This window comes from Enterobacter sp. WCHEn090032, from assembly GCF_003986875.1.
Taxonomy (GTDB): domain Bacteria; phylum Pseudomonadota; class Gammaproteobacteria; order Enterobacterales; family Enterobacteriaceae; genus Enterobacter; species Enterobacter sichuanensis.
The window spans coordinates 55,654-169,676 of sequence record NZ_RXRN01000008.1 but is presented as its reverse complement, the minus strand read 5'-3'; the positions used below and the strand labels follow the sequence as shown (position 1 = coordinate 169,676).

The 114,023-nt window shown below is 56.9% G+C and carries 110 protein-coding genes (1 of these 110 running past the window's edge); 50 read left to right on the top strand and 60 right to left on the bottom strand.

What is annotated here, in order from left to right; translation table 11 throughout:
- From EKN83_RS09225 to dsbG, 14 genes are all read left to right on the top strand, one after another.
- Nucleotides 1–36: the final stretch of a diguanylate phosphodiesterase gene (locus EKN83_RS09225; protein ID WP_126800756.1), read on the top strand. Its footprint begins 1,176 nt before the window's first position; 36 of the gene's 1,212 nt are visible here — the last part of the coding sequence; its start codon lies off the left edge, out of view; it ends in the stop codon at nt 34–36.
- An 88-nt stretch (nt 37–124) separates the two neighbouring features.
- Nucleotides 125–1,015 (top strand): aminoimidazole riboside kinase, encoded by an 891-nt coding sequence (locus tag EKN83_RS09220; RefSeq protein ID WP_126800755.1) that lies wholly within the window; start codon nt 125–127, stop codon nt 1,013–1,015.
- A gap of 173 nt (nt 1,016–1,188) precedes the next feature.
- Nucleotides 1,189–2,706 (top strand): carbohydrate porin, encoded by a 1,518-nt coding sequence (locus EKN83_RS09215; RefSeq protein WP_126800754.1) that lies wholly within the window; start codon nt 1,189–1,191, stop codon nt 2,704–2,706.
- A 68-nt stretch (nt 2,707–2,774) separates the two neighbouring features.
- Complete coding sequence (locus EKN83_RS09210; RefSeq protein WP_126800753.1) at nt 2,775–4,145, top strand: sucrose-specific PTS transporter subunit IIBC; 1,371 nt, start codon at nt 2,775–2,777, stop codon at nt 4,143–4,145.
- Nucleotides 4,145–5,551 (top strand): sucrose-6-phosphate hydrolase, encoded by a 1,407-nt coding sequence (locus EKN83_RS09205; RefSeq protein ID WP_126800752.1) that lies wholly within the window; start codon nt 4,145–4,147, stop codon nt 5,549–5,551. The genes EKN83_RS09210 and EKN83_RS09205 overlap by 1 nt, the downstream gene beginning before the upstream one ends.
- Nucleotides 5,552–5,579: 28 nt before the next feature.
- A complete protein-coding gene (locus tag EKN83_RS09200) occupies nt 5,580–6,596 on the top strand; it encodes a LacI family DNA-binding transcriptional regulator (RefSeq protein ID WP_126800751.1) in 1,017 nt (338 codons plus the stop codon).
- A gap of 89 nt (nt 6,597–6,685) precedes the next feature.
- Nucleotides 6,686–8,236, top strand: coding sequence for a methyl-accepting chemotaxis protein (locus tag EKN83_RS09195; protein WP_126800750.1), 1,551 nt, complete (start codon nt 6,686–6,688; stop codon nt 8,234–8,236).
- Between the two features lie 180 nt (nt 8,237–8,416).
- Entirely contained in the window at nt 8,417–8,845 is a 429-nt protein-coding gene (locus EKN83_RS09190; protein ID WP_126800749.1) for a hypothetical protein, read from the top strand.
- Nucleotides 8,846–9,120: 275 nt separating this feature from the next.
- Entirely contained in the window at nt 9,121–9,540 is a 420-nt protein-coding gene (locus EKN83_RS09185; protein ID WP_025756496.1) for a hypothetical protein, read from the top strand.
- A gap of 5 nt (nt 9,541–9,545) precedes the next feature.
- Nucleotides 9,546–10,106 (top strand): RNA polymerase sigma factor, encoded by a 561-nt coding sequence (locus EKN83_RS09180; protein WP_082082937.1) that lies wholly within the window; start codon nt 9,546–9,548, stop codon nt 10,104–10,106.
- An 87-nt stretch (nt 10,107–10,193) separates the two neighbouring features.
- Nucleotides 10,194–10,565 carry a hypothetical protein gene (locus tag EKN83_RS09175; protein WP_045285756.1) on the top strand — a complete coding sequence of 124 codons (372 nt, stop codon included), beginning with the start codon at nt 10,194–10,196 and terminating at the stop codon, nt 10,563–10,565.
- 48 nt (nt 10,566–10,613) lie between these two features.
- A complete protein-coding gene (locus tag EKN83_RS09170; protein WP_126800748.1) occupies nt 10,614–12,638 on the top strand; it encodes a protein-disulfide reductase DsbD family protein in 2,025 nt (674 codons plus the stop codon).
- A 7-nt stretch (nt 12,639–12,645) separates the two neighbouring features.
- Nucleotides 12,646–13,257: a DsbA family protein gene (locus EKN83_RS09165; RefSeq protein ID WP_126800747.1), complete on the top strand. Its 612-nt coding sequence runs from the start codon at nt 12,646–12,648 to the stop codon at nt 13,255–13,257.
- A gap of 41 nt (nt 13,258–13,298) precedes the next feature.
- Nucleotides 13,299–14,057, top strand: coding sequence for a thiol:disulfide interchange protein DsbG (gene dsbG / locus EKN83_RS09160; protein ID WP_126800746.1), 759 nt, complete (start codon nt 13,299–13,301; stop codon nt 14,055–14,057).
- A 40-nt stretch (nt 14,058–14,097) separates the two neighbouring features.
- On the opposite strand, the gene EKN83_RS09155 is transcribed toward dsbG, so the two are convergent.
- The 9 genes from EKN83_RS09155 to EKN83_RS09115 form a co-directional block, all read right to left on the bottom strand.
- The gene (locus tag EKN83_RS09155; protein WP_126800745.1) at nt 14,098–15,390 is read right to left on the bottom strand and encodes a glycoside hydrolase family 10 protein; all 1,293 of its coding nucleotides are present in this window, start codon (nt 15,388–15,390) and stop codon (nt 14,098–14,100) included.
- Nucleotides 15,391–15,397: 7 nt separating this feature from the next.
- Nucleotides 15,398–15,685: a VF530 family DNA-binding protein gene (locus EKN83_RS09150; protein ID WP_025756489.1), complete on the bottom strand. Its 288-nt coding sequence runs from the start codon at nt 15,683–15,685 to the stop codon at nt 15,398–15,400.
- A gap of 93 nt (nt 15,686–15,778) precedes the next feature.
- Complete coding sequence (locus EKN83_RS09145; RefSeq protein ID WP_126800744.1) at nt 15,779–17,953, bottom strand: glycoside hydrolase family 2 protein; 2,175 nt, start codon at nt 17,951–17,953, stop codon at nt 15,779–15,781.
- Nucleotides 17,950–20,616: a PAS domain-containing hybrid sensor histidine kinase/response regulator gene (locus EKN83_RS09140; RefSeq protein ID WP_126800743.1), complete on the bottom strand. Its 2,667-nt coding sequence runs from the start codon at nt 20,614–20,616 to the stop codon at nt 17,950–17,952. Before EKN83_RS09140 ends, EKN83_RS09145 begins: the two co-directional genes overlap by 4 nt.
- A 10-nt stretch (nt 20,617–20,626) precedes the next feature.
- The gene (locus EKN83_RS09135; protein WP_025756486.1) at nt 20,627–21,052 is read right to left on the bottom strand and encodes a hypothetical protein; all 426 of its coding nucleotides are present in this window, start codon (nt 21,050–21,052) and stop codon (nt 20,627–20,629) included.
- The gene (locus EKN83_RS09130) at nt 21,049–22,443 is read right to left on the bottom strand and encodes a DUF3131 domain-containing protein (RefSeq protein ID WP_126800742.1); all 1,395 of its coding nucleotides are present in this window, start codon (nt 22,441–22,443) and stop codon (nt 21,049–21,051) included. Before EKN83_RS09130 ends, EKN83_RS09135 begins: the two co-directional genes overlap by 4 nt.
- Nucleotides 22,428–23,975, bottom strand: a complete 1,548-nt coding sequence (locus EKN83_RS09125; RefSeq protein WP_126800741.1) for a DUF3131 domain-containing protein — start codon at nt 23,973–23,975, stop codon at nt 22,428–22,430. The genes EKN83_RS09130 and EKN83_RS09125 overlap by 16 nt, the downstream gene beginning before the upstream one ends.
- Nucleotides 23,972–25,291 carry a DUF3131 domain-containing protein gene (locus EKN83_RS09120; RefSeq protein WP_025756483.1) on the bottom strand — a complete coding sequence of 440 codons (1,320 nt, stop codon included), beginning with the start codon at nt 25,289–25,291 and terminating at the stop codon, nt 23,972–23,974. The genes EKN83_RS09125 and EKN83_RS09120 overlap by 4 nt, the downstream gene beginning before the upstream one ends.
- Complete coding sequence (locus EKN83_RS09115) at nt 25,288–27,105, bottom strand: glycosyltransferase (protein ID WP_045285746.1); 1,818 nt, start codon at nt 27,103–27,105, stop codon at nt 25,288–25,290. The genes EKN83_RS09120 and EKN83_RS09115 overlap by 4 nt, the downstream gene beginning before the upstream one ends.
- A 281-nt stretch (nt 27,106–27,386) precedes the next feature.
- On the opposite strand from EKN83_RS09115, the gene opgC reads away from it, so the two are divergent.
- Genes opgC through EKN83_RS09090 form a run of 5 tightly spaced genes read left to right on the top strand, consistent with a single transcriptional unit; the run spans nt 27,387 to nt 31,493 of the window.
- Nucleotides 27,387–28,604 carry an OpgC domain-containing protein gene (gene opgC / locus EKN83_RS09110; RefSeq protein ID WP_045285745.1) on the top strand — a complete coding sequence of 406 codons (1,218 nt, stop codon included), beginning with the start codon at nt 27,387–27,389 and terminating at the stop codon, nt 28,602–28,604.
- 11 nt (nt 28,605–28,615) lie between these two features.
- Nucleotides 28,616–29,515 carry a hypothetical protein gene (locus tag EKN83_RS09105; RefSeq protein ID WP_025756481.1) on the top strand — a complete coding sequence of 300 codons (900 nt, stop codon included), beginning with the start codon at nt 28,616–28,618 and terminating at the stop codon, nt 29,513–29,515.
- Nucleotides 29,516–29,524: 9 nt separating this feature from the next.
- On the top strand, nt 29,525–30,745 hold the full coding sequence (locus tag EKN83_RS09100) for a PP2C family protein-serine/threonine phosphatase (RefSeq protein ID WP_126800740.1): 1,221 nt from the start codon (nt 29,525–29,527) through the stop codon (nt 30,743–30,745).
- Nucleotides 30,729–31,067 (top strand): STAS domain-containing protein, encoded by a 339-nt coding sequence (locus EKN83_RS09095; RefSeq protein WP_025756479.1) that lies wholly within the window; start codon nt 30,729–30,731, stop codon nt 31,065–31,067. Before EKN83_RS09100 ends, EKN83_RS09095 begins: the two co-directional genes overlap by 17 nt.
- A complete protein-coding gene (locus tag EKN83_RS09090) occupies nt 31,068–31,493 on the top strand; it encodes an ATP-binding protein (protein ID WP_126800739.1) in 426 nt (141 codons plus the stop codon).
- A 25-nt stretch (nt 31,494–31,518) separates the two neighbouring features.
- Here the strand turns inward: EKN83_RS09090 and EKN83_RS09085 are convergent, their stop codons facing one another.
- Entirely contained in the window at nt 31,519–33,009 is a 1,491-nt protein-coding gene (locus EKN83_RS09085) for a UbiD family decarboxylase (RefSeq protein WP_126800738.1), read from the bottom strand.
- A gap of 113 nt (nt 33,010–33,122) precedes the next feature.
- Between EKN83_RS09085 and EKN83_RS09080 the strand changes: the two genes are divergently transcribed.
- Nucleotides 33,123–34,007: a LysR substrate-binding domain-containing protein gene (locus EKN83_RS09080; protein ID WP_126800737.1), complete on the top strand. Its 885-nt coding sequence runs from the start codon at nt 33,123–33,125 to the stop codon at nt 34,005–34,007.
- Here the strand turns inward: EKN83_RS09080 and EKN83_RS09075 are convergent.
- The 4 genes from EKN83_RS09075 to EKN83_RS09060 form a co-directional block, all read right to left on the bottom strand.
- Nucleotides 33,998–34,909 carry a LysR family transcriptional regulator gene (locus EKN83_RS09075; RefSeq protein ID WP_126800736.1) on the bottom strand — a complete coding sequence of 304 codons (912 nt, stop codon included), beginning with the start codon at nt 34,907–34,909 and terminating at the stop codon, nt 33,998–34,000. The two genes, EKN83_RS09080 and EKN83_RS09075, sit on opposite strands and share 10 nt — an antisense overlap.
- Nucleotide 34,910: 1 nt before the next feature.
- Nucleotides 34,911–35,897 (bottom strand): MBL fold metallo-hydrolase, encoded by a 987-nt coding sequence (locus tag EKN83_RS09070; RefSeq protein WP_025756474.1) that lies wholly within the window; start codon nt 35,895–35,897, stop codon nt 34,911–34,913.
- A 142-nt stretch (nt 35,898–36,039) separates the two neighbouring features.
- On the bottom strand, nt 36,040–36,792 hold the full coding sequence (locus tag EKN83_RS09065) for a 5'-nucleotidase, lipoprotein e(P4) family (RefSeq protein ID WP_126800735.1): 753 nt from the start codon (nt 36,790–36,792) through the stop codon (nt 36,040–36,042).
- A gap of 77 nt (nt 36,793–36,869) precedes the next feature.
- Complete coding sequence (locus tag EKN83_RS09060; RefSeq protein WP_025756472.1) at nt 36,870–37,397, bottom strand: GNAT family N-acetyltransferase; 528 nt, start codon at nt 37,395–37,397, stop codon at nt 36,870–36,872.
- 132 nt (nt 37,398–37,529) lie between these two features.
- Here EKN83_RS09060 and treZ point away from each other — a divergent pair, with 132 nt between their 5' ends.
- The 3 genes from treZ to glgX are packed head-to-tail and all read left to right on the top strand — an operon-like array spanning nt 37,530 to nt 43,870.
- Nucleotides 37,530–39,317, top strand: coding sequence for a malto-oligosyltrehalose trehalohydrolase (gene treZ / locus EKN83_RS09055; RefSeq protein WP_126800734.1), 1,788 nt, complete (start codon nt 37,530–37,532; stop codon nt 39,315–39,317).
- Nucleotides 39,314–41,782: a malto-oligosyltrehalose synthase gene (treY, locus tag EKN83_RS09050; RefSeq protein WP_126800733.1), complete on the top strand. Its 2,469-nt coding sequence runs from the start codon at nt 39,314–39,316 to the stop codon at nt 41,780–41,782. Before treZ ends, treY begins: the two co-directional genes overlap by 4 nt.
- A gap of 15 nt (nt 41,783–41,797) precedes the next feature.
- Nucleotides 41,798–43,870 (top strand): glycogen debranching protein GlgX, encoded by a 2,073-nt coding sequence (gene glgX / locus EKN83_RS09045; RefSeq protein WP_126800732.1) that lies wholly within the window; start codon nt 41,798–41,800, stop codon nt 43,868–43,870.
- A gap of 2 nt (nt 43,871–43,872) precedes the next feature.
- Here the strand turns inward: glgX and EKN83_RS09040 are convergent, their stop codons facing one another.
- Nucleotides 43,873–44,418, bottom strand: a complete 546-nt coding sequence (locus EKN83_RS09040; protein ID WP_126800731.1) for a winged helix DNA-binding protein — start codon at nt 44,416–44,418, stop codon at nt 43,873–43,875.
- Nucleotides 44,419–44,616: 198 nt separating this feature from the next.
- Between EKN83_RS09040 and EKN83_RS09035 the strand changes: the two genes are divergently transcribed.
- The 3 genes from EKN83_RS09035 to EKN83_RS09025 are packed head-to-tail and all read left to right on the top strand — an operon-like array spanning nt 44,617 to nt 47,327.
- A complete protein-coding gene (locus EKN83_RS09035) occupies nt 44,617–45,339 on the top strand; it encodes a DUF969 domain-containing protein (protein ID WP_025756467.1) in 723 nt (240 codons plus the stop codon).
- Complete coding sequence (locus EKN83_RS09030) at nt 45,336–46,322, top strand: DUF979 domain-containing protein (RefSeq protein WP_126800730.1); 987 nt, start codon at nt 45,336–45,338, stop codon at nt 46,320–46,322. The genes EKN83_RS09035 and EKN83_RS09030 overlap by 4 nt, the downstream gene beginning before the upstream one ends.
- 9 nt (nt 46,323–46,331) lie before the next feature.
- The gene (locus EKN83_RS09025; RefSeq protein ID WP_126800729.1) at nt 46,332–47,327 is read left to right on the top strand and encodes a DUF2891 domain-containing protein; all 996 of its coding nucleotides are present in this window, start codon (nt 46,332–46,334) and stop codon (nt 47,325–47,327) included.
- 91 nt (nt 47,328–47,418) lie between these two features.
- Here EKN83_RS09025 and EKN83_RS09020 read toward each other — a convergent pair whose 3' ends face one another.
- A complete protein-coding gene (locus EKN83_RS09020) occupies nt 47,419–48,822 on the bottom strand; it encodes an MFS transporter (protein ID WP_126800728.1) in 1,404 nt (467 codons plus the stop codon).
- A 117-nt stretch (nt 48,823–48,939) separates the two neighbouring features.
- Here EKN83_RS09020 and EKN83_RS09015 point away from each other — a divergent pair, with 117 nt between their 5' ends.
- Nucleotides 48,940–49,845 carry a LysR family transcriptional regulator gene (locus tag EKN83_RS09015; RefSeq protein ID WP_095448957.1) on the top strand — a complete coding sequence of 302 codons (906 nt, stop codon included), beginning with the start codon at nt 48,940–48,942 and terminating at the stop codon, nt 49,843–49,845.
- 3 nt (nt 49,846–49,848) lie between these two features.
- Here the strand turns inward: EKN83_RS09015 and EKN83_RS09010 are convergent, their stop codons facing one another.
- A complete protein-coding gene (locus EKN83_RS09010; RefSeq protein ID WP_126800727.1) occupies nt 49,849–51,303 on the bottom strand; it encodes a Cu(+)/Ag(+) sensor histidine kinase in 1,455 nt (484 codons plus the stop codon).
- Nucleotides 51,293–51,976, bottom strand: a complete 684-nt coding sequence (locus tag EKN83_RS09005) for a copper/silver response regulator transcription factor (protein ID WP_025756461.1) — start codon at nt 51,974–51,976, stop codon at nt 51,293–51,295. Before EKN83_RS09005 ends, EKN83_RS09010 begins: the two co-directional genes overlap by 11 nt.
- Nucleotides 51,977–52,136: 160 nt before the next feature.
- Between EKN83_RS09005 and EKN83_RS09000 the strand changes: the two genes are divergently transcribed.
- The 5 genes from EKN83_RS09000 to yjjJ are packed head-to-tail and all read left to right on the top strand — an operon-like array spanning nt 52,137 to nt 59,684.
- The gene (locus EKN83_RS09000) at nt 52,137–53,522 is read left to right on the top strand and encodes an efflux transporter outer membrane subunit (protein ID WP_126800726.1); all 1,386 of its coding nucleotides are present in this window, start codon (nt 52,137–52,139) and stop codon (nt 53,520–53,522) included.
- 28 nt (nt 53,523–53,550) lie between these two features.
- The gene (gene cusF, locus EKN83_RS08995; protein WP_126800725.1) at nt 53,551–53,889 is read left to right on the top strand and encodes a cation efflux system protein CusF; all 339 of its coding nucleotides are present in this window, start codon (nt 53,551–53,553) and stop codon (nt 53,887–53,889) included.
- A gap of 11 nt (nt 53,890–53,900) precedes the next feature.
- Nucleotides 53,901–55,148 (top strand): efflux RND transporter periplasmic adaptor subunit, encoded by a 1,248-nt coding sequence (locus EKN83_RS08990; RefSeq protein WP_126800724.1) that lies wholly within the window; start codon nt 53,901–53,903, stop codon nt 55,146–55,148.
- A 10-nt stretch (nt 55,149–55,158) separates the two neighbouring features.
- Nucleotides 55,159–58,335: a Cu(+)/Ag(+) efflux RND transporter permease subunit SilA gene (silA, locus tag EKN83_RS08985; protein WP_126800766.1), complete on the top strand. Its 3,177-nt coding sequence runs from the start codon at nt 55,159–55,161 to the stop codon at nt 58,333–58,335.
- 44 nt (nt 58,336–58,379) lie between these two features.
- The gene (gene yjjJ, locus EKN83_RS08980; protein WP_126800723.1) at nt 58,380–59,684 is read left to right on the top strand and encodes a type II toxin-antitoxin system HipA family toxin YjjJ; all 1,305 of its coding nucleotides are present in this window, start codon (nt 58,380–58,382) and stop codon (nt 59,682–59,684) included.
- A gap of 29 nt (nt 59,685–59,713) precedes the next feature.
- Here yjjJ and EKN83_RS08975 read toward each other — a convergent pair whose 3' ends face one another.
- The 10 genes from EKN83_RS08975 to EKN83_RS08930 form a co-directional block, all read right to left on the bottom strand.
- The gene (locus EKN83_RS08975) at nt 59,714–60,301 is read right to left on the bottom strand and encodes a hypothetical protein (RefSeq protein WP_025756455.1); all 588 of its coding nucleotides are present in this window, start codon (nt 60,299–60,301) and stop codon (nt 59,714–59,716) included.
- A gap of 264 nt (nt 60,302–60,565) precedes the next feature.
- Nucleotides 60,566–61,369, bottom strand: a complete 804-nt coding sequence (locus EKN83_RS08970; protein WP_126800722.1) for a carboxymuconolactone decarboxylase family protein — start codon at nt 61,367–61,369, stop codon at nt 60,566–60,568.
- Between the two features lie 15 nt (nt 61,370–61,384).
- A complete protein-coding gene (locus EKN83_RS08965; protein ID WP_185857662.1) occupies nt 61,385–62,080 on the bottom strand; it encodes a putative quinol monooxygenase in 696 nt (231 codons plus the stop codon).
- A gap of 97 nt (nt 62,081–62,177) precedes the next feature.
- Nucleotides 62,178–62,555, bottom strand: a complete 378-nt coding sequence (locus EKN83_RS08960) for a DUF1330 domain-containing protein (protein WP_126800721.1) — start codon at nt 62,553–62,555, stop codon at nt 62,178–62,180.
- Between the two features lie 38 nt (nt 62,556–62,593).
- Nucleotides 62,594–63,613, bottom strand: a complete 1,020-nt coding sequence (locus EKN83_RS08955) for an aldo/keto reductase (protein ID WP_126800720.1) — start codon at nt 63,611–63,613, stop codon at nt 62,594–62,596.
- 2 nt (nt 63,614–63,615) lie between these two features.
- Nucleotides 63,616–64,188, bottom strand: a complete 573-nt coding sequence (locus EKN83_RS08950) for an NAD(P)H-dependent oxidoreductase (protein ID WP_126800719.1) — start codon at nt 64,186–64,188, stop codon at nt 63,616–63,618.
- 150 nt (nt 64,189–64,338) lie between these two features.
- The gene (locus EKN83_RS08945) at nt 64,339–65,373 is read right to left on the bottom strand and encodes an amidohydrolase family protein (protein WP_126800718.1); all 1,035 of its coding nucleotides are present in this window, start codon (nt 65,371–65,373) and stop codon (nt 64,339–64,341) included.
- Nucleotides 65,374–65,475: 102 nt separating this feature from the next.
- Nucleotides 65,476–66,423 carry an aldo/keto reductase gene (locus EKN83_RS08940; protein ID WP_063447079.1) on the bottom strand — a complete coding sequence of 316 codons (948 nt, stop codon included), beginning with the start codon at nt 66,421–66,423 and terminating at the stop codon, nt 65,476–65,478.
- An 84-nt stretch (nt 66,424–66,507) separates the two neighbouring features.
- The gene (locus EKN83_RS08935) at nt 66,508–67,197 is read right to left on the bottom strand and encodes a type 1 glutamine amidotransferase domain-containing protein (RefSeq protein WP_126800717.1); all 690 of its coding nucleotides are present in this window, start codon (nt 67,195–67,197) and stop codon (nt 66,508–66,510) included.
- Nucleotides 67,198–67,208: 11 nt separating this feature from the next.
- Nucleotides 67,209–67,514, bottom strand: a complete 306-nt coding sequence (locus EKN83_RS08930) for a hypothetical protein (RefSeq protein WP_045910563.1) — start codon at nt 67,512–67,514, stop codon at nt 67,209–67,211.
- 139 nt (nt 67,515–67,653) lie between these two features.
- On the opposite strand from EKN83_RS08930, the gene EKN83_RS08925 reads away from it, so the two are divergent.
- Nucleotides 67,654–68,553, top strand: coding sequence for a LysR family transcriptional regulator (locus EKN83_RS08925; protein WP_126800716.1), 900 nt, complete (start codon nt 67,654–67,656; stop codon nt 68,551–68,553).
- Between the two features lie 27 nt (nt 68,554–68,580).
- Here EKN83_RS08925 and EKN83_RS08920 read toward each other — a convergent pair whose 3' ends face one another.
- Nucleotides 68,581–69,489 carry a LysR family transcriptional regulator gene (locus tag EKN83_RS08920; RefSeq protein WP_047038596.1) on the bottom strand — a complete coding sequence of 303 codons (909 nt, stop codon included), beginning with the start codon at nt 69,487–69,489 and terminating at the stop codon, nt 68,581–68,583.
- A gap of 212 nt (nt 69,490–69,701) precedes the next feature.
- Here EKN83_RS08920 and EKN83_RS08915 point away from each other — a divergent pair, with 212 nt between their 5' ends.
- The 3 genes from EKN83_RS08915 (at nt 69,702) to EKN83_RS08905 (ending at nt 72,926) form a co-directional block, all read left to right on the top strand.
- A complete protein-coding gene (locus EKN83_RS08915) occupies nt 69,702–70,688 on the top strand; it encodes an aldo/keto reductase (RefSeq protein ID WP_126800715.1) in 987 nt (328 codons plus the stop codon).
- Between the two features lie 46 nt (nt 70,689–70,734).
- On the top strand, nt 70,735–71,916 hold the full coding sequence (locus EKN83_RS08910) for an aldo/keto reductase (RefSeq protein WP_185857661.1): 1,182 nt from the start codon (nt 70,735–70,737) through the stop codon (nt 71,914–71,916).
- A gap of 65 nt (nt 71,917–71,981) precedes the next feature.
- Entirely contained in the window at nt 71,982–72,926 is a 945-nt protein-coding gene (locus EKN83_RS08905; RefSeq protein ID WP_025756451.1) for an SMP-30/gluconolactonase/LRE family protein, read from the top strand.
- A gap of 51 nt (nt 72,927–72,977) precedes the next feature.
- Here EKN83_RS08905 and EKN83_RS08900 read toward each other — a convergent pair whose 3' ends face one another.
- Nucleotides 72,978–74,015 (bottom strand): aldo/keto reductase, encoded by a 1,038-nt coding sequence (locus EKN83_RS08900; RefSeq protein WP_126800713.1) that lies wholly within the window; start codon nt 74,013–74,015, stop codon nt 72,978–72,980.
- A 643-nt stretch (nt 74,016–74,658) separates the two neighbouring features.
- Between EKN83_RS08900 and EKN83_RS08895 the strand changes: the two genes are divergently transcribed.
- From EKN83_RS08895 to EKN83_RS08885, 3 genes are all read left to right on the top strand, one after another.
- Entirely contained in the window at nt 74,659–74,910 is a 252-nt protein-coding gene (locus tag EKN83_RS08895; RefSeq protein WP_312845065.1) for a hypothetical protein, read from the top strand.
- An 81-nt stretch (nt 74,911–74,991) separates the two neighbouring features.
- Nucleotides 74,992–75,435, top strand: a complete 444-nt coding sequence (locus EKN83_RS08890; protein ID WP_025756445.1) for a PACE efflux transporter — start codon at nt 74,992–74,994, stop codon at nt 75,433–75,435.
- 94 nt (nt 75,436–75,529) lie between these two features.
- A complete protein-coding gene (locus tag EKN83_RS08885; protein WP_025756444.1) occupies nt 75,530–75,901 on the top strand; it encodes a VOC family protein in 372 nt (123 codons plus the stop codon).
- A 12-nt stretch (nt 75,902–75,913) separates the two neighbouring features.
- Here the strand turns inward: EKN83_RS08885 and EKN83_RS08880 are convergent, their stop codons facing one another.
- The gene (locus tag EKN83_RS08880) at nt 75,914–76,681 is read right to left on the bottom strand and encodes a DeoR/GlpR family DNA-binding transcription regulator (protein ID WP_126800765.1); all 768 of its coding nucleotides are present in this window, start codon (nt 76,679–76,681) and stop codon (nt 75,914–75,916) included.
- A gap of 86 nt (nt 76,682–76,767) precedes the next feature.
- Here EKN83_RS08880 and EKN83_RS08875 point away from each other — a divergent pair, with 86 nt between their 5' ends.
- Together EKN83_RS08875 and tam are read left to right on the top strand one after the other, a co-directional pair.
- A complete protein-coding gene (locus tag EKN83_RS08875; protein ID WP_025756442.1) occupies nt 76,768–77,352 on the top strand; it encodes an NUDIX domain-containing protein in 585 nt (194 codons plus the stop codon).
- A gap of 83 nt (nt 77,353–77,435) precedes the next feature.
- Nucleotides 77,436–78,194: a trans-aconitate 2-methyltransferase gene (gene tam / locus EKN83_RS08870; protein ID WP_095448934.1), complete on the top strand. Its 759-nt coding sequence runs from the start codon at nt 77,436–77,438 to the stop codon at nt 78,192–78,194.
- A gap of 5 nt (nt 78,195–78,199) precedes the next feature.
- Here the strand turns inward: tam and EKN83_RS08865 are convergent, their stop codons facing one another.
- The 7 genes from EKN83_RS08865 to EKN83_RS08835 all read right to left on the bottom strand — a co-directional run bounded on the left by EKN83_RS08865 (nt 78,200) and on the right by EKN83_RS08835 (nt 84,206).
- Complete coding sequence (locus tag EKN83_RS08865) at nt 78,200–79,390, bottom strand: cytochrome c biogenesis protein/redoxin (protein ID WP_126800712.1); 1,191 nt, start codon at nt 79,388–79,390, stop codon at nt 78,200–78,202.
- Nucleotides 79,391–79,524: 134 nt separating this feature from the next.
- Nucleotides 79,525–80,823 carry an ATP-binding protein gene (locus EKN83_RS08860; RefSeq protein WP_126800711.1) on the bottom strand — a complete coding sequence of 433 codons (1,299 nt, stop codon included), beginning with the start codon at nt 80,821–80,823 and terminating at the stop codon, nt 79,525–79,527.
- Complete coding sequence (locus EKN83_RS08855; protein ID WP_025756438.1) at nt 80,820–81,560, bottom strand: response regulator; 741 nt, start codon at nt 81,558–81,560, stop codon at nt 80,820–80,822. Before EKN83_RS08855 ends, EKN83_RS08860 begins: the two co-directional genes overlap by 4 nt.
- A gap of 44 nt (nt 81,561–81,604) precedes the next feature.
- Nucleotides 81,605–82,600 carry an alpha/beta fold hydrolase gene (locus tag EKN83_RS08850; protein ID WP_126800710.1) on the bottom strand — a complete coding sequence of 332 codons (996 nt, stop codon included), beginning with the start codon at nt 82,598–82,600 and terminating at the stop codon, nt 81,605–81,607.
- A 145-nt stretch (nt 82,601–82,745) separates the two neighbouring features.
- On the bottom strand, nt 82,746–83,186 hold the full coding sequence (locus EKN83_RS08845; protein ID WP_126800709.1) for a GNAT family N-acetyltransferase: 441 nt from the start codon (nt 83,184–83,186) through the stop codon (nt 82,746–82,748).
- A gap of 12 nt (nt 83,187–83,198) precedes the next feature.
- Nucleotides 83,199–83,669 (bottom strand): GNAT family N-acetyltransferase, encoded by a 471-nt coding sequence (locus EKN83_RS08840; protein WP_025756435.1) that lies wholly within the window; start codon nt 83,667–83,669, stop codon nt 83,199–83,201.
- A gap of 9 nt (nt 83,670–83,678) precedes the next feature.
- Nucleotides 83,679–84,206: a hypothetical protein gene (locus EKN83_RS08835; RefSeq protein ID WP_126800708.1), complete on the bottom strand. Its 528-nt coding sequence runs from the start codon at nt 84,204–84,206 to the stop codon at nt 83,679–83,681.
- A 117-nt stretch (nt 84,207–84,323) separates the two neighbouring features.
- On the opposite strand from EKN83_RS08835, the gene EKN83_RS08830 reads away from it, so the two are divergent.
- Nucleotides 84,324–84,872: a GNAT family N-acetyltransferase gene (locus EKN83_RS08830; RefSeq protein ID WP_025756433.1), complete on the top strand. Its 549-nt coding sequence runs from the start codon at nt 84,324–84,326 to the stop codon at nt 84,870–84,872.
- Here EKN83_RS08830 and EKN83_RS08825 read toward each other — a convergent pair.
- The 9 genes from EKN83_RS08825 to sad all read right to left on the bottom strand — a co-directional run bounded on the left by EKN83_RS08825 (nt 84,860) and on the right by sad (nt 95,219).
- Nucleotides 84,860–85,774, bottom strand: coding sequence for a bestrophin family protein (locus tag EKN83_RS08825; protein WP_025756432.1), 915 nt, complete (start codon nt 85,772–85,774; stop codon nt 84,860–84,862). The two genes, EKN83_RS08830 and EKN83_RS08825, sit on opposite strands and share 13 nt — an antisense overlap.
- A 201-nt stretch (nt 85,775–85,975) precedes the next feature.
- A complete protein-coding gene (locus tag EKN83_RS08820; protein ID WP_126800707.1) occupies nt 85,976–87,427 on the bottom strand; it encodes a tagaturonate reductase in 1,452 nt (483 codons plus the stop codon).
- A gap of 117 nt (nt 87,428–87,544) precedes the next feature.
- Nucleotides 87,545–88,072 carry a GNAT family N-acetyltransferase gene (locus EKN83_RS08815; protein WP_126800706.1) on the bottom strand — a complete coding sequence of 176 codons (528 nt, stop codon included), beginning with the start codon at nt 88,070–88,072 and terminating at the stop codon, nt 87,545–87,547.
- 81 nt (nt 88,073–88,153) lie between these two features.
- Nucleotides 88,154–89,119: a sensor domain-containing diguanylate cyclase gene (locus EKN83_RS08810; RefSeq protein ID WP_025756429.1), complete on the bottom strand. Its 966-nt coding sequence runs from the start codon at nt 89,117–89,119 to the stop codon at nt 88,154–88,156.
- Between the two features lie 110 nt (nt 89,120–89,229).
- Nucleotides 89,230–90,675: a GGDEF domain-containing protein gene (locus EKN83_RS08805; RefSeq protein WP_126800705.1), complete on the bottom strand. Its 1,446-nt coding sequence runs from the start codon at nt 90,673–90,675 to the stop codon at nt 89,230–89,232.
- Nucleotides 90,676–90,782: 107 nt separating this feature from the next.
- Nucleotides 90,783–91,145 carry a DUF4186 domain-containing protein gene (locus EKN83_RS08800; RefSeq protein WP_045284389.1) on the bottom strand — a complete coding sequence of 121 codons (363 nt, stop codon included), beginning with the start codon at nt 91,143–91,145 and terminating at the stop codon, nt 90,783–90,785.
- A complete protein-coding gene (glsB, locus tag EKN83_RS08795) occupies nt 91,145–92,071 on the bottom strand; it encodes a glutaminase B (RefSeq protein ID WP_126800704.1) in 927 nt (308 codons plus the stop codon). Before glsB ends, EKN83_RS08800 begins: the two co-directional genes overlap by 1 nt.
- 63 nt (nt 92,072–92,134) lie before the next feature.
- Complete coding sequence (locus EKN83_RS08790; protein ID WP_126800703.1) at nt 92,135–93,724, bottom strand: methyl-accepting chemotaxis protein; 1,590 nt, start codon at nt 93,722–93,724, stop codon at nt 92,135–92,137.
- Between the two features lie 106 nt (nt 93,725–93,830).
- Nucleotides 93,831–95,219, bottom strand: coding sequence for a succinate-semialdehyde dehydrogenase (gene sad / locus EKN83_RS08785; RefSeq protein ID WP_126800702.1), 1,389 nt, complete (start codon nt 95,217–95,219; stop codon nt 93,831–93,833).
- 98 nt (nt 95,220–95,317) lie between these two features.
- Here sad and ptrR point away from each other — a divergent pair, with 98 nt between their 5' ends.
- Entirely contained in the window at nt 95,318–96,196 is an 879-nt protein-coding gene (ptrR, locus tag EKN83_RS08780) for a putrescine utilization regulator PtrR (RefSeq protein WP_025756424.1), read from the top strand.
- Here the strand turns inward: ptrR and EKN83_RS08775 are convergent.
- The 3 genes from EKN83_RS08775 to EKN83_RS08765 all read right to left on the bottom strand — a co-directional run bounded on the left by EKN83_RS08775 (nt 96,150) and on the right by EKN83_RS08765 (nt 98,335).
- Nucleotides 96,150–96,632, bottom strand: coding sequence for a GNAT family N-acetyltransferase (locus EKN83_RS08775; RefSeq protein WP_025756423.1), 483 nt, complete (start codon nt 96,630–96,632; stop codon nt 96,150–96,152). The two genes, ptrR and EKN83_RS08775, sit on opposite strands and share 47 nt — an antisense overlap.
- Nucleotides 96,633–96,727: 95 nt before the next feature.
- The gene (locus EKN83_RS08770; RefSeq protein WP_126800701.1) at nt 96,728–97,519 is read right to left on the bottom strand and encodes a PhzF family phenazine biosynthesis protein; all 792 of its coding nucleotides are present in this window, start codon (nt 97,517–97,519) and stop codon (nt 96,728–96,730) included.
- Nucleotides 97,520–97,546: 27 nt separating this feature from the next.
- Entirely contained in the window at nt 97,547–98,335 is a 789-nt protein-coding gene (locus EKN83_RS08765; RefSeq protein WP_126800700.1) for a PhzF family phenazine biosynthesis protein, read from the bottom strand.
- Nucleotides 98,336–98,512: 177 nt separating this feature from the next.
- On the opposite strand from EKN83_RS08765, the gene EKN83_RS08760 reads away from it, so the two are divergent.
- The gene (locus tag EKN83_RS08760; protein WP_126800699.1) at nt 98,513–99,709 is read left to right on the top strand and encodes a sugar transporter; all 1,197 of its coding nucleotides are present in this window, start codon (nt 98,513–98,515) and stop codon (nt 99,707–99,709) included.
- An 84-nt stretch (nt 99,710–99,793) separates the two neighbouring features.
- On the opposite strand, the gene EKN83_RS08755 is transcribed toward EKN83_RS08760, so the two are convergent.
- Nucleotides 99,794–100,459: a MarC family NAAT transporter gene (locus tag EKN83_RS08755; RefSeq protein WP_025756419.1), complete on the bottom strand. Its 666-nt coding sequence runs from the start codon at nt 100,457–100,459 to the stop codon at nt 99,794–99,796.
- 255 nt (nt 100,460–100,714) lie between these two features.
- On the opposite strand from EKN83_RS08755, the gene marR reads away from it, so the two are divergent.
- The 3 genes from marR to marB are packed head-to-tail and all read left to right on the top strand — an operon-like array spanning nt 100,715 to nt 101,804.
- Nucleotides 100,715–101,149, top strand: a complete 435-nt coding sequence (marR, locus tag EKN83_RS08750) for a multiple antibiotic resistance transcriptional regulator MarR (RefSeq protein WP_025756418.1) — start codon at nt 100,715–100,717, stop codon at nt 101,147–101,149.
- A 22-nt stretch (nt 101,150–101,171) separates the two neighbouring features.
- Nucleotides 101,172–101,552 carry an MDR efflux pump AcrAB transcriptional activator MarA gene (gene marA / locus EKN83_RS08745; RefSeq protein WP_008502237.1) on the top strand — a complete coding sequence of 127 codons (381 nt, stop codon included), beginning with the start codon at nt 101,172–101,174 and terminating at the stop codon, nt 101,550–101,552.
- A gap of 33 nt (nt 101,553–101,585) precedes the next feature.
- A complete protein-coding gene (marB, locus tag EKN83_RS08740) occupies nt 101,586–101,804 on the top strand; it encodes a multiple antibiotic resistance protein MarB (RefSeq protein ID WP_025756417.1) in 219 nt (72 codons plus the stop codon).
- A gap of 38 nt (nt 101,805–101,842) precedes the next feature.
- Here the strand turns inward: marB and eamA are convergent, their stop codons facing one another.
- Nucleotides 101,843–102,742 (bottom strand): O-acetylserine/cysteine exporter, encoded by a 900-nt coding sequence (gene eamA / locus EKN83_RS08735; protein WP_045284379.1) that lies wholly within the window; start codon nt 102,740–102,742, stop codon nt 101,843–101,845.
- 193 nt (nt 102,743–102,935) lie between these two features.
- Between eamA and ydeE the strand changes: the two genes are divergently transcribed.
- Entirely contained in the window at nt 102,936–104,129 is a 1,194-nt protein-coding gene (gene ydeE, locus EKN83_RS08730) for an efflux MFS transporter YdeE (RefSeq protein ID WP_045284378.1), read from the top strand.
- 55 nt (nt 104,130–104,184) lie between these two features.
- On the opposite strand, the gene zinT is transcribed toward ydeE, so the two are convergent.
- The 8 genes from zinT to EKN83_RS08690 all read right to left on the bottom strand — a co-directional run bounded on the left by zinT (nt 104,185) and on the right by EKN83_RS08690 (nt 112,201).
- A complete protein-coding gene (gene zinT / locus EKN83_RS08725) occupies nt 104,185–104,826 on the bottom strand; it encodes a metal-binding protein ZinT (protein WP_025756414.1) in 642 nt (213 codons plus the stop codon).
- A gap of 52 nt (nt 104,827–104,878) precedes the next feature.
- On the bottom strand, nt 104,879–105,577 hold the full coding sequence (gene urtE, locus EKN83_RS08720; protein ID WP_025756413.1) for an urea ABC transporter ATP-binding subunit UrtE: 699 nt from the start codon (nt 105,575–105,577) through the stop codon (nt 104,879–104,881).
- A gap of 9 nt (nt 105,578–105,586) precedes the next feature.
- A complete protein-coding gene (gene urtD, locus EKN83_RS08715) occupies nt 105,587–106,384 on the bottom strand; it encodes an urea ABC transporter ATP-binding protein UrtD (RefSeq protein WP_126800698.1) in 798 nt (265 codons plus the stop codon).
- Nucleotides 106,384–107,457, bottom strand: a complete 1,074-nt coding sequence (gene urtC / locus EKN83_RS08710; RefSeq protein WP_126800697.1) for an urea ABC transporter permease subunit UrtC — start codon at nt 107,455–107,457, stop codon at nt 106,384–106,386. Before urtC ends, urtD begins: the two co-directional genes overlap by 1 nt.
- Nucleotides 107,457–109,031 (bottom strand): urea ABC transporter permease subunit UrtB, encoded by a 1,575-nt coding sequence (gene urtB, locus EKN83_RS08705; RefSeq protein ID WP_126800696.1) that lies wholly within the window; start codon nt 109,029–109,031, stop codon nt 107,457–107,459. Before urtB ends, urtC begins: the two co-directional genes overlap by 1 nt.
- 23 nt (nt 109,032–109,054) lie before the next feature.
- Nucleotides 109,055–110,326: an urea ABC transporter substrate-binding protein gene (gene urtA / locus EKN83_RS08700; protein ID WP_126800695.1), complete on the bottom strand. Its 1,272-nt coding sequence runs from the start codon at nt 110,324–110,326 to the stop codon at nt 109,055–109,057.
- 201 nt (nt 110,327–110,527) lie between these two features.
- Nucleotides 110,528–111,631, bottom strand: a complete 1,104-nt coding sequence (locus tag EKN83_RS08695; protein WP_025756409.1) for a cobalamin-independent methionine synthase II family protein — start codon at nt 111,629–111,631, stop codon at nt 110,528–110,530.
- Nucleotides 111,632–111,787: 156 nt separating this feature from the next.
- Nucleotides 111,788–112,201, bottom strand: a complete 414-nt coding sequence (locus tag EKN83_RS08690) for a rhodanese-like domain-containing protein (RefSeq protein ID WP_045284372.1) — start codon at nt 112,199–112,201, stop codon at nt 111,788–111,790.
- Nucleotides 112,202–112,274: 73 nt separating this feature from the next.
- Between EKN83_RS08690 and ftrA the strand changes: the two genes are divergently transcribed.
- Both ftrA and EKN83_RS08680 read left to right on the top strand, forming a co-directional pair.
- Entirely contained in the window at nt 112,275–113,282 is a 1,008-nt protein-coding gene (gene ftrA / locus EKN83_RS08685) for a transcriptional regulator FtrA (protein ID WP_025756407.1), read from the top strand.
- Nucleotides 113,283–113,329: 47 nt separating this feature from the next.
- Nucleotides 113,330–113,866: a dihydrofolate reductase family protein gene (locus tag EKN83_RS08680; protein WP_047958570.1), complete on the top strand. Its 537-nt coding sequence runs from the start codon at nt 113,330–113,332 to the stop codon at nt 113,864–113,866.
- The last annotated feature ends 157 nt before the right edge of the window (nt 113,867–114,023 follow it).

Below are 114,023 nucleotides of genomic sequence, written 5' to 3'. Positions count from 1 at the left end.
GTCGGTGATATTCACTGGCCGCATCTGATGCGTTAAGCCAAATTTCCTTCCCGTTATTTCCCCTTTGCCTGGCCTGTGCTTAAATAGCTAAAACGGTTTAACAATGTTTAGCTTAGAGGGTCACATGAAAAAAATCTGGGTACTTGGCGATGCAGTGGTGGATCTGCTGCCGGATGGAGAAGGCCGGCTGCTGCAATGTCCCGGCGGGGCACCGGCAAACGTTGCAGTCGGGATTGCCCGACTGGGCGGCCAGAGCGCCTTTATCGGCAGGGTTGGCGACGACCCTTTCGGACGTTTTATGCATCAGACGCTGGCGAAGGAGCGGGTCGATGTGCAGCAGATGCGCCTTGACCCGGCACACCGCACCTCGACGGTGGTGGTCGATCTGGACGACCACGGCGAGCGTTCGTTTACCTTCATGGTGCGCCCGAGCGCCGATCTGTTTCTGGAACCCGCCGATCTGCCCACGTTCAGCGCCGGGGAGTGGCTGCACGTTTGTTCCATCGCGCTTAGCGCAGAGCCGAGCCGTACTGCGACGTTTCAGGCAATGGCCGCCATCCGCGAGGCGGGCGGTTACGTCAGTTTCGACCCCAATATTCGCCCGGATCTCTGGCCGGATGAAAACGCCCTGCATGGCTGCCTCGAGCAAGCCCTGCAGAGCGCCGACGTGGTAAAACTCTCGGTCGAAGAGCTGGCCTTTTTCACCGGCTGTGCGCAGGTAAACGCCGGTCTGGAGGCGCTAATGCAGCGCTGCCCGGCGCGGTTGGTGCTGATCACCCAGGGTAAAGCGGGCGTGACGGCCTGGCATGAAGGTAGCGTAAAACACTATCCGGCTACGCCCGTTCAGTGCGTCGATACCACCGGCGCGGGCGACGCCTTCGTGGCGGGCCTGCTCTACGGCCTGGCCGCCGGGCAGGACCTGACGCCGGTTATCGCCCTGGCCCAGCGCTGCGGCGCGTTAGCCACTACCGCCAAAGGGGCAATGACCGCATTGCCCTGGCAGCACGAGCTGTAATTCCTCCCTTCACTGGCCGCCAGTCGGCGGCCTGAATTGTCGCCTCGATCACACTTACTAAAACGGTTTAGCAAAAAAGATTGCCGATCCAAAATTCACAGGTTTAGTATCAGCAACCTAAACCGGTTTAGCAATTTAGCACGTTTAATGACTTCTTTTAGGGATGCGACAAAATGTATAAAAAACGCAGACTTGCCGTGATGATAGGCATGCTGGCCGGCAGTACCTCTGTTTTTGCCCAGGCTGATATATCCAGTATCGAAGCGCGCCTTGCCGCAATGGAGCAGCGCCTCCAGGACGCGGAAACGCGTGCCCAGGTGGCGGAGAAACGCGCCACGGCGGCAGAACAAAAAACACAGCAGCTGGTGGCTGCTCAGCAGCAGGCGCAAACGACAACCCAGGAGGTGGCGCAGCGCACCACCGCGCTGGAGAAGAAGGCGGATCAAAGCGGCGGATTTGAGTTTCATGGCTATGCCCGTTCAGGCCTGCTGATGAACGATGCCGCCTCCAGCAGCAAAAGCGGTCCTTACCTGACGCCAGCCGGCGAAACCGGCGGTGCAGTAGGGCGTCTGGGTAACGAAGCCGATACCTACGTTGAACTGAACCTGGAGCATAAACAAACCCTGGATAACGGGGCGACCACGCGCTTCAAAGCGATGCTGGCCGACGGTCAGCGAACCTATAACGACTGGTCTGCCGATACCAGCGATCTCAATATTCGTCAGGCCTTCGCGGAGCTGGGCAACCTGCCTGATTTTACCGGCGCGCTGAAAGGCAGTACCTTCTGGGCGGGTAAACGCTTTGACCGCGACAACTTTGACATCCACTGGCTGGATTCCGACGTGGTGTTCCTGGCCGGTACCGGTGGCGGCGTCTACGACGTGAAATGGAACGATTCGCTGCGTAGCAACTTCTCCATCTATGGCCGCAACTTCGGCAGCGTGGAGCAGACCGACAACAACGTTCAGAACTATATCCTCAGCATGAACCACTTCGCCGGCCCGTTCCAGCTGATGGTGAGCGGCTTGCGGGCGAAAGATAACGATGACCGCAAAGACACCAACGGCGATCTTATAAAGACGGACGCCGCCAATACCGGCGTGCATGCCCTGGTGGGATTACATAATGAGAGCTTCTATGGCCTGCGTGAAGGGACGGCCAAAACGGCGCTGCTGTATGGTCACGGGCTGGGTGCGGAGGTGAAAAGCATCGGCTCTGACGGGGCCCTGCTGTCTGAAGCGGATACCTGGCGCTTTGCAAGTTACGGTGTCACGCCGATCGGTGGCGGCTGGAGCATTGCGCCTGCCGTGCTGGCGCAAAGCAGTAAAGATCGCTATGTCAAAGGCGATAGCTATGAGTGGGTAACGCTCAACACCCGTCTGATTAAAGAGGTGACGCAGAATTTTGCGCTGGCGTTTGAGGGCAGCTATCAGTACATGGATTTAGATCCGCAAGGCTATAAGGACCGTAACGCCGTCAACGGCAGTTTCTACAAGCTGACCTTTGCACCGACGTTAAAAGCGAGCAAGATCGGCGACTTCTTTAGCCGTCCTGAGCTGCGTCTGTTTGCCACCTGGATGGACTGGAGCAGCAAACTGGACAATTACGCCAGCGATGATGCCTTTGGCAGCAGCGGCTTCAACGCCGGCGGGGAATGGAACTTTGGGGTCCAGATGGAAACCTGGTTTTAACCCATCCCGCTCCCGCCTGGCGGGAGCGGTTTAAACATCATAAAAAATGAAGTCAGGCAGAGGTATCTATGGATTTTGATAATATCGCCCGCGCGCTTATTCCGCTGCTCGGTGGCAAAGAGAACATCGCCAGCGCGGCACACTGCGCAACGCGTCTTCGTCTGGTGCTGGTCGATGACGCGCTTGCCGATCAGCAGGCTATCGGCAAGGTTGACGGCGTAAAAGGCTGTTTTCGTAACGCCGGGCAGATGCAGGTGATTTTTGGTACGGGCGTGGTTAACAAGGTGTACGCCGCGTTTATCCGGGAGGCGGGGATCAGCGAATCCAGTAAATCTGAAGCCGCGGATCTGGCGGCGCGCAAGCTCAACCCGTTCCAGCGCATTGCCCGTCTGCTCTCCAACATCTTTGTGCCGATCATTCCCGCGATTGTGGCGTCCGGTCTGCTGATGGGCCTGCTCGGGATGGTGAAAACCTACGGCTGGGTCAATGCGGATAACGCCCTCTACATCATGCTGGACATGTGCAGCTCCGCGGCGTTTATCATTCTGCCTATTCTGATCGGCTTCACTGCCGCGCGTGAGTTTGGCGGTAACCCGTATCTTGGCGCAACGCTTGGCGGCATTCTGACCCACCCGGCGCTGACCAACGCCTGGGGCGTGGCGTCGGGTTTCCACACCATGAATTTCTTTGGCCTTGAGATCGCGATGATTGGCTATCAGGGCACGGTATTCCCGGTGCTGCTGGCCGTCTGGTTTATGAGCATCGTGGAGAAAAATCTGCGCCGCGTGATTCCGGACGCCTTAGACCTGATCCTGACGCCGTTCCTCACCGTGGTGATCTCCGGCTTTATCGCGTTGCTGATTATCGGTCCGGCAGGGCGCGCCCTGGGGGACGGCATCTCCTTTATTCTCAGCACCCTTATTGCCCACGCGGGCTGGCTGGCGGGACTGCTGTTTGGCGGACTTTACTCGGTGATTGTGATCACCGGTATTCACCACAGCTTCCACGCCATCGAAGCCGGGCTGCTGGGCAATCCATCGATTGGCGTTAATTTCCTGCTGCCTATCTGGGCCATGGCGAACGTGGCGCAGGGCGGTGCCTGTCTGGCGGTGTGGTTCAAAACCAAAGATGCCAAAATCAAAGCCATTACGTTGCCGTCGGCGTTTTCTGCGATGCTCGGCATCACCGAAGCGGCTATTTTTGGTATCAACCTGCGCTTCGTTAAGCCGTTTATCGCCGCGCTGATTGGCGGCGCGGTGGGCGGTGCCTGGGTGGTGTCGGTGCATGTCTACATGACCGCCGTCGGGTTGACCGCCATTCCGGGCATGGCCATTGTGCAGGCCAGCTCGCTGCTGAACTATATTATCGGCATGGTGATTGCCTTCGGCGTGGCGTTTACCGTCTCACTGCTGCTGAAATATAAAACGGACTCTGAATAATGACGTTACCTTCCCGCTGGCCTGCGATCCTGCAGGCCGTTATGCAAGGTCAGCCGCGGGCGCTCGCGGACAGCCATTATCCGCAATGGCACCCAGCGCCAGTGACGGGGCTAATGAACGACCCGAACGGGTTTATCTGGTTTGCTGGCCGCTACCACCTGTTTTATCAGTGGAACCCGCTGGACTGCGAGCACCGCTTTAAGTGCTGGGGGCACTGGAGCTCTGCGGACCTGGTGCACTGGCGGCACGAGCCGCTGGCGCTCATGCCGGAAGAAGAGTATGACCGCAACGGCTGCTACTCCGGTAGCGCCGTGAATAACGCGGGCGTATTGACCCTGTGTTACACCGGCAATGTCAAGTTTGATGACGGCAGCCGCACGGCCTGGCAGTGCCTGGCCGTGGAACAGCCGGATGGAACCTTCAGGAAGCTGGGACCGGTGCTGGCGCTGCCGGAAGGCTACACCGGCCACGTGCGCGACCCGAAGGTGTGGCAGCACGACGGGCTGTGGTACATGGTGCTTGGCGCACAGGATGTGCAAAAGCGCGGCAAGGTGCTGCTGTTTAAGTCAGCTGATTTGCACGCCTGGCAATCCTGCGGGGAGATCGCCGGTCACGGCGTCAACGGCCTGTCGGATGCAGGGTATATGTGGGAGTGCCCGGACCTGTTTGCCCTCGACGGGACGCACGTCCTGATCTGCTGCCCGCAGGGGCTGGCGCGCGAGCCGCATCGCTACCTCAACACCTATCCGGCCACCTGGATGAGTGGAGCGTTTGACTCTTCCACCGCCCGGTTTGATCACGGCGAGCTGCACGAGCTGGATGCGGGCTTTGAGTTCTACGCCCCGCAAACCACGCTGGCGGAAGACGGTCGCCGTATTCTGATCGGCTGGATGGGCGTACCGGACGGGGAAGAGATGCTGCAGCCCACGCGGGCGCACGGCTGGATGCACCAGATGACCTGTCCGCGCGAATTACGGTACCGCGACGGCAGGCTCTGGCAGATCCCGGTGCGTGAGCTGGCGGCGCTGCGCGAAGATGAACACAACTGGCAGGGGCGCGCCAGCGCCGCGCCCGCACTCGACGCGACGCGCCTGGAGTTTGAGCTGGGCGCTTCGCAGGTGATTGTCGATTTTGCCGGCGCGCTGCGCCTCAGCGTCGATGGGCAGGGCCTGCGTCTGGAACGCGCGAGCCTGGAAACCGGTGAAACGCTGACCCGCTACTGGCAGGGCGACGTCCGTCATTTACGCGTCCTGTGCGACCGCTCCAGCGTTGAAATTTTCATCAACCACGGCGAAGGGGTGATGAGCAGCCGCTATTTTCCTGCCCATCCGGCCCGGGTGCGATTCGAAGGTGCGTCCGACATCACATTACGCTACTGGTCGTTGCGCACCTGCATGATAGAATGAGGGTTTTGGCAGCCGGATCTAAGTCGTTGTGAGAAAAACAAAACGCGTCACCATCAAAGACATCGCGGAGCTGGCGGGGGTGTCCAAAGCCACCGCCAGCCTGGTCCTGAACGGTCGCAGCAAAGAACTTCGCGTGGCGGAAGAGACGCGCGAGCGCGTGCTGGCGATTGCAAAAGAGCACCACTATCAGCCCAGCATTCACGCCCGTTCGCTGCGGGATAACCGCAGCCACACCATTGGTCTGGTGGTTCCGGAGATCACCAACTACGGTTTTGCCGTCTTTTCTCACGAACTGGAAACGCTGTGCCGCGAGGCGGGCGTTCAGCTGCTGATCTCCTGCAGCGATGAAAACCCGGGGCAGGAGACGGTGGTGGTGAACAACATGGTGGCGCGGCAGGTGGACGGGCTGATCGTGGCCTCCAGCATGCTTAACGACGCGGACTACCATAAGCTGAGCGAGCAGCTGCCGGTGGTCCTGTTTGACCGCCACATCAACGACAGCGCGCTGCCGCTGGTGATCACCGACTCTATTACCCCGACGACGGAACTGGTGTCAGATATAGCGCGCCAGCATCCTGATGAGTTCTACTTCCTCGGCGGCCAGCCCCGCTTATCCCCGACGCGCGACCGCCTGGAAGGGTTCAAACAAGGTCTGCGTGATGCCGGTGTGGAACTGCGTCCGGAGTGGATCATTCACGGCAACTATCACCCGAGCTCCGGTTACGAGATGTTTGCCGAACTCTGCGCCCGGCTGGGACGTCCGCCGAAAGCGTTGTTCGCTGCCGCCTGCGGGCTGCTGGAAGGGGTGTTGCGCTATATGGGCCAACATAACCTGTTGCAAAGCGATATCAGGTTAGCCAGTTTTGACGATCACTATCTCTATGATTCGCTGACGATCCCCGTGGATACTATTCGCCAGGATAACCGGCAGCTGGCGTGGCACTGCTTTGATTTGATTAGCAAATTGATTGAAGGCGAGACCCCGGAACCGTTGCAACGCAAGCTGGCTGCCACCCTGCAGCGGCGCTATAAGTCAGCAGATTAGCCCGGACCGATACATCAATAACTTTAATTAATTTAAGTTTTGGAAGCGCCGATAACCATAAGGAATAATTCTCCTTGAGGTATTGGTTTATGTCGTTGAAAAAGTCGTCCCTGATTATCCTGTTCTCGCTGCTTTTCTTCTTTGTTGTCAGCACTGTCACCAGCGTTGGCCTCATCATTAAAAGTAATAATTCCCTGGATAACGTCAATAAAGAGATCCAGGTGGTGCTGTCCATTATTGACCCCATTAACCACAGCCGTACGTTGCGCGTTCGGGTGATGGAGTATGTGAAGATGGTGGAAGCGGGTAACGCGGCGGACGGGGCAGCAAAGCTGACCTCCGTGAAAGAGGCGCTGACCAAAGCGGACCATGCGTTTGCGGCCTTTATGGCGTCACCGCGCCTGAGCGATGAAGCACCGCTGGTGAGAGCCTATCAGGATGCCTGGCAGAACTACCGCAACCAGGGACTTGCGCCGCTGATTGATGCCGCTGCGGCACACGATGTCGCCAAATTTGACGCGCTGATCCCGGAAGTGTCCCGCCTCGATCGCCAGTACGAGATCGTTCTCGACCAGGTCCTTTCCGTGCACCAGAAATATGCCAAAAGCCTGAATGAAGATGCGAGCAGTAACTTCGTCTCTGGCCTGGCGATCATTGCCGCAATCGCCAGTCTGTTTGTGGTGGTGATCATCGCAGTCAGCCTGCTGATGAAGCGCTTTGTCTTCGCGCCGGTCAACCTCGCGCGCGAGCACTGCAGCCAGATTGCGGCAGGTAAGCTGGACATTCCGGTGCCGGTGAAGGGGAGCGCCCATAACGAAATCGATCATCTGATGAGCTCGATGGAGCAGATGCGTCAGGCACTGCTGTCAACCATCGCTCAGGTACGCGATGCGAGCCATACCGTGACGCACGCAGCCCAGGAGATTGCCTCCGGGAATATTGACCTGGCGTCACGCACCGAGCAGCAGGCTTCCGCATTAACCCAGACGGCGGCCAGCATGGAAGAGCTGAGCGCGACGGTGGCGAACAACACCGACAATGTGTTCCAGGCCGGAAAACTGGTGCAGGACGCGGTGAAAAATGCCCACACCGGTGAAGCGGTGACCCGCGAAGTCATCGACACGATGAATACCATCGCCGCGAACTCGAAGCGCATCGAAGACATCACCAGCGTGATTAACAGCATCGCCTTCCAGACCAACATCCTGGCGCTGAACGCGGCGGTTGAAGCGGCGCGCGCCGGTACCCAGGGCCGCGGCTTTGCGGTCGTGGCCAGTGAAGTGCGCACCCTGGCACAGAAAAGTGCGGTGGCCGCCAAGGACATTGAGAGCCTGATTGCCCAGTCGGTTTCCAGCGTGAAAAACGGTGCGGAGCTGGTCAGCCGTTCAGGTGCGGTGATTGACGCGATTATTTCGTCGGTGAACAAAGTGAATACGCTGATGGAGCAGATTTCCGTCGCCTCGGAAGAGCAGAGCCGTGGGATTAGCCAGGTCGGGCAGGCGGTGACCGAGATGGACGGCGTGACCCAGCAGAACGCCGCGCTGGTGCAGCAGTCCGCCGCGGCAGCGGCCTCGCTGGAAGAGCAGGCGCAGCAGCTATCGCGGAGTATTTCGAGTTTTAGTTTGCCGGTGCAGGCTTGATTGAATATAAGAGGCTCCTGAGGGAGCCTTTTTAATGTCTGGCTTAACGGGAAAGACGTATCAGACAAAGTTTCATGTTTTAAAAGCACTTATATTTACAAGTCTTACCGTCTGGAGGCGTTGGTCAGGGAAGCTGACTGGACTATTATGCATTTTCAGTACATGCCGTAAGGGGGGATCATGATAGATATCACAAGCGGTGACAGACACCTTAAATTAACGCCCTATGAAAGGCTGACTGAACCCGAGGTGCCTGCCTATAGCCGTATTATGGTATGGGTTGAATTCTCAATCCCTGTCTTAAAAACAGAGTTTGCTGCAGAGTTTTTTGTCGGTCAGTTAGAGCAATTCAGGCTTGATGCACATGCTTTCCATCAAGCCTTAACGACAGGTACAAAGTCTAAGGATAGTCGTTTAACCTCGGCATTCGAGCAGGTTATGCTTAAGTTTCATCAGGCACATTTTGCCGGTGCTGTTGGAGTTAGTATGGTACTTAAGCCTGAAAACCATGCTGACAGTGTTACCCTTGACGATTCCTTCGAGATTGATGAAAGTTACTTTCCCGACCTGCTCTCTGGTCTGGACGACATCATTTCATGGCAAAACTGATGCTTGAATTACGCTACAAGACCGGCACTCAGACTGCCGGACTTTTTATGCCATTTACTTGCGCCTTTCTCCTTTTCTGTCAAGCGAAGACTAGCGACTTCATTACGCAAAAAGTGATGGCCTGAAGGTGACTCATAGCGCCCGCCAGCTCTAACAGCTATGAGTCCAAATCCGACAGCACAAAAATTCTTTGATTCACCCCAGCAATATTTCCCTCGCTCATCCGTCTACCTCACCACAAGCCATAATCAGTTACGGTAAACGAGGTAAACACCATGAGAGATTTTGAAATGCACGGCAGAGGTCACGGGCGCGGATTTGGTCGCCACCGTATGGGCAAGGGATTAGTCATCGGCGCGGTGATTTTCATCGTGCTCGGCCTGCTGGTGATGTCCCTGTGGAACGCCTTGCTTCCGGCGATCCTTGGCGTGAAGGCCATCGGATTCTGGCAGGCGCTGGGCATTCTGGTGCTGAGCCGCATTCTGTTTGGCGGGCTGGGCTTCCGCCCGGGGATGTTCGGCGCGCACCGCCGCATGCACGAGCGCTGGATGAACATGACGCCCGAGCAGCGCGAGGCGTTTATTCAGCAGCGCCGCGAAGGGTTTGGTCGTCACGGCCGCGGGCACTGCGGCTGGCACGGGCATCGTGACGATAAGCGCGACGACGCCACGCCAAAAGCGCCGGAAGCAGAGTGAGCGAAATGAAAGCCGGGGAGGCGGGCGGATCCATGTTGATGTCGGCGCTCAATGCCTGCCGCGCCCGGCTGAGAGCCTTCATTCGCGGACGGACGTCCGTCCGTGATGATGCCGACGACATTCTGCAGGAAGTGACGTATCAGCTGATGAAAGTGGAACAGCCGGTCGAAAACGTCGCCGCCTGGCTGTTCCGCGCGGCGCGTAACGAGATGACCGACCGGGCGCGTAAAAAGCGCGAGGTCTCGCTCTCCGGCTATTTTACGGGCGAAGACGACGAGGGTTTCCCGGAGGACGAGCTGGCCGAAACCCTGTTCGGCGTACCGCACACGCCGGAAGAGGAGTACCTCAAAACGCTGCTGTGGGAAGAGCTGGGACAGGCACTGTCTGAACTGTCGCCGCCGCAGCGGGAGGTGTTTGAGAAGACCGAGCTTTACGGCTACAGCATTAAAATGCTGGCAGAGGAGACCGGTGCCAGCGAACAGGCGCTGTTATCCCGCAAACATAAGGCAGTACTGTTTCTACGCACGCGGCTGCGGGACGTCTATGACGCGCTAACGGGCGAATAGCGGCGACAGACAAAACCTTACACTTCCGGTACTTGTAGATTCATCACTATGGTTTATGATCGGGGCGTCTTCTTACTCTGGAATGTTATGCGCAACCGTCAGCTCCTCGGAAAATGGCTTTTGATTATCACCTGTCTGGCGATGGCGCTTTGCCTCGTGCAGCGTGCGGTGATGCTCAACCATTTTTTACAGGGGCTGGATCCGCAGATTTCTCTGATAGCTGATGCCCCGGCGCAAACCAGCGATACGGAACAGCCTGGCCCGTCGCCCTGTCAGCTGGGCGCGCACTCGCTGCTTTGCGCGCAGCCGCTGTTCTTCGACGGTGCGCTACCGGCCATTATTATCTTCTTCGCGCTGCTGCAGCTGTTTACGCAAGGGCGGGCGTTTGCGCCTGTTGAACAGCCCGTTCAGGCACCGCCTCCCCGAATACACCTGAAAAACTGCGTTTTCCGTGAGTGAAAATCATCGTCACCGCACGATAATTTTTCACTGTTCACGGAGTAAAACATGGTTAACCTCTTCAGGGGATTCGTCTTCCTGTGGCTGTCCTGCATCGGCATTGCCCATGCGGCGGACACCGGCTGGCTGGTTTCCCCCCAAAACGATCACGCCCGTATCCGCTTTCAGGCGGAGAGGGAACAAAACCACATTAAGGGCCTGCTCACCGTTGAGCTAAAACCCGGCTGGAAAACCTACTGGCGATCGCCGGGCGAGGGCGGCGTGGCGCCGAAAATCAGCTGGCCGGACGGCGTAACGGACAGCTGGTCCTGGCCGGTCCCGTCGCGCTTCGATATCTCCGGCATGACCACGCAGGGCTATCACGATAAGGTCACTATTCCGATTACGCTCGACGGGGTGAGGGGCGACACGCTCGACGGGACGCTCACGCTCTCTACGTGCAGCAACGTCTGCCTGCTGACGGACTACCCGCTGCACCTCGATTTTACCCAACCGGTGGATGAGGGCTTCCGCAACGCCTTCGCGCAAGCGATGCGCGCCGTGCCGGGCACCTCCGGCGTTTCCGCCGATTTGTCGGCCTGGCTTTCTGACGGCAATCTGGTGGTGACGGGGACGACGGACGGGAAATGGGATAATCCGGGGATCTTCTTTGACCCGCTGGAGGGTGACATTCTGCCCGGCGAGCCGGTCATTAAACACGACGGCAATACGCTTCGGGTAACGGTCCCCGTCACCGATGAATGGGGCGATAAGCCCGCCTCGCTGAAGGGTAAAGCGCTGTCGTTTGTGCTGACCAATGGCGATCGCGCGCAGCAAACCACCATGACCGTTGGGACAACGCCCGAAGAGACTTCAGTGGCGGACGGGATCGGCAAAATGGTGCTGTTTGCGCTATTGGGCGGGCTGATCCTGAACCTGATGCCCTGTGTACTGCCGGTGATGGGCATGAAGCTCAACAGCATCCTGCACGCAGGCTCGGACGGCCGCACCATCAGGCTGCGCTTTCTGGCCACCAGCGCCGGGATCGTGACCTCCTTTATGCTGCTGGCCGCGATGGTCACCGCGCTTAAGCTGGCCGGCGCATCACTGGGGTGGGGCATTCAGTTCCAGAACCCGTGGTTTATCGGTCTGATGGTCGCCGTCACCTTCCTGTTTGCGCTGAACCTGTTTGGGGTCTTTGAGATGCTGCTGCCTTCTGCCGCCGCCGGGCGGCTGGCAACGGCAGGAGGGACGGGGATTGGCGGCAGCTTCTGTGAAGGGATGTTCGCCACGCTGCTGGCGACCCCGTGCTCCGCGCCGTTCCTCGGTACCGCGGTTGCCTTTGCCCTTGGCGCGCCGCTGCATGCCCTGTGGCTCATCTTCCTGATGCTCGGCGTGGGTATGAGCCTGCCGTGGCTGTTTGTCGCCCTGGTGCCGAAAACGGCCTTGCTGCTGCCGAAACCCGGTCGCTGGATGAACACGCTGAAAGTCGTTCTTGGCCTGATGATGCTGGCCTCCAGCTTCTGGCTGGCGACGCTGCTGAGCCTGCATCTGGGCGACAGGCTCACTCAGGTGGTGTTGCTGATGCTGGTCGCCGTCACGCTGGCGCTGTTCGCAATGAAGCGGCAAACGGCCTCGCCGCTGTTCTGGCTCGTGGTTATCGCGCTGTCGGGGTTCGGCGGGTATCAGATGCGCGGGCTGCTTAACGCGCCGCCTGACGCTTCGGCGCAAAATACCGCGCAGGCCATACCGTGGCAGCCGCTCAGCGAGGAGGCCATCGGGCAGGCGCTGGCGCAGGGGAAACGGGTGTTCGTGGATATCTCTGCCGACTGGTGCGTGACCTGTAAGGTGAACGAGCATCGGGTGCTCAATCAGCCGGAGATCGTTGCCGCACTGCGCCAGCCGGACGTGGTGGCCCTGCGCGGAGACTGGAGCCAGCCGTCCGCGCTCATCGCGGCGTTTCTGGCGAAGCGAAACCGCTACGCCATCCCGTTTAACGCGGTGTATGGCCCCGGCCTGCCTGATGGCGAAATCCTCTCGCCGCTGCTGGACAAGCGCACCCTGGTCACCACCCTGAACAACGCAAAAGGCTAACTGTACGATGAAAACACTCCTTATTACGCTTCTGCTCCTGCTGGCCCCGGTTCAGGTGTTCGCGGCCCAGCCGCTGACGCCGGACCAGGAGCAGCGCGCGCAGCAGATGATCGCTGATTTTCTGTTTAACGACCCGAACTCCCCGCGCATCGGCGCGAAAAACCCAAAGCTCACCCTCGTGGTGTTTACCGACTACAACTGTCCGTACTGTAAAAAATTCGATCCGTACCTGGAGAAGATTGTCGAAAAACACCCGGACGTGGCGGTAGTCTTTAAGTTTTTACCTTTCCGCTCGGAAAGTTCGCTCACCGCCGCGCGAGACGCGTTAACCGTCTGGCGTGCGCATCCTGAGCAGTTTATGAAACTCAACCATACCCTGATGGCGAAGAAGGGGTACCACGATGAGACCAGCATTCAGGAGGCGCAGAAGCGGGCGGGCGTGAACGTGACGACGCCGGATGACGAGAGCCTGCTGACAATCAAGCGCAGCCTGATCGTCGCGGAAAAAATGGGGATCCAGGGCACGCCCGCCACCCTTATCGGCGAGGGGCTACTTCCCGGCTGGGTGCCGTTCGAACAGTTCGATGAAATGGTCAGTGACGCACTGAAAAACCGCTAACCTGAAGGGGGCGGAATGCCCCCGACAAACCGGAGAGGGAAATGAAAAAATTACTGTTACTTTCGGCACTGGCGACGTCAGGGCTGGTACAGGCGGCTGAAGCCATACCGGATGTGGTGAAGCACTTCAGCGAGCAGCAGAACATTAAAATCATCAAGAAGCTGGACGCCCCCGGCGGGACGCCAGCCTGGCTGGGGCAGTATCAGGACATGGGCGTCACGCTGTTTTTAACGCCGGACGGCAAGCACGTGATCTCAGGTTATCTTTATGATGACAAAGGGAAGAACCTCAGCGAGAGCTACTTCCAGAAAGAGATCTACGCTCCGATGGGACGCGAGATGTGGAAGAACCTCAACGCGGCGCATCCCCTGAAGGAAGGGGCGGATAGCGCCCCGCGTAAGTTCTTTGTCTTTGCCGATCCGTTCTGTCCGTACTGCAAGCAGTTCTGGTCCGAGGCGCAGCCGTGGGTGAAGGCGGGCAAGGTTCAGCTCAATACGCTGCTGGTGGCGTTCCTCAACCCCAACAGCGGACGTAACGCCGCCGCGATCCTCAATGCGAAAGATCCGGTGGCGGCCTGGCGCGAATACGAGCTTTCCGGTGGGAAAAAGTTGCCGAAGCCAGAGGGTGAGGCTTCCCGCGAAACGGTAGCAATACTGCAGAAGCACCAGGCGCTGATGGACAGCCTGGGCGCTAACGCCACGCCAGCCATTTATTATCTGAATGCGGAAAATGAGCTGCAGCAGGTGGTCGGTATGCCGGATGCGCAGCAGCTTGAGGCGATGTTCGGGCCGAAGCCGTAAATAGCCAGGCAGAAACAGGGTGTTTCTGCCTGGTTGTCATTCAGCCACCCCAGCGTCCCTTCAGGTAATTCACCGCCTGCTGCGTCTGCGGGCGGTTGAGGTAATCTTCCCGAAACAGGATGGTGCCGTTAACGTTGGGCAGCGAATCGTTGAGATCGAGCTGTTTTTTCAGCTCCGGCACGCCGCCCTGAACCGTCCAGTCTGGCTCATTTTTTGACGGCTCACCCACCTTGTAGAACGCAATGCCAATGTACAGGCGAGTGTGGGTCGGCTTCACCACGTCGGCCCACCATCTGGTCAGCACGTCGTAGCGCGCGGCATCCCGCGAGAAGGGCCAGTAAATTTGCGGGGCGATGTAGTCCAGCAGGCCCTGCTGAACCCACTGACGCGTATCGGCGTAGGATTCATCATAGGCCGCGGCGCCGCGGGTGTCGGAGCCTGCAGGGTCAAAGGAGCGGTTGCGCCACACGCCCGCCGGGCTGACGCCGAACTCCACGTCGGGCTTTGTCTGTTTAATCGCCCGGGAGACCTGGACAATCAGCTGCTGCGTGTTGTGTCTTCGCCAGTCGGCTTTGGAGGCAAATCCCTGGCCGTACTGCCGCCAGGTCTGCGCGTCATTGAGCGCGGATCCCGGCGATTCGGCATAAAAGTAATCATCAAACTGCACGCCGTCTACCGGGTAGTTCGCCACCACTTCGGTGACCACTTTGGTGATCCAGTCCCGCACGTCGGGAATGCCCGGGTCTAGCACAAAGCGGTCGCCCGAGATGCGCACCCACTCCGGGTGCTGGACATAGACGCTGGACGGGGTCTGATAGGCCGTCCGGTTCAGGGCGGCGATGGTGGACGGTTTAGTATTGGTCGACACGCGGTAAGGGTTAAACCAGGCATGGACCTTCATGCCGCGCTTGTGCGCTTCATCGAGCATAAACTGCAGCGGATCGTATCCCGGATACTCACCGATGTTGCCCGTTAACGTATCTGACCACGGCAAAATCTTTGATGACCAGAGGGCCGTGCTGTCGGGCTTCACCTGGAAAAACACCGTGTTAATGCCGAGGTGCTTAAGGTTGTCGAGCTTGCTGGTTAGCGCTTGTTTCTGCATCGCGATGCGTTGGTCCGCGCTGCGGCCGTTCACCGAGGCCACCGGGGGCCAGTCGAGACGCGAGACGGTCGCCAGCCAGATCCCGCGCATCGGCACGTTTGCCTGCTGCGTCGGTTTGCTGACGGTGGGAAGGGGGGTAACCAGTGACTTTGGCGGTTTTGAGGAGCAACTTACAAGTAAAAGTGCGCAGGCAGCCAGCGCACCAGTCCGTTTTACGTGTCGCGTCATTTGCGTATTAGCTCTTGATAATCCGACTGTTGGCCCAGGGATTAAAGGCGGGCGCTTCCTGTTCTGCGTGTCCCTCATCGTTGAGAGAGTCCAGATACAGGGCTTCAACCTCCGCGCGCGCCCACGGGGTACGGCGCAGAAATTTCAGGCTCGATTTAACGCTGGGGTCTTTTCTGAAACAGTTAATTTTGATTCGGTCGCCCAGTTCGTGCCAGCCATATTTCGCCACCAGGGCGTTGACCATCATCTCCAGCGTTACGCCATGCAGAGGATCTTTGGAAATATGTGCAGTCATAGGCGTCCGGATGTCTCGATTTTAGGGGAATGGGGTAAACGCTGAAAGGGTACAAGAAAGGAGGGGAAGCGGCAATTTTCCTTTTCCCCTCGCTCACTTTATGACGGACTCCGTGCGCTGATTTTCGCCGACAATTTTTCCCGCGCTGTTTTCAATCTTAAACCGAATCGACACGTCGTCCTGGCCCACGGGCGTGGCCGTGACCGCTTTTACCATCGTTCCTGAGTCTGCTGCGATCGTCATCGTCGTCGTGCCTTTTGCCAGCAGCTTGTCGCGCTGGGTGATGCGCCAGCTCAGACGACATTCGCGGCACGGTTTCCAGGTGTCGTTGATGGCCCACAGACGCACGGTCGCCGCCGCGCCGGATTGCCACTGCGCCGTGACGGGTTCAATAGACGGCAAAACAGGCTGGTAGGCGCGTTTTAAGGCGTAGAACCCGGCTTTAGGCTTACGCAGGTAGTCCACTACGCCCCAGTTGATGGACGGCCAGGTTTCTACAAACATGAAGTGGAACAGGGCCGTCACCGGCTGGTAGCGCTGTCGACGGTAGCTCTCTGCCGCCGTGGCCACCAGCTGCGACTGGTACGCCTGAGTATTGCGGATCATCGCCTGGATGTTGTCCCCACGCGAAATACCGGCAAACTTAAAGGTCTGGAAGGGCTGAAAATTATGGTATTTCCAGACGGTCCAGCCGGGATCGTCAGCGGCGGTCGTTTTGGGCCAGAGTGACGCCGCCGGGATGATGGTTTTTAGCGTCGACACGCGGGGAAGCGCCTGCGCGCCGAACTCGGTGATGATCCCCGTTTTGGCCGGAGCAAGCAGGTCGCGTACGGTACCAAAGTACCAGCCCGCCCAGTAATGCTCCTCAACGGCGGAGAAGCGGTGCACGATGCGCGAGGTATCTTCGGCAAGCGTATCCGCCACCTTTTGCGTGAGCTCGCGATTCAGATCTTTATTCCAGTCCGGGAAGCGTTTTTCCATCCACGGCGAGTTCCACGGCGGTTCGTTATGCCCGCCCCAGACGATGGTGGCGGGGGAATTACCGAACTGTTCGATCATCTCCCGCGTCTGGCGAACCGCATTTTCCGTGAAAGCCGCACTGTTGTTGTAGCCCCACTGCAGCGGAACATCCTGCCAGATCATCATGCCCATCTCATCGGCCACGTCATACAACGCACGTCCGGCAACGTGTCCGTGCACGCGTATGGCGTTGGCGTTCATGGCTTCCACCAGACGAAGATCGCGACGGTATTTTTCTCGCGTCATGGTGCTGAGCCAGGGGGATCCGATGTAATTACTGCCCTTAATGAAAAGGCGTTTGTCGTTAATGAGCCAGCCCTTATTGTCGGGCTGCTCGACGATCTTGCGCAGCCCGGTGCGGGTGACCGCCGTATCCATCAGGCCGTTTTCATCCCGCAATGCCACGCGAATGGTATACAGGTGGGGTTTTCCGGTACCGACGGGCCACCACAGTTTTGCCTTCGGCATGGGCAGCGTCAGCTGCACGGAATGGGCGCCGCTTTCGAGGGTAACCGGAAAGTCAGCCTGATAGGGCCTGCCGCTGAAGTTGTCGGGCGTGGCGGTGAGACGCACGGTCGCCGGGCCCTGACCGAGCGCGCGATAGCGAATGTCTGCTTTCAGCGCGGGGTGCATCAGCCCCTGTGACCAGTCTGGCCGCAGGATGGTCTCATCCAGGGTAGCGCCTCGGCTAAGATGCAGCCTCACCGGCGCCCAGATGCCGCCCGAGTTGGCGTCCTGTCCTTGCGGCGACCAGGCCCCGCCGGGACGCGTGTCATGCTGGTTAAGGATCCCCTTCATGACCGTTTTATGCAGCGGCCAGATCTTATTGGGATCTTCGTAAGGGCTGTCCACCCTGACCACCAGTCGGTTGTGACGTTGTAACGCTTGACTGGCATCCAGCGAAAAGCGCTGAAAATAGCCCTCATGCTGGCCGAGCGGCTGGCCGTTCAGGGTGACCTCGGCCAGGTAGTCGACGCCGTCAAACACCAGAGTGCTCATTACGTCGGGCGGCTGCACGGGCAGGGAAAACGCGTGCTTGTACCACAGCGCGCCCTGGTGATCGTACCCGGCGCTGTACCAGTTGGCGGGGACCTGAAGCGGGCGCCAGCCTGATGCGGCAGGACGCGCGCTATCATTGGCGTCCTGAACCTGCCATTCTCCGGCCAGAGACCAGCTGACCGGCGCAGAGTTCGCCACCGTATGGGTGGTCAACAGGGCAATGAGCAGCGCGCAGTTGCGAGCGATCATGCGTTTACCCCGCGCGCGTTGAGCCACGCCATCAGGCGCAGCGATTCCTTATGAAGCTGCTGGTTTAGCGCCGCAAGCTGTTGCCCCTCCAGCGTGTGCGCCTCGCTCTCCAGCGCCTGCAGCTGACGGGCGAGTCGCCCGAAATCCAGCGTGACGGCTTCTCCTCGCAGCTTGTGGGCGCCGCGGCGCAGCGCTTCACGATCGTCGCTGTCGATAGCCAGGGTGATGGCCTTCATGGCCTCCTCCAGCCCTTCGCCAAACAGGGCCAGCAGCTCCTGGACCAGAGCAGGGTCGTCAGCACACTGCTTCAGCAGACGTGCTTCATCCGGGAAGGCGGAAGGGTCATCGTGGCGCGGGAGCACGCGAGCAATCTCCTCAGCGAGACGCTCCTGGCTGATGGGTTTGGCAATGTAGCCGTCGAAACCCATCTGAAGACAGCGCTCTTTATCCCCCTGCATGGCGTGTGCGGTCATGGCGACGGTGGGCTGAGCCGGGCCGGGCCGGGCGCGTTCTTCTTCACGCAGCAGGCGAATGGCGGTCTCACCGTCCATCTCTGGCATCTGAAGATCGATCAGCAAAACGTCCCACACGCCCGCGCGCCAGCGTTCCAGCAGTGCGACGCCATTATCGACGATCTGACAGGTGTGCCCGAGCCGCTCAAGCAGGCGCGCGGCGACCTTCTGGTTGACCAGATTATCTTCCGCAAGGAGGACCCTGAGCCCGGCGTTGTCCGGCGCGACGGTGGCTGCGGGCTCGCTTTCACTCACCGTCTTTGGCGCACGTTCAAACGCCGCGGCAATCGCCTGATGCAATTCATTCTGGGCGATAGGTTTATGCAGGTAGTTCTGGATACCGATCCGCTTCAGCATATTGATATCAAAATGTCGGCTCATGGAGCTCAGCATGATGATATGGCTCTCAGCAACCTGCGGCAGCACCGAAAGTTCGAGAGCCAGCGACACGCCGTCCATATCCGGCATCTGCGCGTCCAGCAGGATCAGGGGCCATGCCGTTCCCGTTTTAACCCGGTTGATGGCCTCGCTGGCGTTATTAACGCAGGTGGGTTTCAACCCCATCTGGCTGAGCATGGCGGCCAATAGCCGCAGGTTGGTCGCGTTATCATCAACCACCAGCACGGGCTCCCCGTTAAAGCGATGGCTATGAGGGCGTTCCTCCGGGCCAGGCGCCTGGGCCGCAAGCGGTAGCACGAAGGAAAATTCGCTGCCTTTCCCCGGCTCGCTGGAGACCGTTAATTCGCCGCCCATCGCCGCGACCAGTCGCGCAGAGATGGTTAGCCCGAGCCCCGTACCGCCATAGCGGCGGGTGGTAGAGTTATCCGCCTGGCTGAAGGCTTCAAAAATGGCTTTCTGCTTATCTGCCGGAATGCCAATGCCGCTGTCGCACACCCGGAAACGCCATCGATCCGTGTTATCCGCGGGCTCAACAATCAGGATAACTTCACCCTGATGGGTAAACTTCAGCGCGTTACCCAGCAGATTGGTCAGGATCTGGCGCAGCCGCGCGCCGTCGACAAGCAGCACGTCGGGAACGTCGGGCGCAATATCGACCAGCAGCTCAATGCCTTTTTCGCTCGCCCCCGGCATGTGGGGGCGAATAAGCGACTGAATGAAGGGGCGGACCGGGACGGGCTCCGCCTCCAGCTCCACTTTACCGGCTTCAATCCGGGAAAAGTCGAGAATGTCGTTGATGATATGCAGCAAAGACTGGGCAGAACTCATCACCAGCGTCAGGTAATCGCGCTGATCGGCGCTGAGCGCTGTATCCAGGCACAGTTGGGTCATGCCAATAATGCCGTTCATGGGGGTGCGAATTTCATGGCTCATATTCGCCAGGAATGCGCTTTTTGCCTCATTGGCTTTTTGTGCCTCAATGGCTGAGGCGAACGCCTGAATTTCAGCCTCCTTACGGCGCGTAATATCCTGCAGCGTGCCAATCACGCGCTCGGCGTTTCCCTCAATGGAGAGCGTGACCACCTGGCCGGAGAGCAGCATCCAGCGCAGACCTTCGGTAGGGTGATGCACGCGAATTTCACATTCAAAGACCGGACGATGATCCTGCTTCGACGCGTGCAGCGCCTTGCGCAGCGCAGCGCGATCGTTCTCGTGGACCTGATTGAGCAAAAAACGCACCGGATATCGCCACTGGGTGCGCGACTGGCCCAGCATGGCAAGCAGGGTATCGTTGACCTGGAGCGTGTCGCCAGAAACCTGCCAGTCCCAGATCCCGATATGGATGGATTCCGCCGTCAGCAGAAAATCGTCATGCAGTTGATGACGTGCCCGCTGTGCTTCATCCAGCTCCGTGACATCGCTGTGCAGGCTGACAATGCCACCGTCCGCAAGGCGCTGGTGCTGGACGAAGATCCGCCGCTGGCCTGCCTGCCGCACTTCGCAGTGTTTATCCTGCCGACAGTTGCGCACGATCGACTCGCGCAGCGTCAGGCGAAGGCCGGGATCTACGTTGTAAACGGCGTCGATAAAGCGTTCCGCCAGCGACTCCAGCGTTGTACCCACCTTCAGCCACGGGGTAATGACCGGATAAAAAAGGGCCACGTTGTGATTCCAGGCCTGCAGGCGTTCCTCGCGGTCATAAATCATGACGGCGGCCGGCAGCGCGTTAAGATCGTACGTGAATGCGCTCATCGTGATCCTCCTACGCGCGGTAGTGCAGTTCTGCCTGTCGGCGCAGGTATTCCAGCCCGGGCGCGATCGCCATGGCCCAGGCCGTCAGGATCTCATCGTCGCACTGCGGATCGCGCAGGCTCACCGCGTTCAACATCGCTTCGCGCCACAGGGCGAAAAAACGCGGCGGGAGGTGAAGACCGTCGTCACTTTGCTCCCGCGCCAGGCGCTCGAGAAAATCAGGCACGATTAACGCGCCGTCTACCGCAAGCATGGCGAAGAAACTCTTAAACAGAGTCTGCTGACCCTCGCTATCCGGCAGGCGAGAAAAATGCTGCTCCGTCTCGGGTGACATATGGACGAAGGCGTCATAGAACGTCTGAAAAAACGCCGTTTTATCATTATCCGGAAAGACGCGGTTAAGACTGGATTCAAACAGATCGCGGTAAAATTTCACGGCGTCCTCCTTACGGCATTTTCGCCCGGTATACAGTGCCCGACGGGCGTATAGTCATCTGCCACACGGCGCGTAAAGTAGCTCTCTTTTTTAGCCCGGCGGGCGTCAAACAGGGGGCCCGCGTTGTGTTTAAAGAACAGGGCTTCCAGCACCGTGGCATTGGTGGAAAGGGTGAGCGCAGCGTTAGTATCGCCCGTGGCTTCCTGGCGGCCTTCGTACCAGCCTTTTTGCGGATCGTTAAGATGCTTTGTCACCGACATCAGCACGTCGGTGTACGGGGTGTCCCACAGGGCCCACAGGGCAAAGACCGCTTTGGTCGACACCTGTGCGAAACGGGTGTAGTCCCGGCCATCGTCACCGACAGAGTTCCATGCATAGCCATTTCCCCAGACCGTATCCTGGATATGCCAGGGCGCCTGCGGGAGCGAGAAATCTGCCCTGGCCGTCAGGATCTTATCGGTCTCCCAGCGGCTCTTCTGGCTCAGCCAGACGTTTTCGGCCTGCTTGCGCAGGTGCTTTTGCCGATCGGCCGCAACGCCTTCGGGCTCCCAGCCAAACTCCAGGCCCGGCAGCATATAGGGAAGGGTGGTGATCAGGGAGGGCTGCCACGTGGTGCGCGGATCCCGGGCATCGACGGCCAGACGCCGCTGGGCGATGATGACGTGGTGCGCCGGGGGCGTAAACGCTTTCTCCGGGGAAAACCCCCACAGCTGAAACGCCGTTGCGGCATATTCGCTCTCGCCCAGGCGCAGCTCCTCGCGCACCACCGGCTGGCCGTTTTGCAGGGAAGATGACCACAGTTCGCCTTCGCCGTCGATGACCGGACAGAAATTCCAGCGCAGGATGATTTTATCGAGGTATTCGCTGTACTGCGGTTCCCGCTCTGCGGTGAGGCGCAGGGCGAGCATCAGACGCGCCATGTCGCGCGCGGACCAGCCATTTTTAACGGGCTTGCCGCTAAAGTCGATCGGCGTCGCCGTCTGGCTGGAATAGAGTCGACCGGGCGTCCGGGCCTCGGTCAGTATCATGCGGTTGAGGGTGCCCATCAGCCGCGTCAGGCGAGCGTCATACTCGGCCTCCTCAATCAGCCCCAGCTCTTTGGCCGCCAGCAGGGCGATAAGCGTATCGCCCATTTGCCAGAGCGTGACGCGGGGCTGTTTGTCGCTGCCGTTGACCAGCCCGGTTTGCGGCTGGGTATTATTGACGAAATAGCGCCAGGCGATCGCCGCCCACGTCTGCTCTTCCGGCGTCAGGGCGGCAATACGCGCGCTGGAGTGCCAGCCGCCACTGATGAGCCAGCGCCAGCCTGCGCCCTGATGGGCAAACAGCGCAAAGACGATCGCGCCTGCAAGGAGTAATCCCGCAAGCCCTCTGGCTATGGTTTTAAGCATTGCGCAGTCACCGGAGGCAGTTTAACGGGCTCGTCCACGCTGCATGACGCGCACTGACAGGCCTGGCAGGCGGGTTTGGTACGCTGCGTGACGCCGGTCCGGTCGCACCAGCTTTTTACGGCCGGGGTGCTGGCAAGGAACGGGCGGCTGCGCAGCGCGTTGTTCTCTTCAAACTGATCGAGCAGCTTTCGATCCCACAGCGACGGCGCAAAATCCTTGCTCTTCGGGTTGTCGGTGTTGAAGGCCAGCAGTTTTCCCTCTTTTTTGAACAACAGGGCCTCCAGCATGATGCCGTTATTGTTCGCGGTGAACTCTTTGATCGGCCCGTCGCCGTTTTCATATAGCCCTTCGTAGTAGCCTTTTCCCTCTTCGTTGGCATTCTCAATGGTGTTCAGCAGGCGGTCGGTATAGGGGGAGTTCCACAGCACCCACATGCCCAGCGCCGCCTTCAGCGAAATCGCGGCAGCGTTAGGGACGAACTGGCCTTTATCGGTAATGGTGTTCCAGTTGTACCCGTCGCTGAAGACGGTGTCATAGACGAAGTAAGGGGCCTTATCGAGCTGGTGCTCGGAGCGCGCGGTCAGGACGCCGGTAATGGTATAGCGGTTCTCCTGAGCCTGATAAACGCGGTCGGCAAAGTTTTTCATCCACGTCAGGGAGTAGTCACGCGGGGCGTTATCCCGGTCGGTCGGTTTATCAAAGCCGAACTCCAGCCCGTAGAGCAGGTAGGATTCCGTCACCACGTAGTTATGCTGCGACGTGTTGCGCGGGTCGCGCGTATCGTACGGGACCAGCACGCAGTAGATCTCGGCTAGCTCGTAAGGCTGCGGACTGCTGGCTTTGCAGGTATTGAACCCCCACAGCTGGAAACCGGCCGCGCCGTACTCTTCATAGCCCAGTCGACCTTCCTGAACGTACTTCGGCTGGCCGTTCTCCAGATAGGCCCCGTACAGCGTGCCGCAGGGGGCGATCGCGTGACTGAAATCCCAGCCGAGCACCACGTTATCAATGCTGTTGCCGTATTCCGGGTAACGCTCCTTGATGATTTTCAGCCAGACCAGCATTCGCCCGATATCCAGTGCCGAGAAGCCAATTTCGCCGGGCTTGTTGGTGTAGTCCACCTTCTGGCCGCTGATGGTGTTATAGGCCTTGTTGGGCAGCTCGTTGCGAAACAGTACCAGGGTGTTTAACGTGGCGAGAAACTTCAGCATCCGGCGGTCAAATTCCGCTTTATCAATGATCCCCAGCTCGCGCGCCGCCGTAAGGGCGGCCAGATAGGAGGCGCTGTCCCACATGGTGGTGGAGGGATATTTGTTGACCGCATTCACCAGACCCGTCGTGGGCTGATAGTTGGTGACGAAATACTGCCAGGCGTTTTTCGCGATGGTCATCTCTCGGGCCGTCAGCTCGCCGCTGCGCGGGGAGTAACCTGATGCAGGGAGCTCGGTATCCGCACGCACGGTCGATAGCGCCAGCCAGCAGATCGTTATTCCCGTGAGCAGGTGGAAAAGGATCGGGAATCGTGGCTTCATGGCGTTGCTCCTGCTGAGGGGTATGTGTAGAGGCAGGCCAGACAGAGCATCTGGCCATGCGCGATGTAAGACAGACTTTCCAGCACAATGGCGTTGGTATCGGCGTCCACGACGTCATTGACGCTGTTGTTGAGATTTAACCCGCGCTGCCAGCCTTTACCCGGCACCTGAAGCGCCAGAACCTGCTGGCGCAGCGCTTCGCTCCAGCTGTTGCGGAAAAGGGCATACCAGGCAAACGCGGTGCGGGTGGAGGTAATCGCCACTTTCTCCGGCACCTCGTCGCGCAAGTTGCGGGCCTGTACCGGCTGCCTGTCCGGCAGATCGTTAACGTAATCCGGCGCGGGTTCGGCATAATCCGTGCTGACGGGGGGTTTTGGCGTGCGCAGGCCATGACGCCGCTGCTGGATCTGCATAATCCGCCACGCAATTTCAGCGCTCTGCGCATCAAAGCCCAGCTCAAGCCCGGTTAACAGATAGGGGAGACTGATCAGCGAGGTTTGCTTGCCCCAGGGCGTGCGAAGCCCTTCATCGGGCACCATTACGCCATCCAGATCGATCATCTTTTGCCCTTCAGGGGGATTGGTCACCGCGAGGCCTGCCGCGCTGTCTATCAGACGCAGCGTATGGCTGGCATAGAGACGGTAGCCAAAAGTGTCCCGCTGTTCATCGTCGGCCAGCGTCCAGTGGTGGAGCGGCACCGCCGCCTGACTTTGGGTGTTATTTTCAATCAGCGCCGCGGTGCGCCACACGCTCAACAAATCGCGGATGGCCGCCGCGTGCTGGGGATAGCGCCAGAGCAGGGTCTGTAATGCCGACAGCAGCCGGCTCAGACCAATTGCGGAGGCGTCAGGTTTGCCAAGGATCTTGAGCGTGTCCGCATGGTAATAGGCGGCGGGGAGACCTTTGTCATTGAGCGGCAGTTGCCCCAGCGTGAACACGGCGGTGCTGACCCTCTCATCAAACTCATCGGCGGAAATGATATTGAGCTGCTCTGCGGCAGCGGTCGCAAACAGGTAGCTTCCCACGCTCCAGAGGCTCAGCCAGGGTTCACCGTCGCTGGCATTCGCCAGGCCGTTTGGCTGGGTATTGTTCACGTAGTATTGCCAGGCGACCCGCGCCCAGATGGCTTCGTCATAGGTCAGCGCCCGTTTTGTGGGCAGCGGCGGGAAGTCTTTACTGAGCGCGATGCCGCCGCTGCTTTCCACGCGCGTGGGCATCTGTTTCTCCACCCAGACCACAATGGCAAAGCCGATCAGGAAGCCGAGCAAAATGGTGAGGTAGCTGCGCGCGGGCAGCAGGGCGTCACGTATCCTCATTGGGTGACCTCGTCCTCTTCAGCGGGCGTCCACATGGCCGCGAAAATCAGCGGCAGCATGGCGGCGATGTTCACTCCTCCCCAGAAAATATTGATGACGTAGCCGGAGGGGTCGTCCACCTGTCCACGCGCCACCTGAATACCGCCCCAGATAAGCCCTGCGAGGGTCAGCACCACGATGGCAATCTGCGGCTTCACCAGGTAGAGAAAACGGCCCGTCTGCCGCTCTTTTGGCGTGACGTGAAATTTGATCTGTTCGCCCCGCAGCACCGTATTGAGCGCGCGCAGGTTCATGGAAAAGAAGGAGAGGTATGAGGCCCTGCCATCCCAGGCCGAGATCCCCCAGGTGCCGAACATAAACGCCAGTTCAGAGAAGATAAAAAACGGGAGAAAGTGGAGATAGAACGGCGTCGACCAGGCGGACACCGGCGGAATGCCGGTGAATAGATAGATAATGGGTGAAATCAAAAACACCGTGTTCCACACGCAGGCCATGTAAGACCAGAAGGTGGTGGCATACATCAGCGTCTGGGGGAGTGAAAGCCTGAAGCGGCGACGGCTGAAGATGTTGTCATGGAACAAAATATCCAGCGAGCCGGCGGCGTACTTAAAGCGCTGGATCATCCAGGTGAGCATATCCTGCGGAGAGAGCATCTTCGACTCAACCCGCGGATGCATAACCGAGCGCCAGCGTCGTGCGGCGTCGCCGTGCAGCAGCACCGAGGTGTAAATATCTTCCGAGACGTGGAATTTGTAGGGGGTAAGCTCGGTGTCAAACGCCACGTGCGGACGCATTGCATTCTGCAGCGCGTCCCGGGTCTCCTCATCGCGAATGTCGCGCGTATGACGATGGATCTCCTCTTCGACGGACCAGACATAGCTTCTCAGCGCGGCCTGCATGACCGCCTCGCGACGGTGAATGGACGCTGCGCCGCAGCAGAAAGCCGCGTTCGCCCAGTTGCGCCGCCGCAGGATCACGTCATAGAACATGCGCGGATCGTTAAAAAACGGGTCGCGGCCAATCGTGATCGGGCCAACACACTTTTGAATCAGCCAGCCCAGACCGTAGCCCACTTTTCCGGCTTTTCGCTGGCCCCAGCGCGACAGGTTTTCTCCTTCCGGAAGATCGAAGAACCACTGCGGCGTCTGTACCCAGGCCACGTCCGGATCGCGAAAATAGCCCAGCGTATGGCTGAGCAGGGTGGGAAATACCCGGGTGTCGGCGTCGCAGATAACAATAAAATCGCCGTCGGTTTGCTCAAGGCCGTTGCGCAGGTTGCCGGCCTTAAAGCCGATGTTGGTCTGGCGAGTGATATAGTTAACGCCTTCTTCTTCACAGACGGCTTTCATCTCCGGGCGGCGGCCGTCATCAAGCACGTGGATGCGGTAGTCAATCGGGAACGGGTACGTCATCTTCAGGGCATCGCGAATGGACAGCCTGACCAGCTCGGTGTCTTCCGAGTAGGTGGCAATGAACAGATCCACCTTGACGGGACGGGGCTCTACGGCCTCTTCTGGCGACAGGCATTCGTTAATTTCGCCGGGCGGCGGACTCTGAGGAGGATCCTGTTCTTTCCACAAATTGATGGTAAACAGCACGGTGCCAATCCACGCCAGGGTTTCGGCGAGGACCAGCGGAATGGCATACCATAATGCGTCAGTATTCAGGGAGGCGGTCCAGCGCCAGTAAATATAATTGGCACCCAGAATAAGTGCCGCGACCGCTAACACCTGCCAGGTGATCATTACCCAGCGCGGTGTTGTTAACGGTTCCGGAGGACGACGATGTTCAAAACGGGAAAAATAAAAATCCATAGTTCCGGCGTTCCTGATTCCGTGAAAATGCAGACCCATTCTGCTGCGCAGACAGTTTCCCAAAAGCGAAAGAAAATAGCGATTAAACAAGATTTAAGATAAGTGTAGAACGCCGAATAAAAGTGTCCAGCCACGTTTTTATTATTATTTAGCGGTGATTAATTCGGTTTAAATTCTGCTTAATGATGTTTTATCGGCCGTCGATAAATTGCGGTTACCATTCCTTTAGGCTATCTAATTTATTTAGACCTTAATTTTCGTTTTCAGGCAAAGGACACCCTATGAGCCATGTTGCGCCGTCGGTAGCGCAAGAAGATGACGCTAAATCAACAGCATGGCGATATGCTGTTGCAGGTGCCAGGGACCTGAGAATCGACTTTATGCGCGGCATTGCCCTCGTCATGATGGTCGTGGCGCATACGGAGGTGATGTCGGTATTTAATATATTCTCCTGGGAGCGTTTTGGGTTAACAACCGGTGCAGAAGGTTTTGTTATTCTCTCGGGGTTTATGCTTGGCATGCTGAACCGCGCGCGTCTGCAAAAAGTGGTTTTGCTCACGGTTTCCTGGGGGCTTTATCTCAGGGCATGGAAAATATATCGTGTAAATATCATTATCATAGTGTCGTTTACTCTTCTGGCCTATATCCCACATATTAATGTTTTCGAGGTCACCCATTTTACCGACCGTTTTTCGGGTGAAAGTTGGTCGCTTTATCCGGTTACGCCTCAAATAAAAGAGACCTGGTTCAACATTATCCTCTATTTGCAGATTGGCCCTCATCAGACGCAAATTCTGGGGCTGTATATCTTTTTGCTGCTACTCAGCCCGCTATTTTTGGGGATGCTGCAGAAAGGCAAAGTGTGGTGGCTGCTGGGGCTGTCGCTGCTGGTGTACAGCCTGTGGCAGCGATGGCCGCTTCGGCTGACGCCGTCGGAATTCGAATTTGCCTTCCCGCTGCTCGCCTGGCAGTTCATCTTTGTGCTGGGCATGGCCAGCGGCTGGTATAAAGCCGAACTGCTCTCATTCGCCCGGACGCCTCCGGGGAAAGGGGTGGTAGTGGCGCTGGTCATGGTGTCGCTGGTGCTGGGATTTGTCGCCCAGAACCATACCAACCCGTTTATGCCGCCTGCGCTGCTGATGCACGTCATCCCGCCTGACAGCTTCAATTCGTTTTATCACACCTGGGCGGCGAAGAACGGGCTGGGCCCGGTGAGAGTGTTAAACGATATCGCCCTGATGGTCACCGTCTACCTGGTGCTGACGTATTACTGGACGCCGCTCAATCGCCTGCTGGGATGGTTCCTGATTCCGCTCGGTCAGCACTCGCTTTATACCTTTATTTTGCATGTGTACGTGGTGCTGCTGGTGAGCCAGTTCATCACCTTCGACTTATGGCGTCATGCCTGGATAGAGAACACGTTAGTGCATGCGGCGGCACTGGGTATTTTGTGGCTGATGGCAAAATACGACGTCGGCGCACGCTGGATACCTAACTAAGGATGGCGGTTATGCGCGAAAAATGGCTTCTGGCGGGCGTGCTGCTCGCCGCGATCCCCGCCGCAGAGGCGGCGAAAAACAATGAAAATGAATCCCTGCGCGATAAGAACGGTGAACCTGTTCAGGCTGGCGTCTTTACCAGCCGCTGGGGGCGCCTGTTCTCGGGTAACGACAAGAAATTCTCAGGTGCGCTGAGCTTTAGCTCGGGACTGAAAGAGCAGTGGATGAGCATTCCTAACAGTTCAGACACCGCCACGGAAAAGAAAAAGATTAACCAGACGCTGAATCTCAGCCTTCAGTATTCCCCCTACAGCTTCTGGTTTGCCAACATTACGTCCCGACTGCCGGTCAGAGACACCAGCCGCTATACCGCCGATTTTCGCTACAGCTTCGGGTACGATGACTGGCACGCCAACACCGTCAGTCTGGTTTACAGCAACTACGGTGATAACCATTTCTGGACGTCGGGCAGCCGACGACACACCTATTTCGAACAGGGTGCCTTCACGCTGGCCTACAAGTTTTCGCTACCGAAACCGGTCGAAAACACGCTCCTGATTAATAAAGGGGACTCCATCATTTGCCAGGTCGGTTACAGCTGGGTGCCGCGCTACTACGACCTCAGCAGCGATGACATCCGCAAAAATAAAAACGTCATGCTCGGCGGCTGCGGCTACACCTTCAAACAACATTTCTTCGTTCGCGCGACGGCATTCTGGTTCCCGGACAGCAGCCAGCAGCAGCCCTGGAACGGCGATTACAGCTACAGCTTCGGTTATGCCGGCTATACGCCGGGTTCGTTCTCCATCCAGTACGCGAACTATGCGGGAACGCGCTATCCGGGGCACGGCAATGGGAATGCAAAATTCAGGGAAGGGACCGTGAGCCTCATCTGGTTCTTACCGCTTTAGGAGGGATGTATGTCGGCGCTGCACGTGTTAATCGTTGAAGATTCGCTGATTTATCGTCGGTTACTCTCCCGAATGCTCACCCAGTGGGGGTATATCGTGAGCGAGGCGGAAAATGGCGTCGCCGCGCTGGAAATACTGTCCAGCCAGCCGATCAGCATGGTGATAAGCGACTGGGACATGCCGGAAATGGACGGACTCACGCTCTGTCAGACCATCCGCAACCGTCAGTTTGGCCACTACGTCTATGTCATTCTGCTCACGGCACGCGAAAATGCCGGGGATTTAACGCAGGGCTTTGCTGCCGGAGCCGATGATTTTTTAAGCAAGCCGGTCGAGCAGGATGAACTGCGGGCGCGTCTGCACGCCGGGGGCCGTATTTTAACGCTGGAAGCGACCCTCGCGGCGCACAACAAGCGCCTGAGTGAAGCGTTGCATCAGATTGAACAGGATCTTGAACTCGCGGCGCGCGTTCAGCACTCCGTGCTGCCTTCGCACCGCTTACGCTTTGGGAACTACTTTTCCGACTGGCTTTTCTTACCGTCTGCGTGGGTCTCAGGCGATGTGTTCAATATTTTTCCACTCGATTCTCACATTGGGTTCTATTGCGTGGATGTGTCCGGTCACGGCGTGGGGGCCGCGATGATGTCCCTCGCGGTGGCGCGTCAGTTCTTACATGGCCGGGTGGTAGACCGTTTTTTGTTTACCGATCAGGGCGGTATTCAGTCCCCTGCGGAGGTGATCAGGATCCTGAACAGCCGCTTTTGCAGTGAAGAGAGCGACATTACCAGCTATTTCACCATTATCTACGGGGTGATCGACCCCGAGAGCGGACGAGGGGTGTTGTGTCAGGCCGGGCATCCTACTCCCGTCATTGTGAACGCAGACAGCGCCGTCACGTCCGTGGGCGATGGCGGCCCGCCGGTCGGCCTGATCCCAGACCTGAGCTGGGAGGATGTCGCGTTTACCCTCAATCCGGGGGATCGCTTATGCTTATTCAGTGACGGTATTACGGAGTGTGAGAACGTCAGCGGTGAGCAGTTTGGCCCGCAGCGTCTCGAACGCTGGCTTCATGACCATGCCCGACTTCCGGTTGACCAGCTCCTGGCGCGGTTCGGTGACCACCTGACCGGCTGGCGCAACGCAAATCGTGATGAACCGACCGCCTTAACCGATGACGTTTCACTGCTCGTGATCGAGCGTCAGGGAGAAAAGAATGATTATTCACACTGAACGACTACCGCATGCCAACATTCTCACGCCCGCAGTCCGGCGGCTGGATGCCTCCGTTGCCGCGACGTTTAAAGCGTCCGTGACGGAAGAAATTGGCGACGATCGCAAGGCTTTGATTGTCGACTTCAGCAAAGTGGATTTTATCGACAGCAGCGGGCTGGGAATGCTGGTGTCGTTGTTTAAGCTGATGAACGGGAAAGGCGACATGGCGCTGTGCTCTCTGAACCCTGGGATCATGAATATGTTCACCCTGACCCGCATGGACCGCATATTCCGCATCTATCCGGACAAAAGCAGCGCGCTTGCGCAGCTGGGGCAGTAGATGCAGACGCCGGTGCAGGCAGAATTTCCGGCGGTGCTCGGTTCCCTGACGCCGCTGGCCTGCTGGCTGGAAGCGCGGCTGAGCGAGCTTCCCGTAGATGATGAGTGGCGTTTCGCGCTCGATCTCGCCGTTTGTGAGGTGGCGACGAATATCATCCGGCACGCGCTGCATGAGGATGCCTCGCGCACATTCAGCGTACGTTTCGATATCCGCGACAGCGACGTCTGCATTGTTTTTACCGACGCGGGTGACGCGTTTCCGCTGGCGCGGCTTGAGGCCGCCAGGCGAGACCGTTTTTGTGAAATCTCGCCGCTGCTGGAGAGCGGCAGGGGGCTGATGCTCATTTTGCTGAGCGTCGATCGTTTCTCGGTGGAGCGAGCGGCGGGTGATAATATTGCCACGCTTGAAAAGAAAATCAGCGTATGACCTGCGGGCCATACGCGTGCTGTTTCTATTTCGTGTTGTCAGCAAACAGCTCTGGCGCCCACGGGAGTGGGTCAACCTCCATAAATGGTGCCCGTTCGAAGCGATCCTTCAGCGCCCACGGCACCGTGCAGTCGAAGATCGTCTTGCAGGAAATGCCGTTGCCGCGAATTGAGGTGCTGTAATCCGGCGACTGGGACGGATCCAGCTGGTGGCCGCGGATCCCAGGAATATTGGTGATGCTGACATCGCCCTGCATGCGGGTGGTCATCGCCCACAGGATGTCGTCGCTGTCGAAAATATCCACGTCTTCGTCGACCAGAATAATGTTCTTCAGCTCCGAATAGGTGGCTAAGGCGATAAGCGCCGCCTGGCCCTGACGTCCTTCGTCTGACGGCTGGCGTTTTTTCACCTGCAATATCCCGAGGAACTTGCCGCCGCCCGCAGTATGGGCATAGATGTTTTGCAGGAATCCGGGAATTGCCTCTTCAACCGCATTAAGGATGCTGGCCTCGGTTGGCAACCCGGCCAGCGTGGTATGTTCTTCCCCCGGTCCCACCAGCGTCTGCAGGATGGCGTGGTTTCGCATGGTCACGGCTTTCACTTTGATCACCGGCAGGGAGGGATTCGCCTCGCCGCAGTAGCCCGGGAACTCCGGCATCGCGTGGCCGGTGTTGGTGTGCTGATCCTCTCTCACGCGCACGCCTGGAAGCAGTTCACCTTCGATGATTATTTCCGCCCGCGCGATGGCTTTCTCTTTGACCGCCACGCCCTGCACCAGCTCAACCGGATGCTGGCGCAGCGCCCCAGCGACACCCAGCTCATTGTAGCCAAACGGCGTGGTAGGGGCCTCAAAGCACGCGCCGATGTAGATGGCGGGGTCGAGACCCATGTTGATCGTCAACGGCAGCGGCTTTCCGGCCTCTTCCGCCTTTTTGCGGAAGACTTCGATATGGCGCCCGGCGGCAAGAAACATGGAAAGCTCGTCACGCTCCTGAACGCAGAGGCGGTGGATGGTGACATCCGTCAGCGAGCTATCTTCCGGATCGCTTGCCAGCACCAGCCCCAGACAGAAAAACGGACCCGCATCAATCGGCGTGTTGGTTGGAGCCGGAAGCAGCTTGCGCAGATCGAAGTCAGGATCGTCAGCATAAAAGACCTGCTCCTGGCAGGGGGCCTGCGAGGCCGGAACGACAACCGGCGCAACCGGCTTTTTCACCGCCTGGCCGACGTGCTTTGCCAGTTCCGAAGGCTCACAGCCCAACAGCAGCGCCGCACGCTCGCGGCTGGCGTGCATGCCCACCAGGATGCGGGAGTGCGGATAGCCCTTTACGCTGTTGAACATCATGGCTGGGCCCGTGCGGGTCGGACGTTTGACCGTGCCGCCTGCGCCGATATGGCGGTAGACGCCCGCCAGTTCCGCGTTGGGGTCGACCGGATGATCGGTTTCAATGTACTGCCCTTCGTGGCGCTGTAGTAAGGCGATGGCGCTGCGGAGATCGTTAATCTGGTTTTCCATATTTTCCTCCCTCGGTTGAATACCTCCATTTTTATGGCAATGACCAATACCATCAATTGCATCATTACTGTTAAATTGATAAGTAAATTTATATCAATAAAGGAAGTCGTCTCGTGCAGTTTCGTCAGATGCGCCACTTCATCGTCGTGGCCGAAGAGCTCCATATGCACCGGGCCGCCGAGCGTCTGAACATGGCGCAACCGGCGCTTAGCCAGCAGATAAAGGCCCTGGAGGAACGTTTAGGCGTCACGCTTTTCAGCAGGGCGAACCGCCGCTTGACCCTGACGCCCGCGGGCGAAGCATTTCTCGTGAAAGCCCGGCTTGCCATCTCGCTGACCGAACAGGCGGTGCTGGACGCCAGACAAACGGCACGGGGCGAGCAAGGTGTGTTAAACCTCGGGTGCGTGTCGAGCGCGATGTTTGATGGCAGGCTACCCGCTGCGCTGCGCCAGATGCACCGCCGCTGGCCCGCCATTACCATGTCGCTGATAACGGGAAATGTGCAGACGCTCTACGCCGCCGTGCAGAGCAACCAGCTGGATGTGGCCATCATCCGCGCGCCGCTGCCGTCGCTGCCGGACGATCTGCAAAGCCGGCCGTTCACCTCGGAGAAAACGGTGCTGGCGCTTTATCGTCAGCATCCGCTGGCCGGGTCCGCCGCGCTGACGCTCTCGTCGGTGAAAGACGAAAAATGGATCTCCCTGCGCGACCCGGAGGGAATGGGGCTGGAGCAGTACTTCTATGACGCCTGCAGCGGAGCGGGCTTTCAGCCGGACGTGGTGCAAAATGCGACCGACGTGCCCACGGTGATAAGCCTGGTTTCGGCGGGGTTTGGGCTGGCGCTGCTTCCCGCGTCGGCAAAGGCGGTGAGCGTTGAGAACGTCGTCTACGTGGACATCCTCGACCGACTACGGGAGAGCGAGCTCACCCTGGTTTGCCACCGGATTATTCGCTCAGAGGTGCTTAAAAAGTTTCTGGTTACGCTCGATCACACCTGACGTCCAGCCGCCTGCAGCAGCTGCTCACGCAGCCAGGCGTTCGCAGGATCCTGGCTGTTCTTCGGGTGCCAGTACATGTTGATGGTAATCGGCTGGAGCGGCAGCGGCGGCGCAAAGAGATCCAGCGTGCTGGCAAACTGTCTCAGCATTCGTTCCGGCAGGGTACACACCAGGTCGGTACCGGCAACCAGCGCAGGCGCCACGGCGTAGCTCTGCGTGGACATGGCGACGTGCCGCTGATGGCCCAGCCCGGCGAGGGTTTGATCGACAAAACCGGTGAACGGATCCCCCGCCGACGACACCACCAGATGAGAAAGCGCGCAGTAGCTTTCCAGATCCAGCGGACCTGTCCCGCGCGGATGGCCTTTACGCTGGGCAGTGGCAAACGCGTCGTCGAGAAGTTTGCGCCTCACCCATCCATCATGGGCGCCTGCGCTTACGCCGATGTAGATGTCCACATCGCCGTTCTCCAGCTGCTGCGGCAGTTCGGCCATCTCGGGCAGGGCGAAGCGCAGGCGAATACCGGGGGCATCGGTACCCACCTGGTTAAGCAGCCCGGTGCCGAGCATCAGCGCCGGGTTTTCATGCAGCGCAATAACAAAGGTCCGGCGGCTGGTTTGCGCCTCGAACGTGGTGGGGGAAAACATCGCGCTGATGCCGCGCAGTACGCTTGCCACCTGGGGCTTAAGCGCTTCTGCGCGCGGCGTGGGCAATACCCCGCGTCCATGCGGGGAGGGGATAAACAGCGGTTCGCCAAAGAGCGTGCGCAGACGCGCAAGACGGGCGGACAGCGCGGGCTGGCTGATGCCCAGCCGTGCGGCCGCATGGGTGATGTTCCTGTCCTGAAACAGGGCATCCAGCGTCAGGAGCAGGTCTATGTCCATGTCAGATATCCGCGTCATCTTATTTCGCGCTGCTGGCGTCCCGGTTGGTATAGGTCACAGGGACCCAGGCATAGCCGCCTTTCTCGCCTTTCGTCACATAGCCGATACCCGGGAACGGCAGATGAGGCGCGGCAATGAGGTCCTTGTTTTTCACAAAGTCAGCGAACGCCTGCTCGCGTACGCTTGCCGCTTTGTTCTCATCTTCATCGTAGGTGATGGTCACCGCAGGCTGCGGGAACTGGACCGCCGCGGCGTGAATGATGTCGCCCACGAAGGTGATCTTCTCGCCTTTACTTTCCAGGGTGTAGAAGGCTGAACCCGGCGTATGCCCGGGATGAACCGTGCCGGTAAGCCCCGGAAGAATCTCCGATGTGCCGCTAAACGGCACCACTTTACCCGCGTCAAGATAGGGTTTTAAGGTCTTCTGCGCGACATCGAAGTAGTTCTTGCCGTAGCCAGTTCTCTTCTGATTGTCGTCGTTAAAGAAAAAGTCGATGTCCGGTTTACCAACGAAAACGCGCGCGTTGCTGAACACCACCTTGCCGTCTTTCACCAGGCCGCCCGCATGATCGGAGTGGGCGTGGGTCAGCAGGACTTCAGTGATGTCCTCGGGTTTTATTCCCTGCGTGGCGAGGCTCTCAACCAAACGTCCGCCGGCATCGGGGCCAAAGAGCTGGCCTGACCCGGTATCCACCAGAATTTTATGTCCGGGTATCGCAATCAGGAAAGCGTTGATGGACACCTCAGCAGGGTTGGTCTGGAAATTTTTCGCGAGCAGGGCATCAATGTTTTGCGGCGTTGTCCGGCGCAGCAGCGTGTGCAGATCCTGCGCGACGGTTCCGTCCGTAAACGAGGTAACAAGCACGTCGCCGACCTGCACGCTGTAACCGCCCGCCGGTTGTTTAACGACGTGCTGCGGCGTTTCTGCAGAGGCCTGGAGCGCAGGGTAAAAAAGCAGTGAACTGGAAATCAGCGTGGAAAGTGCAAGTTTTTTCACGGTAAGCATACGAGTCTCCTTTGAAAGTGCTCATCTTACTGCTCCGTAAAATTATAAGAAGCTGCCCAGAAATGATAGGACCTATAAACGGGATGGATAGGAAACCGAAGGGCCGGGAAGGCGCGCGATAGCTTTCCCGGCTCGTAAGACATTATTTTTTCAGCGGTGCGTTCCAGCTGTCCGGCGTGGCTTTGGACCATGAGCCATAAGCGGCATTAGGCAGCACAATCCAGTCATCGCCGAAGTGCGCCTTACTGGCTTCAACCAGCTCGCGCTGCTGCTCGCTTGGTTTTTTGTTTTTAAACTGCACCGCGAAATCCGGCAGGCTGTCGCCGAACAACATCACGATCTGCTGCTTTTTGAGAATGCTCTGGCGACGCTCTTCCTTGCTGACGGTATCCAGCAGCACGCTTTCGTCGGAGACCTGCGGAAGTCCGAGGGCTTTTAAGGTATTGAGCGTATCGGCTTTGTTTTCCTGCATACGATCCGAGACATAGTAGATACGGACCTTACTTTGATTCACGTGGTCAAGAAACGCTTTCGCCCCCGGGATCAAACCGGGTTTCCCCTGTTTCTCCCAGTCGCTCCAGGTGTCCCATTTTGTATAGTCGTGGCACTGCTCTGTGTCGCGCACCAGCAGAGGCGTGTTGTCCAGTACCGTTTCGTCCAGATCCATCACCACGGCGTAATTTTCGGGCGTTTTCAGATTTTTTAATTTTTCATTGAAACGCTCGGTGGCAAACCGATATGTCTGTAGCTGCAGGGCCATAATCTCAGCCGATTTCTGCTGATAGCGCAGCGCCATTTCGTACGCTTTGGGTTCACACAGGTTGCTCTCAGCGGCCGTTGCCGTCGCACTCAGAACAGGTAATGCCAGCAGTACTGCCTTCGCCATAAAATTCACGCTTCTTTCCTCAACGCCTTGTTTAAAATCCGGAAAGGGTAGTGAAATTTAATGACAGATTGATGAATGCCGCGCCGTTATACCAGCATGTAATACCAGAACAGGGCGACCTCGTCTTTTTCCGGTAGGGCGTTGTAGAGATAACGATCGTATCCGCCCAGGGTAAAACCATAATGGCGGTAGAAAAGACAGGCAGACACGTTCACATTCTGGGTTTCCAGTCGTAACCCGGCAGCATTGACGCTGCGGGCCCAGACGTGGGCGGCGGCCATTAATTTTTGAGCCGCGCCGGTTCTGCGTCTGGCGCGATCGACGGCAATATAATCCACCGAAATAAATTTATTCCAGCTCATTGAGGCGGTAATAAATCCGGCTATTTCACCGTCATCAGTTTCGGCGACAAGAAATATGGCGTCCGGATTTACGCAATGGTTTTCAAGGGTTTGTATGTCGAGCTCGTAGGTTTTTATCCAGGGCTCGGCTACGGCTTCGATATGCAAATCACAGTGGATAAACGGCTCTCGGGCAATGTGGCTTATGGTGAAAGAAAAGTCACAACATTCAAGACGAACGAGGTCGGTATTTAATCCTTTTCGAATCTGCATAGTATTCTCTGTAGTGAGTTATTTCATAAAGAATAGACGAAGCGGATAAATCCGCTGAGCTCACGCACTTTTAATCCTGAACTAAGCTTGTACTTCATTCCGCGTAAAATGTGGGTCATTCGAGGACAATGAATGGAATTCAGGACATTTCAAAAGCAGTGGGGTGCTGAGTTTATTTCCGATGACGTTGTACGTTTTCGCGTCTGGGCAGAAGGACAGAAAAAACTTACGCTTCGTCTGGCCAACGCCGACGTGCCGATGACGGCAACGGGGAGTGGCTGGTTCCAGGCAGACGTACCCGGCGTCACACACGGGACAGAATATCAGTTTGTCCTGCAGGACGGCATGACGGTGCCCGATCCCGCGTCACGGGCGCAAAAGGGGGATGTAAACGGACCTTCCGTGGTTATCGATCCCCGCCGCTGGGAGCCCGTCAACCGGGAATGGGCCGGGCGGCCCTGGGAAGAGACGGTCATCTACGAACTGCACATCGGCACCTTCACTCCGGAGGGCACCTTCCGGGCGGCCATCGACAAGCTGCCTTATCTGGCAGAGCTCGGGATCACCCAGCTTGAAGTGATGCCCGTCTCCCAGTCCGGCGGTTCCCGCGGATGGGGGTACGACGGCGTACTGCTGTATGCCCCGCACTCTGCCTACGGCACGCCGGAGGATTTCCACGCGTTTATTGATGCCGCGCATGGGCTGGGGCTTTCCGTGGTGCTGGATATCGTGCTCAACCACTTCGGCCCGGAAGGGAATTATCTGCCCCTGCTGTCGCCGGCGTTTTTCGATGCACAGCGCACGACGCCCTGGGGTAACGGCATCGCCTATGAGCTGGAGCCGGTCAGGCAATATATTACCGACGCGCCGCTCTACTGGTTGACGGAATATCGTCTGGATGGCCTGCGGTTTGATGCCATCGACCAGATTAAAGACGCCTCGGATACGCATGTTCTGGTGGAGATAGCCGGGAAGATCCGTCAGGCGATCCCGCACCGGCACGTTCACCTGACCACGGAAGACAGCCGCAACGTGATTTTCCTGCACCCGCACGATGAACAGGGCCACACGCCCCTGTTCACCGCCGAGTGGAACGATGATTTTCACAACGCTGCTCACGTGTTTGCCACCGGTGAGACGCACGCCTACTACCAGGATTTTGCCTTTGAGCCGGAGAAAAAGTTCGCCCGGGCGCTGGCGGAAGGGTTTGTCTACCAGGGCGAAGTGTCCCTGCAAACCGGTGAATCCCGCGGGGTGGAGTGCCACTCGCAGCCGCCGCAGTTCTTTGTCGATTTTATTCAAAACCACGATCAGACCGGGAATCGCGCCCAGGGCGAGCGGCTTATCTCCCTGGCGGGTGCCGATAAGACGCGGGTACTGCTGGCCGCGCTGCTGCTTTCCCCCCATATCCCGCTGCTGTTTATGGGCGAGGAGTACGGTGAAACGCACCCGTTCCTGTTCTTCACCGATTTTCACGGTGAACTGGCAAAGGCGGTGCGGGAAGGGCGCGCGAAAGAGTTTACCGGCCACGCGGGGCACGATGACGACGTACCCGATCCGAATGACCTGAACACCTTTCTCCGCTCAAAACTCGACTGGCATAAAATCGCCACCGACGAGGGCAAAACCTGGCTGCGGTTTACGCGCAACCTGCTCATGCTGCGTCATCGCTATATTGTTCCGCTGCTGCAACAGAGGGGCGCCGTTGAAGGCAAGGTGGTCGCGACGGCCCCCGGCATGGTGGCGGTGAGCTGGCGCTTCCCGTCAGGGACACTCTCACTGGCGTTGAATATCGGAACCCGACCCGTCGGGCTGCCCGCGCTCGCGGGGGAGACGCGCTTTGCCTGGCCGGACGTAGACGACGTTTTACCCCCGAACAGTATTGTTGTTCGCTTTGCTGATGGAGAAGCATCGTTATGATCCCTTCCGCCACATACCGTATTCAGTTCCGTAACGGAATGACCTTTGACCGCGTCGTCGCGCTGGTGCCGTACCTGAAAGATCTCGGTATCAGCCATCTCTACGCCTCGCCGGTGTTTACCGCAACAAAAGACTCTACCCACGGCTATGACGTGACCAACCCGAATGAAATTGACCCCGCCATCGGCGGACGAGAAGGGTTTGACCGCATGGCCGCGGCGCTAAGGCAGGCCGGTATGGGGCTGATTCTGGATATTGTCCCAAACCATATGTCCACCTCGCTGGAAAACGCCTGGTGGCGGGATGTGATTGAACATGGCCAGCAGAGCCGCTACGTGCGCTATTTTGATATCGACTGGTCGCGACCGCTCACGTTGCCGTTTCTCGGCGATACCTTTGAGGCGGAGCTGGAGAAGGGAACCATCACGCTAAAACGTGACCCTGTCACGAAAAAGGCCGCGCTGGTCTACTACGACGCCGAGTATCCGCTCAACCCGGGTACGTACAGCGAGGAGAAGAGCATCGCCGAGCTGCACAACGCGCAAAGCTGGCGGCTGATGTCCTGGCGCGAAGCGCCAAAACAGCTCTCATGGCGACGCTTCTTTGAGATCACCGGGCTGGTAGGCGTCCGGGTTGAAGATGAGGCGGTCTTCGACGACACGCACTGTCTTATTCTTGAACTGGTCCATGCGGGCGTGGTGGATGGCCTGCGCATTGACCATATCGACGGCCTGGCCGATCCGCTGGGCTATCTGCAGCGCCTGCGGCAGGCAACCGGACCCGACTGCTACATTACGGTCGAAAAAATTCTCGCGAAGGGAGAACAGCTCCCCACAGACTGGCCAGTCTCCGGCACTACCGGCTATGAGTTTATCGCCTCGCTGGCGGAAGTGCTGGTCGACGACGCTAACCTGCCGCGCCTGGAAAAAATCCACGACGAGACGCTGGGGGGCACGGTCGATCGCCACGCTGAACTGCGGGACGCTAAGGGCCTGATGACCGATCGCAATTTTGAGGGTGAATTCACCACGCTGCTCACGATTGCGGCTGACCTGGCCCGGCGTAATGACGTTGCGCTGCCGCGTGACGATATCCGCCACGCGCTGCGTGAACTGCTTATCGCTTTTCCGGTCTACCGCACCTATGGCACCCGGGAGGGGTTAACCCCGCCGGACGTGGCGCTGCTCAACCGTGTGGTCGCCAGCGTGGAGACCTCTGAAGCGGCGCTCAGCCTGATTGTGCGCATTCTTACCGGCGACCTGCCGGACGCGTGCCGCGAGAGCGCCGCGCTGTTCAGAACCCGCTTCCAGCAGCTTACCGGGCCGCTGATGGCGAAGTCCGTTGAAGACACGCTGTTCTTTCGCCATAACCTGGAGCTGGCGCTCAATGAAGTAGGCGCCGACCCGACGCCGCGCGCGTTCTCGCTATCCCGTTTTCACCAGGAGATGCGCATTCGTCTTGCCCGTCAGCCCGACGCGCTGCTTGGCACCTCCACGCACGACACCAAGCGCGGGGAAGATGCCCGGGCGCGTCTTTACACCCTGACGGAAGCCCCGGAACAGTGGGGGGAAAACCTGGCCCGCTGGCGACAGATGAACCAGACCCAGGTGCGTTTCCTTAATGACGGTACCGCGCCGAACGCCGCTGACACCTGGATGATCTACCAGGCGCTGGCGGGTGTCTGGCCCGCCACGCTGTCTCCCGACGACGTGGACGGGCTTAAATCACTGGAAGCGCGTTTCCTCGGATTCCTGGAGAAAGCGCTGCGCGAGGCGAAACAGCGCACCGACTGGATCGACAGCAACGAGAGCTATGAGAGCGTGGTGCTGAGCTACGCGCGGCACCTGCTTTCCCCGGACAACAGCCCGTTTCTGGAGGATTTCAGCGAGGCGATGCAGCCCTTTATCCGCGCCGGGCTGATGAACAGCCTCAGCCAGACGGTGATCAAGCTGACGGCACCCGGTGTGCCGGATATCTATCAGGGCAGCGAGGCGCTTAACTTTAGCCTTGTCGACCCGGATAACCGCCGGGAGCCGGACTTCCCGGCCCTGGAAAGACACCTCAGCGCGGCGGATGCCCGCGTGTTTAACGACCCGGCCTGCTGGCGGGATGGAAGGGTAAAACAGTTTGTTACCGCCACGCTGTTACGGCTTCGACCGCATTACGCCTCACTTTTCCATTACGGTGACTGGCTGCCGCTTAAGGTGACCGGTGAGCGTGAGGAGAATCTGATTGTTTATGCCCGCGTTAAGGACGATGAGGCGCTGATCGTTGCCGTGCCGCGTCTGGTGTTTGACATCACCTGTCACGACAGGCTGTGGGTGAATACCACGGTAGCAATCCCTGCAGAACTGGCCGGGAAGCGCTATCGGGATCTGTTCAGCGGTGAAAGCCGCATTCTGCAAGAGACGCTGGATTTAACGTCAGAAAAGGGATGTGTACTGGTTCTGCTTACCTGCGAATAATCGTGGAGAACGAAAATGGCTAAGGATACAACGTTTGAAATTCGGGCCGGACATGGCCAGCAGTTGGGGGCGAATTATGACGGGAAGGGGGTCAACTTCGCGCTGTTCTCCGCTCACGCCGAGCGGGTGGAACTCTGTCTGTTTGACCCGTCCGGGAAAACAGAAATCGCCCGGCTGGAACTCCCGGAGTATACCCACGAGATCTGGCACGGTTACGTACCGGATCTGAAGCCCGGCGCGCTGTACGGCTATCGCGTCTACGGCCCTTACGATCCGGAAAACGGTCATCGCTTTAACCCGCATAAGCTGCTTATTGACCCTTATGCCCGTGAACTGGTGGGCGATATCGACTGGAACGACGCCCATTTCGGCTATGAGCTGGGGCACGACGAGTTAGATTTGAGCTTTGACACCCGCGACAGCGCGCCGTTTACGCCGAAATGCCGGGTCATCGACCCCAATGCCTTTGACTGGCAGGACACTAACCGACCAAACGTCCCCTGGCCGCATACCGTCGTTTATGAGAGCCATGTGAAAGGTTTTACCCAGCTCAACCCGGCCATACCGCCCGAACTGCGCGGCACGTTTGAGGGGATGGGGCATAAAGCGTCGGTTGACTACATCAAGAGCCTGGGCATCACCGCGGTAGAGCTGCTGCCGGTTCACTGGTTCCCGGACGATCAACACCTGCTCGACCGTGGCCTGAAGAACTTCTGGGGCTACAACACGCTGGGCTTTTTTGCCCCGGCGTCACGTTATTACGGACCCGCGGGGATCCAGGGCTTTCGCGATATGGTGCGCGCGTACCATGACGCGGGCATCGAGGTGATTCTGGACGTGGTGTATAACCACACGGCGGAAGGCAACGAGCTTGGCCCCACGCTCTCGTTTAAAGGGATTGATAACTACAGCTATTACCGCACGCTGCCGGACCAGCACCGGTATTACATCAACGATACCGGTACCGGGAATACGGTGAATACCTCGCACCCGCGCGTGCTGCAGATGGTGATGGATTCCCTGCGCTACTGGGCAGAATCGATGCATATCGACGGTTTTCGTTTTGACCTCGGGACAATTCTGGGTCGAGAGCCCGAAGGGTTTGATCCGCGCGGCGGGTTTTTTGACGCCATGACCCAGGATCCGGTGTTATCCCGCCTGAAGCTGATTGGTGAGCCCTGGGATATCGGTCCTGGCGGGTATCAGGTCGGCGGTTTCCCGCCGGGCTGGGGGGAGTGGAACGACAAATACCGCGACACCGTGCGCGAGTACTGGAAGGGAGATAACGTCTCTACCGACTTTGCCGCGCGTCTGCTCGGCTCCGGCGACCTGTACGATCTGCGCGGGCGTCGCCCGTGGGCCAGCGTCAATTTCATCACCGCCCATGACGGCTTTACGCTGAACGATCTGGTTTCGTACAACGAGAAGCATAATGCCGACAACGGCGAGGACAACAACGACGGCCACAACGATAACCGGTCGTATAACTACGGCGAGGAAGGGCCAACCGGGAACCCGGAGATCATTGCCACCCGGGAGCGGCAGAAGCGTAATTTCCTGGCCACGTTGCTGCTGTCTCACGGTACGCCGATGCTGCTGGCCGGGGACGAGTTTGGCCGGTCGCAAAAAGGCAATAATAACGGGTACTGTCAGGACAGTGAGATCTCGTGGATCAACTGGAAGGGACTCTCTGAAAACGACACCGCCCTGCGCGAGTTTACCCAAAGGCTGATCGCCCTGCGCGCGCAGCAGCCGCTGCTGCGTCGCGAAAGCTGGCGCGACGGGCTGGAGATCCGCTGGTTCAATGCCGGCGGCGGCCCGCAACAGGCCGAGCAGTGGGATGAAGGCTCGACGCTCGGGGTCTCCATCAGCAGGCCGGATCTTCAGCAGGAGGAGGGCATCTGGCACGACGTGCTGATGCTGTTCAATCCGTTTGAAGGCACCGTGCCGTTCCAGATCCCACAGTTTGGCGAAGGGGGATGGGTGCTGGAACTCTCCACGGCGGATGACGCCACGGGGACCGCGATCACCGAAACCGTCGAGTACGCACTGGCCGGACGCAGCATTACCCTGTTCAGACGTCCTTAGCCTCAGAGTGATGCCGCCGCGCGGGCGGCGGTGTCATACAGGGAGGAGATCGTGCGTAACAGCTGCGCGGTTTCCCCAATCGATTTCCCGGCAATTCCGCTCTCCGCGTGGATCGCAATTAAACACGCTTCCCGAACGTCCCGGTACCTCATACACAACGCTTTCCCCTCCTCTGTGGTGGAGAAAAAGAGCTCTTTGCCCGCTTTTTCACTCGTCACGTAGCCCGCTTTGACCAGCTTTTTCAGGGCGTAGGTCACCACGTGGGTATCTTCCACGTTGAGAACGAAACAGATATCGGCCAGCTTTTTCTTGCGATCGCGGTGGTTCACGTGATGCAGCAGCGAAACGTCAAAGGCACCCATGTCGGGCTCGCCCGCTGCGGTCATGCAGCGCACCATCCATTTGTTGAAGGCGTTGCTGGTCATGATCAGCGCGTATTCCAGCTCTGACAGCTCTGCGCAGCGCTCGGACACCAGATGGCGGGAGGAGACGATCCGGCCGTCGTTGATATCGTCGTGATGGGAGCTAGCACTCTTTTCTGAAGTCATAACGTTCCTTAACCAGAAATGTAAACTCATCGATAAAATAAGAACATTTTATTGATAAATTGTTTACATGTTTTTGAGGTTCAGATATAGCTTTTTAGCGCAGGTTTGCCAAACCTGACGAAAAACACAACATCGCTCGCCGCAAATTAAAAAAATAGCCGTCGGCGCGCAACGCTCACTTTCGATAGAGTAAACGTTATGGACGGTACTACGCTGTTGCCGCTGATCGGGATACCGATCGTGGTTATTGGTTTTGCACTGCGCTTCAACCCGCTGCTGGTAGTTGTGGTCGCGGGGCTGGCGACGGGTCTGCTGGTCGGTATGGATTTCGGCATGCTGCTGGAGACCTTCGGCGAGAAGTTCGTGAACAGCCGCTCGCTGGCCACCTTCATTCTGATCCTGCCGGTAATTGGTCTGCTGGAATATTACGGGCTTAAGGAGCGCGCCCAGGCCTGGGTGGCGAAGATCGCCAGCGCCACCTCGGCGCGCATTCTGATGCTTTACTTTGTGGCGCGTGAAGGCACCGCCGCGCTGGGGCTGATGTCGCTGGGCGGTCATGCTCAGACGGTCCGTCCGCTGCTGGCGCCAATGGCCGAAGGGGCGGCGCTGAACGAATACGGCGAACTCCCGCAGCACATCCGCGACAAAATCAAAGCCCATGCCGCCGCGTGTGACAACATTGCGGTCTTCTTCGGGGAAGATATCTTTATTGCCTTTGGCGCGGTGCTGCTGATTGACGCGTTCCTGAAGGAAAACGGCATTGAGGGCATCGAACCGCTGCATATCGGCCTGTGGGCCATTCCAACCGCCATTGCGGCATTGATTATTCATATGACGCGCCTGCTGCGCCTTGATGCCAGCATCCGTCGCGACGTCATGGCCTGGCGCGCCGAACAGGGTACGCAGGAGGCCGCGCAATGATCACGCTTATCTCCATTAACCGTGTGTATTACCTGATTGGCTTTGTCGTGATGCTGCTGGTCGTGATGACCCTTCGCGATCGCGCCAATCCGAAGCGTTTTACCACCGCGCTGTTCTGGTTCTTGTTTGGCGGGATCTTCCTGTTTGGCGACCTGATGGTGCAGGAGCTGGGTAAATCCCTGGCGTACCGGATCATCGGCGGCGGCGTCATTGTTATCGCGCTGCTGGCGGGCTTTGGCCTGGTCGGGAAAGGGCACTATAAAATGTCCACCGAGGAGGAGCGCGTCGCCTCTTCGAACAGACTGAAGAACTGGCTGTTCCTGCCCGCCCTGATGATCCCGGTAGTGACGGTGATCGGCACCCTGTTCCTGAAAGGGGTGTCGGTTGGCGGCGTGTTCCTGCTCGATCAGAAACAGCTCACCCTGGCGGCGCTCTGTGTGGCCTGCGTTGCGGCGATCCTTACCGGCTGGTGGCTGACCAAAGGCACGCCGCTGCATGCGGTTCGCCAGTCTCGTCGCCTTGTCGATACCATCGGCTGGGCGGTGATCCTGCCGCAGATGCTGGCCATGCTTGGCGGGGTCTTTGTGGTGTCGAACACGGGGGACTCGGTGCAAAAGGTGGTGAGCCTGTTTGTGAACCCGGATAACCGCTTTATGCTGGTGGTCATTTACTGCGTGGGGATGGCGCTGTTTACCATGATCATGGGCAACGCCTTTGCGGCCTTCCCGGTATTAAGTGCCGGTATCGCCTTGCCGTTCCTGATTAACGTGCATCACGGCAACCCGGCGCCGCTGCTGGCGATTGGCATGTACGCGGGCTATTGCGGCACGCTAATGACGCCGATGGCCGCGAACTTCAATATCGTTCCCGCCGCGCTGCTGGAGCTGAAGGACAAATATCAGGTGATCAAGATCCAGATCCCGACCGCGTTAACCCTGCTGGTGGTGAACGTGTTCTTAATGTATTTCCTCGTGTTTCGCTAAGGAGCTGTCATGGAATTAACGCAACATCAGGCTGACGCGTTTGCCCGCATGCCTTTGACCTATTTGCGCCAGGAATACCCGAACCACATCATGCACCTGCTGAATGATGATGGCGACGTGCTGCCGCCGCGTGAACTGCACCCAATTTTCTACGGCTGTTTCGACTGGCACTCTGCGGTGCACGGCTACTGGCTGCTGCTGCGCTGCGTGCATCTCTATCCCGACTTGCCGTGCCGGGAAGCGATCGTCGCGCTTTTCGACGAGCACCTGACCGAAGAGAACGTGGCGAAGGAGCTGGCCTATTTCACCGCGCCGTTCCGCGCCTCGTTTGAGCGGCCGTATGGCTACGGCTGGCTGCTGGCGCTGGCCCAGGAGCTGAAACAGTCGTCATTGCCACAGGCCGCAGGCTGGTATCAGACGCTGGCGCCGCTCACCCAGGACATTCGCAACCGGCTGGTGGATTATCTTGCTAAGCTCACCTATCCGATCCGCGTCGGGACGCACTACAACACCGCATTCGCGCTCGCGCTGGCGCTCGATTATGCCCGAGCCGTAGAAGACAGCGCGCTTGAGCAGGCTATTCTGTCCTCGGCCGAGCGGTTTTATCTTGCTGACACGCGCTATCCGGCCCACTACGAACCCGGCGGTGATGAGTATATTTCCGGCGCGCTGACGGAAGCGCTGCTGATGAGCAAGGTGTCAAAGGACTTCCCGGCGTGGTTTGACGCGTTTCTGCCGGATGTCGGCTCCGTTGCGGCACTGATGAACCCGGCGGAAGTGAGCGATCGTACCGACCCGAAAATTGCCCATCTTGACGGGTTAAACCTCAGCCGCGCGTGGTGCATGAAGCACATTGCGAAAGCGCTACCTGCCAGCCACCCGGCGCAACCGGCGCTGAGTGATGCGGTGGCGAAACACCTGACGGCGAGCGTCGGGCATGTGGTGGGCAGCCACTACAGCGGGGGACACTGGCTGGCGAGCTTTGCGCTGCTGGCGCTGGAGTAAACCATTGCGCCGTCTTTCTTGCCGGGTGGCGCTGCGCTTACCCGACCTACAAAACCCGTAGGCCCGTGCAAGCGTAGCGCCGCCGGGCGAATCAGGCGGATGCCCTCACCGCCGGGCGCAGCCTGCTCAGGCTAAACAACACCGATCCCGTCGAGGCGATGACGGCTATCCACAGTGCAACCTGGATGGCATGTTGATGGTCCCATCCCGCCGTCGCGGCCAGCAGTACGCCCACCGCGGCGGCGCCCAGACACTGGCCGAACGTCCTGACGATAGACAACACCCCTGAGGCATAGCTGGCATATTCCCGCGCCACGTTAGAGAGCATCTCCCGGTTATTGGGGCTCTGAAAGCAGCCAAACCCCATCCCGCAAACCAGACTGCGCAGGCAGATATTCCATGCGGAAGGGCTGTCTGGCAACGTCGCCAGCAGGACCAATCCACCGACAAAAATCATCAGCCCGAGGGTCGAGATCAGCGGCGCGGAAATCGTATCTGCCCAGCGCCCCGCATGCGGCGCGATCAGCACAATGCCAATCGGCCACGGGGTGAACAGCAGTGCGGAAACCACCGGGCTGTAGCCATAGACGCTCTGAAACAGGAACGGCAGCGCGACAAACGTGATCCCCTGGCTCACAAACGACGCCAGCGAGGTCAGCGCGGCGAGGGTGAAGCGTGCGTTTTTGAACATCACAGGCGGCAGGATGGGACTGTGCGCGCGACGGACATGCCAGATAAAGGCGAGGGCACTTACCAGAGCAAGTACGCCCCAGCACACGGCGGCCCGGTTAAGGTGTTGCGTCACGTGCTGAAGGCTGTCGGCCATCATAATCGCGGAACCTAACAGCACGGCGGAAAGCACGGCGCCCGGTGCATCAAAGGGCGATCGGTCAGTAGCCGAAGCCCGCGGCAGGGCCCGCCATGCCAGCAGCAGAGCGATACTGCCCGGAATAATGTTGATGGCGAACAGCCACTGCCAGCTCAGGGCGTCCAGTATTGTTCCGCCGAGAACCGGGGCAATTGCCGTACTGGAGGCGATGAGCAGGGCGTGTAACCCCAGAATACGGCCAAGCAGTCGACCCGGGAAAACGGAACGCAGGATCGCCGGGGCGATACTGAGGGTGGCCGCGCCGCCGACGCCCTGCAGAACACGCATCCCGGTTAACATCTCCGGCGTGGTTGCCAGCGCGCAGCCGAGGGAGGTGAGCGTAAAGGTGGTAAGCCCGGCCAGAAAGACCGGGCGATAGCCCACGCGTGCCGCCAGCGCCGCGAAGATGGCTAGCGTCATCGCCGCGGAGAGCAGATAACCGTTGGCGAACCACACCGCGATATTCGCGGGAACCGCCATGGCCTCAGCCATCGAGGGGAGCGCAATGTTGATCATGGTCCCGTCAAACACGCCCATCAGCGTGGTGGTCATGACGGCGGCCAGGACCCGGGCGCGTTCATGTCCGGGTAAACCTTCATCGCCGGGATGGTTTGAAAATAGCGTCATCGTCGTCACTCCAGAGAAGAATATTGATGACGAAACTATATTCATGCGCTATACAGGGCGGAAGACGCAGCAATTGCACTTTATCATTGCATGTAACGCCATATCTGAGGATTCACCGTGTCCGATCCTGATTTTAACCTTCTGGTTGCGCTCGATATTTTGCTGGCAGAAGCCAGCGTGGCGGGTGCGGCGCGACGTTTAAACCTGAGCACCTCCGCCATGAGCCGTACCCTTAGCCGGCTGCGGGAGGTGACCGGCGATCCTATTCTGGTGCGGGCCGGGCGTCATATGGTCCTGACGCCCTGGGCAGAAGCCACCCGGGACCGCGCCAGAAGCGCCGTGTATGAGGCAAGGGCGGTGCTCCAGCCCTCCACTGAAACGCTGAAGGTGGAAAGCCTTGAGCGGTTGTTCACCATCCGCGCGAACGATGGTTTTGTTGTGGCGTTTGGACCGCTGCTGATTGCCGCGGTGGCGAGCGTTGCGCCCGGGGTCTGTATTCGTTTCTCGCCGAAACCTGAAAAAACGTCGCGCTATTTGCGGGAGGGGCTTGTCGATCTGGAGATTGGCGTGCAGGGCAATATGGGGCCTGAAATACGTCTGCAAAGACTCTTTCAGGACCGGTTCGTTGGCGCGGTGCGCAAGGGGCATCCGCTGTCATTACAGCCGGAGATCAGCCTGAGTGACTACGTTGCCTGGGGTCATGTGCTGGCTTCGCCCGACGGTTCGTTACGCGGTTTTGTCGATGAGGCGCTGGCGGAACGGGGCATGAAACGCAAGGTCGCAAGCGTAGTGCCCGGTTTTCCGACAGCGTTATCCGTGGCGCTGGCGTCCGATCTGATTGCCATGGTACCGGCGCTGTACCTGCTCAATCAGCCGATGTCAGAGCGCGTACACGTCTTTGAGCTGCCGTTTACGACCCGCACCATTACGGTTTCACAGATGTGGCATCCGCGTATGGAGCGGGATCCGGGGCATCGCTGGCTCAGGGAAAAGGTCCTTGAGGTGTGCCGCACGGTTTGCTGACGCTCAGAGCGCTTTTCCCGGTACGGTGAGGATGAAGCGCGTCGACACCGCGTCCGATTCGACGCGGACTTTTCCGTGATGCGCGGTGACGATGGATTTCACGATCGCAAGCCCAATCCCGCTGCCTTCCCCCTTACGCTGCCTGGACGGATCGACGCGGTAAAAGCGGTCAAAAAGCTTCGACAGATGTACCTGCGGGATCGGCGTGCCGGGGTTTTCTGTGATCAGCTCAACGTCGTTACCCCGTTTGCTGATGGAGACCGTCACCGTTTTCCCTTTTGGGGTATAGCGCAGGGCGTTGGATAACAGGTTATTGATGGCTCTTCTGAACATCTGCGGGTCGCCTTCTATCAGGCAGGGCACGCCGTGAAAGGTGAGCGTGATGTGGCGTTCTTCCGCCCAGGCCTCGAAGAACTCGAAAACTTTTCGCACCTCCGCGCCGAGGTCAAACAGCACCCGGTCAGGGATCAGCTGGTTGTTGTCCGCCTGCGCGAGAAAAAGCATATCGCTGACCATCCGGGTCATCCGGTTGTACTCTTCCAGGCTGGAGTAGAGAACATCTTCCAGCTCCTTTTGCGTCCGGTGCTGACTCAGCGCAATTTCCGTTTGCGTCACCAGGTTGGTGATGGGGGTTCTGATTTCATGCGCGATATCGGCGGAAAAATTGGCCTGCCGGGTAAAGACATCTTCAATTTTCCCCATCATCTGGTTGAACGAAATCACCAGCTGTTCCAGCTCAACGGGCACGCGAGACGGCTCCAGACGCGCGTCCAGATTTTCCGAGGTGATATTTTTAATGGCGTTACTGACGTTACGCAGGGGTAAATGTCCCTGGCGAACCGCGATGCGAATGATGAGCACAATAAGCACGCTAATCACCGCGGCAATCGCGAACAGGTTCTTTTTCAGCGCCTCAAGATAGTGAAGGTGAAAATTAATAGAGAGCCCGATCAGCATAACGTAGTTCTGCGTTTTGCCCTGCAGCGTCGCCGTTCCTGAAGAGGCGATAATCCGGTAGGTTTCCATCTTCATGTCGGACCCGGCATGCATGGCCATGTCCGGGTCATCGACCGTCCAGAGAAACACATCCTGTGCCTGACGGTGTTGGCTAAAGTTCGCCGTGTTCATCGCCGGGCGTAATGCTGCGCCTTGTGCCGAGCTGAAGAGGGTATTGCCCTGCGGATCCAGAAGCAGGACGGCAACGTTGCGGTAGCCGGCAAGCGACTCTTTGAGCTTGCTGATTTTCTTTTGATCGGGATCGGCCGGGGACTGCAGTATGCGGTGCATCGCGCTGCTGATTTGTTGCAGGTCGCTGACGTCCTGCTCGGCGAAATGCTTTTCGACGGAATGCAGCATAAACCAGGTAAAGGCGAAGAAGGCCAGTAGCGTGGAGAGGCTGATAAAAAAGGTCAGCCGCAGGGCGAGAGAAAAAGGGCGCCTGGGAAGCTTAACGGGCATCCGGCACCTCCAGCATATAGCCCACGCCGCGCACCGTCTGAATCAGTTTGGGTTCAAAATCGCTATCGATTTTTGCGCGCAGCCGCTTAACCGCGACATCTATTGCGTTTGTGTCGCTGTCAAAGTTCATGTCCCACACCTGGGAGGCAATCAGGGAGCGGGGAAGCACCTCGCCCTGATGACGCAGGAAAAACTCCAGCAGGCTGAACTCTTTGCTGGTGAGCTGAATGCGACTCCCGGCCCGGCTCACTTTTCTCGACACGAGGTCAACCGTCAGGTCTGCCGCCTGAAGCTGGCTTTCTGCAATCACCGTATTCCCGCGCCTTAGCAGCGTTCTGACCCGGGCGAGCAGCTCCGCAAAGGCGAAAGGCTTAATCAGGTAATCATCAGCGCCCAGCTCTAGCCCCTTAACCCGGTGTTCAATTGTGCCGAGCGCCGTCAGAAGCAGTATGGGCATCCCTTTGCCGGCAGCACGGAGCATGCGGACGATATCCCAGCCGTTTACATCGGGCAGCATGATATCCAGAATCAGCAGGTCATATTCCGCCGTCATGGCGAGGTGGTACCCGGTCAGGCCATTATCCGTGTGGTCCACGACAAACCCCGCTTCCGTCAGCCCTTTGCTGAGGTATTCCCCGGTTTTCATTTCGTCTTCAACGATCAGTATTTTCATCTTGCTCCCCAGACTGGCTGCTGAAGACATTCTAGTGAGCCCGGGATCGTTCACAATGACTTATGCCAAAAATGACAGCATTGTCATTATCCTGTCACCGGTCAAACAGGATGCGTTCAGTAGAGTAACCCTAAAAATACTCTGGACTTCATGAACCATTATGTTCCTGTTAAAACGACTCAGCATCAGTGTGGTATTTATCCTGGCAGGCTGCGTTTCGCTGGCCCCTGAATACCAGCGCCCGGCGTCACCGGTACCCCAGCAGTTTTCGCTCTCGCGTAACAGCCTGACGACCGTGGCGGCCGGGTATCAGGACACCGGCTGGCGCAACTTCTTCGTCGACCCGCAGATATCAGGATTGATTGAAGAAGCCCTGAAAAATAACCGCGATGTAAAAATGGCCGCCCTGAAGGTTGAAGAGGCCCGGGCGCAGTTCAGCGTGACCGATGCGGATCGTTATCCTCAGCTAAACGCCTCCTCGGGAATTACCTACAGCGGTGGGCTGAAAAGTGACAAACCCACCACTCAGCAGTACGACGCCGGTCTGGCGCTTAGCTACGAACTCGACTTTTTCGGCAAGCTGAAGAACCTGAGTGATGCCGACCGACAAAACTTTTTCGCCAGCGAAGAGGCCCGCCGCGCGGTGCATATTCTGCTTGTCTCGAACGTGTCGCAGAGCTATTTCAACCAGCAGCTGGCGTATAAACAGCTGCGTGTTGCGCGGGAAACGCTGAACAATTACCGGCAATCGTATGCTTTCGTTGAGCAACAGCTGGTTACGGGCAGCACCAACGTGCTGGCGCTGGAGCAGGCCCGGGGACAGATTGAAAGTACTCAGGCAGATATTGCCAAAAGAGAGGGGGAGCTGGCGCAGGCCAACAATGCCCTGCAGCTGCTTCTCGGCACGTATCGCACGCCGCCGGGCGACGGCGGGATGAACGCCCGCGACATTGCGCCGGTAAAGCTGCCACCCCATCTTTCTTCGGCAATCCTGCTGCAGCGTCCGGATATTATGGAGGCGGAGTATCAGCTTAAAGCGGCCGATGCGAATATCGGCGCGGCGCGCGCCGCCTTTTTCCCGTCCATATCCCTGACCAGCGGGCTTTCAACAGGCAGCACGGAATTATCCAGTCTCTTTTCCGCCGGGAGTGGCATGTGGAACGTTATTCCCAAAATAGAGATTCCCATTTTTAATGCCGGCAGAAATAAAGCCAACCTGAAGCTCGCCGAAATTCGCCAGCAGCAGTCGGTTGTGAATTACGAGCAAAAAATTCAGGCCGCCTTTAAACAGGTCGCCGACGCGCTTGCGCTGCGGGACAGCCTCAGCCAGCAGCTTGCTGCGCAGCAGCGGTATCTTGATTCGCTAAACATCACCCTGCAGCGTGCCAGAGGGTTATATACCAGCGGCGCGGTGAGCTATATCGAAGTATTAGACGCGGAACGCTCGCTGTTTTCCACGCAGCAAACCATTCTCGACCTTATTTATGCCCGACAGGTTAATGAAATTAATCTCTTCACCGCGCTGGGCGGTGGTTGGGTCGAATAACCTCATTTAATTAAAAAGGAAATTAAACATGCGCAATTCACTTAACGTCGTTGTATTTGGTGCAATTATTCTGTTTTCTGCTGGCCTTCAGGCTGAGGTTCATCAGCACGCGGAGATGAGCGCTGCCAGCGAAGGGGCCACAGAGCAGGTCATCACCGGGACCGGTATCGTGAAGGACATTGATCTGACGAACAAAAAAGTGACGATTTCTCATGAAGCCATCCCGGAAATTGGCTGGCCAGCGATGACCATGCGTTTTACTTTTATGCAGGCCGACGCGAGTATTACTGCCTTAAAAGTCGGCAGCCACGTGAATTTCTCGTTTGTTCAGCAGGGCAATCTCTCTGTACTCAAGAGCATTAAATAGCGAGAAACGGCATGGCTTCTTTAAACATAAAATATGCCGCCACGATTATCACCAGCCTTATTGCGGGAGGGCTGATAGCCGTGACGGCATGGCAGACAATGCACTCATCGGCAACGCCAGAAAATAGCACATCTGAAAGAAAGGTGCTTTTCTGGTATGACCCGATGAAGCCCGACGTTAAATTCGATAAGCCCGGTAAATCACCGTTTATGGATATGGATCTGGTGCCGAAGTATGCCGATGAGAATGATAAAAGCAGTGCCGGGATCCGTATTGATCCGACCCAGGTCCAGAACCTGGGATTAAAAACGCAAAAGGTCATGCGCGGAACGCTGAATTATGTGCAGACGATCCCGGCGAACGTCAGCTATAACGACTATCAGTTTGTCATTGTGCAGGCGCGCGCGGAAGGGTTCGTTGAGAAAGTGTATTCGCTGACTCTCGGCGATAAGGTGAAAAAGGGCACGCCGCTGATTGATCTTACAATCCCGGACTGGGTCGAGGCTCAGAGCGAGTTTCTGCTACTCTCCGGCACCGGCGGTACGCCCACGCAGATAAAAGGGGTACTGGAACGGCTCAGGCTGGCCGGTATGCCGGATGAGGATATTCAGCGACTGCGTGCGACCCGCACTATCCAGACCCGGTTTACCATCAGGGCGCCGATCGACGGGGTTATTACCGCCTTTGACCTGCGCACCGGCATGAATATTTCGAAAGATAAGGTGGTGGCGCAAATTCAGGGGATGGATCCGGTCTGGATCAGCGCGGCGGTTCCTGAATCCATTGCTTATCTGCTGAAAGACACCTCGCAGTTTGCCGTTTCGGTACCGGCCTGGCCGGATACCGCCTTCCCGGTTGAAAAATGGAATCTTCTGCCGAGCGTGGACCAAACCACCCGTACGCTGCAGGTGCGCCTGCAGGTCTCAAACAAAGATGAACTGCTGAAGCCGGGCATGAATGCGTACCTGACGCTGAATACCCAAAGTCAGGAGATGCTGCTGATCCCGTCTCAGGCCGTTATTGATACCGGCAAAGAACAGCGCGTCATTACCGTTGATGCAGAGGGGCGCTTTGTGCCGAAACCGATCCACGTTCTGCATGAATCTCAGCAACAGTCCGCTATCGGTTCTGGCCTTAAAGAAGGGGAGTCAGTGGTAGTTAGCGGTCTGTTCCTGATTGACTCGGAGGCCAATATTACCGGCGCGCTGGAGCGTATGCGTCACGCTGAATCCGCTTCCGACGCGCATTCAGTCCATTAAGGAGACGATGATGATTGAATGGATTATCCGGCGGTCTGTCGCCAACCGTTTCCTGGTCATGATGGGCGCACTGTTTCTCAGCGTCTGGGGAACATGGACTATCATCAACACGCCTGTCGATGCCTTGCCCGATCTGTCTGATGTTCAGGTGATTATCAAAACGAGCTACCCCGGCCAGGCCCCGCAGATTGTGGAAAATCAGGTGACCTATCCGCTCACCACCACCATGCTGTCGGTTCCCGGCGCAAAGACCGTACGCGGCTTTTCTCAGTTTGGTGATTCGTATGTGTATGTCATTTTTGAAGACGGGACCGATCTGTACTGGGCCCGTTCTCGCGTGCTGGAGTACCTGAACCAGGTTCAGGGCAAACTGCCCGCTGGCGTGAGCTCTGAAATCGGCCCGGATGCCACGGGCGTGGGCTGGATCTTTGAATATGCGCTGGTGGATCGCAGTGGAAAGCACGATCTCGCCGAGTTGCGCTCACTGCAGGACTGGTTCCTGAAATTTGAGCTGAAAACCATCCCGAACGTTGCCGAGGTGGCATCGGTGGGCGGCGTGGTGAAGCAGTATCAGATCCAGGTCAACCCGCTTAAACTTGCCCAGTACGGCATCAGCCTGCCGGAAGTTAAGCAGGCCCTTGAGTCGTCCAACCAGGAGGCTGGTGGGTCGTCAGTTGAAATGGCGGAAGCGGAGTATATGGTCCGCGCCAGCGGCTATCTGCAGACGATGGAGGATTTCAATAACATCGTCCTGAAAACCGGCGAAAACGGCGTACCGGTTTACCTGCGCGACGTTGCCCGCGTACAAACAGGGCCGGAAATGCGCCGCGGCATTGCCGAGCTTAACGGGCAGGGAGAAGTGGCGGGTGGGGTGGTGATCCTGCGTTCTGGCAAAAACGCGCGTGAGGTCATTTCGGCGGTAAAAGACAAACTGGAGACGCTGAAGGCCAGCCTGCCGGAAGGCGTTGAGATTGTGACGACTTACGATCGCAGCCAGCTCATCGACCGGGCCATTGATAACCTGAGCGGCAAGCTTCTCGAAGAGTTTATTGTGGTGGCCATTGTCTGCGCGCTGTTCCTCTGGCACGTCCGTTCCGCGCTGGTGGCAATTATCTCTCTGCCGCTTGGCCTGTGTATCGCCTTTATCGTCATGCGCTTCCAGGGGCTGAATGCCAATATTATGTCCCTGGGCGGTATTGCCATTGCCGTGGGGGCGATGGTGGACGCCGCCATCGTGATGATTGAAAACGCGCATAAACGGCTGGAAGAGTGGGATCATCAGCATCCCGGTGAAGACATTGACAACGCCACGCGCTGGAAAGTGATCACCAACGCCTCCGTGGAAGTGGGGCCCGCGCTGTTTATCAGCCTGCTGATTATCACCCTGTCGTTCATTCCCATTTTTACCCTTGAGGGGCAGGAAGGGCGATTGTTTGGTCCACTGGCCTTCACAAAAACCTACGCCATGGCGGGGGCGGCCGCGCTGGCTATTATCGTCATTCCGATTCTGATGGGGTTCTGGATCCGGGGTAAAATCCCCGCAGAGAACAGTAACCCGCTGAACCGGCTGCTGATGAACGCCTATCATCCGCTGCTGCTTAAGGTACTCCAGTGGCCAAAAACAACCCTGCTGGTTGCGGCCTTGTCCATCTTCACGGTTATCTGGCCTCTGAGCCAGGTGGGCGGTGAGTTTCTGCCGAAAATCAACGAAGGTGATCTGCTGTATATGCCGTCGACGTTGCCCGGCGTCTCTCCGGCAGAAGCGGCGGCGCTCCTGCAGACCACGGACAAACTGATCAAAACCGTGCCTGAGGTGGCGTCCGTTTTTGGCAAGACCGGAAAAGCAGAAACGGCAACGGACTCCGCGCCGCTCGAAATGGTGGAAACCACTATCCAGCTCAAACCTGAAGATCAGTGGCGGCCCGGCATGACGATTGACAAAATTGTTGAGGAGCTCGACCGGACCGTTCGTTTGCCCGGTCTGGCTAACCTCTGGGTTCCGCCTATTCGCAACCGCATTGATATGCTCTCGACCGGGATCAAAAGCCCGATTGGTATCAAGGTGTCAGGAACCGTGCTGTCGGATATCGACGCCACGGCGCAGAGCATTGAAGCCGTCGCCAGAACGGTGCCGGGGGTGGTGTCTGCCCTGGCAGAGCGTCTGGAAGGCGGGCGCTATATTGATATCGATATTAACCGGGAAAAAGCCTCCCGCTACGGGATGACGGTGGGCGATGTGCAGCTATTTGTTTCATCGGCCATTGGCGGTGCGACGGTAGGGGAAACGGTGGAAGGCGTTGCCCGGTATCCAATTAATATTCGCTATCCTCAGGACTACCGGAACAGCCCGGGCGCGTTGAGGCAGATGCCGATCCTGACGCCAATGAAACAGCAGATTACGCTGGGTGATGTTGCAAAGATTGACGTCGTTTCAGGCCCCACGATGCTGAAAACGGAAAATGCCCGCCCTGCGAGCTGGATCTATATCGATGCCCGCGGCAGGGATATGGTGTCCGTGGTGAATGACATTAAGACCGCCATCGGTCAGAACGTAAAACTGAGGCCGGGGACCAGCGTCTCCTTCTCCGGACAGTTTGAACTGCTTGAGCATGCCAATAAGAAGCTGAAGCTGATGGTGCCGATGACGGTGATGATCATCTTCATTCTGCTCTATCTGGCGTTCCGTCGCGTGGATGAGGCGTTGCTGATCCTGATGAGTCTGCCGTTCGCCCTGGTCGGCGGGATATGGTTCCTGTACTGGCAGGGCTTCCATATGTCTGTCGCAACCGGCACCGGGTTTATCGCCCTGGCCGGGGTGGCGGCTGAGTTTGGGGTGGTCATGCTGATGTATTTGCGTCATGCCATTGAAGCGCATCCGGCGTTGGCACAGCCTGAGACATTTACGGAGCAGGGGCTTGATGACGCCCTTTATCATGGCGCCGTGCTGCGCGTGCGGCCAAAGGCGATGACCGTCGCGGTGATCATTGCGGGCCTGCTGCCCATTCTCTGGGGGAGCGGTGCAGGATCAGAAGTCATGAGCCGGATTGCGGCGCCGATGATTGGCGGGATGATTACGGCGCCGCTGCTATCGCTGTTTATTATTCCAGCGGCGTACAAGCTTATCTGGCTACGCAGGCAGAAAATACCGACGGCGGTTCGTGAAGATGACAGAGGGGTCAATACCTGATAAATTAGCTATTCAATAAGCTATTCATAAAGCGATTCAAAGCCATGATAAATCGATCCGAAACGCTACGACAACTGCTGAGGCAAGGCCCCATGTCAGTAAGGCAACTTACTGATATTATGGGGGTTAGTCAGCCAACCGTTTCGCGATCGATGAAAGCGCTTGGCGATGAGGTTGTTCGTATTGGCTCAGGTCCATCTATTCACTATGTGCTGCGTGATGCGCATCGTGGGTTCAGTTCGGCTCCCGTTTACCGCATTACGGAAGAGGGTAAGGTAAAACCGCTGGGTAAACTCGTTCCGGTTTATCCTGACGGCTTTGTGATGGAGCAAACGGACAATATATGCCTCCATAGCGATGGATTGCCGTGGTGGTTGTTTGACATGCGGCCTCAGGGATACCTTGGCCGGGCGTATGCATCCCGATTTTCACCCGAGCTGGGCCTGCCGCCGAATCCAGAGAACTGGAGTGACACTGACGTTATCCGGGCTTTGCTGGCTCACGGGCACGATGCGGTGGGGAACCTGTTAATTGGAGAACAGGCGCGGAATCATTTTGTCGAGATGCCGTTGCCTGTTGCCGTGGACCGGGCAACCGCATACCCGTCTCTGGCGCAGGCCGTGAGCGCCGGCGATGTACCGGGCTCCTCTGCAGGCGGCGAGCAGCCAAAATTCTGCACTTACACAGAGCGTGGCCATGTCATTGTGAAATTCACGGCGCCGGACGATAACCCTGTAAGCGAACGCTGGCGAGACCTGCTGCTGGCGGAACATCTGGCGTTAAGGGTGCTTGGCGTCGAAACAGCAGTGTTTGATTTTGGCGGACAGCGCTTCCTTGAGATCCCGCGGTTCGATCGTACGGGACCACTTGGTCGTAAAGGGCTCTTTTCTTTACGTGCGCTTGAGGCGGAGTTTGTCGGCCGGGCAAGAGAAACCTGGCCGGTACTGGTGAACGAGCTGGCAAAGCAGGGCTGTGTTCACCCGGACGCGGTCGCCAGTACGGCAAGGCTTTGGGCGTTTGGCACGCTGATCGGCAATACTGACATGCACCACGGTAATTTGTCGTTTATCAGTTCCCATGGACGACCTTACGATCTTGCGCCAGCCTATGACATGCTGCCCATGGGCTTCGCACCGAAATCAGGAGGCGCACTGGTGAATACGCTGCGTCCGGTTACGCTTATCGACGCGGTCGCAGGAGAAATCTGGCATGAAGCGCTGGAGCTGGCTGAGCATTTTTATGCTCTGGCCAGTGATTGCCGCAGTTTCTCTGCCAGTTTCTCGCCATGTCTTGCGGCGTTGCGCAGCCATCTGGACGAGGCGAGGTCGAGGATATCGCGTCTGGGATAATGGGGGCGGGATGGTTACGAGGGGCAGGCTTAGCGTGGCATATGTGCATCGCGTGTCTGCCTGATCAGCTTGCGCCAGGCGCGATTATGCAGAGTAAATAGCAGCATCTTATAAAAGGCTGTGGAGAGGATAGCGCTACCACTAAGCAATAACATGGCGATACTCACCAGTGCCGCAGTCAGACTGACGCCCGGAAAAGGGCTACCGCTCAGCGCGGCCAGCAGATAGATGGCCGTTAATACCAGGCTTATCACCGCCAGCGCAAGGTGTATCCGTACGGCGCGCATGCTGCCTTTGCCAATCATGAACATCGTCACGCCGTTGATGCCAGCGAAAAGCAGGGCGACCAGCACAACCCACACGAATACGCGTTCAACTGGCTGCCCGAGTGCGGCGAGTACGCCATAGCCCAACCACAGCTGCGGAATGGTGAAACTGACAATCACCCCGAGCGTACTGATTGCTGCCGGAATACCCATGGTATGTAGTCCCACAGGATTACCCATCTGTTCGGCCAACTGCGTCTTGAGCTGCTGCAGTTGCGTCGGGGAGGCATTGCTCATGCTGTCGGCCAGCGCGTTACAGTGTTTCAGGCGGTGGGATAAAATTTTAATCATTTGATTATACGGCTTTTAAAAGAGTGAAGGCCCTGATTGATTTTCTGACATCCGCTACGGGGCGATAAAGACGATAACGCATCGTCCCGCATGGAAGCGCTATTTCACATACTTCATTCAGTGTTCCTTCTTTTATTGCCAGCAATTCTGTATACGACAGGGTATTGCACTGACATGAAGGGAATCAGCATGCACCATCGAATGGTGTTGTGAGCTGTTCGTTCTAATTTTGTGATGTGCGTCAGGTTTTAGTGTTCAGTAATATTACCTTTTACTCGATGATCGATTGTTTAGCACCTCTCCGACAACCGGAGCAGCAGTAAATGCGTTTGGCCAGCCAGCGTAGAACGCGGCCTGGGTAACAATCTCACCAGCTTCCTCAACAGAAAGTCCATTATCCATTGCTCTATTGAGGTGATAGCCAATCTGCGCGCTCTGTCCGGATGCGATTAACGCGCTGACCGTAATCATACTTCTGTCGCGGGGTTTCAGCGCGGGTCTTTGCCAGAGATCCAGGAACAGTGGATCTGCAGTGAATTTAACCAGGCCCGGAGATATTGGGCCAACATTTTTTTCCACTGTCTCTGAACGCTGCTTTTCTGCTTCCTGATTGAGAGGAAGCAGGTCCGGAGAAGCTTCAGGAAGTGCATCTGCCGTGACGCCACGAGTTTCAAATACTGCTTTGGTCACGCTGACGGCTGACATTGCATTTGGCCAACCTGAGTAGAACGCCAGATGGGTAATGATTTCTGACAATTCCGCTGGCGTAACGCCATTATCAAGGGCAATGTCTATATAGTGCTTAAGGTCGCCAGGCTGGTTTCTGGCAATTAGCATGGAGACGGTCACCATACTACGATCCCTGGGCGAGAGGGCATCGCGTGTCCACAGATCTTCAGTAATAGCTTCTCGACCAAAGCGCGCAAGAGCCGGTGAGACAGAACGAATATCAGCTTCAGAAATCGCTGAAGGTTCAATTTTCATCATAGTTTTACCTCTTGTTTCCTCAGCATTAGCAAAATCAGAAATAACAAGCGACATGGCCGCCGCTGCAATTACGCTTTTCATGTCAATCCTCACTGGTCAACGGTGCGGATCCTGTTTGATTCCGCCTTTGTTACGAAGAAATACCGGTTTTACCGGGATAGCGTCCTTACTGACGCTCATATGCGCCGTTTGCCTGAGATAGTCACGGAAGTGTGGCGTTTGTCGGTGCAGTTGATACGCTTCCTCACTGGCGTAAATCTCATAGAAATACCAGCGGTTCGGAGTCTGTGAGTCTGTAGCGGCATACATGGCTAACACGCCTTTCTCTACTTTGAGCGACTCAGCCATTTCAGGCATGACGATGTTTTTAAATTCGGTCTGTAATTCAGGCTTTACCTCGACGATCACCAGATTATTAATGGTTCGCTCATTCGGTATAATGTGTTTGTCCCCCAGAAATTGGGGCTCCAGAGTGATTTTATTTTTCCGAACGATAATGTCAGGTGCCCGGGCAGCGAATGCCTTGTATGGTTCGGCATTCAGATGTTTGCGGTAAGCACTCTCGTTTTCATAGAGTTCGACCATGAATGCCTTACGTGGATTGTCGCTGCGGAGCAGGGCGTACATCGCCAGCGTACCTGCTTCATGATCAACCGAAGCGGAAATCGTCTGTCTGGCTACGTCTGCAAAATCTTTGTCCCGATCGTGCCTGACGCCAAGCTCAAAGATATTCATCACTACCTTATCCGGCGCGTCCAGTTTTGTTGCAAAGACAGGGCTGCTTATTAGCATCCAAATTAAAAGCATAAGAGTCTTTTTCACGATGATCCTTTTACTGAAATGGCTGTTTAAGACGTTCTATAAGTTGGTGTTGGTAGATTGTAAAACGCTATGGTGTAACAGGAGCCAGTTCTGGCAATCCTTCTACGATATAGGGTCGCGAATTGCCGGCACGGTGACGGATAGGGATGATCTTCTGGTACGCTGCCGAGTTATACCAATCCTGGGCATTTTTAAGACTCTCAAACTTTATTACAACCAGTCGGCCCTGTGCTCCGAACCCTTCTTTAACATCGGGTTCACCTCCTCTGACGATGAAGCGTCCACCAAAGGGCCTGAAAGTTGACTCAACCTGAGCGCTGTACGGTTTTATCGCTTCACGGTCGGTCGCCTGAAACTCTGCGATATAATAAGCAGGCGTTGCCGCTAGTGCTGTAGATAGCCCAGAGAGCGCAAATAGAAAGGCTACCGCTGTCTTAATAGTCATCCTTCCTCCTGATGGTATTTCAAGAAAGTGAATAAGTGCTACCGCGTCCAGACCTGCTTAACGTCTTTCGTTTGCGGCGTGTTTTGCCCCATGATCCCCGTCAGAACATGCGGCTGGTAGGTTTCTTCCAGAAACCGGATTTCCTCCGGGCTCAGTTGAAGATTTACGGCGTTTACCGCGCCATCGACGTGATCTTTTTTTGTGGCCCCTACGACAGGTGACGTGACTTTTGTCAGCAGCCAGGCGAGTGAGATTTCCGTCATGGACACCCTCTGTCGTTCAGCAAGCTCGGCGACGCGCTCGATAATGATCCGATCCTGTCCAGCCGTGCTGTCATATTTTCCGCGGGCATAGGCATCCTCGGTGGCTCGCCGCGTGTGGCCTTCTTTCCGGGAGAGACGACCGCTCGCCAGCGCGCTATAGGGGGTCATGGCGATATCATCCTCAGCGCACAGACCGAAGAGCTCTCGTTCATCTTCACGCATAATCAGGTTGTAGTGGCTTTGCACGGAAACAAAGGGCGTCAGCCCTTCGCGTTCGGCAAGGGCGTTCGCTTTCGCAAGCTGCCAGGCATAGCAATTGGAAATACCAATAGCGCGCACTTTGCCCGCAGTAACGGCGGCATGCAGCGCTTCAAGCACCTCGATAACCGGCGTGTTGTAATCCCAGATGTGGTAAATGTAGAGGTCGATGTAGTCCATCCCCAGATTCTGCAGGCTCTGATCGAGCGATCGGGCTATTGCCTCTTTTCCGCCGATCCCCGCGGCAATTTGCGCGGCGGTTCGTGGCAGAAACTTGGTGGCCAGCACCACGTCCTCGCGTTTTGCCATCTCCCGCAGCGCCCGGCCAACGTATCGCTCGCTGGAGCCGTTCTGATAGGCGATGGCGGTATCGTAAAAATTGATACCCTTTTCGAGACCGTAGCGGATGATGTCCCGGCTTGCTGTTTCGTCCAGCGTCCAGCGATGCTGGCCCGTTAACGGGTCGCCAAACCCCATACATCCCATACAGATGCGGGAGACCAGTAAGTCACTTTTACCGAGCCGGGTATACTGCATCGTTATTCTCCCTCTGGATTATTCACGACGGAATTGAGCAGATCGACAAGCCTTGAAGCGTGTTCCCGGGCAAGCGTTTTTTGCTGCGCGATTTTGTCGGCATCCCGGTCGGCATAGCTGATACCGCAGGTATAAACCGGCGCCAGCAGCTCAAGATTGCACAGTTTTGCCGTGGTCTCGAACGGAATAAGATACTCTTCAATGGCATGGCCAAAGAAACCGTCAGCGGTATAGAGCGCCTGTGGCGCCCCTGTAGTGAAGGAGAGGAGCAGCTTTTTACCGCCCAGTTTCGCCGTTGAGCCATGCGCGAAGCCGTGGACAAAGACCTCGTCCAGCCATTGTTTCATTAACCCGGGCAGCCCATACCAGGAAAAAGGAAACTGCCAGACAATCACATCGGCCCTGAGCAGGCTTTCCTGCTCCGCAGCGATATTGAATTTGCCGTCCGGATAGAGCCAGTCCAGACGACGAATTTCAGCATCGGGAAGGGCGGTCCCCACTTCATCAAGGATCGTGGCATTGGCGACGGAATGGGTAAGCTCAGGATGGCCTGAAACAATAAGGATATTTTTCATTTCAATGAGTTAAATATATTTGGTGAATGTTTAACCCAGTATAGAGTGACACCATTATTTTTTTTAGAGCAGTAAAGACTCATTCACTTTTAGACAAAAACTAATAATGGTCGACTGTTCTCATAGTACCGGTCATCACGAACCCGTGAACTACGCCGTGATGCCCAGTAAACGTTCTGCATTGCGAAATGCGATGGCCTCTTTTTCAGCCTTGTTGACGGGCAGACTGTCGATAAAGGTTTTTACACCGTCCAGGGTCTGATAGGGATAATCGACGGAGAACAGGATCCTTTCTGCCCCCATTAACGCGTAGATAAACTGGAAGTGCGGCAGCGACAGCATACCTGACGGGGTAACGTAAACGTGCTCCTGGAAGGTTCTCGTTAGCGTGCGTGACAGACCTGTTGCAGCCAGTGGAAGGCTGTCATCAAGACGCTGCAGCCAGAAGGGCAGCATCTCCCCCCAGTGGCCACTGATTACCTGCAGGTGGGGATATTTATCAAATGCGCCCGATAACATCAGCCGTAACAAATGGATCCCGGCTTCGTGATGCCAGCCCCAGCCAAACATAGAGAGCCGGGCGTTGACCTCTGCGCTGAAGCCCGTGAAGTAGGCCTGTTGCACGCTTTTAACCGGTAATCCGGGATGAAGATAGAGTGGCACATTCAGTTTATTAAAGCGGGAAAGCAGGGAGTCATAGTCAGGATGATCGAGAAAGCATGAAGAGGGTCGGCAATTCAGAAGTGCCCCCTTAAACCCCAGTTTTTCAACTGCGCGGACAAGCTCTTTTTCAGCCTCTTCCGGCTGTGCCCAGGGAAGTGTGGCAAATGCCGCGAAGCGATCCGGGTGATTTCTTACCGCCCCGGCAAGGCGGTCGTTTGCCGCCGTATTTAACGTTACCGCTTTATCCCCGGGAGCCAGCTGGGGGAATCCGCCCACAGAAAGTATCTGCAGGGTAATTCCCGCCTCATCCATATCCCTGAGGCGGCGGCTTCCCAAATCAGCGCCTTTCGCGTTTATCAGCGCATTCTTTTCTATCTGCGGCCGGCTTCGGTCAGGATTATGACCATCAGCGACGGTTTTCCCCCAGTCGCCAAGGAAAGGTGCCTGCTCAAGCGCAACAGGCATACACGCTCGCCCTAACTCGCTGTCGAGATAATGTTCTTCGAGGCAAATGATTTTCATATTCTCACCATTCATACAAAGCAGTAAAAGTGATACAGATTAGAATCACCCGGAACAGCCCGTTCGTGTGTGTCATTCATGACAGTCTGTTCCGGACGGGCTTTACACCATCGGTTTTTCCCAGGCGCCTCGTGTATCCACTCTGGTCTCTGCGGCGAGTTGTTCCAGCAGGATGATTTCCTCATCGCGTAACTGGATGTCTGAAGCGCAGGCGGCGTCCAGAACGTGATGGACTTTAGTCGCACCCACGAGGGGAAGGGTACCTTTCGCAATAGCCCATGCGATGGCTATCTGTGCCACGCTGGCATTCCTTTCGGCTCCCATTTTTTTCATGGCGGCGGTTAGTCTTTCTATCTGCGGCAGTACTGCGTTATAACTTTCGGCCCGGCCACTCCCGGCAGGCATGGGATGATTTGAATCATAACGACCACTGAGCGCGCCTTGCTCCAGGACCATGTAAGCAAAGAACGTGATGTTATTTTGTCGGCAATAATCAAGGATCCCGGCCTCTTCAGAAGCGCGATAGAGCAGGCTGTAGTGATTTTGTACTGCACTGAGGGAATAACCGGAAGCGTTAAGGATTTCATTGGCGCGTCTGATTTGTGCCAGATTGTGGTTGGAAACACCTACGCGTTTTACCTTACCGCTTTGTAAAAGTGGGATCAGTCCTGGCGTCCATTTTTCGACGTCGAGGGGATTATGGATCCAGTAGATATCAATCGCGTCCACGCCCAGGCGTCCGAGGCTGGCCTCAAGCATATCGCTGACAGGCTGTGCAGACTGCTCGTTCGCAATCTGCGGCGTGAATTTGGTGGATAAAATCATATCCTCGCGGGGGAACTGACGGACTAATGTTCCCAGCGCTGCCTCGGAACTCCCCATGCCATATACTGCTGCGGTATCCCAGAGGTTGAGACCCTTACTCATGGCCGTGGTGAACACGTCTGCCATCTGAGTATCAGAAAGATGATTGCCGAAGACGGTGTCGCCACCGGCGAAGCCTGTGCCCCAGGACCATGTGCCGAGCGCGACTGGAGGAAGAGTTTTCATATTCAGTTCCTGAAAAAAGGCCGGAACGTTGCTGACGTAAACCGGCCAAAGAGGGTGAGTAACGATGAAAGACAGATGAATGAATTAAGTTGGCTGGCGGAGGGCATTTAACAGCGCCACACCGACACCGTGCGCTGAAGCGGGATTCTGCCCCGTGATAAGGCGTCCGTCGGTAACCACGTTTTCAGACCAGTTCGGGGCTTCATGATGAAGCGTGCCATGCTCGCGGAGTGCAGTCTCAAGCAGGTAGGGAACCACATCTGTGGTGTGAACTTCTTCCTCTTCCTTGTTGGTAAAGGCCGCCACGTTTTTGCCTTTCACCAGGTATTCGCCGCTGCTGAGCTTAGCGTCAACCAGTGCCGCAGGCCCGTGGCAGACGGCTGAGACAATCCCATCACTTTCATATACTTCGCGGATAATACGCTGGGCATCCTGGCTGTCGCGGAAATCCCACATGGTTCCATGCCCGCCCGCAAAGAAAACGGCGCTGTAATCGGAACCGTTCAGCTCAGATAACGCAGGCGTTGTGGCCAGGCGCTGCTGAAAATCGGTTTCGTTCCAGAACCAGGCGTTGACAGAGTCACTGAGGTCAAATCCATCCACCGGCGGCTGTCCCCCGCGAATGCTGGCTATCGTCGTTTTTAGTCCGGCATCTTCCAGTACTTTCAGCGGGTGCGTCAGCTCAGCCAGGAAAAAACCGGTTGGTACACCGGATGCGCCTTTAATCGGATGACTGGAAACGACACACAGCACGGGTTTATCTGCAGGTTTCATATCGGGCCTCACTATTTATTTTTAAATTCAGCGGCAAAGAGATTTTCCCAGTTAATAAAGGAGCCAAGCGGAATGCACTCAAAGCTTAATAAGCCAGCTTTTGCCAGCGGGAATTCGGCCATTACGTTCATCGCTTCATCGACAGAGTCACATTCAAGAAAAATAGCGACGCCAGGTCTGTCCTGACGGAAGTAGATGTCGCGGATGAAGCCGGATTTATACAATCCCCAGGCGTGTAGCGCTTCAGCGTTAAGGTGTGGAGCATATTTTTCCAGCGATGCTCCAGGTGCGGGGATATCCAGACATAAAATTCGCATCATAGTCTCCTGAACTCAGGTCGTTGTAGAAAGAGATAAAAGTATAAGAGGCGAATTTCACGAAGATTAGAGGAGCATTGACTTAAGCATCTTTAGACTGTACTTAATAATCAGGCGGAGATTGCTTTAGGAACACATTATGAATAACGCCCTGTATAACCAGATACGCATCTTTCAGAGCATTGCACGTGAGGGCAATATTTCGGCAGCCGCAAGAAAACTGGAAATTACGCCTCCCTCCGTCAGCAATGCGCTTAAGCTGCTGGAAGATCATATTGGCCATCCGCTTTTTGTGCGTACGACCCGCCGTATTGAGCTGACGGAAACCGGGCAGCTGTTGCTGGAACAGACCGCTGCGGCGGTGGAGTCGCTGGAACATTCGCTTGAAAGCATTCGCGACCAGAATCAGGAGCCCTCTGGTATCGTGCGAATCACGCTCTCGCGTTTTGCCTATCTGTTAATTCTTAAGCCTGCAATGGCGAAATTCTGTCAGCAATATCCGGGTATACAGCTTGAAATTTCGGTTTACGACGGTACCGTGAATGTTATCGAAGAGCGTTTTGATCTTGGGATCCGTTTTGGCGATATCCTCGAAGGTGGGGTGGTGGCGCGGCCGTTAATGAAACCCTTTCGTGAAGGGTTATATGCATCCTCAGCTTATATCAGCGAGCATGGAATGCCCGAGGTGCCGGCTGACCTCAGTCAACACAAGCTGATTGGCTACCGTTTTATTACTAACAACCGCATCCTTCCGTTGATTCTGAACGATCGCGGAGAGCAGTTGACGGTTGAGATGCCCGGGCAGTTAATCAGCAACGATATTGACGTTATGGCAGACGGGATCCGTAACGGCCTGGGAATCGGACGTTTGTTTGAACCCATCTTGCAGTTACAGCAGGACAGGGAGCGCTTTATACCCGTGATGGAGAGCTACTGGAAAACCTACCCGCCAGTGTATCTCTATTACCCCAAAAACGCGGGCAAAACGAAAAGAGTGAAGGCCCTGATTGATTTTCTGATATCCGCTACGGGACGATAACGCCTCGTTCAGTATGGAGGCGCTATTTCACAACCCCAGCGGCCGGGCCTCCTGTATGAACTCAATCAGAAGGCGAAGCCCGGTCGGTAGTTGCCGGCGGCTTGAATAATAGATATGAAAACCTTCCTCCAGCGGGGACCACTCCGTAAGCACCAGGCGGAGCCGTCCATCCTTCACATAGGGTGCAACAAGAGGCTCCGGAAAATACATCAGGCCGGCTCCGCCTAATACGGCCACAAGGCCCGTTTCAGCCTGATTGACCGTCACAGAGCCAGGCACACTGATTTGGTACGTTTCGCCGTCTCGCTCAAGTTCCCAGCGATAAATCCGATCGTCGCCGAGACGATTGCTTATACAGCGATGGTGTAATAAATCATCAGGATGTTCAGGCGTTCCGTAGCGTTCAAGGTAGTCGGGGGATGCTGCGATAACCCAGCGAATATCGGCAGATAAACGCCGGGCAACCATGTCTTCCGGGACGGTGCCACCATAGCGGATACCGGCATCGAAGCCCGCATCAGTGACGTCAACCATACGGTTGCTGGCCACAATATCGATTTCAATATCGGGATAGCGATCCATAAACGCGGGCATAACTGGCGCAAGCAAAAGATTGGCCGCTTCAACAGCAGCATTGATGCGGATACGTCCGGTAGGGGTATTACGATACCGGTTAAGCGATTCAAGCGCGCCTTCTATCTTGTCGAAAGGCTGAAGGACAGACTGAACCAGTTCTTCACCTGCAGCCGTAGGTGTAACGCTCTTCGTCGTGCGATTAAGGAGGCGAACCCCGAGCCGGGTTTCCAGTCCCTTCAGGGCATGACTAAGCGCTGATGCACTGACACCTAATTCAATCGCCGCACGGCTGAAACTGCGATGACGTGCAATAGCCATGAAATAAATGAGATCGGCGACATCAGCTCTGCTTATTTGCATACAGAATCGTTTTCCTTGTGCGTTAAGGCCCGAATGCGTTGATACGGAAATGATATACACCATAGACCGATTAGCGCTAATCCGTTGCTGAATTTATTTCACAAGTCCATCCACTCATCGCCTCTCACTGAACACGTTGTGCTTCGTTATTCTTGAAAATTATGCGCTCTGGCCGTCGGTCAGGGCGGAACATTCACCTAACGGAGCCGTGTATGAACTATACGCATCTTGGCCGCACCGGCCTGAAAGTCAGCCGCCTTTGTCTCGGAACCATGAATTTTGGTGACGTCACCGACGAGAAAACCAGCGCCCGCATTCTGGATGAAGCGCTTGAGGCGGGTATAAATTTCATTGATACAGCAGACGTGTATGGCACTGAACAATCACCCGATATCCAGCAAGGCTCGGGGCTGTCCGAAGAGATTATTGGTCGCTGGCTCCAGCAGGGTGGCCGGCGAGACAGTATCGTTCTGGCGACGAAAGTCTATCAGCCAATGGGGCCAGGTCCGAATGATCGCCGTCTTTCTGCTTACCATATTCGCAAGGCCTGCGAGGACAGTTTGCGACGGCTTAAGACCGACCATATTGACGTCTATCAGATGCATCACATCGATCGCTATACGCCATGGGAAGAGATCTGGCAGGCCATGGAACTCCTTGTTCAGCAGGGAAAAGTGCTTTATATCGGTAGCAGCAATTTCGCGGGCTGGGACATTGCGACTGCGCAGTCAGTGGCCACGGCCCGTCATTCCCTTGGCCTGGTTGCTGAGCAAAGTCTCTACAATCTGACTGCCCGAACTGTTGAGCTGGAGGTCATTCCCGCATGCCGCCATTTTGGCCTGGGATTGATCCCCTGGAGCCCACTTGCCGGAGGGTTGCTTGGCGGCGCACTGAAAAAGATGGCAAGCGGGCGCCGTGCAAGGCCCGCGTTTGCCCGTCTAATTGAACAACACCGTCCTCAGCTGGAAGCCTACGAAGGATTATGTGAGGACCTCGGCGAAACCCCTTCCGATGTGGCGCTTGCGTGGCTCCTGCAGAATCCTGTCGTTACTGCTCCACTTATCGGGCCTCGTACGGTCGAACAACTCCATCAGGCGCTTCACGCAACGACAATCGCGCTATCAGACGACACCATGAGCTGTCTCGACGAAATCTGGCCCGGACCCGGGGGAGAAGCGCCCCAGGCTTATGCCTGGTAATCACCAAATTAATGAATCCTTTCTTCGCTTTAGGGAGTTCCAGTTTATGAGCAAGATGATGCATGACCAGCATTCTGCTTCTGTACCCGCTTCCCGGGATCGTCGCAATTTTCTGATCGCCGGCGCCGGTCTGGCGTTGGCCGCTAGTACTCTTGGCAGTAGCGGAGCAGTGATGGCGAACCCGGCTGGTCAGGACACGTCGAACGCCCCTTCGGATGCTGTTCCCGTCCAGAAGGAGACCTTAACCACGCGTAAACTCGGCTCGCTGGAGGTATCCAGCATGGGACTCGGGTGTCTGCCTATGGTGGGGTATTACGGCGGTGGTCCGCGCGATCGTAAAGCCATGGTTTCGCTCATCCGGGCCGCCTTCGAACAAGGCATTACGTTCTTTGATACTGCCGAGGTGTATGGTCCCCATCTCAGTGAAGAATTTGTCGGGGAAGCACTGGCCCCCGTTCGCGATCGTGTGGTGATTGCCACTAAGTTCGGTTTCGGCGTGGAGGAGGGGAAGCCAACCTCCCTCAACAGCCATCCTGACCATATCCGCCGCGCCGTAGAGGGTTCGCTAAAGCGTCTGAAAACGGACCACATCGATCTGCTTTATCAACATCGCCCCGATCCGAATGTGCCGATTGAGGATGTGGCGGAAACTGTGAAGGCGTTGATCCAGGAGGGTAAAGTGAAACACTGGGGATTGTCGGAAGCGAGTGCCAGGACAATCCGCCGCGCACATGCGGTACTCCCTGTGACTGCAGTACAGAGTGAGTATGCCATGTGGTGGCGTGAACCGGAGACACGGATATTTCCAACGCTCGAAGAGCTGGGTATCGGCTTTGTACCTTACTGCCCGACCGCCCGGAGTTTCCTTGCCGGGGCAGTCAATCCAAGCCAGCGATTCGACAGCTCCGATCGGCGGCATAACCTGCCACGCTTCCAGCCCGATGCACTGGCCAAAAACATGGTGCTGCTTGAATTCGCGCAGTCGTGGGCCCGTCGCAAAAACACCACTCCGGTTCAGTTCGCGCTGGCCTGGGTGATGGCGCAGCGGCCCTGGATTGTCCCTATCCCGGGTACGACGCAATATCCGCACCTAATAGAAAACAGCGGTGCACCGCAAGTCCGGTTGACGGACAGCGAGCTACGCGAAATCGATGCGGCGCTTGCCAAAATCCCATTGCAGGGCGGTCGCGCCGATCCGTTTACCGAAAGTCAGTTTGATAAAAATTAATACCTGCTGTCACAGGGAGACTGCAGGTAAAGTCTCCCTCAGTGCTATTGCCGGGGATAAACCACATGAATGGACTAAATCATAACGCGCTTACCCACAGTGCCGTCCCCATCCCGCCCTGCGAGCGTTCTCTTCAGACCGTGGAGGCCCAGCCGTACTTCAGCGTTTCAGAGGGGGCGCTTGTGCTCGAAGGGGCTGTGTTCGATCGGAACAATAACCTGCTGTTTGTTGATGTGGCGACGGGACGCGTGTTTAAGCTCACCCCGGAGCGGCAGCTTTCCATTGTACTTAAGGGGAATACATTCGGTGCTTCCGGCCTGGCGGTACACAAGGATGGACGGATCTTTATTGCGTCGGTGGGCGATATGCAGCGAGGTTCAGTCCGGGCTATCGAACCCGACGGCACCCGTGAGCAGATGGTTGTTGCTCCTGATGCTGGATTTCTTGTCAACGACCTGGTCTTTGATAATCAGGGCGGATTTTATTTTACTGACAGCCGGGGAAATTCAGCCGATCCACAGGGTGGGGTGTTCTACGTTAGTCCCAACGTCGGGTCAATTCATACCATCCTGCCTGGACTCGCGGTCGGGAACGGCATAGCGATTGACTCCGCCGGCTCTCAGATATGGGCCACAGAACACGCTAAAAACAGGCTTCATCGCGTAAGATTGTCAGACGCCACCACGATTGCCCCCTTTGGTTCGGTTGTTACCTATCAGTTCACCGGGCCGGCTCCAGATGGGGCCCGTGTCGACAGCGAAGGCAATGTATATGTGGCCATCTCAGGCCAGGGGCGCGTCATGGTCTTCAACCGCAACGGACTGCCGATTGGGCAAATTGTGCTGCCTGACCGCGACAAAGGTCGTAACCTTAAATCGACAAGCCTGGCGATCCGACCCGGACATCACGAGTTGTTCATTGTCACCAACAGCGGGAACGAACCTGGTGGAGCGATGATTTTTCGATCGGGCGCATTCGCGCCGGCACCGCTTCCCTTTTCACATCAGTGACCGGGCATGAGTGTCCTGGGGGACCCGGCAACGCCGGGCCAGGGTAGGGCATTAACAGTCCTGTATTGCTGAAGGCGGCGTGAGCGAAGGGGGCGTATCCGGAAGCGGGGGAATGATCCCGTCGACGGGGTGCGGCAGATAGAGTGCCTCGAGTTCCGTGATTTCAGCATCGCTAAGTGAAAAGTCCAGTGCGCTGATAGCCGTGGAAAGATGTTCTGGTTTGGTCGCGCCAATGATCGGGGCTGTGATGACCGTTTTTGATAACAACCATGCAATTGCGACATGAGCTCTTGGCACATCGTGCTTTTCGGCAATTCTGGCAACAACATCAATAACGGGCTTATCCAGAAGGGCTGCGTTCTCGTACATTTTTAATGCAAAGGCATCGTTTTGCGTTCGTCGGGACGTGACACTCCAGTCGCGCGTGAGCCTGCCGCGTGCCATCGGACTCCAGGGGATCACACCAACGCCCTGGTCTTCACACAGGGGCAGCATCTCGCGCTCTTCTTCCCGGTAAAGCAGGTTGTATTGCGGTTGCATCGTAATAAATCGGGTCCAGCCGTTACGCTCTGCCGTATGCTGCATTTTTGCAAAGCGCCAGGCTTCCATAGATGATGCGCCGATGTAACGTACTTTTCCTGATTTAACGAGGTCATGCAGAGCCTCCATGGTCTCTTCAACAGGCGTAGAGTGGTCAAAGCGGTGAATCTGAAAGAGATCCACGTAATCCATGCCTAAGCGCATCAGGCTATCGTCAATAGACTGAAAAGTGGCCTTGCGGGAAAGAAACCCGGTATTTGGGGAGTTGCGCCACGGAAAGAAGGTCTTTGTCGCCACAACGATCTCATCGCGTCTGGCCATTTCTCTCAGCGCTTTTCCTGTGATCTCTTCAGAACTTCCGCCCGAGTAGATATTCGCGGTATCAAAAAAATTAATGCCTGCTTCAAGCGCCTGACGGATGAGTGGCCGTGACGCCTTTTCATCCAGGGACCAGGGTTGAGGCAGGCGTTCAGGTTCACCATAGCTCATACACCCGAGGCAAAGACGGGAGACTTTCAAACCGCTACGACCCAGATTCACATACTTCATTCTGTGTTCCTTCTTTTATTGCCAGCAATTCTGTATACAACAGGGTATTGCACTGACATGAAGGGAACCAGCATGCGCCATCGAATGGTGTTGTGAGCTTTTTTCACTAATGGGCGTAATCGTTATTCATATCATCATTCCTGAAATCATTTAACGCAGTACGACAGACCTAATGGAATAAAAGGGGGACCTGAAAATTCACAACATGGTATGATACCTATAAAGCCTATTTAACATAATATACATTATGCGCACCAATGAGGAATTGCTCAAACATAGAGGTTCTTGTGGCTTGTATGGACCCCATCAATGGCTATCGCTCACCATCCTGTAAGTTCTTTACCACTCCGTATCCTGGCTCAACGTTTATGCAGGTTTCGTGCGGCCAGTGTCTTAGCTGCCGCAAACACTCTCTCGAATGGACAACTCGCTGTATGCATAAATCCCGGATTTGCGGTCGGATCGGTTTCAGCAAACGTCAGCGTAAACACTTCTCAGGATGAACTCTCCGTTCCGTTACCTCGCGTTCACTTTTCTTTCTTTATAAATACAAAAGCATTTACCTCAGTTGTTTGCCTTAGATAAGCTTGAACCGTTTTCCCGTTTCCACATGCACGGGCACTGGGATCCTGATGGAACAACAATGGCCGCAGCCATAACATTAGCCGCAGAGCGTGCCGGGATTAAGGCGAAAGTGAAAATGTTTCCCTGGTGGCTGGTCTCCGCGATGAGTCCCTTTAACACCACACTGCGTGAGATGCAGGAGATGCGCTACCTATGGGAGCAGACGGTTGAGATGGATAATTCAAAACTGATTGCTTTTTTAGGCCATGAGCCGCAGACCCCTCTTATCGATGCCGTGCATTCCACATTAGCGGGTCAGGGTTGTATTTAACATAACTTCAACTTCCTCGTTTAGAGAGGATTGAAAGATGTCTGATATACTTAAGCTTTTGATAAATACAGCCCTGAACAAATGGAAATTGAACTGGATAAGAGCTTTAAAGAGCGAATCTTTCATGCCGTCATTTTTGAAGTGACGGCCAACGTTATCATCGCCTTGTCGCTTGCCTGGCTGATGAACGTGTCGGTTCTCCAGTCCGGCTCGCTGTCCGTAATATCTGCACTTACCGCAACGGCCTGGAATTTTGTGTTTAATAAACTCTTTGACTCGCTGCAGAAAAAACGCCAGTTTCAACGAACCTTCCTCGTTCGTGCAATCCATGCGGTTGGTTTTGAAACTGGACTGATCGTCACCTTAATCCCTGTCGCGATGGTGATGCTGAATTTAACCATGACTGAGGCATTTTTTGTTGAAATCGGTCTGGTGCTGTTTTTCCTGCCATACACGATGCTGTTTAACTGGCTTTATGACTACCTTCGCTGGATATGGGTCGGACGGAAACGCTCTGCCGTGTAGCGAGATATCCGTCACAATGACACGCTCCTGAAAGCATGCGACTCCACTCGCCTTCTATACTCTTAATTTCTCTACATCTTTTCAGGAGTCGACAATGTTTGATCATGTTAAATTCGGCGTGAGTGATTATGAAAAAAGTAAAACGTTCTTCCTGGAGGCGCTAAAGCCGCTTGGGGTGGAACTCATTGATGAAGGTACGCCAGACTACGGTGTCGAAATGAGTTCAGGTGACGTTTCGCTCTGCCTTTACCAGACACCGGAAAAACCGGCGCCGCTTCATCTGGCGTTTGTTGCTAATACCCGTCAGCAAGTCGATGCGTTTTATCATGCTGCCCTGCGCGCCGGCGGACGGGATAACGGTGGACCGGGATTACGCCCGTACAGCGAACACTACTATGCCGCTTTCGTCATCGCGCCTGATGGTCATAACATCGAGGCGGTGTGCCATGCGCCGCAGAGCGTGTAGCTCAACGCTTCTTCACTCATGCCCTGAGGCTAGCACCACGGATACTCCTTTAGCCGATACCGCGCGGATCCAGTTCTTATCGGTATTGTCTTCAACGACGATAGTGTTTACCGAAGACACGTCCCCGATGACGAACGATGAAGCAGCGTTTATCTTTTCCGGAGACGCCAGGACTACCGTCTCGGCGGCTCTGGCGGAAAATGCTCGTTTGATGCATGCCTCTTCAAAATCACCGGTTGTTAGTCCCGCGTCAGGATGGATACCGGTCACACCCATGAAAAACAAATCCGCGTGAATATTTTCGATACCTTCGATGGCCGCTGCGCCAACCGCGACAATAGAGTGTTTATATAAACGGCCACCGATCAGAATGACCTCAATGGACGGATGATCGACGAGCCCCAGGGCAATACTCGGGCTGTGCGTGACCACCGTGATACGCAGGTCAGGCGGTAAAAAGGTAATCAGCGCCGACGTTGTGGTGCCACCGTCGACGATCACTACCTGGCCTGAAGAAATCAGCTGCGCGCCTTTGCGGGCCACACGTTGTTTTGCATCCATTTTCACAGACTGGCGTTCAGCAAACGGAGCAACGGCGGAGGATGACGGCAGAGCGCCGCCATGCACGCGCTGTAAACGCCCTTCTGCCGCCAGCTCGCGTAAATCGCGTCGGATGGTGTCTTCTGAAACATCGAAGAGCACGCTGAGCGCTTTAGACTGGACCTGACCCTCGGCGCTGAGTTTTTCAAGGATCAATTGTTTTCGCTGACTGGTGAGCATCATGACTTCCCGAGGTTGCATGTTTTATCTTGAAACTGCACGATAATGCTGTTTATGATGATTACTCTACGTAAGGAGGAACAAACGTGCAATCAAAACGTGCAGATGTACGCATCATCAACAGTGAAACGCTGTCAGATAACTGGTACGTCCTTAAAAAATACACCTTCGACCTGCAGCGACGTGATGGCGAATGGCAGCGGCAGCACCGTGAAGTCTACGACCGTGGCAACGGCGCGACGATTCTGCTCTATAACCGCGATAAAAAGACGGTGATCCTGACCCGCCAGTTCCGCTTTCCTGTGTTTATTAATGGCCATGAGGATAATTTGATTGAAGCTGCGGCGGGGTTACTGGACAACATGGATCCCGAAAGCCGCATAAAAGCCGAAGCGGAAGAAGAGACCGGCTTTCGCGTGTCTCGCGTGCAGAAAATCTTTGAAGCCTATATGAGCCCGGGCTCCGTCACGGAAAAACTCTATTTTTATGTTGCCGAGTACCAGCCGAAAGACCGAACCGGCACAGGCGGCGGGATCAAGGCAGAGGGAGAAGATATCGACGTGCTGGAAATGCCCCTGGAAGAGGCACTACGCGGCATTGAAACCGGCAAGATAGTCGACGGGAAAACCATCATGCTGCTTTATCATGTTGCGCTGAAAGGCATTCTGTAACCGCCTGCTCTCCTGACGCCTGCCACGGTGCAGGCGTCTGCCTGTGCTATTCTTGCAGAAGCATGCAAAACGGAGAACCGAAGATGGCCGACTGGAACCCTGCTCTTTACCTGCAGTACGGCGCAGAAAGAACGCGTCCTGCCGCGGAACTGCTCGCCAGAATTCCTCTTGATGAGGCCGCCACCATTGCCGATCTGGGCTGCGGGCCCGGAAACAGCACAGCGTTGCTGAGGCATCGCTGGCCTTCCGCACACATCACCGGCGTTGACAACTCCCCTGCCATGCTCGAGGAAGCACGCGCCGCGCTACCTGACTGCCACTTCGTTGAGGCCGATATTCGCCAGTACAAACCGGCTCAGCCCCTGAGCCTGATCTATGCCAACGCGTCGCTGCAATGGGTTCCTGACCATTACACGCTGCTGCCTCACCTTGTCTCCCAGCTCAGGTTAAACGGCGTGCTGGCGATCCAGATGCCTGACAACTGGCTGGAACCCACGCATGTGGCAATGCGTGAAGTGGCGCTCGAGCAAGACTACCCTGACCGCGGCCGCGAAGCTCTGCCGGGCGTACATGCCTATTACGACATCCTGTCGGAGGCCGGTTGCGACGTAGATATCTGGCGGACCACCTATTTCCATAAAATGAATTCGCACCAGGCGATTATCGACTGGGTCAGCGCCACCGGTTTACGCCCATGGCTTCAGGAGTTGAATGAGAGCGAGCAGAAACGTTTTCTGAAACGCTACCATGAACTGCTGGAAGAGCAGTATCCGCTCCAGGAAAACGGGCAGATACTGCTGGCTTTTCCCCGGTTGTTTATCGTCGCTCAACGTCAGCCCTGAGCCGATTATGAACGGGCTTCTTTGAGCAACTGCTGAATAACCTTTTCCTGTTGCTCATAATCACCTTCGCCAAAGGCGGTATAGCGCAGCTGCCCTTTGGCGTCAAAATAGTAATGTGCGGGCCAGTACTGATTGCCAAAAGCATTCCAGATTTGATAGTTGTTGTCCGTCACCACCCGATACGGTAGTTGCCATTTATTGACCGCATTTTTTACCGACGAAAGCGGTTTTTCCCACGGATATTCCGGAGTATGGACCCCAATCACGACCAACCCCTGAGATTGGTATTTGGTGGCCCAGTCCCGCACATGGGGGAGCGTATGCTGGCAGTTGATACAGTCCCACGTCCAGAAATCGATCAGGACAACCTTCCCCCGCAATGATTCAGACGTGACAGGGTCACCGTTTATCCACCCTGTTCCACCGCTTAGCGAAGGCAACTGGCTGCTGGGTTCGGTCATGACTACCGGCTGGAGCTTCACCGGCGTGGTCGCAGGCTTCGCCAGATTTAACAGCGCGGTCTCAAGACGGTCCGCGACGCCGTTTGCTCCTTTCAGCAGCGAAGTCATCCCTGTCGCATTCAGGACGACTGCCGCTAACATCACCACACCCGCTCCCTGGCGCAGCTTCGCCATCAGTGCCGACTTTGCGCTTAACGGTGCCATCAACGTGCGGCCGCCGAACACGAGCAAACCCAGCATCAGCGCGCATCCGCTACCATAGGCGGCCAGCAGTGCGCCGGTGGCGATGGCCGAATGCCCCGCGATATTAATGCTGAAAATAGCACCCAGAATGGGCCCCGCGCAGGGAGACCAGAGCAGCCCGACCGCCAGCCCGGCCAGAAACGCTGATGCCATGCCGCGCGCTTGTCCACTTCGGGTGTTGAGGACGTTTCCGGCGCTCACGGCAGGGCCCGCCATGCGCTGGGCGAAGGACGGGAAAATTAAGGCCAGCGCGGCGGCGGCCAGAATGACGAGCGCGATCCAGCGTCCGATAAGGGTGGCTTGCGTTATCCAGTCGCTGGCGACGGTGACGACCATCGCGACCAGGGTGAACATCACGATCATCCCCGCGAGCAGCGCCAGAATATGGCGCCGCTGCCCCTGAAAACCGGCAAACAGGAGTGGAATAACCGGGAGCGTACATGGACTGAGCAGGCTGATCATCCCGCCCAGAAAAGCGATTACCAGAAACATAGTGACCTCACAAAACAAGTCCTGCGACGCTGCAGTGAGGCTATTTCATCGTACGGATGTGTTCCGGATGTGTGCAAACGCACGGGTTTTGTCTGGCTTTGTATCCTGATAGCGGGAGATACAAAGCCGTACAATTAACGGCGCGGAAGCGTAATGGAGACCTGCAGCCCGCCCCCGGCGCGATTCGCCAGGTTCAGCTTTCCGTCAAGCTGAGCGGTGAGCTGCGCGGCGATCGCCAGGCCAAGCCCCGTTCCGCCGGTATCGCGGTTGCGTGATGTTTCAACCCGATAAAATGGCTGTAACACCGCCTCAAGCTCGGCGTCGGGGATCCCCGGTCCGTCGTCCGCAATGTGAATAACTACCTCGCTCTCAGACGAATCATTTATCGCAATCGTGGCTCGCTCGCCGAATTTGAGAGCGTTATCCAACAGGTTGGTCATTACCCGTCGTAGCGCCTGCGGGCGCGTAACGATCGGCAGGCGGGTCTCGTTTGCCTGAAACTGCACGTTTTTACCGATATCCTGATAATCGCAGGCGATGCTGTTGACCCAGGCGTTGAGCTCCAGCTTCAGAGAGGTCTCTTCCAGGGATTCTGATGACCGGGCATAGGCAATACCCTCCCGCACCAGACGCGTCATGCTATCAAGATCGTTCAGGAGCTTGTCGCGAAGTTCAGGCTCCCCGGCCATTTCGACGCGCAATTTCATGCGGGTTATGGGTGTCTGGAGATCGTGCGAAATGGACGCCAGAATCTGTGCGCGCTCCCGCAGGTAGGACTGAATACGCGCCTGCATCGCATTGAAGGCGTGCGCTGCCCGCTGCACCTCCAGTGGCCCTTTCTCCATCATTGGCGTGCTGGACGCGGGATCCAGAGAATCCACCGCACGGGTAAAGTGCGAAAAAGGCCGCACCACCTGCCGCACGGCTATCCAGGAGCAGGCCGCCAGAAGCAGCAATTGCAGGATGAGCACCACCGGCAGCCAGCTGGCGACGGGCGGCATGCGTGGGATCAGGTCGATGGTCAGCGGCGCACCATCGTGTAACGTAAGATGAGCCTGAATATGGGAAACGGCCCCTGGAACCGCGGTAAAGCTGAGCGGGTACTGTGCCGCGAGCGTCGCGGTCAGGGTGCGGATGGCATCCTTTGAACGCTTATCCGTCGGCGCGGCGCCGGGCTCCCCGCGGCCCAGGATATACCGATAGTTACCCCGTTCGAGCCGCCCAAGCCAGGCGGCGCGTTCACTGGCCGGTAACCGGTCTAAAATGGCGACGCTCGTTGCGACATCGTTTTCCAGATTGCCGAGCATCACCGTGCGGGCGCTGTGCATGCGTTCAATCATGACCAGCGTCAGGCTCAGGGCGTTCGCCAGCAGCAGACCGGTCAGCACAACGATCAGTAAACGGGCCAGTAGCGAGCGTGGCCAGAGCCTCATTCATTAGCCTCTTTAATAATCACCGGCATGGTAAAGACATAACCTTCGCTGCGCACGGTTTTGATATAGGCGGGTGTGCGGGCATCTTCATTCAGACGCTGACGAACACGGCTCACCAGCAGGTCGATTGAGCGTTCAAACAGCTCGGCGTCGCGCCCCTGCGTCAGGTTAAGCAACTGATCCCGGGTCAGCACGCGCTGAGGATGGTCCAGGAACACCCGCAGCAGGCGATACTCCGCCCCGCTGAGCGCCACAATCACCCCTTCAGGATCGATTAAGTGGCGGGCGACGGTATCAAGCTGCCATTCACCGAACATCACCAGCCGCCCTGCTTCCGTTACCTGTAAATTGGGCGGCATTGTGCGAAAACGACGTAAAATGGCTTTGATGCGCGCCAGGAGTTCCCGGGCGACAAACGGCTTCACCACGTAGTCATCCGCGCCCATTTCCAGGCCCAGGATCCTGTCCGTCTCTTCGTTGCGCGCCGTCAGCATCAGAATGGGCAGATCTTTATGTTTGCCGCTGCGCAACTGTCGGCATAGCGTAAGTCCGTCATCGCCGGGCATCATGACATCCAGCACCACCAGGTCGATATGCTGTTTATCCAGCACGGCGCGCATCTCTTTGCCGTTGGCCGCGCCCGTCGCGCGGTAGCCAGATTTCCCGAGATAATCGACAATCAGTTCACGAATATCCCTGTCGTCATCGACGACAAGGATATGATCAATATGCTCCACCGAACTCTCCTGACTGAGGGGTAACGTATTGAAAATAGCACATATCACAGCTTATCCGCGTCGATAACCGCCTTGACGAAATCCTGCGGATCTTCCTGAGGCGGGTTGTGCCCCACGGTTGCCCCGAAGGTCCGGTGCTCATATTTACCGGTAAATTTAGATGCATAGGCCTGTGGTGCCGGGTGCGGCGCGCCGTTGTTTCCGCCCTCAATGGTGATGGTCGGGACGGTAATGTTCGGCAAGGCGGCCAGTTTTCGCTCGTAGCTGTCGTATTTCCTTTCCCCTTTTTCCAGCCCTAACCGCCAGCGATAGTTGCTGAGCGTCACCGCGACGTGATCCGGGTTATCAAGGGATTTGGCGCTGGCGTTAAAGACTGCATCGCTAAATTTCCAGTCGGGCGATGCCTGCGACCAGATTAAGCGCGCGAAGTCATGCGTGTTTTTGGCATAGCCTTGTGCGCCGCGCGCGGTGGCGAAATAGAACTGATACCACCACTGCTGCTCTGCTTTTGGCGGCAGCGGCTGTTTACCAATCTGCTGGCTGCTGATGAGATATCCGCTCACCGAGACCAGAGATTTCACGCGCTCTGGCCACAATGCGGCAACGATATCTGCCGTACGGGCACCCCAGTCGTATCCGGCAAATACCGCTTGTCTGATATTCAGGGCGTCCATCAGGTTGACGATGTCTTTCGCCATGGCCGAAGGCTGACCGTTGCGCGGCGTTTTTGCTGACAGGAAGCGCGTGGTGCCGTAGCCACGCAGCGAAGGCACAATGACGCGGTAACCTTTTGCCGCCAGCGCGGGTGCGACTTCGGCGTAGCTGTGAATATCGTAAGGCCAGCCGTGTAACAAAATGACCGGTTGACCCTCTTTCGGGCCGATATCGACATAACCGACGTTTAGATCGCCGGCGTTAATTTGCTGCGGATGATCAAAGGCGGCCGCAAAATTTGTGCCGGTGACTTCGGCCTGACAGGACATCACGGTCCCAAGAGAAACGGTCAATGCGAGGGTTGAGTAAGCAAGTTTGCTGAACATGTTGGTATCTCCGGTTGAGTACAATTCACGGGGATATCACAACATCTCAATGTATAGCGGATATGTGCGAATGCGGGTTTATTGCAAGCCTGTGTAAGTATCAGCAACGCGGATACAGTGTGATACAAACCCAGGCGTTTTAGCGTTATAGCGAGAGGCGGTAGCGAACGTAGTCGTCAGCCTCAGCGTATTTGTCATAGAGTTTTCGCGCCGGGTTGTTCTCCCGGGTAACCCAATACAGTTTTGACCACCCTTCACGCTTGCCTTCCTCAATCAGGGCATCAATGAGTGCTTTACCCGCTCCTGCCCCACGTTCGGAGGCATCCACAAACAGGTCTTCAAGGTAACAGACTGGGGCCGTTGACCAGGTGCCTTCATGCAGAATGCACATCGCAAAACCGATGACCTTTTTGTCCTTCTCTACCACGCGGCAGAACATGGGTGAGCTTTCAGATAGCGCCCTTTCCCATGTCGATGCCGTGACCGACTCATCAAGGTAGCAGTCATAAAAATGGGTATAGCCGTCCCACAGCGGTCGCCAGTGGGCGTAATCGTCTGCGCGTAAAGGTCTTACCGTAACAGCCATGCGTTCCTCACATTACACATTGATTGCCATTTCAAAACAGCGTAAATCAGCGCCCGCCATGCGCGAGTGATGATATTTTTCGTTCAGCGTGACAAAGCCCAGTTTCTGGTAAAACGTCCACGCGTTAGGCGTTGCATCGAGCGTCAGGCGGGTTATCCCCCGGCTGCGAGCTTCTTGTTTGAGCGCCTCGATAATTCGGGTCGCCATGCCTTTACCGGTTGCCGCGGGCAAGGTGAATATCGCCTCCAGACAGTGGGTATCCAGATCCAGATAACCGGTCGCCGCGACGTGGCCCTTTTCATCTTCCACCACGTAAAATGGGTAATCAATGACCATCTGCCGGTAGCGTTCGGGCATCAGATCGGGCGTCCAGCGCGCAATGACATCCGCGTCGTAGCTGGTTTTACAGCCGTGACGAATCGCCTGATTGCGAATATTCCAGAGTGTTTCGGCTTCCTGCGGATTCGCTTTTCGTAACGTCATATCACCTCTTTAACGGCTTTTTAACCGGATTTCACGTGCAACGCTGGCAAGATGCTGAGTGCGACAATAGAGGGTAAACAGCACAAAGCCGCTGCTATTCATCACCCTCCGACAAAGTATCAGCGCGAAGGATGCAATGACCAGTGGCCAAAGGCTCCCGTCATGAGAGAACAGGAAAAGCAGCGCCTGAACGAAGGTCATGACCAGCAGAAGTATGAACACTGCCATAAACCCCAACAATCCTGACGTCACCCCTCGGGCCAAAAGCACGCTGATAACAATGAGCGCGCCAGTCATGATTAATGATGGTACGAAAAAACTCAGCGCATGCTGTAAAGGGGACAAACCGGGCAACGTGCTGAGAAAAGGCAGAAGGTTTAACGCAAACGCCACCAAAAACAGAGGTAACAATGCCGCGACCGGATAAGGATTTTGCCGCGGAAGCTCGCTGAGGGGACGCGACAAAAACCGTTCCTCTTTAACCTGCTGGAGAAGATCCTGAAAACCCCGTCCGATTAAAAGAACCAAGAAACGCATCTATATTTCGCCCATTTTTGGTAGTGAATAACCACAGCACGCCTCGACAGAATGTGATAGAGATGAAAATACCAGAACGCAAACAAAAGCATAACGCTTAAATATGGAGATAGGCGGATGACGATACCAACGCTCATGACAGAACGCTTGCTGCTAAAACCGCTGGTTGCCGAAGATGCGGTCCAGATACAAAAGCTCTATCCACGCTGGGAGATCGTCCGCTATATGGTCTCTTCCGTGCCCTGGCCCTACCCGGATGACGGCGCGGAAAATTATGTTAACAACGTGGCGCTGCCGGATATGGCAAAAGGGATTGCCTGGTTCTGGAGCATAAGACGTCGCGAGGTGCCGGATGCGCTGATGGGTATTATCTGTCTGTACGATATTGAGGATAACAACCGCGGATTCTGGCTGGCACCGGAATTTCAGGGACAGGGATATATGCGCGAGGCCAGCATTGCGGCGACGGATTACTGGTTCAACACGCTGAACAAACCGGTCTTACGCGCGCCGAAGGCCGCCGCCAACAGCCGCTCCCGTCGTATTTCAGACAGTAGCGGCATGCGGCTTATCAAAACGGAACAGAAAGCGTACGTCAGCGGCGTGCTGGATTCTGAACTGTGGGAGATCACTCGCGACGAGTGGAACGCCCGTCAGGTCAATTGATAGTGCTTATCCGGCATCAGCCTTTCCGGAATGTTCTCTTCATCGTTCATCTGCAGCAGATCGCGCTCCATCATGTTGCAGATGGCGTCCAGCGGCAGGTCGTTATCTTCGGTGCCAAACGGATCTTCCAGCTCTTCCGCCAGGGTATCCAGCGAGATAAAGGTGTAGGAAATCAGGGCAGAGACGAAGGGCGTCATGTAGTGCAGGTCCACAACCAGCGCGAACGGCAGCATGATGCAGAACAGATACACCGTGCGGTGCAGAATCAGCGTATAGGCAAACGGCACCGGCGTTGTCGCAATCCGCTCGCAGCCGGAAAGGACGATGGACATGTCGTTGAGTCGGTTATTCAGGCTGTGAAATAGAATGTCTGAGAGTTGCCCGTTACGTCGCCGCACGGCCAGCCACTCCCCCATGATCAGCAAAATACGGTTCGCCGGTGAGTTGGCGTCCATGACGTTACGTAAATCATCCGCAGCGAGATAGCGTGACAGTTGCTCAGCGTTCAGTTCCCGGCGCAGGGTCATGCGCAGACAGTTGGCAAAAGCAATCTGCAGTCGAACGAATTCGCCCAGATGCTTATCGTCGGGCAAGGTGTTTTTTACCTCGCGAAACAGCGAGCGTGCCGCTATCATCAGCTGTCCCCAGAGCAGCCGGGCTTCAACGTAGCGTGAATAACAGGCGTTGTTTCTGAAACCCAGAAAGATAGCGATCGCCACGCCGAGAATGCTGAATGGCGCCACGGTAAATTTAATACCCAGCGAGGTATACCACGGCAGCATCAGGATAACGGCGATAGAGAGCAGGAAGTTGAGCAGCAATCGGGTATAGATCTTGGGAAGTACCGAACCGTGCCAGACAAAAATCAGTTGTAGCCAGTGCTGTTTAGGACGAACGATCATAGTGAGTTTCAGGAAAGAAAAGAGCGAGGCTATTAAACGTGATCCCCGTCACCGTTGCAAGCTTGTTAACGGGACATTGCATTTTCTCTCCTGATTAGCGAAAACCGCACGGTGCTGCATGTGATTTTTTAAAAACATGGTAAATAGTATGTTGTAACTAAAAAGGTCGTATTTAAACCCGGCCGAAGCCGGGTGAATGCATTAGCAAAGCGGTTTAACGGCGGCGCGCATACCCTTCAGCAGAATGGCATCCAGATCCAGCGTCACCTGGTCGACAAGCCCGCTTACCTGTGTCAGGTCCTGTTCCCAGTGTTCGTGTACGCTCAGCACCGACTGCACCAGCGCACGGGTACTCAGCTGCCGATCGCGGTGCTGCGCCCAAAGCTGCTGGAAACGCGCCAGCCATGCGGCATCATCCTGCACCGGATAGCCCTCCCCGTTACGCTCCGCACGGTAAAACGCGATCAGCGCCGCTAAGGCAAAGGTCAGGCGTGCCGGTAATTGCCCCGTTGCCTTCTGCCCTGCCAGCAGTTGCGGCAGGATGCGGGTGCGGTATTTAGTCATGCCGTTAAGCGCGATGGAGAGCAGCTGGTGCCTGATGTAAGGATTACGAAAACGCCCGGTTACCGCACTGGCGAAAGACTCCAGCTCGTCACGCGGCAGATCAAGCACCGGGATGATTTCCTGATAAATCGCTTTTTCGACAAACGCGCACACCTCAGCATCGTTCATCGCCTCGCCTACCGTATCCAGCCCGGCCAGGAAGGCGACCGGGACCAGCGCTGTGTGCGCCCCGTTCAGAATGGCAACCTTGCGCGCTTTATAGGGCTTGATGTCGTCGACAATCAGCACGTTCAACGGGTACTTATCCAGACGAAGCTCGCGGGCAAGAGATGCCGGGCCCTGGATCACAAACAGATAGAAATGTTCAGCCGTGTCCAGGAAACCATCGTGATAACCCAGTTCCGCTTCCAGCGCGGCCGCTTCATCGCGCGGGTAACCGGTCACGATGCGGTCAACTAACGTTGAGCAGAAGCTGTTGGCGTCGTTTAGCCACTGAATAAAGCCGGAAGGCAGTGCCCACTCCTGCGCATAGCGCATGACGAGTACGCGCAACGCCTCCCCGTTGTAGTCAATCAGCTCACACGGAATGATGACCCAGCCTTTGTCCGGCGCACCGTGGAAGTGGCTGAAGCGCTCAAACAGCAGCCGCGTCAGCTTCGCCGGATAACTCACCGCCGGAGCATCGTCAAAGTTGTCGCCCGCGTGGTAGCTGATACCGGCTTCGGTGGTGTTTGAAAATACAAACCGCATATCGGGATTGTGGGCCAGTTTCAGGAACGCGTCATAGTCGTCATAGACGCTGATTTCCCGGTTAACGGAGCGGATAAGACGGGCGTCACTCACCGCCTCACCCTGCTCATTCAGACCACGAATAATCGTAGTGTACAACCCATCCTGCGTATTCAATGACGGCGGGAAGTCACTCTGAATCGGGCGAACAATGACCACGCCGGCGTTGAGGTCGGTATGTTCGTTAAGCAGGTCGAGTTGCCAGTCAATGAAGGCGCGCAGAAAATTGCCCTCACCAAACTGAATAATACGTTCGGGATAGCGCGCACCGGGAAAATCACGACGGTTGAGAGTGTTCACCTTGGGTTCCTTTTATAATTAGTCATACAGCCTGATAAGATTGGTACGATAACTTATCAAAACTTAACAACCAGAAACCCTGTTTTGATCAATCCGCGGTGCGGTTGTGCAAAATTATTACAAGAACTTATAGAACACGGAGGTGGCGGTCATGGCGCCGTCCGGCATCAGCGCATAACGCGGGATCTCGCCAACCTTTTGCCAGCCGGCACGCTGATAGAACGTTTCGGCCCCACTGCCGGTGGAGGTATCAAGCACCAGCACCGATATGTCTCTGGCCCTGGCCTCCACTTCCAGCGCTTCCATAAGCGCCATCGCGGCCCCTTTGCGGCGTGCTTTTTCATGTACCAGCAGCTTCGCCACATCGCCACGATGCGGCTGGTTTTCAGGCTGGTCGGTGATGAGCTGAACGGTACCAATGACCCCGTCCTGCGGGTCGATACAGGCAAGCACGAGACGCTCGTTGCGCCCTGCGCTTTCTGCTATGCCGCGCCAGAAAGCGCGGGCCTTATCAAGGCTAAAAGGGAGCATAAAACTGACGGATGCTCCGCCGTTGACGCAGTTTTCGAGGATTTCTGCCAGCGCATCAAGGTGGAGGAGGATCGCTTCCCGGGAGAGGGTTTTGATTTGCAGTGAGGTATTCATTGTTGTTCCTTACGTTGAATACCCCACTTTGCATTTAACAACTTTTTAACGCAAACGGATCGAACATAGGTTTTTGTGATGTCACCGCGAGCGCTGGCGCTGCTGTTTCATGGCATACATCTTTTCATCAGCGTCCTTGAGCCACTGCTGGAGGTCATTACCATTATGATCGAACTCGCTCAGCCCCCAGGAGAACTGCAGCGACCAGGGGTGTAATTTGCGGGCGTTATAGTTTTCCACCTGCTCAACAAGATACTGCATGGCAATCCAGGCGCCTTGCTCGTCAGTATCCGCGAACAGCACCGCGAATTCGTCCCCACCAAAACGCACCAGCAGATCCGCCTCACGGAAAGAGGCACGCATCAGCTGCGCCATGGTTTTTAGCGCCTTGTCCCCTTCTTCGTGGCCGTAACGATCGTTAATCTCCTTAAAGTGATCTAAATCCAGCCAGCCGAGCGTCAACGGCTCTGCCCGGCGTCTTGCAACGGAAAGGGTAAACCTTACCAGCTGATTAAAGCCCCGACGGTTGAATAATCCGGTTAACTCATCCGTGGTCGCCGCGCTAATTGCGGCAAATTCATCTTCCGCCAGCGCGCCCAGGTCTCCCAGCACGGCAAGATCGGCTGCGGAGAACTCACGCGGCGCGTAATCAATCAGACACAACGAGCCGACACTTGCGCCATCACGCAAGCGCAGCGGGAAGCCTGCATAAAAACGCACGCGTGGTTCACCGGCCACCAGCGGATTATCCGCAAAACGATCGTCCTGGAGCATATCCCCCACCACCAGCGGGGCCTCAGTCAGGATCGTATGGCCACAAAACGAGATATTACGCGGAACGGTGTCGGGTGCCTGCCCGTCGGCCGACTTCACGATGAGCGAATGCTCATCAATGAGATTGACCATCGCCAGCGGCACCTGGAAAAAGCGCTTCGCCAGGCGAGTGAGCCGGTCAAACGCCGGGGAACTGTCGATCTCCAGCAGACCCGATTCACGCAGGGAGTTCAGTCTGTCTGTTTCATTTTCAGGGGTTGCAGGTGCTTTCATAATGTCTCCTGACGTAAAGCGTTACTCAAAGCGTAGCTTAAACAGTGACATTGTCAGTGTTCTGACATCCTGTTAAGCCGCTTACTATTCACGTCAATGCCTTATGACGATTAACGCAGCTCTGTTTCATGCCCGGGGGTGGCCATTTGCGCGTCCGCCACCCGGGCGCTGGTACGATTTCGACCCGCTTTTTTTGAACGATAGAGATAGTCGTCCGCTTCGGCCATCAACGTGTTGAAGACCTCGGTCAATTGCCATGCCTCAGCCTTTCCGCTTCCGAGGCCAATACTGACCGTCAGAGAGAGCGTTTGCTGCCGCCATGTAAAAGGGTGACTGGCCACGGTAGCGCGGATCCGTTCCGCCAGCGCATAGCCGTGTTGTGCGTCACCGGAGTTAACCACCACCGCGAACTCTTCTCCCCCCATCCGCGCGACCATCCCGTCTTCGCCAACCACCTGCTGAACCTGGCGGGCAAACGACGCCAGCACGCGATCCCCACACTCGTGGCCGTAGTTATCGTTAATGCTTTTGAAGTAATCAATATCCAGCAGCATCACGGTCAGAAAACGTGAATGGCGGTGCGTCTCTTCATGTTTTAACGCTTCATACAGCCCGGAACGCGAATAGACATGGGTTAAGAAGTCATAATCCGCCCGCAGTGAAACCTGGCGGATCAGGGAATTAATGGCCGCCATGCTCACGGAAACCATCACCGGACAGATCGCCATCGTGGCAATACCCAGCCGGGCCGAGAACATCATGGGGGTGATAAATGGCGTCGCCACGGCAATATTGATCACCGAATTCGCAACCAGAATGATTTCCGTGGCGCCGGTGATAAAGGTCAGCAGGCAGGTCACGGGCAACGGGTAACGGACCGCACACCAGATAAGCGCAGGCAGCGGAAAGGCGAGACTTCCCGCCCCGCCAATCACCACCGAGGCGGCCACCGAGATCATCAGCGCTATAACCGGCAGAATCTGCTCCAGACGGAACCTGAACTCACGCACGGGCATGCCTACCGTCAGCATACACGGCACCACCAGCACGCCGGTTGAGAACTGCTCGCTGAACCAGTCGGCAAACAGCGGCCAGAAGGTATGACTGTCTATACCGACCGACCCCACCGCGCCGAGCAACGCACAAAGCAGCGCGGCAACCAGGCAGTAGTTAAACAGGCGTAACGCGTTAAGCGGATCGGGGGTTTTCTTCATTAACCGCTTGTCGCGCTGAATCAGCACGGCAACCACGACAATAAAGATCATATTTGACAGGTTGATCACCACCGAGGCCATGCCCCAGTTGGTGGTCAGCGCGTCGTACAGCAGCATGGCGACATAGCACACCGCATAGTAATGCAGGCGATTGAGGTACACATAACGGGCGAAGATCCCCGCCATGACGCCATTCAGCGGCCAGAACAGCGACAAAGCCTCAACCAGCCGTAATTCCGCCCCCACAAAATAGAACAAGGTGGTGAGAAGAAAAATCGTCGATCCATTTCGCAGCGGCGTATCAACCTGGAACAGCCTGAAAGCGGTAAGAGCAGAACGCATTAAATATCATTCCCTATGATAACGCATGGCAATTATTGCGGTCGTCAGCATGATCGGGGCTCACTTAGGATGCATCTATAACACAATTACAACGGGATCATAACTCGTCAAATCTGGGCGTTCATCTGGCGCACCAGCCAGTGGTGGATCACGCTGACGATGTATTGCTGCTGTTGCGCCGTCAGCGGAACACCCGACGGAATGTTGTGCCACTTAGCCAGACAGCCCCGACAGCAGGTGGCCGTGGCATGCTGGGCGATAAACACCGGATGACCACGCATGGGAGTCTGTTTGCCGTCGTTTGCGGGGTGTGCAGACGCAAGCCGCTTTTCGACAAAATCAGCGGCATGCTGGTCAATGGTTTCGGGGCCTTTGTCCCAGCAGTAGCGGCGTTCTTTCTCGCCTAAGCGAAAGCGCGAGCGAAATGTCGATCGCGCCAGGCGGGAAAAGAGAGGATCCAGGTCAGACATCAGTAAACGGAACGTCCCAGACGCTGGGTCAGCTTCTCCAGCACCGCCACACCCGCAAGGGAATTCCCCGTTTCATCCAGCTCCGGGCTCCAGACCGCAATCGCCATTTCATGCGGTACAACCGCGACGACTCCGCCGCCAACGCCCGATTTCGCCGGAAGGCCGACACGCCAGGCAAATTCCCCGGCGTTTTGATACATCCCGCTGGTTGCCATCAGGGCGTTAACCTGACGCGCCTGAAGGGGCGAGACCACCTCCTGATCCAGATGCGGTGCGTGCCCCTGGTGCGCCAGGAACAGGAACGTCTGAGCCAGTTCAACACAGCTCATCTTCAGGGCGCAGTAATGGAAGTAGTTTTGCAGTACGGTGGCCACATCGTTATGAAAATTACCGAAGGATTTCATCAGCCACGCGATGGCCGCGTTACGGGCAGAGTGCTCAAACTCCGAGCGCGCCACCACCGTATCGTAGGCAATGTCTTCAACGCCTGAAAGCTGACGAACAATCTCAAGCATGCGCTGGCGCGGTGCGCTGAGGCGGCTTTGCAGCATATCGCAGACCACCAGCGCCCCGGCGTTGATAAAGGGGTTGCGCGGCTTACCCTTTTCGAGTTCGAGCTGAAGCAGTGAGTTAAACGGCTGGCCGGAGGGGTCTTTGCCCACGCGCTGCCAGATCTCGTCTTCCTCATACTGGCGCATCGCCGCCACCAGACTCAGCACCTTAGAAATGGACTGAATGGAAAAACGTTCAGTCGCATCACCGGCCTGGTATCGCTGTCCGTCAATGGTACAGATAGCAATGCCCAGCTTATTCCCGCTGACCGAGGCAAGGGCCGGAATATAGTCGGCAACCTTCCCCTTTCCCAATAACGGACGAACCTGCGCCAGAATCTCGTCCAGCATCTCATTATGGATGACCGCAGCCACTCTTTTGCTCCTTGCCCTCAGGCTAAAACGGGCTGCGAGTATAACAGAGGCTTATGTATTGCGTCAGGCGCTAAGACGAAAACGCGAAACGGCCTGCAATAAAATGTCGGATTGCTTTTGCAGACGTTCCGAGGCCTCCGAGGCGTCCGAGACCAGAATATCTGTCTGACGGGAGACGTGATTCAGCGCCTGAAGCTGACGCGTCATTTGATGAATACTTTCGCCCTGGCTGAGCGTGGCGGTGGAGATCTCATTCAGCAAACTGCTTAAATTACCCACCAGACCGGTGACCTGCTGCAGATTCTCTTCCATCAGGTTAACGGCGCGGGAACCGTCTTCAATACCCCGCAAAGAGCGGTTGATCAGTTCCTGGATGGTCTGCGTCGAGTGGCTGCTCTTTCTGGCCAGCAGCCCAACCTCCCGTGCGACGACGGCAAAACCGCGCCCCTGGTTTCCGGCATGGGCAGCCTCGATAGCGGCGTTCAGTGCCAGGATGTTCGTCTGAAACGCCACGCTGTCGATCATCGCCACGATCCCGCGCATCTCGGAGGATCGGTCGACGATCGCCTGCATAGACGCATTCACCGTCGACATCATCTGGTCACCGCCCTCCGCCGCCTGACGCGCCTCATCCGCCCGCGAGCTGGCAAGCCGGGCATAGCCGGTATTGCCTTCTACATGGGTTTCCAGCGCCGCGATATGCGCCGTAACATCCTCAAGCTCTTTCGCCTGACGTGCCGACTGCTGATACAGCTTCTGGTTACCCTGCGCCAGGGCGTCAATATTCTCCACCATGGTGGCCGTGGCATGGCTAACCTGCGTCACCAGCTGCTGCAGACCGTGCTGCATCGTGGTGATACTGTCGCTCAGTTGCCCGACTTCCCGGTTAAAGCACCTGACATCCGGCGGCGTGCCACAGAGGTCCCCCGCCGCCAGCTGGTTGATATGTGCAATAAGCCGGCGCAGCGGCGTAATAACCCATCTGGCCATGCCAAACCAGACGGCAACGGCGATGGCCAGTAACAGTACCGGTGCAAACAGGAACAGCGTTTGCAGCCCGGAGAGCTGCGCCATTAAGGTCTGTCGGCCCTGTACGGCCTGCCTCTCGCTTGCCTGCTGATAGCGGGCATAGTTGTCATTAAAGTCACTCTGAAAAGCCTGAGCCGGTACCGCAAAAAAGGCATCGATGGTGTTGGTTTTAAGCAGACCGTCAGCCTGCTCCTGGATCGCGCCGTAGAAGAGCTGATAGCTGTTCACCAGGGCGTCGTCTTTCGGCGGATTCAGCGCCAGCCAGGCTTTCCACGCCTGCTGAGACACCGTCAGTGCCTTTTGCGCCTCATCCATCAGGCTGTGCCAGCTACCGTCGGAGCCGGTCTCTTTATCCTGCATAAACCAGACGCCGGAGCGGTTAAGCAGATCGCTTGCTGCGAGCAGTGAGACGCGGGCCAAATCCAGCTTACTTTGCTGCTGCCAGGCCAGCAGATTGCGCTGCTCGTTGCGCTGGGCTTCGTTCAGGGAGGCATTAAGCAGAAATGACGAGGAGAGCTGCAGCGCGGAGAAAAGGCCGATGATGCAAAAGATGCCCGTCAGCAGACCAAACTGACGGGGGATGAGACGCTGCGCAATACGGCGAAAAATTTGCGTTAGGTTCATAATTTTCTTCATTAACAATACGTTAGACGCGAGCGAGTCTACGAGATGAAAATGACAGAACCATTGCAGTGAAATGACAACGGCCCTCGTGGTGAGGGCCGAAAAATTACACGCGATCCTTCCACACCGTCTGCACGTTGCAGAACTCGTGCAGCCCAAAGTGGGAAAGCTCGCGGCCAAAGCCACTTTTCTTCACACCACCGAAAGCCACGCGCGCATCGCTGGCGCTGAAGCCATTGATAAACACGCCGCCGCACTCCAGTTCGCGGGAGAATCTCTCAGCCTGCGCATCACTGGCAGTAAAGACGGTGGCAGACAGACCAAAATCGCTGTCGTTGGCAAGCAGCAGGGCATGCTCCGCGTCTTTCGCAACCGTAATGGCCGCGACCGGACCAAACAACTCCTGACGGAAAGCCGTCATCTCAGGCGTCACATTGCCGAGTACGGTCGGGGCGTAGTAATTACCCTCACCGCTGATTTTCTCTCCGCCCAGCAGCAACGTTGCCCCTTCGGCCAGCGTAGCCTGCACCTGTTGATGCAGTTCGTCCCGCAGGTCATAACGCGCCATCGGGCCCAGGTAGTTCTCTTCCTGGTCCGGAGCGCCCAGCTTCAGCGCAGCAACCGCATCGACAAAGCGTTGGGTAAAGGCATCCGCAATACCCTCTTCCACAATGAAGCGTTTTGCCGCCGCGCACACCTGTCCGGTATTCTGGTAGCGCCCCGCTACCGCCGCCTTTACGGCAAGATCGAGGTCGGCATCGTTGAGGACGATGAACGGGTCAGAGCCGCCCAGTTCAAGCACGCATTTTTTCAGCGCAGCCCCGGCCTGGGCGCCAATCGCTGCACCGGCACGCACGCTGCCAGTGACGGTCACCGCAGCAATACGACTGTCGTTAATCGCCTGACTGACGCCCTCATTGGTGGCATTCACCCAGCCAAAAACGCCTTCCGGAATACCGGCCTCGGCCGCTATCTGCGCAATCAGTCTGGCCGAGCCGAGCACGTTTGGCGCGTGTTTGAGCAGATAACTGTTTCCTGCCAGCAGGATCGGCACAGCACCGCGCAGCACCTGCCAGAGGGGGAAGTTCCACGGCATCACCGCGAGGATCGGCCCCAGAGGACGATATTCGATAACCGCATTATCATTTTCCACCAGCGTGGGTTCTGCGCGCAGCATCGCCGGGCCATGTTCGGCATACCAGTCGCACAGCGCAGCGGATTTTGTGACTTCCGCCCGCGCCTGCAGGATGGGTTTGCCCATCTCACGGGAAATCGTCTGCGCCATCTCTTCCGCGCGGTTTCGCAGCGCGGCACCGAGATCGCGCAGCTTCTGCGCCCGGAGGGCAACGCTTTCACGACGCCACTGGCGATATGCCGCGTCTGACTGAGAAATGGCGTGGTCAACCTCTTCCGGCGTCGCCCACGGATACGCGGCGAGGGTTTCCCCGTTGGCCGGGTTAACAGAGAAGGCATGTGTTGCAGATGAATAAGTCATGGTGTTCTCCACGTATTTCGGTTGATTGATTGTGGCTCACTCTGCTATTTCTTAAAAATGAATAATACTAACCACCTTATTCACGAAACGAGAATGCCATGGACTTAACCCAGCTTGAAATGTTTAACGCCGTCGCGCTGACGGGCAGTATCACCCAGGCGGCGCAGAAGGTGCATCGCGTGCCGTCTAATCTCACCACCCGCATCCGTCAGCTGGAGGCCGACCTCGGCGTTGAGCTGTTTATTCGTGAGAACCAGCGTTTGCGGTTATCCCCCGCCGGTCATAACTTCCTGCGCTACAGCAAGCAGATCCTGGCGCTGGTGGATGAAGCGCGGATGGTCGTGGCGGGTGATGAGCCGCAGGGGCTATTTGCCCTCGGCGCGCTGGAGAGTACTGCCGCGGTGCGCATTCCGGAGACGCTGGCGCAGTTTAACCAGCGCTACCCGCGTATCCAGTTTGCCCTCTCTACCGGGCCATCCGGAACCATGATTGATGGCGTGCTGGAGGGAACCTTAAGCGCCGCCTTTGTTGACGGGCCCCTGTCGCACCCGGAGCTGGAGGGCATGCCGGTTTACCGGGAAGAGATGATGCTGGTCACGCCGGCCGGACAGGCGGAAGTCTCACGCGCCGCGCAGGTCAGCGGCAGCGATGTTTACGCCTTTCGCGCAAACTGCTCGTACCGTCGGCATCTGGAGAGCTGGTTTCATGCGGACAGAGCCACCCCTGGCCGTATTCACGAGATGGAGTCCTATCACGGGATGCTCGCCTGCGTGATTGCCGGTGCGGGCATCGCGCTGATGCCGCGCTCGATGCTGGAGAGTATGCCAGGGCATCATCAGATTGAGGCCTGGCCGCTGGCGGAGAACTGGCGCTGGCTCACCACCTGGCTGGTGTGGCGACGCGGGGCGATGACCCGCCAGCTGGAAGCCTTTATAGCGCTGCTAAACGAACGTCTGCAACCAGCGCCTTCTCCATAAACAGGCTGAGCGGATCGTCAACGTACGGGGCAAACGCCGGGCGCATTTCGTATCCGCACTGTTCATAAAGACGCACCGCGGCGTGCTGTTTGATGCCCGTCTCCAGCCGTACCGTATGGCAATGACGGCTCAGAGCCTCATCTTCCAGGGCGGCCAGCAGCGTTTCGCCGAGATGTTGGCCGCGATGAGCCGGATCGATATAGACCCGCTTCATCTCTCCCGTGCCGTCACCGTTGAGCACGATGGCCCCGCAGCCGACGGCCTTCAGCTGCGGGTCGCGGATGATCATCAGGATAAGCGAGTCTTCCGCAAGCACAGACAGGTCGAGCAGATGGTTACTTTCGGCGGGATAGAGTTCGCTCTGATAGCGGTCAAGCGCCGCAATCAGTGTGAGGATATCCGGGTGATGCGCAGATTCAGAGGTAATGGAATACATGGCAGGCTCCTTGCTATTGTTCTTGCAATATAGCCTTTCAACATAGCGCAGGCCTGCCAGGGGGCTTCATAGTATTTACTTATCGCGTCACGCTGTTAGCGTAAAAAGATACGTCCTTTCAGATACAGGGTCGCCTGACCGCCAATCAGCACCCGGTCGCCCTTCAGTTCGCAGCGCAGATCTCCGCCACGGTACGACACCTGGCGGGCGTTGAGTGTGGTTTTGCCCAGCTTTTCGCTCCAGTACGGGATCAGCATGCTGTGGGCGGATCCGGTCACCGGATCTTCCGGCACCCCTTCCCCCGGGCAGAAGAAGCGGCTGACAAAGTCATACTGGTCTCCCGGTGCCGTCACGCAAACCATTTTATCCAGCGGAAGCAGCGCGCCAATATCCGGTGTTAACGCTTCTACCTGCTGCTGGCTCTCCAGCACCACCATGTAATCGCGTCCGACGCGCACCTCTTTCGCCGCTGTAATGCCCAGCGCGCTAAACAGCGCCGCAGGTGGGTTCACCACAACCTCAGTCGACCACGCCGGGAAGTTCAGCGTCAGCCAGTCGCCGCTGCGCTTGACGGTCAGCTCGCCGACAAAGCGCGTGCTGAAGGTGATTTCGGTATGCGGATAATCCAGGTATTCGAAAATAACGTGTGAGGCGGCAAGCGTTGCGTGTCCGCACAGGTTAATTTCATCCAGCGTGGTGAACCATCGCAGCTCAAACCCGCCGTCGGTGCGCACGAAAAAGGCGGTCTCAGACTGGTTGTGCTGCTGCGCCATTTTGAGCAGCGTCTCGTCCGGAAGCCACTCTTCCAGAGGACATACCGCTGCGGCGTTGCCGCCAAATGTTTTATCGCTGAAGGCATCCACCAGATAAAAATCAATTTCCTGCATTGTCTCTTCCTCTCTTGTTATGGCTATTTAGCGCAGAAAAACTGTGCCTTTCAGATAAAGCGTGGCCTGACCGCCCATCAGCACGCGGGAGCCTTTCAGCTCACAGCGCACGTCACCGTCCCGGGCTGAAACCTGACGGGCAAACAGCCTGGTTTTACCCAGCTTTTCGCTCCAGTAAGGGATCAGCATGGTGTGGGCGGAGCCGGTGACCGGGTCTTCCGGGACGGAGACGCCCGGGGAGAAAAAGCGGCTGACAAAATCATATTCCCCATCCCCGCGCGCCGTCACGCTCACCTTATGCTCACCTGGCGTCATCGCCGAAAAGTCTGGCATGAGCGCGTCGACCTGCTGGCGATTGTCCAGCACGATAAGCCAGGCTCGTCCTTTACGGGCTTCAACATAGTGCGTAATACCCAGCGCCGAGAGCATCTCCGGCGGCGGTGTCTCTTCATGGGTTGGGCATGCCGGGAAGTCCAGCGTCAGCCAGTCGCCCTCCCGGCTGACCGTCAGGCGACCGGAGGCGGTATCGAAGTGGATCCGTGAATCAGGGTAGTCCAGCTCGGTAAACAGAACGTGCGCCGCCGCAAGCGTAGCGTGGCCGCAGAGATTGACTTCGGTAAGCGTGGTAAACCAGCGCAGCTCAATACCCCCTTTGCTGCAGACAAAAAAGGCCGTCTCAGACTGATTGTGCTGCTGCGCCATTTTCAGCAAGGTTTCATCGGGCAACCATTCCCTGAGCGGGCAAACGGCGGCCGGGTTACCGCCAAACGAGGTCTCGCTGAACGCATCGACCAGATAAAAATCAATCTCCTGCATTATCTTACCGCCTGTTTTTATTGTGTTGTTCTTTTATATTCAATGAAAAGCACGCTTGCGGCTACCGCTTTCATAAGGTAAATATTGAGATCTGCATCACATAATGGTTGAGTTTTCGCCTTTTGACGTTTTAAGATCGTCTCCTCTTCTTTTCAGCAACGAATCTCCGACATCCCTATGACAACGAACACAGTTTCCCGCAGGGTTGCGTGGCTACGCGTGGTCACGCTGGCCATTGCCGCGTTTATTTTTAACACCACCGAATTCGTGCCGGTTGGGCTGCTGTCTGACATCGCTGAAAGTTTCCAGATGGAAACCGCGCAGGTGGGCATTATGTTGACCATCTACGCCTGGGTGGTGGCGCTGATGTCCTTGCCGTTTATGCTGCTGACCAGCCAGATCGAGCGGCGCAGGCTGCTGATCGGCCTGTTCGTGCTGTTCATTGCCAGCCATGTGCTGTCGTTTATGGCGTGGAATTTTACGGTACTGGTCATCAGTCGCATCGGCATCGCCTTTGCCCATGCGGTGTTCTGGTCGATCACCGCGTCGCTGGCAATTCGCCTGGCGCCGGCGGGTAAACGCGCTCAGGCGCTGAGCCTGATAGCCACCGGTACCGCACTGGCGATGGTGCTCGGCCTGCCGATTGGCCGCATCGTCGGGCAGTACTTCGGCTGGCGTACCACCTTCTTCGCCATCGGCATGGGTGCGCTGATAACGCTGGTATGCCTGATAAAACTGCTGCCTGCGCTACCCAGCGAACATTCCGGCTCGCTGAAAAGCCTGCCGCTGCTGATGCGTCGTCCGGCACTGCTGAGTATTTATCTGCTTACCGTCATTGTGGTCACCGCCCACTACACGGCCTACAGCTACATCGAGCCCTTTGTGCAGGTGGTAGCGGGCTTTAGTGCCAACTTTGCCACTGTTTTACTGTTGATCCTCGGCGGCGCGGGCATTATCGGCAGCGTGCTGTTCGGTAAGCTGGGTAACCGACATGCCTCCACACTGGTGAGCAGCGCCATCGCCCTGCTGCTGGCCTGCCTGCTGTTGCTGATGCCCGCCGCGGGCAGTGAGATCCAGCTGGCGATCCTCAGCCTGTTCTGGGGCGTGGCGATCATGATTATTGGTCTGGGCATGCAGGTGAAGGTGCTGGCTCTGGCACCGGACGCGACGGATGTCGCCATGTCGCTGTTTTCGGGGATCTTCAATCTGGGGATTGGCGCGGGTGCGCTGGTGGGAAATCAGGTCATCCTGCACGTGTCGATGTCGGCGATTGGCTATCTGGGTGCCATTCCGGCCCTGGTGGCGCTTGTCTGGTCGGTGCTGATTTTCCGTAAGTGGCCGGTGGCGCTGGAGGAACAGGGGCAGCACGGGTGAACCTTCTTGCCGGGTGGCGGCTTCGCCTTACCCGGCCTACAAAACCCGTAGGCCCGTGCAAGCGAAGCGCCGCCGGGCAAGACATCAATGATAGGTCTTAATAATCTCCAGCACGCCGTTAATAATAAACTGCACGCCCATACAGACCAGCAAGAAGCCCATCAGACGGGAAATCGCCTCGATACCGCCCTTGCCTACCCAGCGCATAATCGCGCCGGAGCTGCGCAGAGAGATCCACACAATCGCCCCAATAATCGCAAAAATCAGCGGTGGCGCTACCGTCAGCACCCAGTCCGGGAAGGTTGAACTGTCACGCACCGTCGACGCGGAGCTGATAATCATCGCGATGGTCCCCGGCCCCGCCGTGCTCGGCATGGCAATCGGCACGAAGGCGATATTCGCACTCGGTTCGGTTTCCAGCTCTTCAGATTTGCTGGCCGCTTCCGGTGACTCATGGGCTTTTTGCGCCGGGAAGAGCATGCGGAAACCGATAAAGGCGACAATCAGCCCCCCGGCAATACGCAGGCCGGGAATAGAAATCCCGAAGGTGTTCATCACCACCTGACCGGCGTAATACGCCACCATCATGATGGCGAAAACATACACGGAGGCCATCAACGACTGATGATTGCGCTCGGCGCTGTTCATGTTCCCTGCCAGTCCGAGGAAAAGCGCCACCGTCGTTAACGGGTTTGCCAACGGCAGCAAGACCACCAGCCCAAGGCTGATTGCTTTAAGTAAATCCAGCATAGTGTGTTGTTGTCCTTATCCATAGTTAACACCGCAATTATAGGGTGAAAAGATGACATTCAGCCATCGTTGCAGCGTGACGATTATTTCCTGCCTGAAATGATAATCCTCAGTTATCTATCTGATTTGAAAGACCACAAAAAAAGTTCATGAAACGTTTTAGCAATTCGTGGCATCGGCTGATTCATTCAGTTGACTTATACTTGCCTGAGCAATAATATCTGCCGTGACTAACTACTTGCCAGGGCAACCATTGTGAAAAGCACCAGTGATATCTTTAACGACGTTGTTCCGCTGGGTCGTCTTATTCATATGGTAAATCAGAAGAAAGATCGCCTGCTCAACGACTATCTGTCACCGCTGGATATCACCGCGACACAGTTCAAAGTGCTGTGTTCCATTCGCTGCGAAGTGTGTATCACACCGGTTGAGCTGAAAAAGGTGCTCTCTGTCGATCTGGGTGCGCTCACCCGCATGCTCGATCGTCTCGTCTGCAAAGGATGGGTAGAACGAAGCCCTAACCCGAATGACAAACGCGGCGTACTGGTAAAGCTGACCAGCGATGGCGCGGCCATGTGCGAGCAATGTCATCAATTAGTAGGACAAACACTGCATCAGGAACTAACAAAAAACCTAACGGCAGATGAAGTGGCAACGCTTGAGCTTCTGCTCAAGAAAATTCTGCCGTAATCAGAAAAAAAGAGGTATGACGATGTCCAGACGCAATACTGACGCTATCACCATTCATAGCATTTTGGACTGGATCGAGGACAACCTGGAATCGCCGCTCTCCCTTGAAAAAGTGTCAGAGCGTTCAGGTTACTCCAAATGGCACCTGCAACGGATGTTCAAAAAAGAGACCGGCCATTCATTAGGTCAATACATTCGCAGCCGCAAGCTGACGGAAATTGCCCAGAAGCTGAAAGAAAGCAATGAGCCGATCCTTTATCTGGCGGAGCGTTATGGATTTGAATCGCAACAAACTCTGACGCGTACGTTCAAGAACTATTTTGACGTGCCGCCTCATAAGTACCGCATCACCAGCGTGCCCGGTGAATCCCGATACCTGTATCCGTTAAAACACTGTAGTTAATCATCGCCTGTAACAGACGTAACCGAGGAAATCATGAACGTTACCGCCTCCGCCGCCCTCGCCTTGCTGGTGCTCTTCTCCAGCCAGACCTTCGCGGAGCAAACCCCTCGTGCAACGCAGCAAAATAATCCTGATACGATGATTTTGCCGTCAGCACATGACCAGTCGCCTTATGATTTCAACCATATGGGTGCTGGTAGCGACAAATCCGACGAATTAGGCGTGCCTTACTATAATCAGCACCGCCTCTGATTCGTTTTTGCCCCGCCGATGCGGGGCTTTTTTCTTTCTTATCCCCGCACCCGTGCCGTCCGGCGCACTCGCAGGCCAAACACGTTGATGTACAGCCCGGCCATGATCAGCACCGCACCAAGCAGCTGCAGGGCGCTCAGCTTTTCGTCCAGTAAAATAGCGGCGCTGGCCAGCCCAACGACTGGCACCAGCAGCGACAACGGCGCCACGCGCCAGGTTTCGTATCGCCCGAGCAGCGATCCCCAGATACCGTACCCGATAATCGTGGCGACAAACGCCAGATAGACCAGCGACAAAATGGTGGTGAGGTCGATTTCAACCAGGCTCGTCAGCATCACTGCCGGGCCGTCGAATATCAGGGACGCGACCATAAACGGTACCACCGGGATCAGCGCGCTCCACACGACCAGAGACATTACCTGCGGGCGCGCCTCGTGCTGCATGATCAGTTTGTTGAAAATATTCCCGCAGGCCCAGCTCAGGCCCGCGGCCAGCGTCAGCATAAAGCCGAGCAGCGCCACGTGCTGACCATTCAGGCTGGACTCAATCAGCACCAGCACGCCAAACACCGCCAGCGTAATACCCGCCAGCTGTTTACCCTGCAGACGCTCGCCAAACACAAACGCCCCCAGAATGATGGTAAAGAACGCCTGCGCCTGTAACACCAGCGAAGCAAGCCCGGCGGGCATACCAAATTTAATGGCGCAGAACAGAAACGCAAACTGGCCAAAACTGATGGTCAGGCCGTAGCCCAGCAGCAGTTTAAAGGGGATCCTGGGACGGGCGACAAACAGCAGAGCCGGGAACGCCACCAGCATAAAACGCAAACCGGCCAGCATCAGCGGCGGCATGTTGTGCAAGCCCAGCTTGATGACCACAAAATTGAGTCCCCATACGATGACCACCAGCAACGCCAGCAGTCCGTCTTTACGCGTCATACCCTGCCCCTGAATTATTAATAATTTGTTAACAGTTCAAAGTAACAGAAAAAAGCGTGCCACGAGAAGATCATTAATTCTGGCAGTCAGGCGAAGCACTTACGGATAAATTGGGTGCTATACAAGGCCCTTATGTCGTGATACTCCTTTCAGGACACAACATAAAAAGCATAAGCATTTGTCGGGCAGGAATATGAAACCATCTCTCCGGCGCTCAACCGCAGCGCTGCTGGCATCGTCATTGTTATTAACCATTGGTCGTGGGGCAACGCTGCCGTTTATGACCATTTATCTCACGCGCGTCTATAGCATGAGCGTCGAGAATATTGGTTACGCCCTGACCGTGGCGCTGACCATTGGCGTGGTATTCAGCCTGGGGTTCGGCATTCTGGCCGATAAGTTTGATAAAAAACGCTACATGCTGATCGCCATCGTGGCGTTTATCGCCGGGTTTGTGGCGATCCCGCTGGTGAATAACGTCACGCTGGTGGTGCTGTTCTTTGCGCTGATCAACTGCGCCTATTCGGTTTTTTCGACGGTGCTGAAAGCCTGGTTCTCAGACGTGCTGACCTCCAGTGAAAAAGCCCGCGTTTTTTCACTGAACTACAGTTTCCTGAATATTGGCTGGACGATTGGGCCGCCCATTGGCACCCTGCTGGTCATGTACAGCCTGCAGCTGCCGTTCTGGCTGGCCGCTTTCTGCGCCGCGCTGCCGCTGGGGTTTATCCATTTCTTTGTGCAAAAAAGCGTGGCGTTAGACACTGCCGAAGAGCAGACGGCGTGGCAACCGTCGGTCCTGCTGAAAGACCGCGCGCTGTTCTGGTACACGCTCTCCGGCCTGCTCGCGTCATACGTCGGCGGATCGTTCGCGAGCTGCATTTCGCAGTATGTTCTGGCTGCACATGCGGACAGTGATTTCGCCGAAAAGGTGGTCGCGGTGGTGCTGCCCGTCAACGCCGCCGTGGTGGTGACGCTGCAGTACGCACTCGGTCGTAAGATCTCAGCCAGCAATATCCGTCCGTTGATGACCGCCGCCACGCTGTTTTTTATCGTCGGTCTGGCTGGCTTTATGCTCTCCGGGGAGAACCTGATTTACTGGGGCATTGCTGCCGCCATCTTTACGCTGGGTGAAATTATCTATGCGCCGGGTGAATACATGCTGATCGACAATATCGCCCCGCCGGGGATGAAAGCCAGCTACTTCTCCGCCCAGGCGCTTGGCTGGCTAGGCGCGGCGGCCAACCCGATGATCACCGGTATTATCCTGACTAACCTGCCGCACTGGTCGTTGTTTGTGATAATGATGGCCGCGATTATTGTGGCGTGGCTGATGATTTTGCGCGGGATGAGCGTCAAGGCATGGTGCGAGTCACCCAAAGCGGCATAGCGAATATAGGCCGGGTAAGGCGAAGCCGCCACCCGGCAAAAGCAACATCAACGGCCTAGTGGTGCAACATCTCCTCCACAACCTGCTGTTTGTACATCTCGTTCGGATAATAGGTCGGCCAGTTATCCATCTCCTTCAGCAGCGCCTCGTGGGAGGTGTTGCCCATGAAAATATGAAAATGTGAAGAGGCCTTCGGGGCGATGGTGTGGTCGCTGAACTGCACAAACTTCGGCGCCTTGCTGCTGGCGTCCTGACACTCAAACAGATAGCGAACGCCCTTTTTGCCGGACGCGTAGGTCAAAATTTTGTAGCCGCTGTAGTCATAACGACAGCTGCTGACCGTTTTGCCTTTATGGAATTCCATCACGTTATTCTCGATGCCGATGGCATCCACATCGGTTGCATACCCCGTGCGGTAGTAGGCTTTCACCTCATCAAAGGTTTTGCTTTTATCCTGCTGCGCTTTCTTCCTGAAGACCGGATCCAGCGAGCCGTCCAGCAGGAAGGGATAGACGGACTGCCAGGTGCCGTCCCAGTCGGACAGTTTTCTGTCCTTAACATCGTTGTCCTCAAAGACGCCATTCGCCGCCTTCTGTTCCGCTTCGCTCATCGCGTGACCGTGCGAGTGGGCAAACAGCTGACCGCTGACCAGCAGCGCCCCCAGCGTCATGGCAAATTTCCCAATATGTGCAGCCAAGATAACACCCTCATTCCGTTTTATCAGAGCGAGAATGTTATATTATAACATTTCAAATCGCAACCAGCCCGCGAACGCCATCCTGCTCCATGTTTTCACCCCGTCCGCGCTGAATGATGGTGCCGCGTGACATCAGCAGGTAGCTGTCCGCCAGGTCGGCGGCAAAGTCATAAAACTGCTCAACCAGCAGGATCGCCATATCCCCTCTGTCTGCCAGCTGGCGGATCACCTGGCCAATCTCCTTAATCACCGAAGGCTGTATGCCTTCGGTGGGTTCATCGAGGATCAGCAGCTGCGGACGGCTCGCCAGCGCGCGACCAATCGCCAGCTGCTGCTGTTGACCACCGGAGAGATCGCCCCCGCGCCGGTGTTTCATCTCTTTGAGTACCGGGAACAGCTGCCAGATCTCCTCCGGCACCTGCTTCGCCTCGCGGGCGGGAAAGCGCGACAGCCCCAGCAGCAGATTCTCCTCCACGGTCAGACGCGGAAAAATCTCCCGGCCCTGGGGGACGTACGCTACGCCCGACTGCACCCGCTGGTGCGGCTTGCTGTGGGTGATCGTTTTCCCCTGCCAGATGACCTCCCCGGTTTTCGCCGGGATCAGCCCCATCAGGCACTTCAGCAGCGTGGTTTTCCCTACACCGTTGCGCCCCAGCAGGCAGGTAACTTCCCCGGTGACCGCCTCAAAGCTCACGCCGCGCAGGATATGGCTGCCGCCGTAATACTGATTCAGTTCGTTGACCTGTAACATTCCCTCTCCTTAACGTCCCAGATAGACCTCAATCACCTGCTCGTTGGCCTGCACCTCACGAAGCGAACCTTCCGCCAGCACGCGCCCCTGATGCAGCACCGTTACGTGGTCAGCAATGGTTTCCACAAAGCCCATGTCGTGCTCCACCACCATCAGGGAGTGCTTGCCCGCCAGCGTCCTGAACAACTCTGCGGTATATTCCGTTTCCGCATCGGTCATTCCGGCGGCGGGCTCGTCCAGCAGCAACAGATGCGGGTCCTGCACCAACAGCATACCAATCTCCAGGAACTGTTTTTGTCCGTGGGAAAGCAGTCCGGCCCGGCGGTCCCGCTCGTTGCTGAGCCGCAATAAAGCCAGCATCTCATCAATGCGATCGCGCTGCTCACCGTTGAGCGTTGCCCACAGACTGGCCCAGACGGATTTATCGGTTTTCGTGGCGATCTCCAGGTTTTCCCACACCGTCAGCGCTTCAAAGACCGTGGGTTTCTGGAATTTTCGGCCTATTCCCTGGCGGGCAATCGCCGCAGGCTCCAGCGTGGTGAGGTCGATCGACTGATCGTAAATGGCGCGTCCGCTTTTGGGTCGCGTCTTGCCGGTGATGACGTCCATCAGCGTGGTTTTACCGGCCCCGTTGGGGCCAATCACGCAGCGCAGTTCGCCCACGCCGATATTCAGCGAGAGATCGGTCAGCGCCTGAAAACCATCAAAACTGACGTTGATGGATTCAAGCTGCAGTACCGGGTCGGTCTGTTCGCGGTAACGATCGCCGGGCAACTGGCGGGTGAATAACCCTTCGGCTGGCTGCATTATTTCTCTCCCTTACGAAACAGGCCGTAGACGCCGCGCGGCAAAAACAGCGTGACGGCGATAAAAATCAATCCCAGAAACAGCTGCCAGTATTCCGGCATCGCGACGGTGAAAAGGCTCTTCGCCCCGTTGACCAGCGCCGCGCCAATGACCGGCCCCACCAGCGTGCCGCGCCCACCCAGCGCGACCCAGATCGCGGCTTCGATCGAGTTCGTCGGCGACATTTCGCCGGGGTTAATAATGCCCACCTGCGGGACATACAGCGCGCCGGCCAGGCCGCACAGCACCGCGGAGAGCGTCCACACCAGCAGCTTGAACCCGCGCGGATCGTATCCGCAAAACGTCAGGCGGTTTTCGGCGTCGCGAACGGCAGTGAGAATGCGGCCAAACTTGCTCTTCGCCAGCGCAAACCCGATGCCCAGCGCCAGGAGCAGCAACAGCACGGTGGCCAGAAACAGCGCAATACGCGTGGTCGTCTCCGTTACCGCAAAACCCAGCAGCGTGGTGAAGCCGGTAAAGCCGTTATTACCGCCAAAACCGGTTTCGTTGCGAAAGAACAGCAGCATCCCGGCATAGGTCAGCGCCTGAGTCATGATCGAGAAATAGACCCCTTTGATCCTGGAGCGGAAGGCAAACCAGCCAAACACCAGCGCCAGCAGCCCCGGGACCATCACAATCAGCACCAGCGCCCAGGCAAAATGCTGGGTACCCCACCAGAACCACGGCAGTTCGCTCCATGAGAGAAACGACATAAACGCCGGCAAACCGTCCCCCGCCGCCTGGCGCATCAGGTACATGCCCATCGCGTAACCGCCCAGGGCGAAGAAGATGCCATGCCCCAGGGACAACATACCGGCGTAGCCCCACACCAGATCCAGCGCCACCGCCACAATGGCATAGCAGAGGATCTTGCCAATCAGCGTCAGCATCCAGGTTGACAGCGCCAGCGGATGCGTCGCAGGCAGTAATGCGAAAAACGGCAGTATCAGCAGGCACATCACCAGCAGGCTGCCGGCAATCTGCGTTGTGCGTGGCGCTTTGCGCGCCAGCGTTAAGGTCAGCGGCTGGCTCATCAGTCAATCACCCTCCCTTTCAGCGCAAACAGCCCCTGAGGGCGTTTCTGAATAAACAGCACGATCGCCACCAGAATCAAAATTTTACCCAGCACCGCCCCCATCTGCGGTTCAAGGATTTTATTAAAGATCCCCAGACCAAACGCCGCGGCCACGCTGCCTGCCAGCTGGCCTACGCCACCAAGAACGACCACGAGGAACGAGTCGATAATGTACCCCTGACCGAGCTCCGGCCCGACGTTCCCAAGCTGGGAAAGCGCCACGCCGCCCAGACCGGCAATGCCTGAGCCCAGCCCGAACGCCAGCATGTCGACGCGCCCGGTCGGCACGCCGCAGCAGGCGGCCATGCTGCGGTTTTGCGTCACCGCCCGCACGTTCAGCCCCAGACGGGTTTTATTCAGAATGAGCCAGGTGAAGAACAGCACCAGCAGCACGAAGCCCAGCACCACGATGCGGTTCCATGGCAGGGTCAGGTTGGCAAAAACCTGCACCCCGCCGGAAAGCCATGCCGGGTTAGCCACCTCCAGGTTCTGCGCACCAAACGTCATGCGCACCAGCTGGATAAGCATCAGGCTGATCCCCCACGTCGCCAGCAGCGTTTCCAGCGGACGACCGTACAAATGACGGATCACGGTGCGCTCCAGCACCATCCCGATGCCCGCCGTCAGGCAGAAGGCGACCGGCAGCGCGATAACGGGATAGAGCGCCAGCCACTGAGGAGCAAGCCCGGCCATCGTCTGCTGCACCATCCACGTGGCATACGCCCCCAGCATCAGCATCTCGCCGTGGGCCATATTAATCACGCCCAGCAGGCCGTAGGTGATGGCAAGCCCCAGCGCCGCCAGCAGCAGCACCGACCCCAGCGACAGCCCCATAAACGCCTGGCCCAGCAGATCGCCCCACATCAGACGGTGCTGGATCTGGCGAAGGCTCTCCTGCGCGGCTGCGCGAACCCCGGCGTCAGGCTCGGTCTGTGTCTGGGTAAACGGAGTCAGCCTGGACGCCACGTCCGGATCGTCGGACTGCCCGAGCCGTTCAACTGCCGTGCGTCGGACCTCAGCCTGCGGGCTGGTCAGCTGGAGATTCGCCACCGCCAGCAACAGCGCCTGACGCGCCACCGCGTCCTTTTCATCCGTCAACCGTTTTTCCAGAAAGGCGAGCATGCCAGGCTGGGCATCGCGCTGGAGCTGGCGCGCCGCTGCGCGCCTTTCGGTGACACTGTCACTCACAAGCTGATGGGTGGCGATGGCCGTCGCAGCGAGCACCCGCAGCCGGTTCGTCAGACGAACGGCTTTGGTTGGCCCCGCTGCTGCCTGGCTTTCGCCCAGCGGGATGATGTCGCCATTGCGTTGTGCAAAGGCGTGCTTTTGCGTATCAACAAAGAGGTTTTCCTGTTGCAGTGCCTGCAGCAGCGGCAACCTTGCCGCCTCCGGCGAGGCGGCCCACTGCGTCAGCAGTTCCGCCTGCTGGCTGCGGCTGGCAGCAACAAAACGATCGGCATCCGATGCCTGCGCCATCCCTGGCAGCAGTCCGGTAAGCCATACAAGCGCGACGATCGTGCGTATGAAGTTCATGGCTTTCTCCCTGCGGGAATGGCTTAGTTGCTGGCGGTTTTCATCGGCTGATCGGGCTTTTTGTCATTCCCGGCGATGAACGGGCTCCACGGCTGGGCACGTACCGGCTGTTCCGTCTGCCACACCACGTTAAACTGACCGTTGCCTTCGATTTCGCCGATCATGACCGGCTTGTGCAGGTGATGGTTGGTGGCATCCATCGTGAGCGTAAAGCCAGACGGCGCCTTAAAGGACTGACCGGCCATCGCCGCACGCACTTTATCCACATCGGTGGTGCCCGCTTTCTCCACCGCCTGCGCCCACATATGGATGCCCACGTAAGTGGCTTCCATCGGGTCATTGGTCACCACGGTATCGGCGTTTGGCAGCTTGTGCGCTTTGGCATAGGCTTTATAGTCCGCCACGAAGGCCTGGTTGGTAGGATTATCAACGGATTCAAAGTAGTTCCACGCCGCCAGGTTGCCCACCAGCGGTTTGGTGTCAATGCCGCGCAGCTCTTCTTCACCCACGGAGAACGCCACGACCGGCACGTCGGTCGCTTTCAGCCCCTGGTTCGCCAGCTCTTTGTAAAACGGAACGTTGGAGTCGCCGTTGATGGTTGAGACCACGGCAGTTTTACCGCCCGCAGAGAATTTCTTGATGTTGGCGACAATGGTCTGGTAGTCGCTATGACCAAACGGGGTGTAAACCTCTTCGATGTCTTTATCCTCCACCCCTTTGGAATGCAGGAACGCGCGCAGGATCTTGTTGGTGGTGCGCGGGTAGACGTAGTCCGTGCCCAGCAGGAAGAAGCGTTTCGCCGCGCCACCGTCTTCACTCATCAGGTATTCCACCGCCGGGATAGCCTGCTGGTTCGGCGCCGCGCCAGTATAGAAGACGTTCGGTGACATCTCCTCGCCTTCATATTGCACCGGATAGAACAGCAAACCGTTCAGCTCTTCAAAGACGGGCAGAACGGACTTTCGCGAGACCGACGTCCAGCAGCCGAACACCACCGCCACCTTATCCTGACTTAACAGCTGGCGCGCTTTCTCGGCAAACAGCGGCCAGTTTGAGGCCGGATCCACCACCACCGGCTCCAGTTTCTTACCCAGCACGCCGCCTTTCGCGTTGATCTCATCGATGGTCATCAGGGCGACATCTTTCAGCGGGGTTTCGGAGATGGCCATCGTGCCGGAGAGGGAGTGCATGATCCCCACTTTGATGGTATCGGCCGCCTGCACGCTAAAACTCATTCCCATAGCAACGACAGACGCAGACAATGCAAAGGCTTTTAATAAAGTACGACGGTGCATATTTTCACTCCTGAAAAAGAACGCTGTGCGAAGACGTCCGTTACGGCGTGGACGCGGAAATAAATGTCTCAGCGAAGCAGGAGCAAAAAGGATGCCAGAATGGAAAAAGCGTGAATGCAGGGGCTGAAGCGCAGGATGTAAAGAGAACGTCTCAGAATGGCACAGCGCTGCACTTTAATAATGCAGCGCTGAAAAGCGGGTTTACCAGACTTCACTGGCGATCTGCGTCACCAGGCGGATTTTGTCCCACTGCTGGGCTTCGCTCAGGCTGTTACCCTCTTCGGTAGAAGCAAAGCCACACTGCGGGCTGAGGCAAATTTGCTCTTTCGCCACGTATTTCGCCGCTTCTTCCAGACGCGCCTTCACCCCTTCCGGGTTCTCCAGCTCGCCATTTTTGGTGGTGATAAGCCCCAACACCACCTGCTGTTTGCCGGGGCGGACAAAGCGCAGCGGCGCGAAATCCCCGCTGCGGTCGTTATCATATTCCAGGAAGAACGCGTCAACGTTAACCGTCCCGAACAGCACTTCCGCCACCGGCTCATAGCCGCCTTCTGAAATCCAGGTTGAGCGGAAGTTACCGCGGCAGACGTGCAGCCCGATGGTCAAATCGTCCGGTTTGCCCTCCAGGGCCTTGTTCAGCACGCGGGCATAGATACGCGCCAGTTCGTCGGGGTCATCACCGCGCTCGCGGATCTGACGGCGCTGGTCATCCGAGCAGAGATAGGCCCAGACGGTGTCATCCAGTTGCAGATAACGGCAGCCCGCGTCATAGAAGGCCCGAATGGCGTCGCGCCAGGTGGTCGCCAGATCGTCGAAATAGACGTTCAGGTCCGGATACACCGTGGCGTCTATGTCTTTACGACCGCCGCGGAAATGCAGCACGCTCGGGCTCGGAATGGTCATTTTCGGCTCGGCGCTCCCGCTGATGCTTTTCAGATAACGAAAGTCTTCCAGCATCGGATGCTCGCCAAAGCCCAGCTTGCCGGTAACGCGCACGCCGTGGGCTTTGGTTTGCACACCGTTAAACTGAATGCCCTGCTGCGCATCGTAACGCTCTACGCCCTGCAGACCGTCGAAGAAATCAAAGTGCCACCAGGCGCGGCGAAACTCACCGTCGGTGACCACATTCAGCCCACACGCACACTGCTGCTCAACGACATGGCGGATAGCGTCGTTTTCAATGGCGCGAAGCTGCCCGGCGTCAATTTCGCCGCTGGCAAATTTCTGGCGAGCCTGTTTGATGGCATCCGGGCGTAAAAAGCTGCCGACTACATCGGCGCGGAACGGGGCGTGGTGTCGTTGCATGGAAATCTCCTCAGTCTGCCGGTGATAATTGCCCGCAGTGATAATTCATCTTTTGAAGTTTTAGACTTCTGGATGTCTAAATGTCCAAAAAAGATGTCATACCTGCTTTATCCCGGCAAACGAGAAAATTTCACGGGTGATGAAAAAAATTCATCTTCACAGCGCGGCAGCGGTTTCGCTGCTGGCAAAGGCGTACTTTTCATCTTCCCAGCCGGTGATCCCGCCGAGCATAATTTTGACCGGCAGCCCAAGACGCGCCAGCTTCAGCGCGGCTCTGTCCGCACCGTTACAGTGTGGTCCGGCGCAGTAGACGACAAACAGCGTGCCTTCAGGCCACTGGGCCATGCGCCCGGCGGTAATCTGACTCCACGGCATGTGCACTGCGCCGGGGACGTGACGGCGGGCAAACTGCTCCGGGCCGCCCACCACATGAAGCAGCACGAAGTCCTGCTCCTGGTTGACGATGGCATGATGCACATCGGCACAATCGGTTTCGACGCTCAGACGGCGCAGAAAATGGGTGACGGCTTCCTGCGGCTCGGCAGCCGGAAATTCAGTAACATAGCTCATGATCCTTCCTCATCTTTGGCGTTTGTGTTAACACTACTCTATCCACAAATTCAGCCGGTGAATGCGCTCACGTATGCCAGAAAACAGCAAAAAGATGACAAACTTAAGACAGCATCCCCGCCCGAAGGTGGTGGTGCTGGCCTATGACGGTCTGTGTACCTTCGAATTCGGCGTGGCGGTGGAGATCTTCGGCCTGCCGCGCCCCGAGCTCGGCGACAACTGGTACCGCTTTGCGGTGGCGAGCGTGGATAGCGGTGAACTGCGGGCAACGGGCGGGATCCGTATCATTACCGATGGCGATCTCTCCCTGCTTGAATCTGCCGATCTGATCGTGGTGCCGGGCTGGCGGGGGCTGGAGTCACCGGTTCCGGAGCCGCTCTGCCACGCGTTACGCCAGGCCAGCGCGCGGGGCTGTCAGCTGCTGTCCATCTGTTCCGGCGTGTTTGTGCTGGCCGCGTCAGGGCTGCTGAACGGACGTAAAGCCACAACGCACTGGCGTTATATTGACGCACTTAAAGCCCGTTACCCTGAGATCGAGGTGGTTGAGGATGTGCTCTACCAGGACGAAGGCGATATTCTGACCTCCGCAGGCAGTGCAGCGGGCATCGATCTCTGCCTGCATGTCGTGCGACGGGATTATGGCATGGAAACCGCCAACAGCGTGGCGCGCCGGCTGGTTATTCCGCCACACAGGGATGGTTCACAGCCGCAGCAGCTGAGCCGCCCGGTGGCGCAGTTGCGGGAAAGCCAGCGACTTGGTCAGCTGTTTGACTTTTTGCACCAGCATCTTAATGAAGCGCACAGTGTCGACTCGCTGGCGCGTCGGGTTGGGATGAGCCAGCGCACCTTTCTGCGTCGCTTCGAGGCGGCGACGGGAACCACGCCAGCCCGCTGGTTACTCCATGAGCGCCTGTTGCGGGCGAAAGATTATCTGGAAAGCAGTCGGTTAAGCATCGACAGCATTGCTGAACAGACCGGGTTTGGTCAGGCATCGACGCTGCGTCATCATTTTCGTCAGCAGTTCGCGCTTTCCCCGGCCCAGTATCGCAAACAATTTTCACGTCCGGATGCTGTCCGCTAAAGAGCCAGTCCGGACATCGGCATTTACGATTAACAAGGGAGCACCTGATGGTCACCACCCACGTTTTTATCGCCGTCAGTCTTGATGGTTACATCGCCCGGGAGAATGACGATATTGACTGGCTGTTGCAGCGCGACGATCCGACCGAAGACCATGGCTATACGGCGTTTATTGCGGACAAAGAGTGGATCGTCATGGGGCGCGGAAGCTATGAGAAGGTGGTGACCTTTGACACCTGGCCGTATGACAGGCCGGTGCTGGTGCTCTCCCGACAGCTGGCCGACACGCCCGTGCCGGAGGCGCTGAAGGGCAAAGTGCAGTTCTCCCGCCGTGCGCCAAAAGAGGTACTGGACGATCTGGCGGCGCAAAATGTCCATCGCGTCTATCTCGATGGTGGGCGGGTCATACAGTCGTTCCTGCGCGAAGGACTGGTGGCCGATATGGTGATTACTACCGTTCCTGTCCTGCTTGGCTCGGGAAAACCGCTGTTTGGCGCCCTTCCACGGGATATCGATTTGACACTGGTATCCAGCCGCAGCTTCCCTTCGGGCCTGGTACAGTCGCACTATCGGGTCACGACATAACGCTGGTAGCGCCACTGCTGGCAAAAAAAAACCGCCATTATCTGGCGGTAAATGCTTGCATGGATAGATTTGTATTTTGGTCTCTACGTCCCGACACGTCATGGCCGGGCAGCGGATCCCATACAACCTATCACTCTTTATCTCAACGAACCTTAAA

Bases quoted from the DNA above. Each gene is read 5' to 3' on its own strand.
- EKN83_RS09220 (WP_126800755.1), top strand. From the start codon at position 125: ATGAAAAAAATCTGGGTACTTGGCGATGCAGTGGTGGATCTGCTGCCG.
- EKN83_RS09215 (WP_126800754.1), top strand. From the start codon at position 1,189: ATGTATAAAAAACGCAGACTTGCCGTGATGATAGGCATGCTGGCCGGC.
- EKN83_RS09210 (WP_126800753.1), top strand. From the start codon at position 2,775: ATGGATTTTGATAATATCGCCCGCGCGCTTATTCCGCTGCTCGGTGGC.
- EKN83_RS09205 (WP_126800752.1), top strand. From the start codon at position 4,145: ATGACGTTACCTTCCCGCTGGCCTGCGATCCTGCAGGCCGTTATGCAA.
- EKN83_RS09195 (WP_126800750.1), top strand. From the start codon at position 6,686: ATGTCGTTGAAAAAGTCGTCCCTGATTATCCTGTTCTCGCTGCTTTTC.
- EKN83_RS09190 (WP_126800749.1), top strand. From the start codon at position 8,417: ATGATAGATATCACAAGCGGTGACAGACACCTTAAATTAACGCCCTAT.
- EKN83_RS09185 (WP_025756496.1), top strand. From the start codon at position 9,121: ATGAGAGATTTTGAAATGCACGGCAGAGGTCACGGGCGCGGATTTGGT.
- EKN83_RS09180 (WP_082082937.1), top strand. From the start codon at position 9,546: ATGAAAGCCGGGGAGGCGGGCGGATCCATGTTGATGTCGGCGCTCAAT.
- EKN83_RS09175 (WP_045285756.1), top strand. From the start codon at position 10,194: ATGCGCAACCGTCAGCTCCTCGGAAAATGGCTTTTGATTATCACCTGT.
- EKN83_RS09170 (WP_126800748.1), top strand. From the start codon at position 10,614: ATGGTTAACCTCTTCAGGGGATTCGTCTTCCTGTGGCTGTCCTGCATC.
- EKN83_RS09165 (WP_126800747.1), top strand. From the start codon at position 12,646: ATGAAAACACTCCTTATTACGCTTCTGCTCCTGCTGGCCCCGGTTCAG.
- dsbG (WP_126800746.1), top strand. From the start codon at position 13,299: ATGAAAAAATTACTGTTACTTTCGGCACTGGCGACGTCAGGGCTGGTA.
- EKN83_RS09155 (WP_126800745.1), bottom strand. From the start codon at position 15,390: ATGACGCGACACGTAAAACGGACTGGTGCGCTGGCTGCCTGCGCACTT.
- EKN83_RS09150 (WP_025756489.1), bottom strand. From the start codon at position 15,685: ATGACTGCACATATTTCCAAAGATCCTCTGCATGGCGTAACGCTGGAG.
- EKN83_RS09145 (WP_126800744.1), bottom strand. From the start codon at position 17,953: ATGATCGCTCGCAACTGCGCGCTGCTCATTGCCCTGTTGACCACCCAT.
- EKN83_RS09140 (WP_126800743.1), bottom strand. From the start codon at position 20,616: ATGAGCGCATTCACGTACGATCTTAACGCGCTGCCGGCCGCCGTCATG.
- EKN83_RS09130 (WP_126800742.1), bottom strand. From the start codon at position 22,443: ATGCTTAAAACCATAGCCAGAGGGCTTGCGGGATTACTCCTTGCAGGC.
- EKN83_RS09125 (WP_126800741.1), bottom strand. From the start codon at position 23,975: ATGAAGCCACGATTCCCGATCCTTTTCCACCTGCTCACGGGAATAACG.
- EKN83_RS09120 (WP_025756483.1), bottom strand. From the start codon at position 25,291: ATGAGGATACGTGACGCCCTGCTGCCCGCGCGCAGCTACCTCACCATT.
- EKN83_RS09115 (WP_045285746.1), bottom strand. From the start codon at position 27,105: ATGGATTTTTATTTTTCCCGTTTTGAACATCGTCGTCCTCCGGAACCG.
- opgC (WP_045285745.1), top strand. From the start codon at position 27,387: ATGAGCCATGTTGCGCCGTCGGTAGCGCAAGAAGATGACGCTAAATCA.
- EKN83_RS09105 (WP_025756481.1), top strand. From the start codon at position 28,616: ATGCGCGAAAAATGGCTTCTGGCGGGCGTGCTGCTCGCCGCGATCCCC.
- EKN83_RS09100 (WP_126800740.1), top strand. From the start codon at position 29,525: ATGTCGGCGCTGCACGTGTTAATCGTTGAAGATTCGCTGATTTATCGT.
- EKN83_RS09095 (WP_025756479.1), top strand. From the start codon at position 30,729: ATGATTATTCACACTGAACGACTACCGCATGCCAACATTCTCACGCCC.
- EKN83_RS09090 (WP_126800739.1), top strand. From the start codon at position 31,068: ATGCAGACGCCGGTGCAGGCAGAATTTCCGGCGGTGCTCGGTTCCCTG.
- EKN83_RS09085 (WP_126800738.1), bottom strand. From the start codon at position 33,009: ATGGAAAACCAGATTAACGATCTCCGCAGCGCCATCGCCTTACTACAG.
- EKN83_RS09075 (WP_126800736.1), bottom strand. From the start codon at position 34,909: ATGACGCGGATATCTGACATGGACATAGACCTGCTCCTGACGCTGGAT.
- EKN83_RS09070 (WP_025756474.1), bottom strand. From the start codon at position 35,897: ATGCTTACCGTGAAAAAACTTGCACTTTCCACGCTGATTTCCAGTTCA.
- EKN83_RS09060 (WP_025756472.1), bottom strand. From the start codon at position 37,397: ATGCAGATTCGAAAAGGATTAAATACCGACCTCGTTCGTCTTGAATGT.
- treZ (WP_126800734.1), top strand. From the start codon at position 37,530: ATGGAATTCAGGACATTTCAAAAGCAGTGGGGTGCTGAGTTTATTTCC.
- treY (WP_126800733.1), top strand. From the start codon at position 39,314: ATGATCCCTTCCGCCACATACCGTATTCAGTTCCGTAACGGAATGACC.
- glgX (WP_126800732.1), top strand. From the start codon at position 41,798: ATGGCTAAGGATACAACGTTTGAAATTCGGGCCGGACATGGCCAGCAG.
- EKN83_RS09040 (WP_126800731.1), bottom strand. From the start codon at position 44,418: ATGACTTCAGAAAAGAGTGCTAGCTCCCATCACGACGATATCAACGAC.
- EKN83_RS09035 (WP_025756467.1), top strand. From the start codon at position 44,617: ATGGACGGTACTACGCTGTTGCCGCTGATCGGGATACCGATCGTGGTT.
- EKN83_RS09030 (WP_126800730.1), top strand. From the start codon at position 45,336: ATGATCACGCTTATCTCCATTAACCGTGTGTATTACCTGATTGGCTTT.
- EKN83_RS09025 (WP_126800729.1), top strand. From the start codon at position 46,332: ATGGAATTAACGCAACATCAGGCTGACGCGTTTGCCCGCATGCCTTTG.
- EKN83_RS09020 (WP_126800728.1), bottom strand. From the start codon at position 48,822: ATGACGCTATTTTCAAACCATCCCGGCGATGAAGGTTTACCCGGACAT.
- EKN83_RS09010 (WP_126800727.1), bottom strand. From the start codon at position 51,303: ATGCCCGTTAAGCTTCCCAGGCGCCCTTTTTCTCTCGCCCTGCGGCTG.
- EKN83_RS09005 (WP_025756461.1), bottom strand. From the start codon at position 51,976: ATGAAAATACTGATCGTTGAAGACGAAATGAAAACCGGGGAATACCTC.
- EKN83_RS09000 (WP_126800726.1), top strand. From the start codon at position 52,137: ATGTTCCTGTTAAAACGACTCAGCATCAGTGTGGTATTTATCCTGGCA.
- cusF (WP_126800725.1), top strand. From the start codon at position 53,551: ATGCGCAATTCACTTAACGTCGTTGTATTTGGTGCAATTATTCTGTTT.
- EKN83_RS08990 (WP_126800724.1), top strand. From the start codon at position 53,901: ATGGCTTCTTTAAACATAAAATATGCCGCCACGATTATCACCAGCCTT.
- silA (WP_126800766.1), top strand. From the start codon at position 55,159: ATGATTGAATGGATTATCCGGCGGTCTGTCGCCAACCGTTTCCTGGTC.
- yjjJ (WP_126800723.1), top strand. From the start codon at position 58,380: ATGATAAATCGATCCGAAACGCTACGACAACTGCTGAGGCAAGGCCCC.
- EKN83_RS08975 (WP_025756455.1), bottom strand. From the start codon at position 60,301: ATGATTAAAATTTTATCCCACCGCCTGAAACACTGTAACGCGCTGGCC.
- EKN83_RS08970 (WP_126800722.1), bottom strand. From the start codon at position 61,369: ATGAAAAGCGTAATTGCAGCGGCGGCCATGTCGCTTGTTATTTCTGAT.
- EKN83_RS08965 (WP_185857662.1), bottom strand. From the start codon at position 62,080: ATGCTAATAAGCAGCCCTGTCTTTGCAACAAAACTGGACGCGCCGGAT.
- EKN83_RS08960 (WP_126800721.1), bottom strand. From the start codon at position 62,555: ATGACTATTAAGACAGCGGTAGCCTTTCTATTTGCGCTCTCTGGGCTA.
- EKN83_RS08955 (WP_126800720.1), bottom strand. From the start codon at position 63,613: ATGCAGTATACCCGGCTCGGTAAAAGTGACTTACTGGTCTCCCGCATC.
- EKN83_RS08950 (WP_126800719.1), bottom strand. From the start codon at position 64,188: ATGAAAAATATCCTTATTGTTTCAGGCCATCCTGAGCTTACCCATTCC.
- EKN83_RS08945 (WP_126800718.1), bottom strand. From the start codon at position 65,373: ATGAAAATCATTTGCCTCGAAGAACATTATCTCGACAGCGAGTTAGGG.
- EKN83_RS08940 (WP_063447079.1), bottom strand. From the start codon at position 66,423: ATGAAAACTCTTCCTCCAGTCGCGCTCGGCACATGGTCCTGGGGCACA.
- EKN83_RS08935 (WP_126800717.1), bottom strand. From the start codon at position 67,197: ATGAAACCTGCAGATAAACCCGTGCTGTGTGTCGTTTCCAGTCATCCG.
- EKN83_RS08930 (WP_045910563.1), bottom strand. From the start codon at position 67,514: ATGCGAATTTTATGTCTGGATATCCCCGCACCTGGAGCATCGCTGGAA.
- EKN83_RS08925 (WP_126800716.1), top strand. From the start codon at position 67,654: ATGAATAACGCCCTGTATAACCAGATACGCATCTTTCAGAGCATTGCA.
- EKN83_RS08920 (WP_047038596.1), bottom strand. From the start codon at position 69,489: ATGCAAATAAGCAGAGCTGATGTCGCCGATCTCATTTATTTCATGGCT.
- EKN83_RS08915 (WP_126800715.1), top strand. From the start codon at position 69,702: ATGAACTATACGCATCTTGGCCGCACCGGCCTGAAAGTCAGCCGCCTT.
- EKN83_RS08910 (WP_185857661.1), top strand. From the start codon at position 70,735: ATGAGCAAGATGATGCATGACCAGCATTCTGCTTCTGTACCCGCTTCC.
- EKN83_RS08905 (WP_025756451.1), top strand. From the start codon at position 71,982: ATGAATGGACTAAATCATAACGCGCTTACCCACAGTGCCGTCCCCATC.
- EKN83_RS08900 (WP_126800713.1), bottom strand. From the start codon at position 74,015: ATGAAGTATGTGAATCTGGGTCGTAGCGGTTTGAAAGTCTCCCGTCTT.
- EKN83_RS08895 (WP_312845065.1), top strand. From the start codon at position 74,659: ATGGCCGCAGCCATAACATTAGCCGCAGAGCGTGCCGGGATTAAGGCG.
- EKN83_RS08890 (WP_025756445.1), top strand. From the start codon at position 74,992: ATGGAAATTGAACTGGATAAGAGCTTTAAAGAGCGAATCTTTCATGCC.
- EKN83_RS08885 (WP_025756444.1), top strand. From the start codon at position 75,530: ATGTTTGATCATGTTAAATTCGGCGTGAGTGATTATGAAAAAAGTAAA.
- EKN83_RS08880 (WP_126800765.1), bottom strand. From the start codon at position 76,681: ATGCTCACCAGTCAGCGAAAACAATTGATCCTTGAAAAACTCAGCGCC.
- tam (WP_095448934.1), top strand. From the start codon at position 77,436: ATGGCCGACTGGAACCCTGCTCTTTACCTGCAGTACGGCGCAGAAAGA.
- EKN83_RS08865 (WP_126800712.1), bottom strand. From the start codon at position 79,390: ATGTTTCTGGTAATCGCTTTTCTGGGCGGGATGATCAGCCTGCTCAGT.
- EKN83_RS08860 (WP_126800711.1), bottom strand. From the start codon at position 80,823: ATGAGGCTCTGGCCACGCTCGCTACTGGCCCGTTTACTGATCGTTGTG.
- EKN83_RS08850 (WP_126800710.1), bottom strand. From the start codon at position 82,600: ATGTTCAGCAAACTTGCTTACTCAACCCTCGCATTGACCGTTTCTCTT.
- EKN83_RS08845 (WP_126800709.1), bottom strand. From the start codon at position 83,186: ATGGCTGTTACGGTAAGACCTTTACGCGCAGACGATTACGCCCACTGG.
- EKN83_RS08840 (WP_025756435.1), bottom strand. From the start codon at position 83,669: ATGACGTTACGAAAAGCGAATCCGCAGGAAGCCGAAACACTCTGGAAT.
- EKN83_RS08835 (WP_126800708.1), bottom strand. From the start codon at position 84,206: ATGCGTTTCTTGGTTCTTTTAATCGGACGGGGTTTTCAGGATCTTCTC.
- EKN83_RS08830 (WP_025756433.1), top strand. From the start codon at position 84,324: ATGACGATACCAACGCTCATGACAGAACGCTTGCTGCTAAAACCGCTG.
- EKN83_RS08825 (WP_025756432.1), bottom strand. From the start codon at position 85,774: ATGATCGTTCGTCCTAAACAGCACTGGCTACAACTGATTTTTGTCTGG.
- EKN83_RS08815 (WP_126800706.1), bottom strand. From the start codon at position 88,072: ATGAATACCTCACTGCAAATCAAAACCCTCTCCCGGGAAGCGATCCTC.
- EKN83_RS08810 (WP_025756429.1), bottom strand. From the start codon at position 89,119: ATGAAAGCACCTGCAACCCCTGAAAATGAAACAGACAGACTGAACTCC.
- EKN83_RS08805 (WP_126800705.1), bottom strand. From the start codon at position 90,675: ATGCGTTCTGCTCTTACCGCTTTCAGGCTGTTCCAGGTTGATACGCCG.
- EKN83_RS08800 (WP_045284389.1), bottom strand. From the start codon at position 91,145: ATGTCTGACCTGGATCCTCTCTTTTCCCGCCTGGCGCGATCGACATTT.
- EKN83_RS08790 (WP_126800703.1), bottom strand. From the start codon at position 93,724: ATGAACCTAACGCAAATTTTTCGCCGTATTGCGCAGCGTCTCATCCCC.
- sad (WP_126800702.1), bottom strand. From the start codon at position 95,219: ATGACTTATTCATCTGCAACACATGCCTTCTCTGTTAACCCGGCCAAC.
- ptrR (WP_025756424.1), top strand. From the start codon at position 95,318: ATGGACTTAACCCAGCTTGAAATGTTTAACGCCGTCGCGCTGACGGGC.
- EKN83_RS08775 (WP_025756423.1), bottom strand. From the start codon at position 96,632: ATGTATTCCATTACCTCTGAATCTGCGCATCACCCGGATATCCTCACA.
- EKN83_RS08770 (WP_126800701.1), bottom strand. From the start codon at position 97,519: ATGCAGGAAATTGATTTTTATCTGGTGGATGCCTTCAGCGATAAAACA.
- EKN83_RS08765 (WP_126800700.1), bottom strand. From the start codon at position 98,335: ATGCAGGAGATTGATTTTTATCTGGTCGATGCGTTCAGCGAGACCTCG.
- EKN83_RS08760 (WP_126800699.1), top strand. From the start codon at position 98,513: ATGACAACGAACACAGTTTCCCGCAGGGTTGCGTGGCTACGCGTGGTC.
- EKN83_RS08755 (WP_025756419.1), bottom strand. From the start codon at position 100,459: ATGCTGGATTTACTTAAAGCAATCAGCCTTGGGCTGGTGGTCTTGCTG.
- marA (WP_008502237.1), top strand. From the start codon at position 101,172: ATGTCCAGACGCAATACTGACGCTATCACCATTCATAGCATTTTGGAC.
- marB (WP_025756417.1), top strand. From the start codon at position 101,586: ATGAACGTTACCGCCTCCGCCGCCCTCGCCTTGCTGGTGCTCTTCTCC.
- eamA (WP_045284379.1), bottom strand. From the start codon at position 102,742: ATGACGCGTAAAGACGGACTGCTGGCGTTGCTGGTGGTCATCGTATGG.
- ydeE (WP_045284378.1), top strand. From the start codon at position 102,936: ATGAAACCATCTCTCCGGCGCTCAACCGCAGCGCTGCTGGCATCGTCA.
- urtE (WP_025756413.1), bottom strand. From the start codon at position 105,577: ATGTTACAGGTCAACGAACTGAATCAGTATTACGGCGGCAGCCATATC.
- urtD (WP_126800698.1), bottom strand. From the start codon at position 106,384: ATGCAGCCAGCCGAAGGGTTATTCACCCGCCAGTTGCCCGGCGATCGT.
- urtC (WP_126800697.1), bottom strand. From the start codon at position 107,457: ATGAGCCAGCCGCTGACCTTAACGCTGGCGCGCAAAGCGCCACGCACA.
- urtB (WP_126800696.1), bottom strand. From the start codon at position 109,031: ATGAACTTCATACGCACGATCGTCGCGCTTGTATGGCTTACCGGACTG.
- urtA (WP_126800695.1), bottom strand. From the start codon at position 110,326: ATGCACCGTCGTACTTTATTAAAAGCCTTTGCATTGTCTGCGTCTGTC.
- EKN83_RS08695 (WP_025756409.1), bottom strand. From the start codon at position 111,631: ATGCAACGACACCACGCCCCGTTCCGCGCCGATGTAGTCGGCAGCTTT.
- EKN83_RS08690 (WP_045284372.1), bottom strand. From the start codon at position 112,201: ATGAGCTATGTTACTGAATTTCCGGCTGCCGAGCCGCAGGAAGCCGTC.
- ftrA (WP_025756407.1), top strand. From the start codon at position 112,275: ATGCCAGAAAACAGCAAAAAGATGACAAACTTAAGACAGCATCCCCGC.
- EKN83_RS08680 (WP_047958570.1), top strand. From the start codon at position 113,330: ATGGTCACCACCCACGTTTTTATCGCCGTCAGTCTTGATGGTTACATC.